The sequence below is a fragment of the Alcaligenes parafaecalis genome, from assembly GCF_026344135.1.
GTDB lineage: Bacteria > Pseudomonadota > Gammaproteobacteria > Burkholderiales > Burkholderiaceae_B > Alcaligenes > Alcaligenes parafaecalis.
In genome coordinates this window covers 402,789-518,131 of record NZ_JAPKNA010000002.1, presented here as the reverse complement: position 1 = coordinate 518,131, position 115,343 = coordinate 402,789, and the positions used below count along the sequence as shown (strand labels likewise).

Sequence of the window (115,343 nt, the reverse complement as noted above, 5' to 3'; positions counted from 1 at the left end):
TGGCGCTTTCATCGTTAAAGCACAGCAGTTGCTTCAGCACGGGCGCATAAGAATCATGCGCGGAGTCCATGCAGTGCTCCAGCTCTTCACGCAGGCGCTCGTCACACAAGGCGGCATGGATCTCGGCCTTGTCCAGAATGGTCTTCAGTTCCACCGCACGCAGCAAAGGCATAGTGGGAACCGTCACCAGACCAGCCTTGATGCTGGCCAGCCAGCAAGCGGCCATCATGGGGTTATTGGGGCCACGCAGCAAAATCCGGTTGCCGGGCACCAGTTTCAGGTCCTCAACCAGGACATGCGCAATACGGTTGGTCAGCACGTCCAGTTGCTTGTAGCTCAGGCTGCGATTCTCATCGCCCTGTGCCCACTGCAAAGCCACGCGATCACCATGCCCCGCTGCTACCTGCTCCCCCAACAACGCAACAGCGCAATTAAGACGAGCGGGGTAGTCCACATCCGGATTTCCTTCCAGCAACATTTCCGGCCACCACTCCATGGGTGGCAGATTGTCGCGTGCAAAGGTATCAAGGTGCGCTGAACGTTCCATCCTTATCTCCTGCGTAGATTACGCCCCACTCAGGCGTAGACCCTGCTCTGACAAAGGCGCCAGCCAAATTGGCAAGGTCTATATTGTTTAGTTCTAAAGGATATTAGCAAAAAAAACGTCCCAACATCAGTAATCCCGACTACGGGTTATCCGCAGTAGCGCATCACCATCGGCTGTTTCAAGGGGTATCCTAACGAAGCCTGAAGATCCCTGAGGCCTGTGCGTGTGCATCAAAAAAAGAATAAGAAATGTCAGGATATAAGAAATAAATCGATCCGTAGCGTGGATTTTTTTCAATGAAGAAAAATTACGGCAAACATTATTTTTGAAACAAAAAAAAATATCAAAAATAGCAGGAAAGTGATTAGGCAAACAGGCGATATCCAGGCAAATGCCTTATACTTCAACTAAATAATCACTTGAATTTAGCCAGCTTATCGCCTCAGGTTCACGTCCGAGCGCAAGTAGGTCAATATTCAAAGCCGCGGCAGTGAAAGTAATAGCAGACAAGAGTTTGCATTTTTTTACCTAATGCTTTGCAAGCCCTGCCAGCGCTTTCCATGAAGTTGATTAATTTAAGCTTAAAAACGAATTTACTTTGATCTGTCGCAATGTCAAACTTCGATGCAGCCCCTAAGATACCCTCCAAGCTAACCCAGCTTGCTCATGGCTGCGGTCTGCGTCCTTCAAAGCTAAATATTTTGGACATGCACCATTAAGGCAAGCTATCTATGATCATGAACGATATCCCCGCTTCCGCCGTCGCCGATGCCGCTCCCGACTTGGAAAGCCGTGCCCATAGCGACGACCACTTCGACACCCGTCTGTGGCTCCGCTTGATGGCCTGCACCAATCTGGTTGAAGGCGAAATTCGCAGCCGACTGCGCACCGAACACACCACAACCCTGCCCCGCTTTGACCTGATGGCGCAATTGCAGCGTCAGCCCGCCGGCATGAAAATGAGCGAGCTGTCCCGCCACCTTATGGTTACCAACGGCAATATCACGGGCATTACCGATCAGTTGGAAAAAGAAGGCCTGGTCGAACGCATCAAGGTGCTGACCGACCGTCGCAGCTCCCTGATCCGCCTGACACCCAAGGGCAAGCGCCAGTTCAAGAAAATGGCTGCCTCCCACGAACAGTGGCTACAAGAGATGTTTGCCAACCTGTCGGAAAAGGCTCGTTCCAGCCTGTTTGAAGCGCTGGGCGAACTCAAGCTGATCACACGCAACAACGTGGCACTGGCCGCTCGCCAAAGCTAAAAACGCCACGCGACCAAAGCTATGCTCAGGCGGCTCAAAGCAAGTATCATTACTGCTTTGAGCCGCCTTTAACATTGTTTTCCGGATCGCGTCATGGCCGTTAATCTGTTCATCCCCTCTGAATCTGATATTTACCCCATTGCCGGTGTCAAAATCGGTATTACCGAAGCCGGTATCCGCAAGGCTAACCGACGCGACCTGACCGTGTTTGAACTGGCCCCCGGCACTAGCGTGGCGGGCGTGTTCACCACCAATCGCTTCCGTGCCGCCCCGGTGCAAGTGTGCGAAGCGCACTTGGCTACCCACGATGGCATTCGCGCCCTGGTCATCAACACCGGCAATGCCAACGCCGGTACTGGTCAGCTTGGCCTGGAAAAAGCCCAGCAAACGTGTAAAGAAGCGGCCCGTCTGCTGAACATTCTGCCCCAGCAAGTGCTGCCTTTCTCCACGGGCGTGATTCTGGAACCCCTGCCTATGGATCGCCTGCTAGGCGCTCTGCCCGCAGCGGTGAATGATCTGTCCGACAACAACTGGCTCAATGCTGCCCACAGCATCATGACCACCGACACGCAGCCAAAAATCGTATCGCGTCAGATTGAACTGTCCGGTAAAACCGTCACCCTGACAGGCATCAGCAAAGGCGCGGGCATGATTCGCCCCAATATGGCCACCATGCTCGGTTACCTGGCCACTGACGCCGGTATTGCTCCCGAACTGCTGCGCGATATGTGCCGTCTGGCGGCTGACCGCTCGTTCAACCGTATTACGGTTGATGGCGACACTTCCACCAACGACTCTTTCATCATCATGGCAACCGGCCAAAGCGGTGTGACGGTAGAATCCATTGCGGATCCTAACTACAACGCCTTGCTGGATGCCCTGGTCGACGCCTCGCGCGAACTGGCCCAGAAAATCGTGCGTGACGCTGAAGGCGCCACCAAATTCATGACGGTTCAGGTCGATGACGCCGGTTCCAGCGAAGAAGCCCTGAAAGTGGCATACGCCATCGCCCATTCGCCTCTGGTGAAAACGGCGTTCTTTGCCTCCGACCCGAACCTGGGCCGTATTTTGTGCGCTATCGGTTATGCCGGTATCACCGATCTGGACGTCAACAAGCTGCGTCTGTGGCTGGGTGATGTGCTGGTAGCGGTAGACGGTGGTCGCAACCCCGACTACCAGGAAGAAGACGGCCAGCGCGTCATGAAGGAAGCCGAAATTCTGGTGCGTGTTTCCCTGGGCCGTGGTCAACACAGCGAAACGGTCTACACCTGCGACTTCTCGCACGAATACGTGACCATCAACGCCGACTACCGCTCCTGATAAAAAAACCGCTTTCACCCAATCGGTAAAAGCGGTTTGGCACTTCAGACAGGCCCGCCCCTAGCGGGCCTGTTCTATTTCTTGCCCATGCCCTTGACCAGCGAAAGCACCGCCAGAATCAAGAACACCACAAACAGAATTTTGGCAATGGACGCAGCACCGGCGGCAATACCGCCAAAGCCCAATACAGCAGCCACAATAGCAACAATAAAAAAGATGACGGCGTAGTAAAGCATACGATTCTCCTCATTATCAGTACGTACAGGATCAAGGCTTTGTCTGGCGGGCCGTTTTTTACGGCTCAAGAAATAGGCATCAGACAAAAAACAGGTCCCACCTCACTAACGGTCGTACTTGTCGTAGAAATCTTTTACTTCGCGCTCCGCTTCTTCGCGGGTACGGCCATAACGCTCTTGCACCAGGCCCGCCAATTGGGTGGCATCACCTTTAACCTTGGCCCAGTCGTCATCCGTAATTTCGCCCCAAACGCTGCGAGCCTTGCCAGCCAGTTGTTTCCATTTGCCTTCGATCGTGTCCTTATTCATACGTTTCCCCTTAGTCAGGTTCGAAAAATAAATGACTTACGCTTCAGTGAACGCAACAGCTCTACCGTAACGAAAGGACGGCAACGCAAAGGCCACAGATTGAGGGGAAATGTAACAAGTTAGCTTCTGCCCGGATCCGGGGAATCTCCCGCTCTGACCTGCCTGACACAGTCTGCGTCCCTGCCCGCCCCTCTGCTGCCCAGTGAAAACGAAAGGATTGGATGCAAAATACTGACAGGGCCAGCCCCAAGCCATTGACAGCAAAGCCTTTTTATCCTATTATCTTTTGCTTGGCATTTTGCGTGTCAAGATTTTTTTATGTTAGATGGCATTGCAAGGGGCAGTAATCAGCCTTTGCGCGATGCCTGTTTGACTCTTTAAGGGATTCCCTATGTACGCGGTTATAAAAACCGGCGGTAAGCAATATCGCATTACTGCTGGCCAAAAACTCAAAATAGAACAGATACCGGCAGACATTGGGCAAGAAATTTCGCTTGACCAGGTTCTGTCCGTCGGCGAAGGTGAAGCACTGCAAATCGGTGCTCCTTTCGTTGCTGGTGCTGTGGTCAAGGCTACCGTTCTTGCGCAAGGCCGTCACGACAAAATCAAGATTTTCAAAATGCGCCGTCGCAAGCACTACCGCAAAACGCAAGGCCATCGTCAAAACTACACCGAAATCCGCATCGAAGCGATCAACGCCTAAGTTGTTGCTAAAAGCGAATTTGGTATTTTCTTCATCTAGGAGCTAAAGAAATGGCACAGAAGAAAGGCGGCGGCTCTACGCGGAACGGCCGTGACTCACAGGCCAAACGTCTGGGCGTTAAAGTCTACGGCGGTCAGGTAATTTCGGCTGGCGGCATCATTGTTCGTCAGCGCGGTACTCAGTTTCACCCCGGCGTGAACGTGGGCATTGGTAAAGACCACACCCTGTTCTCCCTGGTCGATGGCAAAGTCAAATTTTCCATCACTGGTGCTCTGAACAAGCGTACTGTTTCGGTCGTTGCTGGCGAATAAGCCCCTCGATTAAAACGTAGTCGCTACGAAAAAGCCCTGCCGCCATAGGCAGGGCTTTTTTTATGTATGGCCATTGTGCCATTTGCAAACCCACACACCCGGCTTAGCCAGTCTCCCTACGGCCACAGCAAGAGATTAAAAATCGGCCACTATCACAGCACATACCGGCAGATAAGCCAATCTCCTATACACTAAGCAATTGGGGTTTTTGTTTAAAATGGTCTGCTCCCAGACCAGCAGCAAATACTGTTCTGCGGCCCCTGGACCTATACAGCACTCATCACCATGAAATTCGTAGACGAAGCGACCATTGAAGTGGTCGCAGGCAAAGGTGGAAACGGCGCTGCCAGTTTCCGCCGAGAAAAATTTATTGAAAAAGGTGGCCCCAATGGTGGCGACGGTGGACGCGGCGGCAGCATTTATGCCGAGGCCGACCGTAACGTCAACACCTTGATCGACTACCGCTACGCCCGCCTGCACCGCGCTCGCAACGGCGAAAATGGCCGTGGCTCTGACCAGTACGGCGCGGGTGGTGAGGACATCATCTTGCGCGTGCCCGTAGGCACCATGATTTTTGACGCGGAAACCGGCGAACAACTGTTTGACATGAAGCGCCACGGCGAGAAGATCACCCTGGCTCAAGGTGGCTCAGGCGGTCTGGGTAACCTGCACTTCAAATCCAGTGTGAACCGTGCCCCACGTCAATTTACCTACGGCAAGGAAGGCGAGCATCGCAAGCTGCGCCTGGAACTGAAGGTGCTGGCCGATGTGGGCCTGCTGGGTATGCCTAACGCGGGTAAATCCACGCTGATCACCCGTATTTCCAACGCCAAGCCCCGCATTGCGGACTACCCCTTCACCACCTTGCACCCCAATCTGGGTGTGGTGCGTTCGTCCGAAGCCCACAGCTTTGTGGTTGCGGATATTCCTGGTCTGATCGAAGGCGCGTCGGAAGGTGCCGGTCTGGGCCATTTGTTCCTGCGCCACCTGACCCGTACCCGTATCCTGTTGCACCTGCTGGATGTCTCCAGCCTGGACCCGGACGAGGATATCGTCACCAAAGTGGCAACAGAAGCACGCGCTATTGTTGAAGAGCTGCGTTTGTACAGCGAAGAGCTTTACGCCAAGCCCCGTTGGCTGGTTCTGAACAAGCTGGATATGGTGTCCGACCCCGAAGATCTGAAAGCCAAGCTGCTCAAAGAACTGAACTGGGAAGGCCCGGTCTTTGGCATCTCCGCACTGACAGGCGTGGGTACCCAGGATCTGGTGTACCAATTGCAGTCCTGGCTGGACGAAGAAAGCCGCAAAGAGCATATCGAGCAAGACATTGCCGATGGCACCCATATTTACGACGAGAGGTTTGCTCCAGACTGATCGTGCTACACAGGTCCAGGGCTTCGGCCCTGAGACTGAACCCCAAAATGCCCGGAAGACGCGGTTAAACCAGCCGCCCTACTCCTGGCATTTTCTCTATTTACACGCCAAGCGATGGATTTCTGAACTCGTCATGCAGCACTCTTCTCATTCTGAATCGGCCGTAGCGCAATCGCGCCGACTGGTTATTAAAGTAGGCTCTTCCCTGGTCACCAACGAAGGCAAAGGGATTGACCTGGATGCCGTGGAGCAATGGGCTACCCAGATTGCTCAACTGCATGCCCAAGGCAAGCAATTGGTGCTGGTTTCCAGCGGTGCCATTGCCGAAGGCATGGCCCGCCTGGGCTGGCCGCGCCGACCGAAGGCCATGAATGAGTTGCAGGCCGCCGCCGCCGTCGGCCAAATGGGTTTGATTCAAGCCTATGAAGTGGCCTTTGCCCGCCACGGCGTGCGCACAGCCCAGATCCTGCTGACCCACGAGGACCTGGCAGACCGCCATCGCTACCTGAATGCACGCGGCACCATCAATACCCTGCTGGACCTGGGTGTGGTGCCCATCGTGAACGAAAACGACACCGTGGTAACCGACGAAATCCGCGTTGGCGACAATGACACCCTGGGCGCCCTGGTCACCAACCTGATCGAAGCCGAGACTCTGATTATCCTGACAGACCAGGCTGGCCTGTACAGCGCCGACCCTCGCAGCAACCCTGATGCGCAGTTCATCTCGCTGGGGCAAGCAGGTGACCCGACCCTGGAAGCAATGGCAGGTGGTTCAGGCAGCAATATCGGCACCGGCGGCATGATTACCAAAATCCTGGCCGCCAAACGTGCAGCCCAAAGCGGCGGCCACACCATTATTGCCTCAGGTCGGGAAAAACAAGTCCTCTCGCGTTTGGCTGAAGGCGAACGCATTGGCACCGAACTGCGCGCCACCCTGCCCGTGCGTTCAGCCCGTCAGCGTTGGCTGGTCGACCAGTTGCGTGTGCGTGGTCGCGTATCGCTGGATGAGGGCGCAGTACGGGCGCTGGTAGATGGCCACAAGAGCCTGTTGCCCGTGGGCGTCACCCATGTGGAAGGCGAGTTTGACCGGGGCGATGTGGTTGCTTGTGTCGACAAGCACGGTGTGGAGTACGCCCGTGGCCTGATCAATTACTCCTCTGACGACACACGTCGCATCATGGGCCAGCCTAGCCACTTGATCAACGAGCTGCTCGGTAGCGAGCACGATACGGAACTGATACACCGAAACAATATGGTGTTTCCACGCAATGTCCCGGAACAAGACTAATCCTTGACCCCTACCCTGCCCGCCTGTTGAAATAGACGGATAAAACGTATCGAATTGCGACAGCAAGCGCGGTCTTGCCGCGCCTGATCGCAACACTCTCCCTCTCGGGTGATGCTCCCAAGGAACCGTATGAAGATCCTCGTGCTAGGTGCTGGAGTAGAAGGTGTAACCAGCGCTTATTATCTTGCTCGCCAAGGACATAGCGTGACGGTCGTTGACCGCATGTCTGGGCCTGCTCTGGAAACCAGTTTTGCCAACGCCGGCCAGCTCTCCTTTGGTTATGCCTGCCCGTGGGCTGCGCCGGGTATCCCGCGCAAAGCCATCAAGTGGATGTTCGACAAGCACCCTCCCCTGACGATTCGCCCGGACGGCACGCTAGCCCAAATCAAGTGGCTGCTGGCCATGTGGCGCAATTGCACGGCCGATCGCTACGCTACCAACAAAGAACGCATGGTCCGCTTGGCAGAGTACAGCCGCCATTGCATGGCCGAGCTGCGCGCCCAGACCGATATTCAGTTCGAGCACCGCTCCCAGGGCACCTTGCAGGTATTCCGCACGCAAAAGCAACTGGACGGTATTGCGGCAGACATCGAAGTGCTGAAAGAAGCCGGTGTGCCCTACGAGCTGCTGTCTGCCTCCGAACTGCACACGGTAGAACCCGCTCTACGTCATGTGGAGCACAAATTAAGCGGTGGCCTGCGTTTCCCCGAAGATGAAACCGGCGACTGCCAGATGTTCACGCGCCGCCTGACCGAGCTGGCGGAACAAGAAGGCGTGGAATTCCGCTGGAACCAGAATATTCAGCGTATCCACAGCAGCGGCAATGAAATCAGCGGCGTACAATCCTCCGACGGCTTGCTGACGGCAGATGCCTATGTTGTGGCCCTGGGCTCGTGGTCTACCGGCCTGATGAAAGATCTGCAGGCCATTCCGGTCTACCCTCTGAAAGGCTATTCAATTACCGCGACGATTGCGGACGAGTCCAGAGCGCCCCGCTCCACCTTGCTGGATGAGAGCTACAAAATCGCCCTGACCCGCTTTGACAAGCGTATTCGGGTCGGGGGTATGGCCGAGGTAGTGGGCTTTAGCAAACACCTGAATCCACGCCGTGAGCAGACCTTGCTGATGGTCTTGAACGACTTGTTCCCAGGCAGCTACCAAAGCGATGCGGACCTGCACTTCTGGACGGGTCTGCGTCCCAAGACGCCGGACAGCACCCCCATTGTGGGCCGTAGCCGTTATTCCAACCTGTTCCTGAATACCGGTCACGGAACCCTGGGCTGGACTCTGGCAACCGGTAGTGCGCAATTGCTGGCGGATCTGATCAGCAACAAGGAACCTGCCATCCGCGCAGACGACTTGTCGGTGCAACGTTATTACTAAGCCTTGGCACGTTTCAGCATGAAAGAAGGCTCTGCCCGGTTTTACTGGCAGAGCCTTTTTTATTCCCTGCTCTACTGTCGCACCGGTTCAGCCAGCAACTGGCACGTCGCGGCAAACATATAGCCCCAGTTATGGATTGACCGGATGGGCAAGACCGTCCCGCCCTGGTTGAACTTGCGCCGCATACGGCTGACCAGGACACCTAGCCGATTGATATGCAGCGCACCAGGCGGATTGGTAATGACATCCGTTTTACTGGCAACCGCGCGCATCAGTTCGTAATGGCTGGCCCGTCTGTCCTCCTCTTTCAACAAACGGACAATAAAAGCACGCTCGGTACTGGTCAGGCCAAAGGAAATACCTATAGGCGATATCAAGGTCCAGCCTTCCTGATCCAGCACCCACTCTTGCGTTAGGGAAGGCTCAGGAATCATGGGCATCTGCATCAAACGTCGCTGCAAGCTGTGCAAACTGGCGGCCAGCAACTCCAAAGAGGCATTCTTGGGGCAAAACTGGTCTCCCCCACTATGCAAGGCTTGCAGCATGGCCGAGTCTGTCGCATCAGACTGCATCAAAATCCCAATCTGGGGACACAGGATGCGCAGGCGTACCGCCGCCGAGCAGATCTCTGCCAAGGTCCCGCCCAGCCAGGCAATACATACCGAACCCGCGTAACGACCCCGCGTCTGGGCCAACTGCAATAAGGCTGTGGCATCCGGGCAGAAAATAAGGCGATAACCTCGCTCTGCCAAGGCCTGAATATTTTGTTCCAACAAGCTTCGATCAGGAATAGCACTGGCCAGGTACAGCACAACAGGACCGCCAGCAATTTCATTTGCAACCGACATAGTTGATACCTTAACTATAATGACATCTGATGACTATGTCGGACAGTATAAATCACGACCGTGATTTTTAATTAAAACCATCGTGTTTGGCTTTACATCAACAATCTGTTGTGTGAAACATTTCTCCGAACGCCTTCGCCACGCACGTCAATATCGCGGTCTTTCTCAGGCAGATTTGGCACGTCTATGCGGATTGACCCAGAGCGCCATATCCAACTATGAAAATGGCACTCGTCGGGATGCCCGTGAGATTCTGGAGTTGGCTAGAGCCTTGAATGTCAGCGCTTTGTGGTTACGCAAAGGTATTGGCAATATGGAATTCACGAAGGACAGCTACACACTGTCCGAACCCCAAGATGGTCCTCCTATTGTCTCCTGGCCCTTCCGTCTGTTTTCCGTCGATGAAGTCGTCGCTTTGGCAGATAGCGAACGGGATTTGCTCGATCGCACTTTGCGTCATTTACTGGACGGCATGAAAAAACGGTAAGCCTGCTCCCTTTCTGCCTGCAAATGCCACCTGCGTCATTGCGCAATAACGACGCCCGGCAGACAAACTGCAAACTGATCACGGCAAATCTGCGGCGACACCCATTCTACGCTCCGCCTTACCCCATCAAGTCGATTGAACCGGATCGATTTATCACATACGAAATTTTTGTTCAAAACCATCGTGCAGGACGTTCCATGAACAATCTGTAGTGTGAAACACTTCTCTGATCGCCTCCGCCACGCCCGCCTGCAACGCGGCTTTTCTCAAGCCGAACTTGCACGCCTATGCAACCTCAGCCAAAGCGCCATCTCCAACTACGAGAGCGGCACTCGGCGTGATGCGCGCGAGATTCTGGACCTGGCAAAAGCCCTTAATATCAGCGCTCAATGGCTCAAGAATGGCTTGGGCAATATGGAATTGAGTGCGGCCCACGCAGCAACACTGCAGGACTCCGGTGAAGGCCCACCCATTGTGACCTGGCCCTTCCACCGCTTTTCCGTGGACGAGATTGTGGCTTTACCGGGTAAAGAGCGTGACCATCTGGACCAAACCATCCGCCACCTGCTCAACGGCATGAAAAGAAAATAAGCCTTATACGTCCACAAGCAGCTCCAATATACCTATACTTGTCAGCACGCAGGGGTACTCGCCATTTGGCGGGTTGAGATAAACCCTCGTACCAGTACGGATAATGCCGATGCTGGGAGCGTGTGCCACAGGTGCAATGCCTGCACTGCACTTCTTCCTATATCGGCTCCACCATTTCTTTGGAGCTGCAATGACAAGCAAAACCCCTTCTTTTACGGCCACAGCGGCCAGCGTAGACCCGGCTGCGATCCAGCCTTTACCCAACTCCCGAAAAATCTACCAAACCGGCTCACGGCCTGATCTGCGTGTGCCCTTTCGGGAAATCTCCCTGGCTGATACGCCCAGCCAATTCGGCGCCGAGCCCAATCCTTCCTTGAGCGTTTATGACACCAGTGGTCCTTACACAGACCCCACGGTGCAGATCGATATTCGCAAAGGCCTGCCACCGCTACGCCAAGCCTGGGTAACCGAGCGCGGCGACACAGAGCTGATGGCAGGACTCAATAGCCAGTACGGTCAGGCACGCCAGGCCGACCCGGAACTGGACACCTTGCGCTTTGAACTGAAGCGTCAGCCTCGACGCAGCATTTCGGGTGCCAATGTTACTCAAATGCATTACGCACGGCGCGGCATCATTACGCCCGAAATGGAGTTTGTGGCGATTCGGGAAAATCTGCGTCGCGAGCAATACATTGCCAATTTACGCGCCAGCGGCCCACAAGGTGAAGAGATGGCTCGTCGCCTGACCAAGGTACACCCCGGTCAAGGTTTCGGTGCCAGCTTGCCCACTACGGTCACGCCCGAATTTGTCCGTGATGAAATTGCGCGTGGTCGAGCCATTCTGCCCGCCAATATCAACCACCCGGAAACCGAGCCCATGATTATTGGCCGAAATTTCCTGGTGAAGATCAACGCGAATATTGGCAACTCGGCCCTGGGTTCCACTATTGGCGAAGAGGTCGAGAAGATGACCTGGGCGATTCGCTGGGGTGCGGATACCATCATGGATTTGTCCACGGGCAAGAACATCCATGAGACGCGCGAGTGGATTATTCGGAACTCGCCGGTTCCGGTCGGTACGGTGCCTATTTACCAGGCGCTGGAAAAGGTAGGCGGCATTGCCGAAGACCTGACCTGGGATATTTTCCGCGACACCTTGATCGAGCAGGCGGAACAAGGTGTGGATTACTTCACGATTCACGCCGGTGTACGTTTGCCTTTTGTACCGATGACAGCCAGCCGCATGACGGGCATTGTGTCGCGTGGTGGTTCTATCATGGCCAAATGGTGTCTGGCGCATCACCGCGAAAGCTTCTTGTACGAGCATTTCGAGGATATCTGCGAAATCATGAAGCAGTACGATGTGGCTTTCTCGCTGGGCGATGGTCTGCGTCCTGGCTCGGGTTATGACGCGAATGATCAGGCGCAGTTCGCAGAGTTGCGTACTTTAGGCGAGCTGACTCAAGTGGCCTGGAAGCATGATGTTCAAGTCATGATTGAAGGCCCCGGCCATGTGCCTTTGCATCTGATTCCAGAAAATATGCAATTGCAGTTGGAGCACTGTCATGAGGCCCCTTTCTATACCTTGGGGCCTTTGGCGACGGATATTGCTCCGGGCTACGATCACATCACTTCCGGTTTGGGTGCGGCGATGATTGCTTGGCAAGGCACGGCGATGCTGTGCTATGTGACGCCCAAGGAGCATCTGGGCTTGCCGAACAAGAAGGACGTGAAGGACGGCATCATCACGTACAAGATTGCTGCCCATGCAGCGGACTTGGCCAAGGGGCATCCTTCGGCGGCGTTCCGGGACAATGCCTTGTCCAAGGCGCGCTTTGAATTCCGTTGGGATGATCAATTCAATCTGGGTCTGGACCCGGATACGGCACGCGAGTTCCATGATGAGACTTTGCCTAAAGACTCGATGAAAGTGGCGCATTTCTGCTCCATGTGTGGGCCAAAGTTCTGCAGCATGAAGATCTCGCAGGATGTACGGGACTATGCCAAGGCGAATGGTCTGGATGAGCAGTCCGCTGTGGATCAGGGGATGAAGGCTATGTCGGTGCAGTTTTTGCAGCAGGGGAGCAAGCTGTATCAGGATGCCTGATGCCTGTTTAATGGGAACGTAGTTCAAGCCTGATGCTTGCTTGCGTGCGTGCGTGCGTGCTTGCTTGCTTGCTTGCTTGCTTGCTTGCTTGCTTGCTTGCTTGTTGGCTGGCATCGGCTTTGATGGATGAAAAGCCCTAGGTGGACTGTATGTCTGCTTAGGGCTTTTCCCTTTTTGAAATGTAGGGGCTCAAGTAAAGAAGAAGTTGCGCTTGCAGGCAGAAGAGATCGTTGCAGGAGACGCCAGTTGAGCCTAGCCTCCGGGTGTCCGGGCTGAGTGTTTGCCGGTGCTGCGCACCGGTGCCCTTGTCGGAAGATAGCTACGGGCGCATCCTGAACTCGCCGGGTACTTGGTCCCCCGGACCAAGTACAAGCGTCCGGCTCAAACAGCAGGATGCTTGCACCCCTACGCTATCTCCCGACTGCGGCAAACCCTCTGAACCGCCCGGACACCCGGAGGCTAGGCTCAACTGGCTCACAATCGTTTTCTTTTGCATGACTTCAAACTGCATCCTTGAATGGCGTATGACACTTTCCTGGTCTGCGTCGAATCTCTGACCTCTGACCTATTACCTCCGACCTATCACCTCTGACCTATCACCTCTGACCTATCACCTCTGACCTATCACCTCAGTCCTTTCACCTCAGTCCTTTCACCTCAGACGTCAAACGTCAAACCTCAGATCCGAGATCCGAGACCCCAGATCTCAGACCCAGACCCAGACCCTCAATACATGATTTCTTGAATAGCCACGGTATGAGCCCTTGGGGGCGGTGGGGACCCGGAGGGGCGATTCAGAGTACTTGCCGCAGGCGGGGGCATCATCCGGGGTTCAAGCACTCTGCTGTTTGAGCGGGGCGCTTGTGGTTCGTCCGGGGGACGAACCACCCCGCGAGTTCAGAGTGCGCCCGGATGATGTCCTCGACAAGGGAACCGGTGCGCAGCACCGGCAAGTGCTCAAGCCCCTCCGGGTCCCCACCGCCCCCAAGGGCGTGTTCACTACCTGGTCCTACTCAATAATCAGCGCTAACTCCCAAGCAACGGTAACGCTCTCAACGACAACAGATAACCGCCAATTGGCAGCTCGCGGCTAACAACAGACAACAAGCAAAGAACACTGCCCTCAAACCGCGCCATTACTCCCCAATCGAACACAAAAAAAAGCCCGGCTAAAAAACCGGGCCTTTTGTCAGCACACCCGAGGGTATGCAAGCAGAGACTTACTTCTGCGGAGCGTACAGATACAACTCCACGCGGCGGTTCATGGCACGGCCTTCTGCCGTCGCATTATCACCAATAGGAGCATTCGGGCCACGGCCTTCAACCATCAAACGACCTTGCCCCACACCTTGCTGCGTCAGGTAATTGGTCACAGCGCTTGCGCGGTTAACCGACAAAGTCTGATTAGTCTGTGCCGAACCAGTGCTATCAGTATGACCAACAGACTTCGCGCGCAGCTCAGGATGCTGATTCATGGCACGTGCCACGCTATCCAGAACTGGCAGCAAAGCTGGCTTCAACTGATAACGCCCCGTATCAAAAGACACGCTGCTTGGGATATTGACCCGCAAGCTACCATCCGGCATTTCAGTGACATCCACACCCAAACCTGTTGCACCAGACTGCTGCACATCTTTCTTGATGCCAGACCAGTTATACGCCGCAATACCACCAGCCAGTGCACCGATACCTGCACCGATCATGGCTGCCTTGCTGCTATCGCCAATCAAGGCCCCAATACCAGCCCCCACAGCAGCGCCACCACCCGCACCTACTGCGGTGCGACCGCCTGTGCTCATATTGTCCATTGTGCCGCAAGCGGCCAAGAGGGAAAGAGCACCAGCACATGCTGCTAATTTTGCAGAACGAATGGAAATTGTCATTATTGGCTCCGTAATCTCAAATTAAGTACCAGGACCGCTTGAATGCCTCTAATACTAGCAAGAGGCACTGCAAGCAGGTACTTCAAAACAGACTTCACTGCCTTCTTTAACAATTCTTGATCTTGCGGGCGGCTATGCAGACCCTAGTCACTCATTGCCTGGGGGCTTAAGTCCTTGAAAGCTTAGAACAACTCGGCGCCCGAGTCAGCAACGACTTCTTTGTACTTCTTAAGATCATTGCTGACAAGCTCGCTGAATTCGGCCATGGTGCCTGGCTCTACATCCGAACCCATTGTTGCCAGCGCTTCACGGACAGCAGGATCCAGCAAGGCTTTGGCGTAAGCCGCATACAGCTTGTCCAGCACAGGCTGTGGAGTACCACCCGTGGCGAACACGCCAAACCAGGTTCCCAGATCAAATGGCTTTACACCTGCCTGTTCCATCGTCGGCACGTCGGGCAGGAAGCTGGAGCGCTCCAGAGTCGTCACAGCCAGGGCCTTGACGGTATCTGCCTTGATCAACGGGGAAGCCGAAGCCAGGTTATCGAACATGAAATGCACTTGGCCAGCCAGCAAAGCTGTCTTGGCGGGGTTGGCACCAGCGTAAGGAACGTGCACGGAATTGATCTGGGCACGGGTATTCAGCACTTCACCGGCCAGATGACCAGCACTGCCATTACCACCCGACGCAAAGTTCATCTGACCGGGGTGTTCTTTCGCATAGCTGATCAAATCCTGCACGGAAGCAATCTTGTTTTCCGCAGCAAATTCTTTGTTCACGATCAGGATGTTAGGTACCGAGGCAACCAGGGCGATAGGCGCAAAGCTCTCGACCGGATCAAAAGGCACGCTCTTGTACAACCAAGGGTTGATGGAGTTGATCGCCACCGCGCCCATCATCAAGGTGTAGCCATCCGGGGCAGCCTTGGCCACGATGCTGGCACCGATATTGCCGCCCGCGCCAGATTTGTTCTCCACCACAACCGTGCCCAGATCGCCTTTAACGCGTTCGGCCAGCAAGCGAGCCATGCTATCCAAAGGGCCGCCCGGTGGGTAAGGCACCACAAACTGAATAGGTTTGGAGGGATAAGAATCCTCTGCCATCACAGCAGGCGCAGCCACGACAGCAGCGACACCCGAGACAGCCAGCAGCCACTTACAGACACGAAACATCACTTTTTTCCTTGAAATTAAAATGCATATGGGCTGCACAAGGCAGCCCATTCAGAGCAGCCGCTAATCCTTAATGAATGATCTGGCTTAAGAACTCACGGGTTCTTTCACTGCGCGGCGAGTCAAAGAACGCATCAGGCGTATTTTGCTCGATGATTTCGCCCTGATCCATAAAAATGACCCGATCAGCCACTTTACGCGCAAAACCCATCTCGTGGGTCACGCACAGCATGGTCATGCCGGTATGAGCCAGTTCAACCATGACTTCCAGTACTTCCTTGACCATTTCCGGGTCCAGCGCCGAGGTTGGCTCATCAAACAACATGATTTTAGGCTCCATGCACAAGGAACGTGCAATGGCAACGCGCTGTTGTTGTCCACCCGAAAGCTGTCCGGGATACTTGTTGGCCTGCTCTGGGATACGAACGCGCTCCAGATACTGCATGGCCAGTTCCTGCGCCTGAGCCTTGGTCTTGCGACGCACCCACATCGGTCCCAAGGTCAGGTTTTCCATCACGGTCAAGTGCGGAAACAGGTTGAAGTGCTGAAATACCATGCCCACGTCGCGCCGAATGGCCTCGACCTGACGCACATCGTTGGTGAGCTCTTCGCCCGCCACAATAATCTGCCCCTTCTGGTGCTCTTCCAGGCGATTGATACACCGGATCAGGGTAGATTTACCCGAGCCAGAAGGCCCGCAAATAACGATGCGCTCGCCGGAGGCCACATCCAGATTGATATCGCGCAGCACATGGAACTGCCCGTACCATTTATTGACGTTCTTTAGCTGAATAATGGCGTCTGCCATGCAAAACTCCTTGTCTGGCCAGCAAGGCTAGCGGTGTCACCCAAAGCCTTGCTACCTGTGTCAGCGTTCATAACCCGTTTGCAAACGTCGCTCCAGCGAACGACTGTAGCGAGAGATGGAGTAGCAGAACACAAAATAAATCAGTGCGATGAACAGATAGGCTTCCCGGCTGAAACCGCGCCAGGCGGCATCGGCCAAGGCCACTTTGGCTGCCTGGGTCAAATCGAAGATACCGATAATAACGACCAGGGAGGTGTCCTTGAACAGGGAAATAAAGATGCCTACCAGTGGCGGAATCACGATCTTGAGGGCCTGCGGCAAGATGATCTGACGCATGGTGCGCCAGTAGCTCAAGCCCAGCGAGGCTGCTCCTTCGTACTGCCCTTTGGGAATAGCTTGCAAGCCGCCCCGCACGGTTTCCGCGATGTAGGCCGCCGCAAACAAAATGATAGCGATCTGGGCACGCAGGAGCTTGTCGATGTTAAAGCCCTCGGGCATGAACAAGGGCAGCATCACCGAGGACATGAACAGCAGGCTGATCAGCGGCACGCCACGAATCAGCTCGATGTAGACCACGCAAACAGCTTTGACAGCAGGCAAACGCGAGGTCCGGCCCAAAGCCAGCAACAGTCCCAGGGGAAAGGCGAAAGCGATACCGAAAGTAGCCAGAATCAGGGTCAGCGGCAAGCCACCCCACAAGCTGTTTTCCACGTAGCTCAGGCCCAGCACACCGCCCCACATCAGCACACCCACGACGGTCAGGCCGACCAGCCACAGCAAAGGCAACCAAGGCTTCCAGAACCAGCGTACGCAACTGCAGACAATCAGCAGAGTCAGCAGGATAGAGGCCAGCAAGGGCCGCCATTGCTCGTCATAGGGGTAGATACCGAACAGGATCAGGCGGTGCTTTTCACGAATGAAAGCCCAGCACGCACCCGCACTGGCCCGACAATCCTGCGCAGTTTGCGCATCGAAATTGGCTTTGATGAACAGCCAGTCGATCATGGCTGGCACGGTCATCAGGAGCAGCCAGGCCGACAGCGCTGTCAGAATGGCATTCAAAGGGGATGAAAACAGGTTCTGACGCAGCCAGCCCAAAGTGCCCCGCTGCAATGGCGGTGGCCCACTAATGGTGGATGTAGGCGTATGACTCATTTAGCGCTCCACCAAGGCAATACGGTTGTTGTACCAGTTCATGAAGACCGAGATAGACAGGCTGACCGTCAGATAAGCCGCCATGATGATCAAAATGCCTTCAATCGCCTGCCCAGTCTGGTTCAGAGTGGTATTCACTACAGACACAATATCCGGATAGCCAATAGCCACCGCCAGGGAGCTGTTCTTGGTCAGGTTCAGGTACTGGCTGGTCATGGGCGGCACAATCACGCGCAATGCCTGGGGCAGGACCACCAGACGCATCATGCGACCACGGGACAAGCCCAGTGCTTGTGCAGCTTCCCACTGTCCTTTACCTACAGCCTGGATACCGGAGCGCACCACTTCAGCCACGAAAGCCGAGGTATAGGTAATCAGACCGGCCAGCAGCGCTGCAAATTCAGGCGATAAGGTCAGACCACCAACAAAGTTGAAGCCTTGCAAACGCGGGACATCCAAAGCTAAAGGCCCGGGACTCAGGAGCAAAGCCAAGGCTGGCATCAACACCAGCAACAGCAGGCCAACGCGAATCGTGGGGAAAGGACGGCCCGTTTTTTCCAGACGGCGACGCGCCCAGTGTGCCATCACTACCCACAGCACCACGGCCACGCCCAGACCCATAAAGATCCAGTCCATGCCGTCGCCCTGCAAGGTAGGCAACTTCAAACCACGATTAGATAGAAATACGCCGCCTAGAGGATTCAAAGCCTGCCGGGGTCCGGGCAAGGTTTCGGTAATCAGGGCGTACCAGAAGAACAGTTGCAGCAGCAGTGGCACGTTACGCATCACTTCCACGTACAAGCCCGCCAGCCGGGAAATCAGCCAGTTCTTGGACAAGCGTGCAATGCCCAGCAAGGTGCCAAACACAGTGGCGGCAATGATGCCGATGACCGCTACTTTCAGCGTATTGACCAGACCGACCAGAATGGCCCGTCCATACGTATCCGAAGGCTTGTATTCCAGGGACGATTCGCCAATGGCGAAACCTGCCTCTCGATTCAGAAAGTCAAAACCGGTAGAAATATTGCGAACAGCCAGATTGTGCAGGGTATTGGAAACCAGATACCACACACAAAAACCGAGCACACCCAAAATCAGCACCTGGTAAATAATGCCGCGTGTGAACGGATCATTCCAGGACAAGCGCCGTTTAGGGGGGGCTGGCGCGGCAGGTGTATTTTGTGCCATAGCGTAAAACCCATGGATGCAGCACTACGCGTAGCCCTGCGAGGTGGCGCGCGTCTGGCCGAAGCCAGACGCAACAACAAACAGTGAAGATCGAAATCTTAACGCACTGGCCAGCCGTACATCACACCACCGTCACGCCATTGTGCATTCAAACCGCGATCCAGCTTCAATGCAGTCGATTTACCCAGATTACGATCAAAGCTTTCGCCGTAATTGCCGACCTGTTTAATTATGTTGTAGGCCCACTTGTTATCCAGCTTCAGACCTTTGCCCAGCTCGCCAGATACGCCCAAAATACGCTGAATATTGGGATTATCGCTCTTGGTCTTTTCATCCACGTTAGCGCTGGTAATGCCGTACTCTTCGGCTTCCAGCATGGCGTTCAGAGTCCAGCGCACCAAAGTGAACCAGTCCTCGTCACCCTGACGCACGAACGGGCCCAGAGGTTCTTTGGAGAAGTCTTCGGGCAGGATGTCGAACTCTTCAGGTGTGGCCTGGGCAGCACGCATGGCAGCCAACTGAGATTTATCGCTGGTAAAGCCGTCACAACGACCAGAGGTGAAGGAGCGCATCGCCTCTTCAGGGTTATTAATCACCACAGGGTTGAACTTGATGCCTTGACCTCGGAACCAGTCTGCCAGGTTCAGCTCGGTCGTGGTGCCGGGCTGTACGCACACAGCGGCTCCATCCAGTTCTTTGGCGCTTTTCACGCCCAGGGATTTTTTAACCATCACGCCCTGGCTGTCATAGTAGTTAATGCCAGTGCTGACCAAACCCAAGGTCGTATCGCGAGAGATCGTCGCGGTGGTGTTACGGGTCAGCACATCGACCTCACCCGATTGCAGGGCTGTAAAGCGCTGCTGGGTGGTCAAGGGCGTGACTTTGAATTTTTTGGCATCACCAAAAACAGCAGCAGCGATCGCACTGCACATGTCCACGTCAATGCCGGACCAGACGCCCTTACTGTCTGCCAGCGAGAATCCTGCAATACCGGTTGAGACACCGCACTGAACAAAGCCTTTCTTCTTCACCGAGTCCAGGGTTTCACCTGCCTGTGCATTAGCGGCCAGGGCCATCAACGCAACACTACATGCAATGGTTTTCACTAAGGTCATGGAATATCACCTCCTGTTTACTTTTGGTAAATGGATGCAGATTACAATTGCAGCTAAGCTGTGGTGTCCAATCGTAGAGCCAGTCTGTGCAATCACAAATCGGGGGTTTCCCTCTAACAGTCTGACTAATACTTTTACCTACGCCGACATTTTCATGCGGGCCCCCAGGTTTATTCCATAAGGGCTTTCCAAGCAGATTCCTCTTTAATTGTGCGTCGCGATGATCGAGTTCCAACACGTTTTCAAATCGTATGGCCGCAGTAAAAACATTCTAGCCGACATTAATTTTCGCATTGATGACGGCGAATTCATTTTTGTGTCTGGTCCCTCGGGAGCAGGGAAATCCACCCTGCTGCGTCTGATCGGCGGCCTGGAACTGCCTAGCCGTGGCTCGGTTCAGGTCAATGGGCACAGGCTGGACAAGCTCCCTGCCCGCGCACGACCGTATCTGCGCCGCGCTGTGGGCGTGGTTTTACAGGATACGCACCTGCTGCAAGACCGCAGTGCATTGGCCAATGTACTCTTGCCCCTGGCGGTCATGGGTCTGGAGCCCAGCACCGCCCAGGCACGGGCCCGCGCCGCAATGGAAAAAGTAGGCTTGCGCGGCAAAGAAGATTTAAAGCCGGTAGAGATGTCCGGTGGTGAACAACAACGACTGGCCATTGCCCGCGCCATTGTGAATCGCCCCGCTATTTTGATTGCGGACGAGCCCACCGCCAATCTGGACGCTGATAACGCCAAACGCATCATGGACGTATTGATGGATTTTAACCGGGTGGGTGTCACCACCCTGATTGCCTCCCACGATCTGAATTTGATGGCCCGCTATGCCCGTCGAACCTTACTGATTCAGGACGGCCGTTTTTCCGATCACCCCGGAGTGCTGGCATGAGAACCTGGCTGCGCCATCATCAATACGCCTTTCTGGTGGCCCTGCGCCGCCTGAAGGTGCAACCCTTCTCCTCCCTGTCCAACCTGCTGGTCATTGCCCTGACCCTGGCAGTGCCGGTTCTGGGGGCCAGTATCTTGCTGGCTGCACAGCCTGTCGTGCGCGAAATCCCAACTTCGCCCGAAATGACGGTGTTCATGAAACAGAACAGCACGCTGGAACAGGCTCAGGCCTTCAGCAAGGCGCTAGGCAAGGAATTCCAAACTGAACTGGCCCAGATCAGGCTGGTCAGCAAAGAACAAGCACTCAAACAATTACAGAGCAACCCTAGCTGGACAGACGCTTTGGGCGCCTTGCCTAGCAACCCCTTGCCGCACGCCATTGTGCTGACCCTGCATGAAACCCCGGATCTGGTGACACGTGCAGACACCCTGGCCAAAACGCTACAGGGCCGCGAAGGCGTGGATAGCGTGCTGCTGGATAGCGAATGGGTACAACGTCTGGCCGCAATTCTGAGCTTTATCCGCATTGGCTTGTGGATTTTGATGGCAGGCGTAGGCGTGGTGGTCATTGCCACCGTATTCAACACGGTCCGTCTGCAAGCCCTGAACCAGCGCGAAGAAATTGCCGTGGCCCGTCTGGTGGGCGCGACTGAAGCTTTTGTGCGCCGCCCTTTCCTGTACATGGGCGCGCTAACCGGCCTGCTTGCCAGCGCCCTGGCCTGCGCACTGGCCTTGCTGGCCCTGACACCACTGAACAAAGCCTTGTCCAGTCTGGCCCAAAGCTACGGCGTCCAACTGACGCTAAGCCTACCGGAATTTTCACTGTTACTGACAGCCGCTATTTTGGTCGCCATTTTGGGCGCACTGGCGGCTCGCTGGTCTGTTACCCGTAGTACCCAATATTGATGTCACTTCCTGAACCCTGTCCCAAACATCTGGCCGAAAAAGTGGTGGCCTGGCAAAAAACCTCCGGCCGCCACCACCTCCCCTGGCAGAACACGCAAGACCCTTACCGCGTCTGGCTTTCCGAGATCATGCTGCAACAAACTCAGGTCGCTACGGTGCTGGGTTATTACGAGCGTTTTCTGAAACGCTTCCCCACCGTCAAGGATCTGGCTGCGGCCGAGCAAGACGAAGTCATGCCCTATTGGGCTGGTTTGGGCTATTACGCCCGTGCCCGCAACTTGCACCGCTGTGCCCGTGAGGTCATGGAAAAATGGGGTGGCAGTTTTCCTGGCAATGCCTCCGATCTGGCGACTTTGCCCGGCATAGGCCGCTCCACCGCCTGTGCTATCGCCGCCTTCTGTTTTGGCGAACGCAGTCCTATCATGGATGGCAACGTGAAACGTGTGTTCACGCGCTATTTCGGGATTTACGGGCCCACGCAGAAAAAGGCCGTAGAAAACACCTTGTGGGCCAAGGCGGATGAGGTGGTAGAACTAGCCCCTGCCGACCTGGATATGGCAGCTTACACACAAGGGCTGATGGACCTGGGCTCGCAATGCTGTACGCGCAGCAAACCGACCTGTAGCCTCTGTCCGCTGCAAAGCGACTGCTATGCCCATAGCCATCAGGCACAATCCGAGCTACCCAGCCCTAAAGAGCGCCTCCGCCAGGATGAACGCTACGCGCATGTGTTGATTCTTGAGTTGAACGGTCAGGTACTGCTGGAACAGCGCCCGGATAAAGGCATCTGGGGTGGTCTGCTGACCTTGCCTCAATTCGAGGATGCCATGAGCCTGCACACCGCGGCACTGCATTGGTCCAATGAAGAGGCGCTTGCTCTGGCCTCCTTCCAGCACGTGTTCTCGCACTTCAAACTGCACATCACGCCTTGGCTGTTGCAAGTAGACGAATCCATCCTGGCCGAGCCGGTAGCAGGCCAGCAATGGCAGGATCATGAAGCACTGGAGCAGACCGCTTTACCAGCGCCCATCCGCAAGCTGCTGCTGGGTTTGTACCAGAGCAAAGATAGTGAACAGTTGATATTGGGCTAAGAGTCGCTCCCCCGGCGATGCTGGGGGAGATTGAATCAGGTCGGCCGCGCTGGCTTATCGTTGCTGATGCTCATCAGCATCCCGCAGGCCACACCCAGGGTCATCAAGGCCGTACCGCCATAGCTCAGGAAGGGCAAAGGCACACCCACCACGGGCAGAATCCCTGTCACCATGCCTATGTTCACGAACACATAAACAAACAGCATCATGGACATGGAACCGGCCAACAGACGGCTGAACTGTGTGTGAGCCACGGCGGCAATGGACAAGCCGCGCAGAATCAGCAAGGCATAGAGCACCAGCAGCATGATGCCGCCATACAAACCGAACTCTTCAGCAAATACGGCAAAAATGAAGTCAGTCGTACGCTCTGGAACAAAGTCCAGATGGGACTGCGTGCCCATCATGTAACCCTTGCCGTACACACCGCCCGAGCCAATCGCAATCATGGACTGGATAGTGTGAAAGCCTCTGCCCAGACGGTCACTACCGGGGTTAAGCAATGTGCAGACCCGGTGTTTTTGATAGTCGTGCAGCACTACCCAATCCAGGTCGGGTACGCAGATATAATCTTCGTAATACAGCAAGGCACTGATGCCCAGCACCAGCACCACCACAATCGGCACGATCAGCTTGAAGGACAGGCCTGCAAAGTAAATCACGCAGAAACCCGCCGCAAACACCAGCAAAGCAGTACCCAAGTCAGGCTGACGCACGATCAGCAGGAACGGAATCATCAGCAAGATGCCTGCCACCATGAAGTCCAGCAGGCTCATCTTGGGCCGCTGGTAACGGTGGAAATACCAGGCCAGCATCAAAGGCACCGAGATCTTGAGCATTTCAGAGGGCTGAATACGGGCCACGCCCAGGTCTAGCCAACGCGTTGCACCCTTGCTGGTTTCGCCAAAGAACTCTACCCCCAGAAGCAGCACAACCCCGATTGAATACACCACCGGGGCCAGCTTCATCCACAAGGCAGGGGGAATCAGGGCGGCCACCCACATCACGCCAAAGGCCAGCAGGAAATTACGAACCTGGTCTGCAAAACGCCAGTCCGTACCGCCCACGGCCGAATGCATGACGGTCATACCCAGCGCGGCCATCAAGACCAGCAACAACAGCAAGGGCCAATCAAAGGCAGTGACGGCTCTCAGGCCCAGTTGCAAAAGTCGCTTCATTGCATCTGCCCTCGTTCCACCAACCAGTAATCAAAAACCTTGCGCACAATGGGTGCCGCAACCGAACCGCCCCAACCCGCATTTTCTACAATCAAGGCGACTGCGATTTTGGGGTTCTCTGCCGGAGCGTAGGACATGAACAAAGCGTGGTCGCGCAAACGCTCGTCAATAGCGTTGGCGTTGTACTTGGCGCCGCGCAAGCTAAAGACCTGTGCCGTCCCCGTCTTGCCAGCCGCCTGATAAGCCGCACCCGCAAAGGCGCGACGGGCCGTACCCAGGCGCACCACATCCACCAGAGCGCGTTTGACCACATCCACATTAGCCTGCTTCAAGGGAATCAGCTTGGCATCAATACGCACAGGCTGTTCAATCTCCGGGTCATGTGGGTTCAAGGTCTGGGTGACCAGGTGTGGAGGCCGCACAATGCCATTGCTAGCCAGCACGGCAGTCGCATGCGCCAGTTGCAGCACAGTAAAGGAGTTATAGCCCTGCCCCACCGCCACCGAGATACTTTCTCCGGCATACCAGCGCTGTTGGGCCGGCTTTTTGTAGGCCTGACGTTTCCATTCAGTAGAAGGCAGAATGCCTTGGCGCTCGCCATCCAGGTCAATACCCGTCTGCTGGCCAAAGCCAAACTGCTTCATGAAGTCGTGCAGATTATCAACGCCGATTTCCGGGCCCAAGGAATAGAAGTAGGTATCCGAAGAAACCACCAAGGCACGGTGCATGTCGGTAGAGCCGTAGACCGCGCCACCTGCGTTACGGAAACGCTGGCCACCAAATTCAAAATAGCCGGGATCGGAAATGCGGTCCGTTGCCTTGCGCTTGCCGGTTTCCAGAGCCGCCAAGGCCACAAAGGGCTTGTAGGTCGAGCCGATAGGATACGTGCCGTACAGCGGGCGGTTAATCAGCGGATGATCAGGCGAGTCGTTCAGCTTGCGCCAGTTTTCTACATCAATCCCGTCGATAAACAGGTTCGGGTCAAAAGACGGGGCCGACACAAAAGCCAGCACTTCGCCTGTGCTGGGCTCAATCGCCACCAAGGCACCGCGTCGCCCTGTGAACATGGCTTCGGCCATTTTCTGCAAGCCAATATCCAGAGACAGACGCAAGCTGGCACCGGGCACCGGGTCTACGCGGCTAAGTGTACGTACAGGACGGCCCGAGGCAGCCACTTCTACTTCCTCGATACCCGTACGGCCATGCAGCGTTTTTTCCCAGGTTTTTTCAATTCCTTTCTTACCGATAACCTGCGTGCCACGGTAATTACCAGTTTGCCCGGTTTCTTCCAGCCTTTGCTGGTCGCCCTCGGAAATACGGCCTACATAACCCAGCACGTGTGCAGCGGCCTCGCCTTGGGGGTACTCACGCACCCAACGGGCTTGCAGAGTCACACCGGGGAATTTGAAGGCATGGGCAGAAAACCAGGCGGCTTCATCATCGCTCAGGTTATTGCGCAGCAGGATTTCGGAGTAGCGGCTATTTTGAGCGACGTTCTGCTTGAATCGACGCCGATCGCGTGGACTGAGCTCCACCAGCTCGCCAACACGATCCAGCATATCGTCCAGAGGTTCACCCAGACTGGCTGGCACGGCGGACAAGGTGTAGTCCCGGTAATTACGGGCCAGAACCTCGCCATTACGGTCCAGAATCTCGCCACGACGGGGGGTAATCGGGATGACGGCAATACGGTTCTGATCGGCGCGGGCCGCAAAGCCTTCGTAGCGCACCACCTGCAAATACCACAGGCGCACGCCCAACACCCCTAGCAAGACGCAGGCCAGAACCGCCGCTACCAGGGCGCGGAAAAGAATGCGCTGGCGCAACTGATGCGAGGTTTTTTTGAATTCAAACATGGCCGCCCTACCAATCAGGACGAACCGGAGTCGGACTCGTCCAGACGTCGCTGCGGCAAAAACAGCACACTATCGGCCAGGGGCCACAAAGCGGCTGTCAACAAAGTGCCACCAGCCCACTCCCAGCCAGACCACTCACCCACCAGCCAGGCATGCAGGACCCGTACGATCAACTGTGCCAGCAACATGACAACCGCCATGTGCAGGAAGTGGGTCCACATGCCAAAGTTCAGAATTCGTTTGCGCAATACCAAAGCGCCATACACGACCAGGATATAAGCCAGAGCGTGTTCGCCCAACAGGCTGCCATCGTGTACATCGATCAAAATACCCAGTACGAACGCCAGGGACATGGGCACCCGGCGCGGCTCGTGCACGGCCCAGAAGGCCAACACCAGCATCAACAGATCGGGGGCAAAAGGTAAAAGCCGCCACGGCAGCATGGAGCTTAGCCACATCAGCAGAATCGAGCCCCACACCAGCCAAGGGCTGGAGGCCCGAGAGAAAGGGCTGCTATCAATGGGCTGCAAGCTACCCAGAGACGAGGTCCGAGTTTTGCGGCCAGAGGTATCCGAGGACTCAGCGCGTCGCATCATTGCCCTCGTCCTGTTCCAGGGAGCGTTCGCTCTCGGGCACCAGCAAAATCAGAAAATGGCGGTAACGCTCCGGGTGCGACAAGGGCGTGACCATGGCCAGGGCAAAGCCCGAGGCATCATCGCGCTCAATACTGCTGACCGTACCAACCGGCAAACCCGCCGGGAACAAACCGCCAATACCACTGGTGATCAGGGTATCGTCGGGCTCCAGGTCCACATCACTTGTCAGGAAACGCACTTCCACCTTGCCACCGGGATTGCCCCCAAAGGCAATCAGGCGCAGGCCATTACGCAGCACCTGTACCGGGACCGAGACTTTATCGTCGGTAATCAGCGCGGCTTCGGAGGTAAAGCGTGTAACCCGCACCACCTGACCCACTACCCCGCCTTCATCAATCACCGGCATGCCGGGACGAATGCCACTGGCCGAGCCTTTATTGAAAATCAGGTGACGAGCGTAACCATTGGGAGGTTCATACAGGACTTCCACTGCAACAGAAGGTTGGGTGACGGTATCGGCCACTTGCAGCAAACGGCGTAATTGCTCGTTTTCTGCAGAAAGCTGGGCGGCATGGGTAGAGAGCTGAGCCAGCTCGATACGCTGGCGTTGCAAGGCTTCTTTTTCAGACCGTGCGGTCGAGGCCGCATCTGTCCAGCTACTGAAGTAAGTAACCAGATCGCGCGGGGCCAGCATGACACGCTGAAAGGGATATAGCACGGCAGCGACGGCTTGGCGCACGGGTTCGAGCACCGCGTAACGAGCATCCGTGATCAACAAGCCCACGGCCAGCACCAAAAGAGCGGCCAGACGCAGCTCGGGAGATGAGCCACGTCTAAATAGCCGGATGGAGCCTTGTTCTCGCATTAATCAAGCACTCGGTCGCTTGTCCCCACAAGCAATACATTGCCGTGGGGGCCAAGCAAAGATCAATCGTAAATAAATACGGACTCCAGACGCTCCAGATGCTCCAGAGCCTCACCGCAACCCCGTACCACGCAGGTCAGAGGATCTTCAGCTACCACCACGGGCAAGCCAGTCTCTTCTTGCAAAAGACGGTCCAGATCGTGAACCAGAGCCCCCCCCCCCGTCAGGACAATACCCTTGTCGGTAATATCCGCGCCCAATTCAGGAGGCGTTTGTTCCAGGGCAGTTTTAACGGCAGAGACGATCTGATTCAAAGGATCGGTCAACGATTCCAGAATCTCGTTGGACGAAACGGTGAAACTGCGTGGCACCCCTTCGGACAAATTGCGACCCTTGACTTCAATTTCGCGAATTTCAGTACCGGGGAATGCAGAACCGATCTCTTTTTTGATCAATTCAGCCGTGGGTTCACCAATTAGCATTCCGTAATTGCGACGGATGTAATTAATAATGGCTTCGTCAAACTTATCGCCACCGACGCGAACCGATCCTTTATAGACCATACCGCCCAAAGAGATCACTGCCACTTCGGTCGTGCCACCACCAATATCGACCACCATGGAACCGCTGGCATCGGACACGGCCAGGCCTGCACCGATTGCAGCCGCCATGGGCTCTTCAATCAGGTAGACCTTGCTGGCGCCAGCGCCCAGAGCAGATTCTTTGATGGCACGGCGTTCCACCTGGGTGGAGCCACAAGGCACGCACACGATAATGCGTGGGCTGGGAGCAAACATGCTGCGTGGGTGAACCATGCGGATGAACTGCTTGAGCATTTGCTCGGTAACAGTAAAGTCCGCGATCACACCATCCTTCATGGGCCGGATGGCTTCAATATTGCCAGGCACCCGACCCAGCATTTGCTTGGCCTCCTGCCCAACGGCCTGAATGATTTTTTTACCATTAGGTCCACCTTCATGGCGGATGGCTACAACGGACGGTTCATCCAGTACGATACCCTTGCCGCGTACATAGATAAGGGTATTGGCCGTACCGAGGTCGATTGCCATATCGCTGGAAAAGTAACTGCGTAGGAATCCGAACATGGGCGCGCAAAGTGTAAAGTGTTTGGGGGAAAAGGCAGGTAAATTCGGCGCGGAACTCAAGCGTAAAACGACAGGCACAAGAACCAGGCAACGAATTCAAAAATACCTGGGAAGGAAACGGTCAATGATAACTTATAATTGCTCTACATTAGGACTGTTTTAATGGTCAGTTAAGTTCTGTAACCCCCGCATTTGCTGTAAAAGTGCCAAACTGTCCCTAACTGACGGATTTCCGCTTTTTTTTATTACTCATTTTCCAGTACCCACCCACATGTCTATCACTGAACAGGATGTTGCCCGTATAGCGCAACTGGCGCGCCTTGATCTTTCCGCTGAACAGGCCTCCCAGGTCGAGCACGATTTGACGCGCATCCTGGGCCTGATCCAGACCTTGCAAACCGTTGATACTCAAGGCGTTGAGCCTATGGCCCATCCTTTGTCCGCCCGCCAGCAGATCAGTCTGCGTCTGCGCGAGGACAAGGCCCTGCCTTCCGGAACGGTAGAAAGCCGCCAGGCCATGATGCGCAACGCCCCCGCCGAGCAGGATGGCCTGTTTCTGGTGCCCACGGTCATCGAATAAAGCAAAACCATGTCTTTTACCCCTGAATTCGCGACTATTGCAGCGCTGCGACTAGCCCTGCAAAACAAAACTGTCAGTGCCCGCGAGCTGGCCCAGCAAGCCCTGGACAATAGCGCCCGTCAAAAAGAGCTCAATGCCTTTGTGCAGCAGGACGCTGCCCTGACCCTGGCCCAGGCCGATGCCGCTGATGCCCTGATTGCTCAAGGCAAGGCCGGTCCACTGACCGGTATCCCTATCGCCCACAAAGATTTGTTTGTCACCAAGGATTGGCAGACTACCGCCTGCAGCAAAATGCTGGAAGGCTATGTCAGCCCCTTTGACGCTACGGTCGTGACCAAGCTGCAGGCAGCCGGTGCTGTCTCGCTGGGCAAACTGAACTGTGACGAGTTCGCCATGGGCTCGCGCAATGAAAGCTCGGTCTTTGGCCCCGTGCGCAACCCTTGGGACCACTCCATGGTTCCCGGTGGCTCCTCGGGTGGCTCCGCCGCCGCCGTTGCTGCTGGCCTGATCGCTGGTGCCACTGCCACGGATACCGGCGGTTCGATTCGCCAGCCAGCCGCCCTGTGTGGCGTTAGCGGCATCAAGCCCACCTACGGCACGATTTCCCGCTTTGGCATTATTGCGTACGGCTCCAGCCTGGATCAGGCCGGTCCTATCGCCCGCAATGCCCGCGACTTGCTGGATCTGCTGGAAACCATGTGTGGTTTTGACCCGCAAGATGCCACTAGTTTGGAATTCTGCGACGATCAGCCCAATAACGGCGCGCGCATTCGTCAGCAGTTTGAACAGCAGCAGTCCCAGCAAGAAGCCCAAGGCAGCCAGCCACTGAAAGGCTTGCGTATTGGTGTGCCCGCCCAGTTCTTTGGCCCCGGCCTGGACCCGGTTGTAGCCGACGCCATCGAAGCCGCGCTGAAAACCTACGAAAGCCTGGGTGCAGAGCGCGTCAGCGTGCAACTGCCCCTGACAGAACTGTCTGTCCCTACTTATTACGTCATCAGCCCGGCTGAAGCCTCGACCAACCTGTCGCGCTTTGACGGCGTACGCTTTGGCCACCGCGCCAATCAGTACACCGACCTGAGCAGCATGATTTCGCGTTCGCGCTCGGAAGGCTTTGGACCTGAAGTGGTGCGTCGAATCCTGGTGGGCACCTATGTGCTGTCCCACGGTTACTACGATGCCTACTATCTGCAAGCCCAACGCGTACGCCGCATGATTGTGGACGACTTCCAGAAAGTCTTTGAACAGTGCGACCTGATCCTTGGCCCGGTCACCCCGGCCCTGGGCCGCAAGCTGGGCACAACGATTGAAGACCCAACGACCGACTGGCTGGGTGATGTTTACACCCTGGGCGTCAGCCTGGCTGGCCTGCCCGCCATGTCCATCCCCTGCGGTTTCAGCAACGATGAGCAGCCCTTGCCCATCGGCCTGCAAATTATTGGCAATTACTTCCGCGAAGGCCAATTGCTGGCTTTTGCCGACCGCTTCCAGCAAGTCACCGACTGGCATCAACGTCAACCAGGACAACAATAATGGAATGGGAAATTGTGATCGGGCTGGAAACCCATACCCAGCTCTCGACCGAATCCAAAATCTTCTCCAGCAGCAGCACCCGCTTTGGTGCCTTGCCCAACACGCAAGCCAACGAAGTGGACATGGCCCTGCCCGGCGCACTGCCTGTTTTTAACCGTGGCGCTGCCGAACGGGCCATTCGCTTGGGTCTGGCCGTAGGCGGGCACATTGCCCCCCGCTCCGTGTTTGAACGCAAAAACTACTTCTACCCGGATCTGCCCAAGAACTACCAGATCAGCCAGATGGAAATCCCCGTCATCAGCGGTGGCACCATCAGCTTCATGCTGGGCGACGAGGAAAAGACCATTAATCTGACTCGTGCCCACTTGGAAGAAGATGCCGGTAAATCCCTGCATGAAAACTTCCGTGGCCCTTACGGCGAATCCAGCACCGGGATCGACTTGAACCGCGCGGGCACGCCGCTGCTGGAAATCGTATCCGAACCTGAAATGCGCTCGGCTGCCGAAGCCGTGGGCTATGCCCGCGCCTTGCACAGCCTGGTTGTCTGGCTGGGTATTTGTGACGGCAATATGCAGGAAGGCTCGTTCCGCGTGGACGCCAACGTCTCGGTACGTCCCAAGGGCCAGAAGGAACTGGGCACCCGCTGCGAACTGAAAAACATCAACTCCTTCCGCTTTCTGGAACGCGCGATTCAGTACGAAGTGCGCCGTCAGATCGAGCTGATTGAAGATGGTGGCAAAGTGGTTCAGGAAACCCGCCTGTACGACTCGGACCGCGACGAAACACGCAGCATGCGCAGCAAAGAAGACGCGCATGATTACCGCTACTTCCCCGACCCGGATCTGCCACCGCTGTTGATCAGCGAGGAATGGATCGAGCAAGTTCGTCAGGACATGCCCGAGCTGCCTGCTCAAAAACTGGCTCGCTTCGAGCAAGAGTTCGAGCTGAGCCGTTACGACGCCTCGCAACTGACAGTAGACCGCGCCACTTCAGACTTCTTTGAAGCCATTTTGCAAGCAGGCTCCAGCGCCAATGCCAAACTGGCTGCCAACTGGGTGCTGGGCGAGCTGTCGGCTGCCTTGAACCGTGAAGAAATCAGCATTGAGCAATCCAAAGTCAGCCCAGCACAACTGGCCCAACTGATTGCCCGTATTGCTGACGGCACCATCTCGAACAAGATTGCTCGTGACGTATTTGCGGCGCAATGGGACGGCGAACTGAATGGCGATGTGGATGCCATCATCGACTCCCGTGGCTTGAAGCAAATCAACGATGCCGGTGCCATTGGCGCCATGGTGGACGAAGTTCTGGCCGCCAACCCCAGCATTGTCGAACAGCACCGTGCTGGCAAGCCAAAGGCTTTCAACGCTTTGGTCGGTCAGGTAATGAAGGTTGCCAAGGGCAAAGCCAATCCGCAGCAGATCAATGAAATGCTCAAGCAAAAGCTGGATGCCTGAATTCAGGCTCTGCACTTAGCGGATACAAAAACACCAGGCCTTGGCCTGGTGTTTTTTTTACTGCTCAATATGGCTAACTAAGGCTGGTGATCAAACACCATAGCGATCACGGTAGGCTTTTACCTGAGGGGCATGAGCAGCCAAAGTAGTGTCGTCAGCCAATACCGCCATGATGTCCGCCAGCGAGGCAATGCTGATCACTGGAATACCGTAAGTCTGTTCCACTTCCTGCACAGCAGAATGTGCGGACAGTTCCTGGTCATTACCAGCGCGTTCCATGCGATCCAGAGCAATCAGCACCGCTGCAGGTTCTGCACCCGCAGCCTTGATGATCTGCATGGATTCACGCACGGACGTACCCGCTGTGATCACGTCATCAATAATCACGACTTTGCCTTGCAAGGGTGCGCCCACCAGGGTGCCGCCTTCGCCATGGTCTTTGGCTTCTTTGCGGTTGAAGGCAAAGGGCACGTCACGATCACCGATTTGAGGATGCTCGGCCAGCGCAATCGAGGTCGCTGCTGCCAATGGAATACCTTTGTAGGCAGGCCCGAACAGCATGTCAAACGACACGCCCGAATCCAGCAAGGCCTGGGCATAGAAGCGAGCCAGTTGGCCCACGCTACGTCCCGTATTGAACAGGCCGGCATTGAAAAAGTAAGGGCTCAAACGGCCAGACTTGACCTTGAATTCCCCAAAGCGCAGTACTCCCTGTTCCAGGGAAAAGCGCACAAAATTACGACGATTATCGTTAGTAGCCGACATGACAGAGTATGAAAAAGATAGAGACGAAAGGCATTTTAGCGTGTTGTTAGCCATCACTTGCCAGCTTCGGCCAGCTCTTCTAACAAGAAGTCGATAAAACTGCGTACTTTAGGCGTCAAATAGCGACGACTGGCATAGACGGCATGCAATTGCTGCAGCTCTTCAGTGTAGTCAGGCAAGAGGCGCAGCAGACGGCCACTGTCCAGATCATCCATTACCAACCACTCAGGCAAGTAGGCCAGCCCTGCTCCGCCCAAGGCGCTGTAATAGGTCAGATTTGTATTGTCCGAACGCATAAAAGGATTCAGACGCAAGGACTCGGGCCCATCCGGCCCCAGAAACTCGAAGCTGGGCTGCTGCAAATAACTGGGACTGATCGCAGGCAGACGCATCACCTCCGCACAGTTGCGCGGCATACCATGTTGGGCCACAAACTCCGGGCTGGCCACCAGATGAAACGGTGTGGGGCAAATAAGACGCGCAATCTGATGCGGGGCAGGTTCACGCATGACCCGCAGGGCCAGGTCAAAACCTTCTGCCACCAAATCCACCTTGTGATTACTCAAGCTCATATCCAGGGTGACCTCAGGAAAGCGAGTTTGGTAATCCTGCAACAACTGGGCCACTTTGCGGTTTGCAAACCACACGGGCGCCGTCACCCGAAGCACCCCTTGGGGCTGATGCTCTGGACCCGACAAAGCCTGCTGGCCCCGCTCCAGAGTATCGAGCGCCTGCAAACAATAATCAAAGTAGGTCTGCCCCAATTCCGTCAGGCTCAAACGACGACTGCTGCGATGGAGCAAGCGCGTACCAAGCTGTTTTTCCAGACTGGCCAAATGCTTGCTGACCATAGGCGCGGACATATCCAGACGTTGTGCCGCCGCCGCAAAACTGCCCGCCGCCACGATTTCCCGGAACACCCGCAAACTCTGAATCGTATCCATGCTTTCCTAATAAGAAAGTAACTAATGAAAATAGGCCTGTTTATTTCCTGATAGTAATTGATTAATCTTAAACGAGCGCTACACCGGTGCCTGTCTGGGCCTTGAATGGGCGGGACCAGCACCAGGCTGACTCCAGGTCATGATTGACGCAGATCCTCTGTCACCACACCGGGCCAAGCGCTTTGTTTACCGATACTGTCAACTTTCCAAAGGAAAATACATGAGCGCCCTTATCTCTAGCTGGACTCCTCGCCTCCTTAGCCTGCTGCGCATCGTCACAGGTTATTTGCTGCTGACACACGGTACTGCCAAGATCCTGGGTTTCCCCAAAGTAGACATGTTTGCCAACCTGCAAATCAGCTCCATGTACGGTGTTGCGGGCATTCTGGAACTGATCCTGGGTGTCTTGCTGGTCATTGGTCTGTTCTCGCGTTTGTCTGCCTTTGTTGCTTCCGGCCTGTGCGCTTTCGCCTACTTTATTGGCCACGCCAGCGCCAGCACCGTTGCCACCCCCATCCTGAATGGCGGTGAAGCGGCCGTTCTTTTCTGCTTTGCCTTCCTGTACCTGGCCTTTGCTGGCCCAGGCCCATGGAGCGTAGACGCTGGCCGCGGCAAAGCCTGACGCCTTATTCAACCCCTTATCCCCTGCCCCTCTCAGGGCAGGGGCAGGAGATCATCATCATGACAATGCCCACCTATTTCATCTCGCACGGTGGCGGACCCTGGCCCTGGATGCCTGAAGCGCAAACCATGTACGCTCCGCTGCGTGCTGCCTTGCAGGATATTCCACGCCAATTGGGCCGTACGCCCAAAGCGATCCTGATGGTCTCCGCTCATTGGGAAGCTCAACAGGCGAATTTACTGGTCGCCTCTGCCGCACAGCCCAGCATGGTGTACGACTACTACGGCTTTCCCTCCCATACCTATGAAATTCATTACCCCGCACCAGGCGATCCCGCACTGGCGCAGCAAGTCTGTGGCCTGCTGGAAGGTGCCGGTCTGCCCACTCGGCTAGATGCGGAACGCGGCTTTGACCACGGTGCCTTTGTGCCTGCGTATGTAATTTATCCGCAAGCCAAAGTGCCTATGGTGCAACTGTCCATTCACGCCAATTACGACCCTGCCCTGCACTACGCCATGGGCGAGGCACTTGCCCCTTTACGAGACAAAGATGTGCTGATTATTGGCAGCGGCCTGAGCTATCACAACCTGCGCAATATGGGGCCCGGCGGTGTAGAGCCTTCTGCCCAGTTTGATGCCTGGTTGCACCAAAGCCTGAGCCTGGACGATCCCGCCGCTCGTCGTCAGGCCTTGATGAATTGGGAACAAGCCCCGGCCGCACGTATTGCTCACCCCCGCGAAGACCATTTGGTTCCTGTCATGGTGGCGGCTGGTGCTGCGCGTGGAGATGCGGCGCATCGCTTCCACCATGAAACCCAGGCCTTTGGCGGTTTGACCGTGTCCAGCTACCGCTTTGGTTCGGCTACGTAACAAGCTCTGACGGCCACTGACACCAAAGCAGATTACGGGTTACAGTGCTGACGCTATAAGGAGAATTGCCACGTGTTACGCGTCACCTCGTTAAACGTCAACGGTATTCGGGCTGCCTTTCGTAAAGGCCTGCCCGCCTGGCTGGAAGCTCAGAAACCCCATATTGTCTGCATGCAGGAAATCAAGATCAGCGAGCCTGATCTGACACCTGATCTGACTCACCCTGGTGAGTATCACGGGCATTTCCACCATGCACAGAAAAAAGGCTATAGCGGCGTTGGCCTGTACTTGAACCACAAGGCAGAAACCGTGGCCGAAGGCATGGCCTGCGAAGAGTTTGATGCCGAAGGCCGCATTATCCGCGCCGACTGGGACAAGCTCAGTGTGATCAGCGCCTACCTGCCCTCGGGTTCCTCTGGCGACGAACGCCAAACCGCCAAGTACCGCTTTCTGGATCATTTTGAACAGTGGATTGGTGGCTTGATGCAGGAACACCGCGAGACAGGCCGCGAGTTCATTATTTGTGGTGACTGGAATATTGCGCACCACGAAGCCGATTTGAAGAACTGGAAAGGCAATCTGAAAAACAGCGGCTTTCTGCCTGAAGAACGCGCCTGGATGACGAAAGTGCTGGGCGAGCTGTCTTGGGTGGATGTGTACCGCAGCCTGCATCCTGACACCACGGACGAGTGCTACACCTGGTGGAGCAACCGTGGCCAGGCTTGGGCCAAAAATGTGGGGTGGCGCATTGATTATCAAATTGCCACCCCAGGTATTGCTGCTAAAGCGCGTAGTGCCACGGTCTATAAAGAAGAGCGTTTCAGCGACCACGCGCCACTAACCGTTGATTACGACTGGAGCTTGTAAGCCCAGTCTGAAAAGGTCAGTGTCTTAGCTGGCCTTTTCAATCATGTAGCGCACGACGCTGCGCAGTTGCTCGTCGGTGGCCTTGGGAGCTGCGCCACGCGGTGGCATGGCACCCTTGCCATTGATGACCACTTCCATCAAGGCATCCTCGCCTTGTGCAATCAGGGGCTCCCAACGAGCCTTATCGCCCAGACGGGGTGCATTGGCCATGCCTGATGCGTGACAGACCATACACGAGGACTTGTACAGTTTGAGAGCTTCTTCCGAATCGGCATGAGCTGCGGGTGCAGCAGCCAACAAGAGCAAAGCGGCCATTGCGGAGTACATCATGGTGGCGGGTCGATAGGTTCTCATGGGTTTACCCTTTAAACAGTCGGCATGAACGCATGCCAGGCTGATACTTCGTTTTCTGAACAAGAGGCCCGGTTTTCATGGCTCGAACCTCCTGCTTATTCCTTAGCTAATCACTATCCAGGTACTGCTTTGAAACCCAGGCGGAATTGATTGGTACCGCTGTCTATCAATTCCGCTTACCGGGTACTACCCCCTGATTAGCCCTTGATGGGGCCGGGAGGGCTGACTTGCTTCATCAAGTCGTCGTTCCAGTCGCCTTCGACCAGTACGTGACCTGCTGCGCCCAGTTCCATGGCTTCGATCAGGTTGTGGTTCACGTAGGCGTACACACCAGGCTGCTTGAAGGTGTAGATCGCCACGCCAGCCGAACCGCCGCGGATGAACCAGGTTTCCAGGTTCTTGGCTGGTGGGTCATCAAATTTGCCCAGCTCCCAAACCCAGTCACCGTGACCACCGATCAGGTGAGGACGTGTATCGCGGTTAGCCTGCGAGTGGATGAACATGACGGTTTCGCCCACGTTTGCTTTCATGGCACCGTCGCCCATCAAGGCACCGACTTTACCGTTGAACACCACGTGGCTGGGGATCAGACCACGCATGGCTTCCAAGGTGTCGCCGTAGCTTTCAGCCGAAGAGCCATACTTTTTGAAGTTGCCCTTTTCATCACGCGGGATGTAGAGGTCAAATTCGCCAATGGTGTAGACACGGTCGTAATGCAAGGCATTGCCAGCCGAGTCTTTCAGGCCGTCGCGTGGCAGCACCATGACGGTACCGTGCATACCCTGAACCACGTGCCAGGCTACCGAGCCTTCGGGTGCGCAGTGGTACACAAAGGTACCGGTGCGGTCGGCCTTAAAGCGCAGTGTGGCTTGTTCACCAGGGTTCACGTTGGTCAGCTTGGCACCACCCAGCGCGCCGGTCGAGGCGTGAAAGTCGATGTTGTGCGGCATGGTGTTGGTGGCTGGATTGATCAGCGTCAGCTCCAGGTAGTCACCCTCATGCACAACCATGGTGGGGCCGGGCATGGAACCGTCAAACATCATGGCATGCATGGTTGTGCCGTCGCGATCGACCACGATCTCTTTTTCGACAATGCTCATGCGGAATTCCACCACACGGGGCTCGGGGCCTACTTTTTGCTCGTGCTTGTGGACCATAGGAGGCGCAACCAGATCCACCTTGACCCGCTCCAGCTTGGCGATCTGGGCTTCTGTACGCGCGGCCATCCAGGGCGCGTTCTTTTGTGGTGCGGCCGTCTCGCGGGCTTGTACTTGAGCCGCCAGCAAAGTCGTTCCTGCGGCGACACCTAGGCCAGCACTTTTCAAGAAATGACGACGTTCCATACTACCTCCGGTTTGATCCAGGCGTGATGCCTGCTGATTAAATGTTATTCAGATCTAACAGTTACTGAATGTATTGGACCGCAATCAGACTGCGCACTCTTTGCTGCAGCGCAAGCATCTCGTATAAGCAACAAAAAAAACCGCCCGAAGGCGGTTTTGTTCATAGACGGAATCTCACAGAAGAAAGAAACCGTCTCGTAAAAACATCATGATGTTTTTATTGCACCTGCAGCATTCGCCGAAGCACCACGACGCCCGGCCGAAATACGTACCCATACTTGCTGGAACACAATCAGGGCACCGGCAATAAATACCACATCACCCAAGGTGCGCCACCAGCGCAAGGACTGCAAGATAGGCTGTTGCATGAACTCTTCGCTACGGGCGTACCACATGCCTTCCGAGATGCTGGCCCAGGCCTGAATAATCCCGGCTGGTAGCAAGCTGACGAACATCATCAGAACCAGACCGATATTCAGCGTCCAGAAACCCCAGCTCATCAGACGGTCGTTGTAGCGCACCTCTGGCGAGATATAACGCACCACCAGCAAGACAAAGCCCAGAGACAGGAAGCCATATACCCCGAACAAGGCAGCGTGAGCATGCAATGGAGTGGTATTCAAACCCTGGATGTAGTACAGCGAGATAGGTGGGTTGATCAGGAAACCAAATACACCTGCACCGAGCATGTTCCAGAAAGCCACAGCCACAAAGAACATGACAGGCCAGCGCAGATCACTCATCCAGCTTGCTTGTTTTTGCATCTTCCAGTTATGGAAGGCTTCGTAACCCAGCATGATCAAAGGCACTACTTCCAAAGCACTGAAGGAAGCACCGATAGCCATGATGGGCGTAGTCGTGCCCGAGAAATACATGTGATGCAAGGTACCAGGCACACCACCGACCAGGAACAGCGAGGCGGCAGCCAGACCAGCAATGGTGGCACTGCGCTTGGAGACCAAACCCAAGGTCAGGAAAATAAAGCCCATGGCCACGGTGGCAAAGACCTCGAAGAAGCCTTCAACCCACAGGTGAACCACCCACCAGCGCCAGTACTCCATGATGGTGATATTGGTGTGCTCGCCGTAGAACAAACCGGTACCGTAGAACAGGCCAATGGCTACGGTGGAGATGGTCAGCAGAACCAGCAAGTGGTTGTCGCCTTTGTCGCGACGCAAGGCAGGCCACATGCCACGCAGCATCAGCAAGAGCCAAAAAGCCAGACCAATAAACTTCACGATCTGCCAGAAGCGACCCAGATCCAGGTATTCATAGCCCTGATGGCCAAACCAGAAGTTCAGCTCGGGCGGCAGAATGTGTTTGATCGCCAGGAAGTTACCGGCAAAAGAACCGATGAACAGGACAACCAGAGCACCAAACAGGACATCCACACCCAAACGCTGGAACTTGGGATCTTCACCGCCGTTGATCAAGGGCACCAAGAACAAACCTGCAGTCAAGAAGCCACTGGCAATCCACAGCAAAGCCGCCTGAATGTGCCAGGTACGGGTCAAGGAATAAGGGAACCACTGCGACACGTCAATGCCGTAGAACATCTGACCTTCAACGGTGTAGTGCGCGGTAAAGCCGCCCAAAAAGACCTGGATGACAAACAGGGCAACCGTCAAAAAGGCATATTTTTTCAAGGCACGCTGGGAAGGTGTCAGGCGAAAAGCCAACACCGGATCACTGGCCGGAGCAACGGGGGCCGCTTCATCTTTATGTGTAAAGGCCCAGATCCAGACCAGGAAACCGATACCGGCCAGCAAGAGCACGATACTGACAATGGACCACACAATATTGGCGGTGGAAGGATGGTTATCCACCAGAGGTTCGTGCGGCCAGTTGTTGGTATAGCTGACAGTAGTGCCGGGACGCTCGGTCACGGTGGCCCAGGACAGCCAGAAGAAAAAGCGGGTCATGTCCTGACGACGCTGCAACTCTGGCAAGGTGTTGTCCTTCATGGCGAAACTTTCGCGACTGGATTTCAGCTCGGGCGCATCGCCAAACAGGTCAATGTAGTACTGGGCTGTCGTATCGATGGCCTGCGCACGACGCTCACTGATTTGCAGCACGCCAGTCGCTTCATCAATGCGATTGGGACGGTACTCGTCTTGCAACTCCTGGCGCAAGGTCGCCTGCTGACTGGAGGTCAGTTGATCGTAGCTCAGGGAATAAGTTTTCTGGGCAGCCAGATCCAGCCAGGCCAGCGCTTCGCGGTGCAGCCAGTCTGCACTCCAGTCCGGTGCCTGATAGGCGCCATGCCCCCAGATCGAACCCAGTTGCATCCCACCGGTACTTTGCCAGGCGGACTGGCCACGGTGGATCTGTTCCTGTGAGGTAAATTCACGGCCATCGGGTGTGACTACCTTGGTGGGCATGGGAGGTGCCTGACGATACACCTCCACACCCGTCCATCCCAGAATGGCAAAGGTGACCATGGTGACTGCCACCAGGGACCACCATAGTTTTTTGTAGCTACGCATTTTCTTCTCCGTCTCGCTGATGAATCAAACGACCCAATCCAAACAGGTCCTGGCACGGCCCAGCTACCTGGTCAAAACCTGTTTGGGTACGGCCCCATCGCGGGGGACGGACCGAAGTACAAGCTTGGTAGCGATGTTCTGCTAATTCGGGGGTCATGTCATAGTCCTTAAAAATGTATGACAAAACCTATAAAGCAAAGACCGTGCCAAGTCGCAGACGATATAGATCAATGGTTTGCCACCAGCCTGGGTATAAACTACCCCCACAAAACTGGGTATTTTTCACCATAAGGGTATTTTTCACCCATGCTAGATCTCCTGATTGCCGACCTTGCGACCGAAATTCCGGGGCCATTACGCCTGCAACGCATGGTTCATTTGCTGGCCCGTCACTTCGGTTGTGATGCGGCTGGTCTGCTCAAACTGGACGACACCGTACTGCGCATCGTGGCGGCCAGCGGTCTGGGCAACGACACTTTGGGGCGTCACTTTGTGATTGCCGATCACCCACGGCTGGCCCGCATTCTGAGCACGGCCAACCTGACCCGCTTTGAGCCCAACTGTGGCTTGCCCGACCCCTACGATGGCCTGCTGGATGACAAGCTGGGGCAGCCCTTGCCCGTGCATGATTGCGTGGGGGTGACCTTGCAAGTGCAAGGTGCGCCCTGGGGGATACTCACCCTGGATGCCTTACGACCCGGCACCTTTTCAGCCTCCATGCTGGTCGAGCTGAAACACTGGTGCCTGGTGCTGGAAAGTGCGATTCGCATCAGCGAACTGGAAGAAGAAAACCGCAGCCTGCGTTTGCTGTCCACCTTGCCGCCCGATTATTTATCCCGCAACAACTCGGCCGCTATCATCGGCAACAGCAAATCCTTGCTGGAGGTGATTCAGCTTCTGGACACCGTGGCGACGTCGGAGCTACCTGTTTTGTTGTTGGGCGAAACTGGCGTGGGTAAAGAGCTGTTTGCGCAGCGTCTGCACCAGCGTTCCCCACGGCACAGCAAGCCGTTGATCTACGTGAACTGTGCGGCTCTGCCAGAGTCCCTGGCGGAAAGCGAGTTGTTTGGCCATGTCAAAGGGGCATTTTCAGGCGCTCATGAACACCGCGCAGGACGTTTTGAGGCGGCTCAGGGTGGCACGCTCTTTCTGGATGAGATCGGTGAGCTGTCTTTAACCATTCAGGCCAAGCTGCTGCGTACCTTGCAAAATGGCGAGATCCAACGCCTGGGGGCCGACCACCCCATCCGACTGAATGTGCGTCTGGTCGCTGCTACCAATCGGGACCTGAGCCAGCAAATTGCCCAAGGCGGTTTTCGGGCAGACCTGTTTCACCGCCTGTCGGTTTTCCCCCTGACCATCCCCGCCTTGCGCGAACGTCACCAGGATATTCTGCTGCTGGCCGGTCATTTTTTGGAAACCAACCGCTCTCGTTTGGGATTGCGCGGAATTCGTCTCTCACCCGACGCAGAAGCTGCTTTACTGGCTTATCATTGGCCAGGTAATGTTCGCGAACTAGAACATTTAATCAGCCGAGCAACCATCCGCCTGCTGGTCGATACGCCAGATCGTAACCAAATATTTACACTTAGCGCCGATAATCTCAATTTGTTACCTTCTACCCACGAGCCCGTCGCACGGACCAAGCTGGCCATTGGAGCCCCTAACCAGTCCTTGCGTCAGTCCGTTGAACAACTGCAAAGCCAGTTGATCCGGCAAGCTCTGGACCAGAACGAAGGCAATTGGAGCCAGGCTGCCCGACAGCTAGGCATAGACCCCAGCAATCTGCACAAGCTGGCCAGCAAACTCGGGCTTAAAACCCGCTCAGAAAGCTTAAGTGATGACTGACACTTCCTACCCCTCCTTGTTAGCCAGCCTGCCCGTCTTCTCTGATCTGGATGCCGCCAGCATCGACGAACTCTGGCAAGAGGGACGCCTGATCCACTACGACAAGGACAGCCAGGTCTTTCGGCAAGAGCAAAGCAGCGACCATTTTTATGTACTGCTGCAAGGCCTGATCAAAGTCGTACGCACCATGCCCAACGGCTCGCAATTACTGGTGCGCTTTGCCTTGCCTGGCGATGTAATTGGCATTGCCCCTGCCCTGCGCCGTCGCAACTACCCGGCTACCGCTATCAGCGTGACGACCAGTGCCGCCCTGGCCTGGCCAGAGAAATCCTGGGACAGTCTGACTCAACGCTTCCCCTGCCTGCTCAGCTCTGCGCAAGACACGGTCGCACGCAGGCTAAGCGATGCAGATGATCGCTTGCTGGAAATTCACAGTTTGGAGGTGGAGCAACGGCTGGCCCACAGCCTGCTGCGTCTGATTCGACAAGTAGGCCAAAGCGGTGCGGAAGGGACGTCCTTGAGTATTCCGGTGACCCGGCAAGATCTGGCGGATCTGGCCGGAACCACCTTGTATACAGCCAGCCGCGTGGTCAGCAGTTGGGATCATCAGGGTTTGATCCTGGCAGGCCGCAAGCAAATTACGATTGCGGACCTGGATAAATTTGCACAAACCGTACTGGAACGGGGCTAAGCGCTGGCTTAGTCCTCGGTAACCAGACGCAGGCCCAAGTAGCGCGGTGGCACCCCAACCGAACACGCCCCGGTTTTAGGATCGCGGATAAAGTCGGGCATCACCGCAATATGCTCCCCGCCCAAGGTACGTACACCGCAGTTTTCCAGGCGGGATTCAGCACGCGGCATGCTGATGCGGTGTACCCGCACGTGGCAGGTATTGGTCCATTCTGCGACCTGACCACCGGCGTCAAAGACGCCATACGCATTGGCGACACCCTGCCCCAAAGGGGCCAGGGGAACTTCCTGCTCCTGCTTGCGCTTGTAGCTGTCCTGATATTCCTGCAGCCACAAGGCAGCCTGTTCGTTTTCATCCAGACCGCTCTGAGCCGACTCAGGCACTTTCTGGTCTGCAAAGTAGCTCCATTCCAGGTAGTCCGGCAAACGGAATTTCTTGCCGGTACGCTCGCTTAGCCAGGCGGCGTAATCCTGCCCGTCCTGCCAGCTAACCCCCACCACCGGCATATTTTTGGCCTGACCTTGGCCAACCGCATCGGCAGCTTTGCAGCGCTCGGCACGGACGCATTGGTCGTACTCATACTGGCTGACCTGATACTTCATGGCCTTCAAGGTGGGAACGGGGGCATACATCACGGTATCTGATGCGATCAAGCGGCCATCCAGCAGGAACTCGCCTGCCTGCATGACCTCGCGTGCCGGGCCGGCTACCTCAACCAGTTCTGGCAGACCGGCTTGATTGCTGGACTCGCCAGCCGAACATCCGGCCAGAATGGCCACCAACAGCACTGATCCCACTACATGGCTTCGCATTGTGCACTCCCTAGAGACAATCACAATTGAAGCGCAGCTACGTCCTGGCGTCCTTGCGCCAAGGCAAATAGAAGATAGAACAGATCAATAAGTTTCAGGGCTAGAAGTGTGAATAAACCGCAAGCAAAAACCAACACGCAAAAAAACGGCCCTCAATCTGCCTGGACAAGAGTCCAGGCAGATTGAGGGCTAAGCGAATCAGGCTACGTGTTAACGCAAGGCGCCTGGAACGCAGTGTTAGCTCAATACCTTCAAGAAGCCCGTGATGATGACGGCATTGAAGAAATCGATAAACAAAGATCCCACCAAAGGAATTACAAAGAAGGCCTTGCGCGACGGGCCATTATCCTCAGTAAAGGCTTGCATATTGGCCATGGCATTGGGCGTGGCACCCATACCAAAACCACAATGCCCGGCCGACATCACAACCGCGTCATAGTCTTTGCCCATGACCTTGAACGTGACGTAGCTGGCGAAAAAAAACATCATTACCGTCTGGGCGATCAAGATCAGCAGGAGGGGGCCTGCCACCTCAGCCAATTGCCACAGTTTCATGATCATCAAGGACAAGACCAGGAAAAAAGCCAGGGAGACATTACCGATAGTCTCAAACTCTTTTTCGGGCAAGCGATAGCGACGCCAGTCGATAATGTTGCGTATAGCCGCCGCAATCAGCATGGACCCCAGATACTCGGGCAAGACAATTTTGTAGTGAGCCAGAAAATCAATAATCACGCTACCAATACCAATGGCAACGCAGAGCAGTACGACCGCGTAAACGGGCATATCAAAGCCACCATCCTCAACCCGGGTGGTTTCAGTCACCGTTTTTGCAGGTGCCTCTTTGCCTTCGTGCTGGCGACGATGACGGCGATGTGGCTCAGGCCCCGAAATACTGTGTTTTCTCATCAGGCGCTTGCCCAAAGGTCCACCGATGACACACCCCATCACCAGTCCCCAGGTCGAGGCAGCAATGGCGGCGGGTAAGGCTCCCACAGCACCCGCTTTTTCCAACAAAGGACCAAATGCACCCGAGGTACCGTGACCACCGGTCATGGACACGGAGCCTGCGGCCAAACCCAGCAAGGGGTTGGCATCCAACAGCACCGCCAAAGAAACGCCCAGTATGTTTTGCAGAACGATCAAACCGACTGCACAGCCCAGAAACAGGGCAACAGCAACACCGCCCTTTTTCAACAGCTCAAAACTGGCTGAAAACCCAATTGTGGTGAAGAAGGCCATTAACAGGAAATGGCGTATATCGTCATTGAACTCAAAGGTAAAAGAGCCAGTTTGATAGCCGATCAAAGCGATCAGAGAAAAGACCAGGCCACCAATAATCGGACTGGGAATGAAATAGCGGGCCAAAATAGCCACGCGATTTTTTATGTATTCCCCTATCACGAGAAAAACAGCGGCCATCCCGACCGTCTGTGCAATATCGAGTTGAATATTCATCTATCCGAATTTCCTTACATCTTTTGGATAAGGCAACGCCTCTGTCTGCTGCATGGCACAGGTGAAAGCCAAATCCTTCAGAGCGCGTATCAATCAGGTGCGAGCCAGTCAAAGACAAGCAAGACTCGCACAGAAATCATAGTAATGGGCTAGAAAAATAACATGATCGGCTGTCTACACACGCGAAAACACGTAACTTTCAGGTTCTTATTACAAAAAAAGCCCGCCTGATGGCGGGCTTGATTTCGTACGGCGCTTAACGATCTCGTTGAACCGAGAATGCGCACAAATCCAGTAAAACTCGTTTGAACTCGCTGTCTGGCACGGCGGCCAATGCTTCTACCGCCAACTGAGCCTCTGCTTGTGCCGCCTGACGGGTGTAAGTCAGTGCATCGGTCTGCTCGATAGCCTGGGCAACGGCAGCAAAATCCGCATCGCCGGTCTCAATCGCTGACTTGATTAGTTGAACCTGGTCAGGCGTACCTACTTCCATGACACGGATCAGCGGCATGGTGGGCTTACCTTCACGCAGATCGTCACCCACGTTTTTGCCCAATGCCTGTGCATCGCCGGTGTAATCGAGCACGTCGTCGACCAACTGGAAGGCCGTACCCAAGTGGCGACCATAGGCGGCCATGGCTTCTTCCATCTCGGCCGAAGCACCCGCCACAATGGCACCGACCTGTGCGGCCGCTTCAAACAGCTTGGCTGTTTTGTAGCGCACCACTTGCAGGTAACGCTCCAGCGAAACGTCCGGGTCGTGTACGTTCAGCAGTTGCAACACCTCGCCTTCGGCGATGACGGTGGTGGCCGCCGACAAAACCGCCATGGAAGGCATGGAATTGGACTGCACCATCATTTCGAAAGAACGCGAGTACAGGTAGTCACCCACCAGCACGCTGGCCGCATTGCCGTAGACCGCATTGGCCGTGTTACGGCCGCGACGCATATCGGACTCATCGACCACATCATCGTGCAACAAGGTAGCGGTATGGATGAATTCCACCACACCAGCCAGCAAATGATGCGTGGTTCCCTTGTAGGCCAGGGCGCGGGCGACCAGCAAGAGCAGCGCAGGACGCATGCGCTTGCCACCGGCACCAACAATGTATTCGCCGATTGTGCGTATCAGCACCACATCCGAATTCAAGCGCTCACGAATGACGACATCAAGAGCCTTCATGTCGTCGGCAATAGGTTCAATCAGGGTGGACAGGTTCAAAACAGAATTCCGGACGAGTAAGGGAGGGGGCCAATATCGGCCAACCGTAACTGGATGATTATACGATTTTGAATCGCTTTGGGCCCATTGTTACGCGTCGGGTGCAACAGTGATGGCAGAAAAAGATGCCAAATTAGCGATAATAAGCATTTAACCCTGAAACGGAGACTGTCTTGAGTTCGCAAGACCTAAGTACCCTGATCAGCCGGGCCGAGCGCGTTCTTGCTCAACTGGAAGCCTGGCTGCCCCCTGCTCCACCCCCCATCAACTGGGATGCCATTGCTTTTCGCTGGCGCACCAACGGCGCACGCGGCTGGCTGGAAGGTGTTCAGCATGTGGCCTCTATCCACACTGAAGACCTGCATCACATCGAACGCCAAAAAGGCATTATCGAGCGCAACACCCGCCATTTCCTGGCTGGCAAACCCGCCAATAACGTCTTGATGACGGGCGCTCGCGGCACGGGAAAAAGCTCGCTGGTCAAAGCCATGCTGGCCAAATTTGCCGACCAGGGCCTGCGCCTGATTGAAGTAGACAAGTCCGACCTGGGCGATCTGGGCACGATCATTGACCTGATCAGCGGCCGCCCCGAACACTTCATCATCTTCAGCGACGACCTGTCTTTTGAAGAAGGCGAAGCAGGCTACAAGGCGCTCAAATCCGTGCTGGACGGCTCCCTGGCCTCCCCCGGCGACAATGTGCTGATCTACGCCACATCCAACCGCCGTCACCTGATGCCCGAGTACATGAAGGAAAACCTGAGTACCTCCACGTCCGCAGACGGCGAGATCCACCCCGGTGAAGCGGTAGAAGAAAAGGTATCCCTGTCCGAGCGCTTTGGACTATGGTTGTCGTTTTACCCCTTTAAACAAGACGACTACCTGGACATTGTGTATTACTGGCTTGGCGCTTCGGGTTGCCCGGCAGAACACATTGAAAGCTCGCGCATGGAAGCCTTGCAATGGGCTTTGGAACGCGGCTCACGCTCAGGCCGGGTAGCACGTCAATTTGCAAGAGACTGGACCGCTAGACATGTCTAAACCCACGCTGGAAGTGGCCGTTGGCGTTTTACTGAACCAACACGGCCAAGTGCTACTGGGAAAACGCCCAGCCGACAAACCCTGGCCAGGCTGGTGGGAATTACCAGGCGGCAAGATCGAATCGGGCGAGAGCGTCATACAGGCGCTGGTACGGGAACTGCGCGAAGAACTCGGCATTGAAACCACCCAAGCACACCCCTGGGTCACCTATACACACGAATACCCCAAGAATTTCGTCAAACTCTCTTTCTGCCTGGTGCGGGAATGGGAAGGCGAACCGCAGTGTCTGGAAGGCCAGGAGCTTGCCTGGGTCAACCCAAAAGGTCCTCTGGAAGTAGGCCCTGTCCTGCCCGCCACCGAGCCTCCGCTGAAATGGCTGCAACTGCCCGAACGCTATCTGATTACCAACATCGACGAGCCGGCCCGCTTACCCGCCTATCTGGAACAACTGGAACATGCCCTGCAACAAGGCCCGGCATTAGTCCAATTTCGTGAGCCAGCCTGGGCTGCCCGGCCCGATGCCGAATTCCATCTGCACCAAGCGTTCCTGCAAGTGGTGAACCTGTGCCAGCGCTACCAAGCCCGCTGCCTGGTCAATAGCCTGCACCCCGAGAGCTGGTGGGACCATGCCGATGGTGTGCATTTGCGCGCCAGCGATGCTCAAGCCCTGTCCGCGAAATGTCACGACACCCTGACGACATTTCCTGCGATCAGCAAAGGCTTGATCGGCATGTCCACGCACAATGAAAGTGATATTGAAATAGCCCGCAAAATCCAGGCGGACTTTCTGGTTCTGGGCCATGTCCTGGAAACCTCCTCCCATCCCGGCGATCCCGGCATGGGCTGGGCCCGTTTTGCCAGCCTGGCAGAAAACGCTGGCCTCCCTGTGTTTGCCATCGGCGGACAATCGGCCCACACCCTGGCCGACGCACGCGAGCACGGCGCACACGGTATTGCCGGTATTCGCCATATGTTGGACAACGATCCGGCATGACGCCACACGTCACTATTTCGGAACACGAAGGCGTACGCTACCTGCACCTGGGCTCTGCCTGGGTGCAGGGCGCCATGCGCCTGGATGCGCCCGATCAGCTAGAGCTGCACTACATCCGACAGATGATGATCTGGACCTTGTTCCAGGCCGAACCCCGTCGCATTGCCCAGCTTGGTTTGGGCGCAGGCAGCCTGACGCGCTTTTGCTACCAGCACTTCCCCCAGACGCGTATCGACGCCGTGGAAATCAACCCGGAAGTCGTGCAAGCCAGTCGTCTGCTGTTTAATCTGCCGTCCGACGACGAGCGCCTGAACGTACACACGGTAGACGCGCTGGACTATCTGGATGCCGTGCATGGCGAACTGGATGTGCTACAAATTGACGTGTATTCCGATCAGGCCGAGCACCCTGCGCTGGAAAGCGAAGCCTTTTATCAAGCCTGCCGCAAAGCGCTGGGCCCGCAAGGACTGCTGACGGTGAATTTGCTGGGGTCAGAGCTGGTACATGCGCGTAATCTGCATGCACTGCAAGAGAGTTTCCCGGCCGTGGTCTGGTTGCCTGAAACGCACGATGGCAACCTGGTTGCTCTGGCCTTTGCCGACCCACCACAAATTGATTTTGATGATCTGTATGAACGGGCCGAGCTGATTCACGCCACCTTAGGCTTGGCAGACGGCAAAGAATGGGTAGATGGGCTGTATGCCTGGATGGATCAGGACTGAGGCGGTTTCCGTGGACCTTCAAGCGATGATGCGGGCATCGCTGTTGAATGACAGCCAAGCCAAGCTAAGCCCAAAGCCTGACTAGAGCAGATCCAGTCAGGCCGACGCTATTCTGCTTTGGCGGCTGGATCAGCCGCTACAGCTTTCGGCTCTTCGGGATTCAGACCTGTCGCTACATCCCAGCCGCCGCCCAAGGCCACCATCAACTTGACTGAAGCCCGCAGACGTTGAGACTCCAGGTCCAAAGCCTGTCGCTCTGCCGACAAAGCCGTGGCCTGGGTTTGCGCCAAGCTCAGGAAGTCCACCAGACCAGCATCAAACTGGTTACGCGTCAGTTGCAAGGACTCGCGTGCGGCAGCCAGAGAGCGCGCCTGGCTGGCTTGCTCCAGTTCCAGGCCATTGCGCTCAGACAAGGCATCTTCCACTTCTTTCAGCGCATCCAGCACCGTCTGACGGTAGGCGGCCAATTGTTCGTCATAGCTGGCCTCGGCCTGCTCAACCTGAGCACGACGTGCGCCAAAATCCAGCAAGGTCAGGGCGAAAGCAGGTCCCAAGGACCAGACACGCGCAGGGGCCGTCAACCACTCGCTTAAATCACTGCTGCTGAAACCCCCGCTGGCTTTCAGGCTCAGGCTGGGAAACCACGCCGCTTTGGCCACACCAATCTGAGCATTGGCCTGCGCCATGCGTCGCTCGGCACGAGCCACATCCGGACGACGTTCCAGCAAGCTGGACGGCAAGCCCACGGGTACATCCGGGGCAACCGGCCAAGGCGCATTAGGCACCACTTCAAACTGGGATGGCGCACGGCCTACCAAGACGGCCATCGCGTGCTGATACGTGGCTTTTTCCCGATTCAGAGCCAAGCGCTGGGTGCGGGCACCTTCAAGTTGGCTCAACGCTGCCGCCACCTCTCCCGGTGCCGAAAAACCGGCGTCCAGGCGATTCTGATTAATCCGCAAAGAACGCTCGTAGGCGGCCACGGTTTGATCCAGCACTTGTTCGCTGGATTCGACACTGCGGTACTGCAAATAGGTCTGCGCCAATTGAGACTGCAGGCTCAAACGGGTAGCGGCCATATCAGCAGCACTGGCTTGCAGACCCGCATCACCCGCCTCGACCTGACGACGAATTCGCCCCCACAAATCCACTTCCCAATTCACGGTGATGCTGGCGTCGTAAGCGCTGCTGCTTTGGCTGGTATCGCCCGAGCCACTGCCACGCCGTGTCGTGCCGACCGAACTGCCCACTTGCGGGAACTGAGTCGAGCGCGTGTTGGACAAGGTGGCTTGCGCCTGACGGACGCGTGCCTGTGCTTGCTGCAAGGTGAAGTTCTGCTCGTTCAGGCTTTGCATCAAGGCGTTGAGCACGCCGTCACTCAGGCTTTCCCACCAGGGTCCCCGATCCTTCAAATCAGCCGGTTCCGCCTGCTTCCAGGCCGTGGAGCGTACCTCTTCCCGAAAGTGCTCGCCAAGCGGCGCATCAGGTCGTTGATAATCCGGTCCAACAGCACATGCGGACAAGAGCAGCACCATCCCAGCCAGTGCAAAGCGCGGAAACATCGTGGCAGTAGAAATAGGCATATCAGCTTATGTATTCAAGTTTGTCTGGTTCTTGCGGCGCATGAAGCGGTGTCGCAAACGATCCAGATAAAGATAAACCACGGGCGTGGTGTACAAGGTCAGGATTTGACTGAGCACCAGACCACCCACAATGGTGACCCCCAAGGGCTGGCGCATTTCCACGCCGGGCCCGGACGCCATAATCAAAGGAATAGCCCCGAAGATGGCAGACAAGGTCGTCATCATGATGGGACGGAAACGCACCAGGCAAGCCTCGTAGATGGCCTCACGCGAATCCATGCCGCGCTCGCGCTCCATCTGCAAAGCGTAGTCCACCATCATGATGGCGTTTTTCTTGACGATACCAATCAGCAAGAACACCCCGATCATGGCAATCAGGTTGAACTCGCCACTGGTCATCATCAAGGCCAGCAAAGCCCCAATCCCGGCAGAGGGCAAGGTCGACAGAATGGTGAGCGGGTGCATATAGCTCTCGTACAGCATCCCCAGCACGATATACAAGGCCACCAAAGCGGCCAGGAACATCATGGGCTGCTTGGCCAGGGCATCGAGCATCTGCGCGGTATTGCCTTCAAACCCGGCCTGAATCTCGCGGGTAGGCAGTTGAATACGTGCCATAGCCTGCTCAATCGCTGCCGTCGCTTCGCTAAGGGTGACACCTTCAGCCAGGCCAAAAGACACCGACTCGGCCACTAACAAGCCCATATGATTAATACTGCGCGGGGCCGTGCCAGTCGTGAAACGGGTAAAAGCGGACAAGGGCACTCGGGTGCCGTCCTTGGCAACTACTTCAATTTCCTTCAGGGATTCCAGGTCCTGGGCAAAGCGCGGCTCTACCTCCATGACCACGTAATACTGGTTCAAGCGGCCAAAAATCGTGGAAACCTGGCGCTGGGAGAAGGAGTTGTTCAAGGTGCCCGCCACCATAGACATATCAATGCCCAGGCGAGTCGCCATATCACGATCAATCTCCAACTGCACCAAACCGGCCTTGTCGTCGGTGCCTGTGTCCACGTCTACCAGCTCCGGCAATTCAGCCATCGCCTGCTGTACCTTGGGCAGCCAGGTTTTCAGCAACTCCAGATCGCTACCCAGCAAGGAATAGTCGTAAGAGCCACTGCGCCCACCGCCCCCGCTACCTACTGGAATATCCTGCTGCGGCACCATGAACATGCGTGCGCCCGGTGTCGTCGATAAAGGATCACGCAGGCGGTTCACGATATCCGTGGTGCTGGCCTTGCGCTCATCCATAGGCTTGAGTTCAACCAGAATAAAGGACGAGGTACTGCCACCGCGGCCACCGGCAAACACGGCCACCGAACGAATATCCGGGTCCTGATTCAAGATGGAACGGAAGTACTCCAGCTTGGGCACCATGGACTGGAAGGAGGTGCCCCTGTCGACCCGGAAAAAGCCCATTAACTGGCCGGTATCCTGCTGCGGAAACAAGCCCTTGGGCACCACGGTATAGAGATACACATTCAGACCAATGGTGGCGAACAAGGAGAACAGCATCAGACGATGATGCTTTAGCGCCCATTGCAAGGAGCGACGATAGCCCCGCCAGCTAACACTGCCTATCCAGCCCAGGAAACGGCTGACAGGATGATTCGATTCATGCTCTTGCGGCCCCGAACGCAGCAAGCGTGCCGACATCATGGGAGTCAACATCAAAGAGATCACCAGCGACACCAGCACGGCCGTACACAAGGTGACGGCGAACTCCATGAACAAGCGTCCGGCCAGCCCCCCAATCAACCACAAGGGGATGAACACCGCGACCAGCGACAAACTCATGGCCGTAACCGTAAAGCCCACCTCGCGCGTTCCTCGCAAGGCAGCCCTCATGGGGGACAAGCCTTTTTCCAGATAACGCATAATGCTTTCCAGCACCACGATAGCGTCATCGACCACAAAGCCGGTCGCCACAATCAAAGCCATCAAGGAAATGGTGTTCAGCGTAAAGCCAAACAAATGCATGAAGGCAAAGGTGCTGATCAGGGAAGCAGGCACCGCAATGGCTGGAATCAAGGCTGCGCGCCAGTTTCGCAGGAATAACAAGACCACCAGCACCACCAGCGCCACTGCAATAATCAGGGTGAGCTGGGCCTCTTCCAGCGTGGCCCGAATACTGGGGGTGCGATCCTGTGCCACCGTCAACTGCGCCTGGCTAGGCAGCATTTCTTCAATATTGGGCAAGCGCTCGCGAATGGTGTTCACGGTCTCGATAATATTGGCACCGGCCTGACGCCGCACAATCAACAGAACCGCTTCCTGATTATTCCAATAACCCAGGCTATGAATGTTCTCGACCGAGTCCTCGACCGTGGCTACATCACCCAAACGGATAATCTGCCCATTCTGATTTTTCAGGACTAGAGGATCAAAAAAACGGGCCTGGTTGTATTGCTTGCCAGAGTTGATCTGCCACTGACCCTGATCGCTTTCCAGATAACCGTTAGGTCGCAGGCTGTTCGCGTTATTGATGACCGCGCGCACATCATCCAGCGCAATTCCAGCCGACGCCAAAGCTTTGGGGTTCAAACCTACCCGAACCGCAGGCAAGGAACCTCCACCCACATCGACCGAACCCACACCCGGAATCTGAGCCAGCTTCTGCTGCACAATGCCACTGGCCATATCAAAAAGCTGAGCTTTGCTCGCCGTCTGCGAGGTCAGTGCCAGCACCATGATGGGCATGGACGAGGGGTTAACCTTTTCATAGGTCGGCACGCTGGACATGCCGGACGGCAACATGGGCCGGGCCTGATTGATAGCGGCCTGTACATCACGCGCAGCCCCCTCAATATCCCGGTCCAGTTCAAAGACCAGCATGATTTCGGCCGACCCCTCGCTACTGCGAGAGCTCATCTCGGACACTCCGGCAATCGAGCCTAAAGCCTGTTCCAGTGGGGTTGCCACACTGGAAGCCATGGTTTCAGGGCTGGCACCGGGCAAATTGGCCGAGATCGCAATCACCGGAAAATCCATTTCCGGCAAAGACGCCACAGGCAAGAGCCGCAAGGCCAATGCGCCCACCAGAACCATCGCCAGTGCCAGCAGACTGGAGCCCACTGGCCGGAAAATAAACAGCCCTAGCAAGCGTTTCATGACGGTTTGTGCACCGACTTAGCGCTGCGACGAGTAAAGCGATCAAAGAACAGATAGATCACCGGAGTCGTAAATAGCGTCAGCACCTGGCTGGCCAGCAGACCACCCACCATGACCAGGCCCAAGGGTTGACGCAACTCGGCGCCAGAGCCGGTAGCCAGCATCAAGGGAATCGCACTGAACAAGGCCGCCAGGGTCGTCATCAGGATAGGGCGAAAACGTAACAAGGCTGCTTGATGAATCGCCTCTTGGGGACTGGCACCCTGCTCCCGCTGCGCCTCCAGCGCGAAGTCGATCATCATGATGGCATTCTTTTTCACGATACCAATCAACAGAATGATCCCGATGACCCCGACCATATCCAGATCCCGTCCCGCCAGCAGCAAGGCCAGCAGCGCACCAATAGCAGCAGAAGGCAAAGTGGACAGAATCGTGATGGGGTGAATATAGCTTTCGTACAAAATGCCCAGCACGATGTACATGGTCAGCACCGCAGCCAGCATTAACCACAGTGTGCTGGACAAGGAAGCATGAAAAGCCTTGGCCGCACCCAGGTAGCGGGTATCCACCGAAGCGGGCATACCGATTTCATCGGGCACGGTTTCAATGGCTTCAATCGCATCGGACAAGGAATACCCATCAGCCAGGTCAAAAGACACATTGACCGACGGGAATTGCCCCAGCCGCTCTACCGATAGCGTCGTCGGCACCAGTTGCACACGCGCCAGAGAGGTAATAGGCACTGGCTTGCCCGCCGCCGTCATCACATGGACCGTTTCCAGATCCTGTGGGCCTTGGCGATACGCATCCTGCACTTCCAGCACGACCCGGTATTGAGCAGACTGCGTATAAATCGTGGAGATCAAACGCTGCCCGAAAGCGTCATACAAGGCATCGTCAATATTGGCTTTAGTCACCCCCACACGGGCAGCCGCATCCCGGTCAATATCCAGCAGCACTTGCAAACCATCGTTTTGCAAGCTCATGGATGCATCTTTAATCTGCGGCAAGGCATTGACGGCATCCAGCCAGCGCGGCATCCAGGTCTTCAGCACTTCTGTTTCCGGATCCGACAAGGCCATCTGGTACACATTGCGGCTGATCTGGTCGTCCACCGTCAGTTCCTGAATGGACTGCTGGTACACCGACAAACCGGGAATATCTTTCAGGCGCTCATCCAGCCTGCTCATGATCTCATTGGCACCCGCTCGGCCCGAGCCGATGGGCTTCAGGGCAATTTGCAGACGGCCATTATTCAAGGTGGCATTGGTGCCATCGACCCCAATAAAAGAGGTGACGGCTTCCACATCCGGGTCCTCCAGCACAATGGCAACAGCCTGCTGCTGCAACTGCCCCATCGCCCGGAACGAAGCCGTTTGCGGCCCTTGGGTAATGGCTTGAATCAGGCCAGTATCCTGTTGAGGGAAGAAACCTTTGGGGACGACGATATACAGCAGACCCGTCAAGGCGACGGTGCCCAGGGCCACCCACAAGGTCAAGGTCTGGTGCCGTAGCACGACAACCAGACCGCGATCGTAAGCCGCAATAAGTCGGTCCATCTGAGCGCCCAACCATGTGGTGAAGCGACCATACTGACGCTCGTCCTCGGGCTTGAGCATACGCGCGCACATCATGGGTGTCAGCGTCAGGGAGATGAACAGGGACAGCAAGATGGCCACGGCCAAGGTAATGGCAAACTCACGGAACAGACGGCCGATCACATCGCTCATGAACAAGAGCGGGATCAGTACCGCGATCAGGGAAATGGTCAGCGACAAGAGCGTAAAACCAATCTGCGCAGCGCCCTTCAAGGCGGCTTGCATAGCGGTTTCGCCTTTTTCAATATAGCGAGCGATGTTTTCGATCATCACAATCGCATCATCGACCACAAAGCCGGTGGCAACCGTCAAGGCCATCAAGGTCAGATTATTAATGCTGAAGCCCCACATCAGCATGATGGCAAAGGTTGCGATCAGGGAAATAGGCACCACGATGCTGGGAATCAGTGTCGCGGTCCAGGTGCGCAGGAACACGAAGGTCACCAGCACCACCAGCACAATCGCCAGCATCATTTCCTTTTGAACATGGTCCACCGAATCCCGAATGGTCTGGGTACGGTCGGTAGCCACTTCCACATCCACACCTACCGGCAAGGAACGGCGAATCTCGGGCAGCAAGCTGTGAATCTGGTCCACCACATCAATGACGTTGGCTCCGGGCTGACGTTGAATATTCAGCAAAATCGCGGGGACCGTGCCCATCCAGGCCGCCTGGCGTACATCCTGGGCATCGCGTACCACTTTGGCCAATTCACCCAGGCGTACAGCGGCACCATCTTTGTAGCTGACGATCAGGTTTTCGTAGTCTTGTACTGTTTTTAACTGCTCGTTGGCACCAATGCTAGTGGAGCGTTGAGGGCCATCCAGGTTCCCTTTGGGCTGATTCACGTTGGCTGCCACCACGGCTTGCCGCAGATGGCTCAAGGTCAGATTGCGCACCGCCAGCGCATTGGGATTGGCCTGAATACGCATGGCCGGTTCCTGCCCACCCGCAATACTGACCAGACCCACACCGGTAACCTGCGAGAGCTTCTGTGCCACCCGCACATCAATCAGGTCGCGCACCTCGTGCAAGGGCATATTGGGCGAGGTCACCGCCAGGGAAATGACAGGGGTATCGGCCGGATTGACCTTGTTATAAATAGGCGGCGCAGGCAAATCATTGGGCAGCATATTGGAGGCTGCATTAATCGCCGCCTGCACCTCTTGCTCGGCCACATCCAGCGACAGACCCAAATCAAACTGCAACGTAATGCGCGATGCCCCGCCCGAGCTGGACGAGATCATCTGCGACAGGCCCGACATACTGCCGAAGCGCCTCTCCAGGGGTGAGGTAATCAGGGCTGCCACCACATCCGGGCTGGCACCCGGGTACAAGGTGACCACCTGGATAGTGGGATAGTCCACCTGCGGCAAAGCGGCCACAGGCAACATGCGATAGGCCAGCAAGCCGGACACCAGCAAAGCTACCATCGCCAAGGTGGTAGCTACCGGGCGCAGAATAAAAAGACGCGACATGCTCACGGCTTACTCGCTTGCAGGACGTGGACGGCGGCCCTCACCCGTGCGTTTGCCTGGCTCTGGTTTGGCGGGCGTATCAGCTTGAGCAGGCGTTTCCTTGGCCTTGCCATCCAACTGCATCACCTCGACCTCCGAGCCTTCACGCAAACGGTCTGTGCCTTCGACCACCACACGATCGCCCTCTTTCAGGCCGGTTTTAATCAGCGTGGATTCCAGGGTCGCCGTACCCAGTTCAACGACCTGAATATGAACTTTGTCCTCGGTATCCAGGGTGTACACATAGGTGCCGACCGAACCGCGTTGCACGGCATGCGATGGAATCAACAAACCGTTTTCCTGCCCCAGGAACACACGTGAATTCACAAACTGATTGGCAAACAAGGTTTCATCGGCGTTATCAAACTCGGCCTTCACCTTCAAGGTGCCGGTATTGATGTCGATCTGGTTATCCAGCGCCTGCAAGCGGCCTTTATCCGATAAGAGCAGGCCTTTGCTATCAATCAAGGACACTCGCAAAGGCGACTCGTTTTGCTTCATGGCCTCCAGCAAGCTGCTTAACTGGTTCTGCGGCAGGGAAAACTCCACACCAATAGGGTCGATCTGGGTAATAGTGACAATCCCATCCGTATTCCCGGCTGACACCAGATTACCCTGGTCCAGTTTGCGCAAGCCCAGGCGACCATCCAAAGGGGCCGTGATGCGCGTACGATCCAGTTGCACCTGCGTACGGGCGACTTCAGCTTGACTGGCCTTGATCTGTGCCTGCAATTGCTGAACCGCTGTTTCCTTGGTTTCCAAGGCCTGGCGAGCAATCGAGTTCTGCTGGAACAGCACGCGGTGGCGCGCCAGTTCCTGCTGCGCCCCTTTCAGTTGGGCCTGATTCTGCGCCAGTTGTCCACGGGCCTGATCCAGTTGCACCTGATAGGTACGTGGATCAATCTCGGCCAATAAATCGCCCGCCTTGACGCGCTGACCGTCCTTGAAATGGATGCGCTCGAGCACGCCATCGACTTGACCGCGAATCGCGACCGTCTGCAAAGGTTTAACCGTGGCAATGGCATTAACCGTCTGATCGATCAAACCGGTTTGCACCGTGACCACCTGAACCGGGACTTTTGTCGCCCCCATCATGCCGCGTGGCCCACGCATGGGACTAGCAGTGGGCGAGGGGGAAGACAGGGCGTAATAAACGAGACCTGCTGTAATCAGCAGACCCACCATCACCCAGACATAGAAAGATCGGGACCGCCGACCCCTGCCTGCGTTCAACTCCGACATGAAAACTCCCCGGCTAAAACTTGATTGTCTCTGCGCCCGGTCTAAAGAAGCGTTTAAGCACTCACAAAACAGCTACTCACGCTAGACCAAGCTGGCACGGCAAGTATAAAAGCGGCTGTCTGAACCGTATATGAACAGCGTTTTCAGCCGAAGTTGCAACGAGCCAGCCGAAAGGGGATATCCACGGTAACGGCCTGCGGTTTCAATTGATTGTCTTGCTGCACAAAGCGTATCCAGATCACATACCGGTTAGCGCTCATTTCCGGATAGATACACGCACCGGCATCCACCCAGACACGCAGCAACTGGAAGGTCTTGCCTGCCAGCATTTCTTGATAGGAACCGTCACGGGCCACTTGATCGGCTGAGTCACCGGACTGGCGCAGCAAACGCAAGATCAGGGCCAGGCCTTGATACAAGGGCAAGAAGGATTCGGACCAACGGCGCAAATCCTGCACGCGGTCGGTGTCAGAGCGCTGCTGCCATGAATAATACGAAGGCATATCCACCTGGGACGTACCGCCGGGCACCGCCACCCTGCCTCGCAAGCTGGTCAGCCATTCATTGTCGCGCAAGCCCTGCCCTACCCGCCCTTGAGCCGACAGGTCGGCGGCAGCACGCACAATTTGCTCAATCATCTTGTCCAGCGCCTCTAACTGGACACCGGGGTGTTCACGCAGCGCAGCCAGCGCCACGCGCTGGCGCTCCAGATCTTGCAGGACGGCAGAACGTAAATCGGTTCGATCCGCAATGTCCAGCAAATCAAACAAGGTCGCGACAGCGATCTGATGCGAGTACGCATCCTGGTTGGCCGAAAAATGAAACAGCCTATCGAACAAGTATTCGACTCTCAGTAAAGCCCGGACACGCTCATTGCAGGGGTATTCGTATAGAGTCACGCGTTTAAAAACCTTTATTTGTCGACTGGGGGGTCAGACACATCGCGCTGTCAGGCAGTCAGGGCACACCAGTTCTGGTGCACGGCCCACGCCCGCTCTTGCAACAAGGGCAAAGTAGTCTGTCCATCATTCAGAACAACATCATCGGCCACGGCCAAGCGCTGCTGACGTTGCGCCTGTGCCGCCATGATACGTTCAATTGTGGCCACTGCCAGCCCGCTGCGTTGCTGAACACGCGCAATCTGGGTCGCTTCATCACAATCCACAACGCAAATCCGGTCTACACGGTCGCGCCATCGTCCTGACTCCACCAGCAAGGGTACAACCACAACAAGATAACATCCTTGCGCTTTCAAGGTCTGTGCTTTTGTTACGTTCCAAATCAGGGGATGAATGATCGCTTCCAGGCGATGGCGGGCCTTGGGGTCTGCAAATACACAGGCACGCATCCAGTCCCGGTCCATCGAACCATCCGCGGCCAGCGCCTCCGTACCAAACGCCTCGCGAATCGGAGCGATAGCCAAGCCCCCCGGAGCCGTCAGCTCATGCGCGATCACATCCGTGTCCACCACGGCCGCCCCCCACGAGGCGAAAAAATCGGCCACTTTGCTCTTGCCCGATCCTATTCCACCGGTCAGCCCAATCGTCAGCATGCGCAATCCACGGATAAAAAACAAAACTGTAACGTACCCGCGCCAATCCTCCTACCCTGGGATAGACCTGATACTGTCCTGCTGCCCCTGGTCTAGCGTAGAATTCAGCTATCAACCCGTTTACGGAAGCCCGCCATGTCTTTCACCAAGATTTCCCCTCTGCGTTCCCTGACCTTGCTGTCAGTTGTTTTGCTGGCTGCATGTGCACAAGCACCCGTCCAGACCGCCCCCAACGAGGGTCGTGACTCCACACAGAAAGACGCCCTGCGCCAGGCACAAGGCAGCGGTACTACCCGTGCCCCCTCGCAAATCAACCTGGGCTTTGGTAACCAGGAAGGCCTGCACGCCATCACCCCGGCTCGCGTAGAACAGCCTGCCGCCCAGGCTGACCGCAGCGTCCCCGAACTGGCCGAACCCAAAACCTTTCTGGGCACCCTGTCCTGCCCACCTCAAGGCGGCGCATGTGAGCCCTACAAAATCAGCGTGACCCTGGCTCCCGCCGGTCAATGGCGCTTGCGTGCCACCCCGGTGGCTGCTGGCGAAGAACATCGCATGAGCGGTTGCTGGGTACCCATCGGCACACAGCCCACCCGCATCGCCCTGCTCGCCAACAACGACTCCACACTGGCAGACCTGAGCTTTGTGAACAACAACGTCTTGCGCATCAACACCTTTAACCAGCAGCGTCCTACCCTGGAAAGCCATCTGACCCGCCAAGCCGACATTGATCCGGTCAGCGAACTGGACGGCCAGGCCACTCCAGCCTGCCGCTAAGCTAAGGCACCGCCAACCCGCCCACCAGACTGGGCGGGAGCACATCCCGCAAGTCCGGCTCGCTGAACACAAAGCGAGTCAATTCAACTGCATTGCGCACGCGTAACTTCTGAAAAACACGTGCCCGATGCGCCTCCACCGTACGCTGGGAAATCTCCAATTCAGCCGCAATAACCTTATTCGCCTTGCCAATGGCGATATAAGAGAGCACGTCGCGCTCGCGCGGCGTCAAACTTTCAAACAGCACGGCAGCAGGAAGGTGACCATTCAATACCATGTCAGTCTCGTATATCTGTGCCAGGCGAACAGGCCGCCTGCGATGTGAAAAGTTAACCATAGACAGAGTTTGTCATTTTAGGCGCGGCCACCGCGACTGTTAACTTATACGGGATGTTTTTGTCACGGGACTAATATAGAAGCCCTTATTTCAATGCGCCGGAAAACAGCCATTTCAGCCGACAAATTGGCGATAAGCACAGGCCAAACCAGTCTTTTATCACCCACTCAAAATACATCAATCACCTAGGTCAAAATCACCTAGCGGGCAGGCACGAACACAAAACCCCACCCATAAACTGCCAACAAAGCGAGCAATCTACGGCTATGAGCCACTCTGGCGCGCGGCTCAGGGGGACGGCGATTCAGACTGCTTGCCGCGGGCGAGAGCTAGCGCAGGGGTGCAAGCATCCTGCTGTTTGAACCCGACGCTTGTACTTGGTCCGGGGGACCAAGTACCGGGTGAGTTCAGGATGCGCCCGGAGCTAGCTCTCGCCAAGGGCACCGGTGCGCAGCACCGGCAAGTAGTCAGCCGCGCCCCTGAGCCGCGTGCCAGAGTGGCGTCTTACTGAGTGCATCCATGGCATGAATAAGCGCAAGGTCGCTACTACTAACAACCAGCAAAACAGACGCAGACTTACAAAGCCCCCCCCTGCAGGTATAAAAAAAGCACAGTAAAAACTGTGCTTTTCTCACCAAACAACACAAGAAATCAGGCTTTGACCATTTCCAGGTTGTCGATCAAGCGTGTCGCGCCCAACTTGGCTGCGGCCAACGCCACCAAAGGCTCACCGGCTGCAATTTGCTCTTCTGTCGGTTCCAGCAAATCCGACTGACGACGCAAAGCCATATAGTCAACTTTCCAACCCAGATCCGTCATCTTCTTGGTCGCGTAGGCCTCGATCTCCTCGCGGCTCTGCCCCTGCTGCAAGCGCTCATTCATCTCTTGCAGCGCGTAATAAATCTGCGGAGCCTGGGCCCGTTCCTCTGGGCTCAAATAGCGATTACGCGAAGACATAGCCAAACCATCCTCTTCCCGCACCGTCTCGTGAGCCAGAATTTCCACCGGCAACTGGAACTGGCGCACCATCTGACGCACCACCATCAACTGCTGATAGTCCTTCTTCCCGAACACCGCCACACGTGGCTGGACACAGGAAAACAGCTTCAGCACGACCGTACACACACCTTCAAAAAAGTCGGGACGGAAGTGGCCTTCCAGAATACGACCCAAATGATCAGGCGGGCTGACACGGAAACTTTGTGGCTCCGGATACATCTCGCGCTCCGAAGGAGCAAACAAGACATACACATCACGCTCTTGCTCCATCTTTGCCGCATCGTCCTGCAAGGTACGTGGATACCGATCAAAGTCTTCGTTAGGACCAAACTGCAGACGATTCACAAAAATACTGGCCACCACCGGATCGCCATGCTGACGAGCCAGCTTCATCAAGTCCAGGTGGGCTCGATGCAAGTTCCCCATGGTTGGTACAAATGCCACGCGTGTCTGGCCCTGAAGCTGATCGCGCAGTTCTTGGATGTTATGGACGACTTTCAAAAAATTCTCCGCTACGGAATAAGATCAGGCCCATCGGCCTGTGCTCGAATATACGTCAGGCGTAAATAAATAGGAGCGTAGGGCTCGGCCTGCGTGATTTCAAGCAGTGACTCTCGTGCTAATTCCAGCATGGCCAGAAAATGCACGACAAGCACCGCCGCCGGATCACCCTGATCCAGGCGTTCATTAAACAGCTCGGTAAACTCCATAAAGCGCACATGCTGCAAACGTCGCAGAATCTGGCTCATGTGATCGCGCACAGACAACTGCTCGCGCGTGATCTTATGGCTAGCATTGAGCTTGGCGCGCTTCAAGATACCCAGCCAGGCCTCGCGCAAATCATCCGCATTTACTTCAGGCGGGATCGCTTCAATGACCAATTCGGCCTGGGCATTGGCCAGCAAATAATCGCGCCCCATCAAAGGCAACTCGTCCAGACGACGCGCGCCTTCCTTCATGCGCTCGTACTCCAGCAGACGACGCACCAGCTCCGCACGCGGGTCATCGACCTCTTCGCCCGTATCCGCGCGTCGCACCGGCAGCAACATGCGGGATTTAATCTCGATCAGCAAAGCCGCCATCAAGAGATACTCGCCCGCCAACTCCAGATTGGTGGCGCGAATCTGCTCCACATAAGCCAGATACTGCCCGGTGACCTGAGCCATCGGAATATCCAGCACGTTGAAGTTCTGCTTGCGAATCAAATACAGCAATAAATCCAGCGGCCCCTCAAAGGCATCCAGAAAAATTTCCAGCGCATCGGGCGGGATATACAAATCCTGAGGAATCGCAAACAGTGGCTCGCCATAAAGACGCGCCAGCACATCCTCGGGCTGAGGAGCTGGCGTATCCACAACAGTCTGCTGTGCAATCTCAGTCACAGGCTCAGGTGTGTAGATTTAGTTGTTTTCGTAGTACACGTAAGGTTTCTGAGGCGTGCGAGCAGCCTTGTAACCATCTTGCAGCTCCTGATCAATCTGCTTGTCCCACAGCCGATAGCGGCCTTCACGCTGCCGTGCTTCGGTATCCGCATTCTGATCTTTATACTGTTTAAGAAACTGGGTAATTTCGGATTCGAAGTTCTTTGCCATGATCACCGCACGTTAAACATACTACGTTCAAAGCCTGGAGTTTACTGCAAACTGGACCATAAGCAGAATCCACCGCGCAAATCCGGCCACTGCTACATCTGTATGGATCTTAGCAGCCCTTGGCCCTCTGTGTGGCCTACTGGTTTTGGAAACCCTGCCTATCAAGGCCTTGGACGCACATTCTGCCCGGAGTCTGCTCAACTATCACGGCGCCACGTAATCGGCCTGATTCTCAGGTGCCGCTACTTGAAACGCCGGTAGGGCAGTGCAATATTCATATACACGACGACAGCGCGGATAGGCACTCAAATCGCACCCCATACGAACGGCATTAGCCAATTGGGGAACCAAGCAGCAATCGGCCAGGGTCGGAGCCTGGCCTACACAAAACTGTTCAGACCCTGCTTTCACTAATAGTTGTTCTATCCCTTGCAGGCCCTCGGCAATCCAATGCTCATACCAGGCCTGCTTTTGCTCGTCACTCAACAACAGCACATCGCTCAGGTATTTCAAAATTCGCATGTTATTCACAGGGTGAATATCACTGACAATGCCATACGTGATCTCCAAAACCCGTGAACGTGATAGAGGTTCCTGAGGGATCAAACGTGGTTCTGGATACTGTTGGTCCAAATAATCAATAATGGCCAAAGACTGCCCTATCGTTCCCACTGGTCCATCGTCAAGAGCAGGAACCAGCGCCATCGCGTTATGCACCTTATAGTCTGCGGCCTTATGGGCACCCACACGGATATTGACCCCCTCCATGTCGTAGCTCAGTTTTTTTAGCTCCAGTGCGATGCGCACACGGTACGACGCGGAACTATTAAAAAAGCTATACAGCTTCATGGTTTCTCTTTCCTAAATAATTTTTCGCTATCACCACATCTGCGTTTAAAACCGACTAAAACGTAGCACCCGAATCGGAATTCAGATGACTTTCACCGACAAAGGAGTCAGACCCTGCACGCCTCCTTCCATCAAATCACCTCGCCCCACCGGCCCCACTCCTTCCGGAGTTCCGGTGAAAATCAAATCGCCCTGCTCCAGCCTAAAATACCTGGACAAATAACTGATCGTTTCCGCTACCGACCAGATCAAACAATTCACATTGCTGCGCTGTTTATTCACTCCATTGACCTGCAACCAGAGTGGCGCATTGTGTAGGTCGCTCACCTGATCGGCCAGATGCAAGGGGGCGATAGGTGCCGAGGCATCAAAAGCCTTCCCGATTTCCCAAGGACGTCCCATTTGGCGCATTTCCATCTGCAAATCACGCCTGGTCATATCCAGGCCCGTCGCATAGCCAAACACATGGGCCAAGGCATCTTCTTGCGCAATATCACTCCCACCTTCCCTTATCGCTACCACCAGCTCAATCTCATAGTGATAGTTCTGGGTTTGCTCGGGATATGGCAGACTCAAGGTTTGCCCTGCAGCCACAGGCACCACAGCGTCTGCTGGTTTGCAAAAGAAGAAGGGAGGCTCGCGATCCGGGTCAAAGCCCATTTCACGCGCATGTGCGGCATAGTTACGACCCACGCAATACACACGTCGCACGGGAAACTGCTTATCACTCCCTACAACAGGAATACCCACAGGAGAGGCTGGAGGAAAAAGATATTGGGTCACAGATGGCTTCCTTATTTTGACTAAAACGGGGTTATGCACGAGACTCGCGCAGCAATCCAAGCGCTTCCTGCACTGGACGATCCGAAAAGCTAAACAGCACCACATCCTCATTCGTCTCAAAACTCACCGGTTCCCAAGACGGAACAACAAAAATATCTTTCTTGGTGAACTCAAAAATTTTGCTACCAATGTGTGCTTTGCCACTGCCCTCAACAACGTGATACACCGTACCGTCAGTACTGCGAGCCTTCTTGCCCACAAACCCTTTGGGCAACAACTGAAGGAAGGTCGCAATGGTGGGCATCGTATCTTTACCATTGGCAGGATTGATATATCGCAGCTTAAAGCCCTCATACTCATCCACCGGGCTGTGTTGGTTGAGTCGGTACAAGGCTTCTCGACTGCGTTCGTAGCGATAGTTAAAAATGGGAGACGAGTTACCCGACTGATAGCGTACTGGCAGCATATTGGCGGCATAACGCGCCTCAAAACCGCCTTCCTGATGTGTCTGGGCTTGTTGCTCCTCGGGGTATTCCTCTGCAAATGCAGCACCAAAATTATTGACCAGCGGCAAATCCAGCGCGTCCAGCCAGACCATCGGATCACTGCCCACGTGACCGTGATCGTGCCAATGCCACTGCGGCGTCAAAATCAGATCACCTTCGTGCATCATGGTGCGTTCGCCATCGACCGCGGTAAAGCCCCCTTTACCTTCCACAATAAAGCGTAAGGCAGATTGCATATGACGATGGCTAGGCGCAACCTCATTGGGCAAGATCAATTGCAGACCCGCATACAAAGTCGGCGTGATAGCAAAAGCGCCGCGCATTTGAGGGTTTTCCAACACCAATACCCGACGTATGGCCTCACGTGCGCCTATTAATTCACCGCTGCGCAGCAAATAAGGTCTTACTTGGCTATATTTCCACAAATGGGCAATGTATTTCACTTCGGGATTTTTGGTCACCAGCGAATGTAAAGACTCCCACAAAGGAACCAGATCAATCTTGCTTATTTCCCCATAAAACTCCTGGCGCTGCTGTGGCTCCAACTTGCTCGTGCTATTCATTGCACTATTTCCTTAAAGGTTAATAAGACAGCGTGGTCAAGCACTTGCCGCCCTTTAGACAGCCTCTTGTGCCGTTACAGCGCTGATGTGCAACTGCATATCATGGCGTTTGATCCGCGCTATCTGTAGCAAGATCAGCAAGCACAGAGCCGTGATCAGTGCCGGGATTCCCAACACCATGAAAATAGTGGAAAAACCCAAATCCCAAGAAATCATGGCACCGCCTACCAGAGCACCAAAAATGGCTCCGCAACGCCCCATGGCATTGGCCCAGCTCACCCCGGTCGCTCGGCACCCTGTGGGGTACAACGTGGCTACCAAAGCGTTGAAACCGACTTGCGCACCACTTAGACCCACGCCTGCACCGAAAATCACCAGCACCAGTACGGGAATAGAGGTGCTGGCTGCCCCTATGGAGGCGATAAATGCCGCTCCCATCGCATAGCTGACAATCAGCACTTTGTAGGGATTCTGTTTATCCATTAGCGCCCCCAGCAATAAAGCTCCCAGGGTGCCACCTATCTGAAACGCCGCTGTAATCCACGACGCAGATTCAAGCTCAATGCCAATCCCAGCCAGCAGTGTTGGCAACCAACTGGACACCATATAGATCACCAGCAGGCTCATGAAAAACGCGCACCATAACACCAAGGTAATCGCGAGCAGATTTTTCTGAAACAGCGCCACAATCGAATTTTTTTCGGTCTTGTTTTCTGCTAGGAAAAACGATGTTTGGTCCGCATAGTTCACTCCTGTGAGCTTGCGCATAAGCCGCAGCATCTGCTCGGCCGAATGCTGTTTCAACAGTCGATAGCGCGGCGACTCCTCCATAAGGAACAACAGGAAAAGCACCAGCACCAAAGGCAAAATGCCTCCTACTATCAAAATGCCGCGCCATTGAATGAAAGGCAGCAATTGCGCCGTCAATACCCCCCCCAGGGCTGAACCCAAGGTAAAGCCACAAAACATCATGGTGACTAATGCCGATCGGCGTCGCACCGGCAAAAATTCAGACGTTAAAGTGATGGCGGTTGGTAGTGCGCCTCCCAAGCCTATCCCTGTCAGAAAACGCGCCACGATCAGCACAGTCAGACTGGGCGAAAACGCAGACAGCAGACTCATCAACCCAAAAAGAGAGATGCTGAAAATCAGAATATTTTTACGACCCAGTCGATCTGCCAGCGGGCCAAACAACAAAGCCCCTACGGTCAAGCCCAACAACCCTGAAATGAACAACGGCGTCAACGCCGGTTTACTCAGCTCCCACTCGGTCATGATGGCGGGCGCAATAAACCCGATGCCGGCTGTATCCAGTCCATCGGCAGCCACGACAAGAAAGCAGCAAATCAAGATTTTCCATTGCAAGAACCCAACTTTTTGATCGTCAATGGCCTGCTGTACATTTATAGACTTCGGCTCAGAGAATTGCATGGTGTCGTCTCCAGTGAAGGCGGCAGATCTAATGTCTGCCCAGCCCTTTTCATACGCCGCACTTAGGCTCGCGTTCGTTGTTTTTATTGATTTTGCTGGTGACAGTACTGAAAATATAATGGTATTTTCATCCAATCCATAACCTACAGGCTATGTCAAAAAATATGGATTGGACACAGAAGCTTAAATTCCATCATCTACAAACGCTCGTTCATTTGGCCGATCAGTGCAATCTGACCCGCGTTGCCGAACTCATGAGCATCACTCAACCCGCCCTCTCGAAATGGCTCACGGGATTAGAGCAAGAAATGGGCATGCTGTTATTTGAACGGCATAGCAAGGGCATACGCCCTACCCCCGGTGGTCAGCTCGTCATCAAACATGCCAGACGCATACTGAATGAGCTAGAGCGCTCAAGGGCCGATATATCGCTATTCAAAAGTGGGATGCAAGGCAGCCTGATGATAGGCAGCTCGCCTGTGGCAACAGACATCGTGGCGCAAAGCATACTGAACCTGATGCAGGATCACCCCAAGATTCATTTGCATATTGTGGAAAGCATCATGACGCCACTGTTAGAGCAATTGCTCCTGGGGCAGATTGACGTAGTCATTGGACGCATTGGCAGCAGTGCGCTTGCCCTGCCCTTGAACTACAAGGTGCTTTACAGCGAACCCATTCGCTTTGTGACCCGGCGTGAACACCCTCTGGCCCTGCAAGAAAGCGTGTCATGGGAGGATTTGGAACAGTGGCGATGGGTGGTTTGGCCCATAGGCACCCCCATACGGACAAGCATAGACAACACCCTGATTGCCAATAATCTATTGATGCCACCCGATCATATTGAGTCTGGCTCCATGAATCTGACCTTGCACATGCTGCAAGGCAGCGACATGATCGGGATTTTGTCTCAACGACTCGCGCAAAGCCATGAAGCCGAAAAACGCTTATCCATTATGAACTTACCAAACACGACCCAGCAAGGAAGCGTTGGTGTGTTCTGGCGAACTGATGAGCAGCCATCCGATGTGCTACAAGCCTTTCTGGATCATTTGCTCAATCTGTCCACCCCCTGAGGCCCGCCCCCTCCACCGCCAGGGAAGCGAACTTATCTACAGGCAACAACAAGGCCGACTTGGGTCAGTAAAGTAAATCCGAAACAAGAAACTGGCCTGTCTCCAACCGTCTAGCAGACCGCCTTAATCACAGGCGCAGGTGTACAGATTTAGTTGTTTTCGTAGTACACGTAAGGTTTTTGAGGCGTGCGAGCAGCCTTGTAACCGTCTTGCAGTTCCTGATCAATCTGCTTGTCCCACAGACGATAGCGGCCTTCACGCTGCCGCGCTTCGGTATCCGCATTCTGATCTTTATACTGTTTAAGAAACTGGGTAATTTCGGATTCGAAATTCTTTGCCATAATACCTGTACGCCTAAAATAAATTGGATAACAGAAAAGTTTGAGTTTACTGCACCGCACACCAGAGAGTTCGCCGCATGGCATCTGAACAGACCGAAGCCGCCAAACCGGCGACCATGTCCCCTCAAGAGCGTCGAGCCATCCGCATCATTCCCTACATCGTGGGATGTGCATTATTCATGCAGATGCTGGACTCTACGGTTGTCGCCACTGCCCTGCCCACGATGGCCTTATCGCTGGATACCAGCGTCATACGCATGAATACCATCATTACCAGCTACCTGCTGGCCGTGGCTGTATTCGTTCCTATCAGTGGATGGGCTGCAGACCGCTTTGGCGCGCGCAAGGTGTTCCTGGCCGCCATTCTACTCTTTACCGCCAGTTCTGTTGCATGTGCCCTGTCCCAGACCCTACCCCAACTGGTCATTTCCCGCGTGATACAAGGCATGGCGGGGGCCATGATGGTGCCGGTGGGACGCATTATCTTACTGCGACGCGTGCCTAAAGATCAGCTTTTAAGCGCCATGGCAGTGCTAACCTTGCCCGCCTTGTTAGGCCCCATCATCGGCCCGCCCGTGGGTGGTTTTTTAGTCACGTACGCGAGCTGGCACTGGATTTTCCTGATCAATATCCCCGTAGGGATACTGGGCATCGCCCTGGTGCTGCGCTATATCCGCGAGGACTACCCCACCGAGCGACCACCACTGGACTGGCTAGGCTTTCTATTAAGCGCTATTTGTCTGGCCACATTGGTAACCAGCTTCGAGAACGTAGGTCACGGCACCATTAGCTGGGCCACCCTGGGCTGGCTAACCCTGGCAGGTCTGGTTGCTGGTGCATGGTACATCTGGCATGCGCGGCAAGTAGCCTATCCTATTATTGATTTGTCCTTGCTGCGCACCAAAACCTTTGCCATTTCCGTGCTGGGCGGCAATCTGTGCCGCTTCTCGTTGGGGGCCGCACCATTCCTGTTAGCGATCATGCTGCAAACCAATTTTGGCATGAGCGCCTTGTCGGCAGGTCTGATCACCTTCACCGGTGCGATTGGCGCTCTGGGCATGAAACTGGTGGCCCCACCCATCATCCGGCGCTACGGTTTTCGCAAAGTCCTGATCGTCAACGCCTGGCTGACGGGCTTGTTCATCGCCCTGTGCGCCATGTTCCAGGCCACCACTCCTATGTGGCTGATGATCGCCGTACTAACCGCAGGCGGCTTTTTCCGCTCCCTGCAGTTCACTGCCGTCAACACCCTGACCTATGCCGACCTGGAGTCTGAGGCCATGAGCCAGGCCAGCAGTTTCGCCGCCATGGCGCAGCAACTGGCCATCAGTCTGGGCGTGGCATGTGCGGCGGTGACCTTGAATGTCAGCATGTCCCTGCGTGGCGCGACCAGCGTGGCAACGCAAGATACGATCTGGGCCTTTCTGATCTTGGGCGCGATTACGGCGATATCGAGCCTGTCCTTCGCGCGTTTATCCGCTACAGACGGTGAAGCTTTGCAGCAATCACCTCGCAAAGCAAAAAAAGTTAAAGGTTGAGCCAGAGCGAGGGAGACAGCCTGTCAAACAGGCTGTTTTCTTCGGCTAAACCAGTGCCAGGACTCTCAACGATCCTGATACGCCACCTTAGATCACTATTCCAATGGCGGTATCTGATCATTCAACAGCATGACTAGCTTGCAATCAGGCCGTATCGCCAGACGAAAAGTAAACTGTTGAAAACGCCGGACACCTTCTTTGGGGTGTCGAAAATCCCGCAAGCCCCCTTCCCGTTCCACCACGGTCTGGCGTCCCCACCAAAACGCAAAGACCTGGCTTTGATGTGCCAGCTCCTGGATCAAGGCCTGTACATCAGCTTCGTCCGCGTGTGCGCCTACATCGGCACGGAACTCCGCCACCACACGGCTGGCGCGCTGTTCCCAATCCACCACCAGCTCACGCGCGGCAGGGTCCAAAAAGATATAGCGTAATAAATTGGGCTGCTCGCTGCGGTCCGGCCAGCCGTCGAACAGGCTGAGCAAGGCTTCGTTGCGGGCCAAGACGTTCCAGCTACGGTCCAAGATATAGGCGGGCGCCAAAATGCTATCCACGCAGGCGCTCAAGCCTTGCGGCAAGGGTTGGATATCGCCTTGCCAATGTTCGGGATCAGCGCAATCTGCCAGTTCAAACAGGTAGTGGCGCTCGGCACGAGCCAGCTTCAGAACGGTAGCCAGACGAGCGCATACGGTGGGCGACACGGTCACATCGCGGCCCTGCTCGATCCAGGTGTACCAGGTGGTGCTGATGTCGCACAACTGAGCGACTTCTTCGCGGCGCAGACCCGGAGTGCGACGGCGCACGCCGGGGGCCAACCCCAGGTCTACAGGCCGGATACGTTCCCGCGCATGGCGCAAGAAGCGACCCAAAGCCTGACGCCGGGTTTGGGATGCGCTCTCGGCGCCTCCCGGATTAGCCCCTGTCTGCCCCGTCGCTCCCATATCAGCCCAGAACGCCCGACAAGGTACGGCGTACGTCTTCTTCTGTACGGCCACTACGCTGGATGTAGTCTTGCAATTGATCCTCGCCGATATTGCCCACGTTGAAGTACTTGGACTGCGGGTGGCTGAAGTAGAAACCCGAGACGCTGGAAGCCGGAATCATGGCGTAACTGTCGGTGATGAACATATCAATATCCTCACACTGCAAGACACGGAACATTTCGTGTTTGACTACGTGCTCCGGGCAGGCTGGGTAGCCGGGTGCGGGGCGAATGCCCTGGTATTTTTCGTCAATCAGCTCTTCGTTGGACAGACGTTCGTCCGTCACATAGCCCCACAAGTCCGTGCGCACGCGAGCGTGCAGACATTCTGCAAAGCCTTCTGCAAAACGGTCGCCCAGTGCTTTGATCATCAGGTCGGAGTAATCGTCACCAGCGGCCTGGAAACGCTCGGACAGTTTGTCTACACCGATCCCGCCGGTGACGGCAAACATACCGATGTAATCCGCTACACCGCTTTCTTTAGGAGCGATGTAGTCGGCCAGGCACTTGCTGTCCACGCCTTCACGCTTGACGCCTTGCTGGCGCAGATTTCGCCAGGTGAACAGCACTTCGCTGCGCGATTCGTCTGAATAGACCTCGATATCTTCGCCATTGACGGTATTGGCGGGGTAGAAAGCAATCACGCCATTTGCCGTCAACCAGCGGCCTTCAATGACTTTTTTCAACATGGCCTGCCCTTCGGCAAACAATGTCTTGGCCTGCTCCCCCACCACCTTGTCTTCCAGAATGGCCGGGTACTTGCCAAACAGGCTCCAGGTCTGGAAGAACGGCGTCCAGTCGATGAACTGGGCAATATCCGCCAGGTCGTAATTCTTGAAGGTACGACGGCCAATGAACTTGGGGCGCGGCGGCACGTAAGTAGACCAGTCGATGACGGGTTTGTCTTCGCGTGCTTTTCCCAGAGAGATCAGCGGTGTGGCTTTGCGATTGGCATGGCGCTGACGCACCTGCTCGTATTCCTCGCGCACCTCGGCCAGAAAATCTTCCACGTTATCCGACACCAATTGGGTTGCTACACCGACACAGCGGCTGGCATCAGGCGTGTAGATCACCGGGCCATCGTAGTGTGGGGCAATTTTTACGGCGGTATGCACGCGGCTGGTAGTGGCACCACCAATCATCAAGGGGATATTGCGCTCGCGGAAGTAAGGATCGCGCTGCATTTCCGAGGCCACATAGGCCATTTCTTCCAGGCTAGGGGTGATCAGGCCTGACAAACCTACGATATCGGCGTCCACCTCTTTAGCCTTGGCCAGAATCTCGGCACAAGGCACCATCACGCCCATATTGACCACTTCAAAGTTATTACACTGCATAACCACGGACACAATGTTCTTGCCGATGTCGTGGACGTCGCCTTTCACGGTGGCAATCACCATGCGCCCCTTGGAGCGCACATCACCACCAGCCGCTTCAATCTGGCGCTTTTCTTCTTCAATGAAGGGAATCAAGTGGGCCACGGCCTGTTTCATCACGCGGGCAGATTTCACGACCTGTGGCAGAAACATCTTGCCCTGACCGAAGAGGTCTCCCACCACGTTCATGCCGTCCATCAAGGGACCTTCAATCACGCTGATGGGACGTCCGCCCTGGGCATCAATTTTCTGCCGGACTTCTTCGGTGTCTTCCACAATGAAGCTGGTAATGCCGTGCACCAATGAGTGGATCAGGCGCTGCTCCACAGTCGTTTCACGCCAGCTCAAGTCTTCTTCTTTCTTGGCACCCGAGCCTTTCACGCTTTCGGCCATTTCAACCAGGCGCTCGGTGGGCGTGCGCTCGTCTGCCGGATCGGTTTTACCTTTAGGCTCGGCCCGGTTCAGGATCACGTCTTCAATCAGATCGCGCAAACGCGGCTCGATATTGGCGTAGACACCCAACTGGCCCGCATTCACGATACCCATCGTCAGGCCTTCCTGAATGGCGTAGTACAGGAAGACGGTGTGAATGGCCTCGCGCATGGCTTCGTTGCCACGGAAGGAGAAGCTGACGTTGGAGATACCGCCAGACAAGCGGGCATGGGGCAGATTCTTGTGAATCCAGCCTGCACCACGGATAAAGTCCAGACCGTAATTAGCGTGCTCGTCCATGCCGGTTGCGACCGCAAAAACGTTAGGGTCGAAAATAATGTCTTCAGGCGGGAAGCCGACTTCGTCTACCAGCAGGCGGTAAGCGCGTTCGCAAATCTCCACCCGGCGTTCGTAGCTATCGGCCTGACCTTGCTGGTCAAAAGCCATTACGACTACGGCCGCCCCGTATTTACGGCACAGGCGCGCGTGTTCCAGGAAGGGCTCAACGCCTTCCTTCATGGAAATGGAGTTCACAATTGCCTTGCCCTGCACACAGCGCAGACCCGTTTCGATCACATCCCACTTGGAGCTGTCGATCATGATGGGCACACGGGCAATGTCCGGCTCGGAAGCGATCAGGTTCAGGAAACGATGCATACAGGCGGCTGAGTCCAGCATGCCCTCGTCCATATTGATGTCGATAATCTGCGCGCCGTTTTCTACTTGCTGGCGGGCAACCGACAAGGCTTCCTCGTAATTTTCCTGCTGAATCAAGCGCAAAAACGCCTTGCTGCCGGTGACGTTGGTACGTTCGCCCACGTTCACAAACAAGGTGTCTTCGTCGATATTCAAGGGCTCCAAACCCGAGAGGCGGGTTTTAACTGGAATCTCAGGTACGACACGGGCTGGCAGTTTGCGGCACAGCTCGGCAATAGCCGCAATGTGTTCAGGCGTCGTTCCGCAACAGCCGCCCACCATATTCACCAAACCCGCCTGGGTAAATTCCTGCAGCAGGCTGGAGGTGTCGGCAGGCGTTTCATCAAAGCCGGTTTCCGCCATCGGGTTGGGCAAACCTGCGTTGGGGTAGACACACACATAGGTGTCGCAAATCTTGGACAGCTCGGCCACGTATGGGCGCATCAAGGCGGCACCCAGGGCACAGTTCAGACCAATCGTGATTGGGCGGGCATGACGCATGGAGTTCCAGAAGGCCTCCACGGTCTGGCCAGACAAGATACGGCCAGAGGCGTCCGTCACCGTACCCGACACCATGACGGGAACACGCTCGCCCCGTTCATCAAACACCGACTCCAAGGCAAACACGGCCGCTTTGGCGTTCAAGGTATCGAAAACGGTTTCGATCAGCAGCACATCCACGCCACCGTCCAGCAAAGCATGTACCTGCTCGGTATACGCCACGCGCAACTGCTCAAAGGTGACGTTACGGGCAGCCGGGTCGTTCACATCTGGAGAAATAGAGGCTGTTTTAGGCTGTGGGCCCAAGGCACCGGCCACAAAGCGCGGCCATTCAGGTGTGCTGAAGGCATCGCGCGCCTGACAGGCCAGTTGGGCCGAGGCCAGATTCAGGTCATAGCTGATGCCCTGCAAATCGTAATCGCCCTGGGCAATATCCGTTGCACCAAAGGTATTGGTACTGATGACGTCGGCCCCAGCAGCCAGGTATTTCTCGTGAATTTCCTGAATGATGTCCGGGCGCACCAGCGACAGCAATTCGTTATTGCCCTTCACATCTTTGTGATGATCCGCAAAACGCTCGCCCCGGAAGTCGGCCTCACCCAGCTTGTAGCGTTGAATCATGGTGCCCATCGCACCGTCCAGAATCAAAATCTGTTGACCCAGGCGGCGAGCAAATTCTGCACCACGCGTGTAGGCAGAGATCGGGTAAGGCAAGGCAGGATAGGACACTAAAAGCTCCGTAACACGAAACGGGACGTTGACGGCATCTGGCAGCAAGAGCCGCGAGAATGGTGGATTGACGCCACAATTGTAGCGCTTTGTACGGGAATTCCGCCCTAAACACTTAACCTTTGCCCCCGCGGCATGTAACATTTTCCGCTCGGAAAGAGGTGCTTTCCGGTCCACGCCAAGTTGGACCTGGGAAAGTCAAATGGGAAACGTGATCTGTTCACACCCGAACAGCCAAACGTGCTGCCCCCGCAACGGTACCTGCTACGCGCAAAGCCCGACACCAGCCTGCTTATCGACCCTGAATTCATGGCCGCCCCACCAAGGGGCAGCTTCGCTTACTGGTGTGCGGGGACGCACATCCCACAGGAATTTCCATGACTCTACTGTCCATCAGACCTTTGATGGTCGCCCTGGCGGGCGCCCTGCCTTTCATCGCCACGGCCCAAACCGCCTCTGTCACCAAGCTGGATCAAATTGTTGTTACCCCTAGCCGCATGGCGCAACCACTGAAAAACGTGGTAGGTGATGTAACGGTGATTGATCAGGAGACCCTGCAGAAAGCGGGTCAAAGCAGCGTGGCTGAAATTTTGCAGCGTCAGCCTGGGGTGGAGATTTACAGCAGTGGTGGTCCGCAGACTACAACCGGCGTTTTTTTACGCGGTACTGACCCCAAACATACCCGCGTCATGATTGACGGCATGCGTATCAATAGCCCCACCAGTGGTTCGGTAAACTGGCAAGCGATTGACCCTGCCCTGATCGAGCGCATTGAAATTGTGCGTGGAGCAGGCAGCAGCCTGTATGGCTCGGATGCGATTGGTGGTGTCATCAACATCATCACGAAAAAAGGTGGCGGTGACCGTGCCTTGAGTGCCTGGGGTAATGTTGGTGTGGGTTCGCAAGACACCTTCAAAGCCAGCGCCGGTTTTTCGGGGGCGTCTCAAGGTTGGGACTACAGCCTGGCCTCCAGCTACGGTACCAGCGATGGCTTTAATGCTACTAATCCACTTGCAGGTATATACACCTATAACCCTGACAAGAACGGCTACACCCAACACGGGCTGAGTGGTTCCGTGGGTTACGAATGGGCGAAAGGCCAACACCTAGGTTTGACCGTCATGAATAACTATATAGACGGTCAATTCGACAACGGCCAGAAACTAGCCAGTACCCCCACGACACAGGCTCGCCAACAAGCCTATGGTTTAACCAGCACAAACAAGCTAAGCGAGCTTTGGTCCAGCCGTCTCAACATGTCTTGGGGTAAGGAGACTGTTAACAATCACGCTGAAACAGTGGACTATCCGTTTAGCTCACGCTATTCGACCATACAACGTCAATACAGTTGGCAAAATGACCTAACGGTTGCTAAAGGCCACGTAGTGTCTGTGCTAGCTGAACGTCTGGAGGAGCGTATGACCCACTCCAACGCTCATACAGCAGACAAACGAAACACCAATGCCTTTGCCCTGATCTACCGTGGCGACATCAATCAACATCACCTGCAGGCCAGTGTCCGTAACGACAATATTGGCGGCTTTGGTCACAAGGTAACTGGTGGACTGGGCTATGACTTGGATCTCACTACGAATTGGACGGTCGGTGTGGCCGCCAATACAGGCTTCCGTGCAGCCTCTTTTGCAGACCTCTACACTCCCTACCAAGCAAGCGACTATGGTAGTTTTGTTGGTAACCCCAACCTTAAGCCTGAAAAATCCCGCAACATCGAAGGCAATATCCGCTATACAGACGACACGACTGAATTAGCCCTAGTGGTTTATCAAAACAGTATTCGTGACTTCATTAACACTTATAACTGCGACGCTGCCTTTAACTGTACTACTACGAATACGGAGAGGGCCCGTATCACAGGCCTAACACTAACTGCCATGAAGCAATTGGGCGACACCACGCTGACTGCTAGTGCCGACTTTACCGACCCCAAAGATAGAAACACCGACAAGCAGTTGGTACGCCGTGCCAAGCAAAACTACAAAGTGGCCGTGGAGCACAAGTTCGGTGATCTGAAAACTGGTGCCGAATACCTGTTCGCTTCCCACCGTTATGAAGACGCAAAGAATGAGCAACGTCTGGGCGGCTACGGCCTGCTAAACCTGACTGCCAGCTACCCGCTGACTTCCAGCCTGGAAGCGCAACTGCGCTGGAACAATGTGCTCGACAAGGACTACAACCTGGCCAGCCGTGGCTACAACAACGCAGGCTCCAGCGTGTTCCTGAACTTTGCCTGGCGCATGTAAGCAGTAAAATCAGCTTCGCTTGATTCTGGCGCGGTTCTGCTCAAGAGCCGCGCCATTTACTTAAAGGCGCATGATGCCCTCTTTGCCTGCGACGTTTCGTCTCCAACACCCGAAGCGCTCTGTCTGGAGCGGATTGGGGCTATGGACTTTGCTTGGCCTGTTCGTCCTGCTTTCGGGATTGCCCATCCTGACGCAAGCGCGTGAGAAAGACCCGCTGCAATCACAGGCGCAGATTCAAGCACAGCCCAAGACACAGACACAGACACAGACACAGACAAGCACAGAACAAAGCACTCAAGAGGTACAAAACAAGCAGCAAGATCAACAAGTACAAAAAGCCTCAACAGACCAAGAGGCGCTGTACACACCAACGACCGCTCCTGCCCGCGCAATCAGTCTGGCCCCTCACATCACTGAGATCCTGTTTGCCGCCGGTGCTCAAGACCACTTGATCGCTGTGGACAGTTCCAGCGACTACCCGCCTGCTGCCAAGGATCTGCCCCGCGTTGGGGACGCCTTGCGCGTCAACCCCGAACGGCTGCTGGAGCTGAAACCTGATCAGGTCTGGGCCTGGCAGTCCAACCAGATCGGGCCTGAGATACAGCGCCAGCTAGAGCAAACCCATATCAGCCTGATCTTTGCCGCACCCCAAAAACTGGACGATATTCCCGCCTTTATCCGTCTGGCAGGAGACAGCCTGGATACGGCTGATGTAGCCGTTCCTATCGCCGCCTTGCTGGATAATCAGATTGCCGCCCTGCGTCAGAACAGCCGCTTGGGCGAGACTGTCAGCGTGTTTCTGGAAATCGGCTCCGAGCCTTTGTACACCCTGGCGCGCGATCCCTTGATTCAGGATGTGTTGACTACCTGCAAGGCGCAGAATATCTACGCCCATCATGCCGCCGTCGCCCCCACCATCAGCCTGGAAGATGTGCTGCACAAGCGCCCACAGGTCGTGATCATGGCCTACCGTGATCCAGCACAATTGCGCACCCGTCATCTGTTCTGGGAAAAGCATCTGGGCCTGAGCCCCCACGCTTTGCTGAACCTGAACCCGGATGCGCTGTACCGCCCTGGCCCCAGGCTGATAGAGGCTACTCGCGAACTGTGCGAGCAGTTGGATCGCTATCGAGCCCAGGTGTCCTAGACGCTTGTCAGCTCTGGCTTAGAACTGATACTTCACCGCCAGCATCATGTTGCGCGGCTCGCCCCAGGTATACGTGCTGTACCAGGAGAACATGGAGTAATAGCGCTTGTCGAACAGGTTATTGACGGTAAAGGTGGCCGACAAATTCTTGTTGAAGCGATAACGTGCCATCGCATCCACCAGCCAGTAACCCGAGACCGTATGCTGCACCTTGCCCGGCGATCCTGGTCGGCTTACATTGCCCCAGGTCTTGCTTTGCCAGCGTGCACCGCCACCTAGCGTCAGACCATTCAGCTCACCCTCGAAATCATAGGTGGTGTAAATATTGAACTGATGCTCAGGCGATAAGGTCGACACCTTTTCACCATCGCGACGCGACAGCTTGTAGGCATAGCCCGCGTGCATCTGCCATTGCGGCGTCAACTGGCCAGCCACTTCCAGCTCTACCCCATTCGTACGCACGCCCTGGGTCGCCTCATAGGCAATGCCGCCTGATGGTGTGCGCCCCCCCGTTTCCTTGCCAAAGTTATCCTGACGCAATTGGAAATAAGCCACGCTCGACGTCAAACGCCCCCCCAGGAACTCGCCTTTGACACCGACCTCATAGTTGTCGCCACGCAAGGGGTCCAGCGTACGGCCGCCTTCGTCCCGCAGGTCTTGAGGCTGGAAGATGTTGGTGTAGCTGGCATAGACCGAGAAGTTGTCGTTCAGGTCGTACACGGCCCCAAAGTACGGCACCCATACGCCAGTCTCGCGCATATCAAGCTTGTTGTAGTTGGCGTAGCGTGTGCCCAGCAGCAGCTTCAAGTCGTCACGCAGGTTCAGACGCGTGCTGATATACACGCCATTTTCCCGTGTCACTTCCCGATCATCTCTCAAATGCTTCCAGTTCATGCGCGGCCAGCGGCCATCCCATTCGTAGTAATTCGGAACATCGGTATTGCTGCTTTCACCGTAAGACGCATTGGTCCAGCGACGGCGCGATACCCCACCCCCGACCACCAGTTCATGCTCTCGCCCGAACAGTTCAAAGGGGCCAGTCGCATAGAAGTCAGCCGTGTTGGATACCGTCTTGCCTACGTAGCGCCCAGACCACAAAGAAGTGCCTTTGCCGGTTAGAGGATCAGGATTGCCAGCAGCCACCGAAGCCAGTTCGGAGTCATAACCATTGATCAGGTGGTTAAGCTGCACCTTGGCCATCCAGCCGCTGTCGAACTCATGCTCCAGCGTGGCAAAGGCCGAACGGGTGTACTGGTTCCAGCGACTCCAGCGCGTACCGTTATTAAAGGAACGGTCCATATCGTTGAAGTTGCCTTGCGCGTCATAGATCGGGATGCCGCCCCAGGTCGAGCCTTTGGGGTCGTTATCCTGCAAGTCCGCTCCCAAGGTCAGCCGGGTATCCGGTGTCAGGTCAGCCTCTACAATGCCGTACAGCACCAAGGTCTGGCGCTGGTAGTGGTCCAACTGACTTTTCTTGTCCTGATAGGCGCCGACCATACGGCCACGTATAGAGCCTGTCTCGTTCAAGGGACCGGAGAAATCCACCTCACCACGATAGTTGTCCCAAGTGCCTGCACCCGCACTGGCATGGCCCTGAAACTCTTGCGTCGGCTTTTTACGAATCATATTGATCGTAGCGCCGGGGTTACCACTGCCGGTCAACAGGCCAGAGGCCCCTTTCAAGACCTCGACACGATCATAAATGGCCATATCGCTGAGAGTGTTACCCGCGGAGTATGGCGAATCCCGCAAGGTGGGGATGCCGTCGTACTGGAAGTTCTTGATATCGAAACCACGTGCCTCGTAGGCGGTACGCTCACTGTCGTACGTAATGATGCTGACACCTGGGGTATGGCGCACCACATCATCAATGCTGGTCAGATTAAAGTCGTCCATCATCTTGCGTGTGGTCACGCTGATGGCCTGCGGTGTCTGGCGTGGCGTCAGGCGCAAACGGGTTGCCGTGGCAATCGTCCCGGCAGCATAAGTGCCTGAACCTTCGGTAATGTCGCCCAGTGCATTGCGGCGCACTTCAATACGCGACAACGATTGCACACCCGCCTCATCGGCCAGGGTGTCGCTATCGGACAAGGCAATCAAGACATAGCCCTGATCCCGACTTTGAACCTGAAACGGCTGCCCGGCCAGCAAGGCGGCAAAACCTTCCTGTACCGAATACTGGCCTTGCAAGCGCGGCGCGCTCAGGCCCTGTAATCGCGAGGAATCCATCACCAAGGCCACCCCAGCCTGTTGAGCAAACTGGCTCAAGCGGCTGGCCAGATCACCGGCCTCCAGAGAATAGGCTTGCGTGTTCTGGGCCGATACCGGGGCCACATTCAGCATCAATGCCCCCACCACAGCCAAGCCCAGCAGGCGGCGACAAGTAGCAGGCATGAGCGGCGTCTTCACAAGCGCCAAAGGCGGCGCATTCTTCGGGACCATGAAATCTCTCCTTCTTTGGCAAGGTCTATCTGTTAAAGACGCACGAGCCCAAAAAAGCGGCAATCAAGGCCTGAAAGTAATCGTCAATATTTCGTCTGGCGTGTTCTGCACCTGCAAGCCGGGATACAGATCCTTCAGCAAGGCCAGGGCCGACAAAGGCTGATCAGCAGGCAAGACGGCACTGACCGTCAAACCTGCCATCCCTTGTGGATTGACCTGTGTTTTGCCGGGGTACTGGCGGGTGATCTGCTCCAAAGCCTGTGTCAGGGGCATATGCTCCAGCACCAGTTGTCGCTGATCCCAATTACGCTTGCTGCGCTCCACATCGGCCTGGCGATTCGCACCCAAACCTTGCGCATCAATCTGCACCTGGTCCCCAGGCCTCAGCTCGCGTGCAGCTTGTGGACCTTGGGCTCGTGGATAGGCCAGAATCCGAGAGGACAAAACGGTCAGCAAGGTGCCTTGCGGCTGCTCTTGCACAATGAACTCAGTGCCCAAAGCCTGCGAGACAGCCTGACTGCTTAATACCCGCAAGGGTCGATCCGGCTGTTTGGCGACCACCACGCGAACTTGCCCTTCCAGCAGCTCAATATCCCGGTACTGTTTGCTGTACAGAATTTTTACCCGCGATGCGCCCGCCAGTTCCAGGCGAGAGCCATCTTCCAGCACCACGCTGCGCCATTGCCCAGCAGCGGTGTGCAAGGACTGATTCGACCAAGGAAACAGAAAGGCCAGGATGGGCAAAATAATCGCCAGCGCCCAGAGCGAGAGCATCATGCCCTGGCGCCAATCACGTAGCAGCTTCCGCCGTGCCGACAGGCCTGCATCCAGAGCACTACGTCCCGGGGCGGTATTCGCTTGTACGGCCAGTTTTTTCACCGTACCCAGCACGGTTTCCATCCCGACGGCCGCCGCTTCATGACGAGGATCCTGGGCACGCCAGGCTCTGAACTCGGCCTGGGCCTGCTCGGTGAATTGTTCGGGGTCGGACAGAAGCACTACCCATTGGGCCGCCTGTCGTTCAATTTCCGTGCTGGACATGAGGCTCAAGCAGGAATCAAGGTCTGGATATGGAGCAAGGCCTGCACCAGATCATTACGCACGGTGCGTTCGCTGACGCCCAGGCGCTGAGCCACCACTGACTGGGTTTCCCCATCCAGATAGCAGCTTAAAAATGCCATGCGCGTCCGTTCAGGTAGCTCGTCCAAGGCTTGGGCCAACAAGGCCAGGGCTTCAAGGGTTTGAGCACACTGCTCTGCCGAGGGCGCTTGAGCCCCTTCGGCCAGCGTGGCCGCCAAGGCATCCAGATAGGCCTGCTCTACCGCCAGACGTCGGCTGCGATCAATCAGAAGCCGTCTGGCCGTGGTGGCCAGAAACGCACGGGGGTGACGTAAATGATGAACAGCGGACGGTGCCAGAAGCAGACGAACAAACGTGTCCTGAACCAGATCTTCCGCTGTAAAGCTGCAATGCAGGCGCGCACGCAACCACCGCAGCAACCAGCTACGGTGATCTTGATAGAAATCTCCCATCCCTATGGGCGCTGCCGGATAGTCCATATCCCCTACACGCACTAATCAATAATCATTCTCATTCCAAAATTATGACATGAAAAAGTGAGGATGCCGCGCGCATGCACGGCAAGCGTCGTCTTGCCACGACAGATGGCAACAGAAAACACCTTTTAGCACCGAGGAGGCAAACAGAAAACCGAAAGTGGGGGCGGACTCAAACCTGAATCAAGACGGAACAGGCACCACCCAAAGGGTGGTGCCTGCGATGACATACTTGTACTGAGATTACAGCGATAGAGGGCCAGGCAGGCCCACACACAGCAAACCTTAAGGCCCCTACAAACTCGGCCTTACATCATGAAAGAAGGCAAAGTCAGCACAGCATGGGTAGGTGGACGGCGGAAGCCTTCTGCATCATTCAGACGGGCTTGTGCACGACGGGACAGATGCTTGAGGACTTGGCTACGTTCCACCGTAGGCAGCGTGGACAGTGCGTTTTCAATGGTGCGACCGGACAGGTCGTTAAGGGCGTAAGCAAACTCGCGAGCACCGTGAGTTTGCAGCAGCTCCAGCAGATAGCCTTGGCGCTGGCGGGATGCAGCCAGGCGCAGAGCGTCTTGCAGAGCGTTGTTGTGTGGAGCGGAACGGAACAGGTTGAGGCGGAACATAGCATTCTCCTTCGGACACAGGGGCCCAGAAAGAGTGCTCACCTCATCAGAGGGGCCCGCTTTGTGGTCCAGCGTCCAATTGACCGGTCATTGAGGAGGCTTGTCCTTTACAGGAACAAAGCCATAAAGAAGGATCAGGATCCATTTACTTTTAAACGTGAGTAGTTAAAAAAGAAGGTGCAACGGTTTTTGCACCAACGATATTTTCGCATCTGGGTATGGGCTTGTCTGCCAGGCATTGGCACACCTTTCATCACCCTATGGCCATCAAATTTATACTTAGGGATAGGTGGGTAAGCCGCGCATCCCCAAGTCTCTGCCCCCTTGCAGATCTCCTGCCCTTGAGCCTGATCCATGAACAGCCCAAGCGCAGGAAAGCAGCACGCTACTTAGAAGTGGTGCGTCAGACCAAAGGCCACACGGCTGCTACGCGGTTCGCTGGCGTTGGCAGCGGTTTCCATATCAAAGCGACGTCCTTGAGCCGCAAAGGCATAGACACTGGTGCGGGGCGACAAGGCATGCACATAGCCCACAGACATCACCTGAATGCGACGTGCGCGCTCGTCGGTATCCTCCCAGGTCCAGTTCGGACGGCCCAAAGACCACTGCAACTGAAACTCGCCCTTGCCCACTGGAATCGCCGTGCCGACATACCAGGTATCCAGACGGCCACCGTTAATGAATTCTGCCGGGCCCAAACCTCCCAGCCCTTTGTCTTCCAGATGGGCCGGGCCATCATCACCATTCAGACCCACAAAACCATTGCTCTGACGGCTCCAGCCAGCAGCAAGGCGGGCCACCTCAAAGTCATAGCTGGCCCCTAATTGCCAGGCCGTAGGACGATTGGATTCAACACGGCTCAGGCTTTCATAGCTGGCGCCCAGCAACCAAGGGCCATCCTCGTAGCGCAGGGCCACGCTATAGAGTTTGGTCCGTGAGCCACCCATACCCTGCTCACCCACATCTGCGCTGTAGCTGGCACCTAACTGCATGCCCGCCCATTCGGGGCTGCGCCAACTGAACTGATTGGAGATCTGATAATTATCGGAAGCGCGCATCAAGGCGCCCATACCAAAGTCTTTCCAGGAACCCACTTCCACCGCAGAAACAAACTCCTGACCAACGGTGTACTGGCGTCCAAAACGCAGCTCCCCCCAGTGCTCACTGCCCAGACCTAGCCAGGCCTGATAGTTGAACAGACGATCTGATTCTTCAGCCCGGCCCGTCGCCAGATCAATGCCACTTTCCAGATTGAAGGTCGCGCGCAGGCCATCACCCAAATCTTCATGGCCGCGAATCCCCCACAGGGAGTCCGTCTGCCCGCCGCTCAAGACCTCGCGCTGCGAGCCTTCGCCGCTAATACGTGTCCAGCCCAAACCAGCATCCAAAGTGCCATACAGTTGCACCGAGGTTTCAGCATGGCTGTGACTGGGCAGCAGCAAACCAGCCATACCGGCCAGCGCCACACCCGCTGCCAGCGAGGCGGCTTTACTCAATTGAAAAGGGCTGAATTCCAGCACACGACGCCAGCCAGAAACGGCCGGAGCAGGTTCACGCATCAAAATCCCCAATAAAGTTTTATTCCCCGTTGCCACAACCACTCCCTGTGCCGTGCCTGCCACTACCCGGTCGCCCATGGCGCAGGTATCCGGTGCCGCCTGCAAAATAGCGCGGTTCAAAATCAGGTGATCCTGCTGAATCAGGCGCAGATCGGCGGGCACATAATCCCCTGCCGATAACAGCACCACATCGCCCGTCACCACCATGCGAGCGGGTACACGGGACTGGTGATCGCGCGCCAGATCGTACATGGTCAAATCACGGCGCACCTGACACGTTTGTTTTCTTAAAGTCTGTGCCAACTGGAGCAGATCACCGGCGCTGGAGCGCAGCGCCCGGATTTGATTGGGGCCGTTCTGAATCAGACGGCGCAAGACTTCATCAAAGGCCAGGCCGTGGCGCTGGGTATTCAAGGCTTGCAACACATGCGGCACGCTGCGGGTGGCGTAGTAGCTCAGCGCACAGTGGGCGCGGCGCACCAGACGCACCGGGCTCTGGTGTACGACGGCGCTGTGATCGGGATGGAAAAACTGGCTTGCATTCATGGGTACCTCTACACATTGGTACAGGGACGGCCACCCCGCTCTGAAAGGCTAAGGATGTGTTTACCGTCGCAGTGGAAAGACAAAAATCGCTGATTGATTCGGGTAGGAATTACCGCCCGCTGGCTTGCATTCAGAACCAGCGGGCACTATCTCGTGGTCATCGGCCATCGACACCTCTGTTTCGTTCAATGAGTTCTTCAACAAACAGCCTGCGTGTCGCACTACCGGGCCAACACACAGCGTTCTCCCTCAACGCAATGCGCCCGATTTTTTGATTGTCCATATCGGCACCGCCGTCAAAGCCAGAACGGTCACCAACTGCACCCACATTGTGCCTTCCCAAGATAACTCGGGCATGACATGAAAGTTCTGACCATACCAGTTAATCAAGGCCGTGCCGGGCACCAGCAAGGCCCACAGCACGGTAAAGACTTTGGTCACGTTCAGATCACTCATGGCCACGGATTCGCCTGCAGCACGCCAATGAAACCGTTGACGCTCAATGGCAAAATGCGCACGGCGCTGCATCCCTTCAATGGCGGCAATCAGCTCGTCCACGCGGCTCAAGGCCATGCTTTGTCCCTGATACACCAAGCGGCGCAAACGCTGTGCGGCCTGCTCCAGATCGTCAATCGAATGCATGACGTAAGACAGCGGCTTGTGCAGGGTGGCCATATGGCTATCCAGATCAATCATGTCCTCGGCACCGCGCGAATAATCCGTGCCTACATTGGATAGAAAGCCGCGCAGGGACAAGGTGGAGACGCTCAAGCCCTGATCAATGCGATCCAGCACTTGAGAGGTCTGGGCCAACAGTTGATACAGCAGCGTCAAGGCCAAGGCATGCGAGCTGGCCAAAGACATTTCCTGCGCACTCAGGCGTTCCAGCGCCTGGCCTGGACGCAGCAGGCGATGCCCCGTTTCCACGGTGTACAGCGGCTGTTCATCCTCTCCCAAGCGCCAGACCAGGTCAGAAACCTGTACCTGATCCTCCTGCAGGCGCACACAGCGGATACGAGTACTCATGCCCAGGCTGGCCTGAGTCTGCGGCACCAGATCCACGCGGTACAACTTGCCCAAGTCCTCCAGTGCCTGACGGTCGGGGGCCTGCAAGCGCCGCCAGGAAGCCATATCCTTGAAACGGGCCGTCATCGCATCCACCCTTTGCGTTTCACGTAGGCCAAAGGAGCCAAGGCAAAAATGGCGGTCATGCCCATCACCAGCCACTCTCCGCTGACAATTTCCAGCTCGGGCATATTCGCAAAGTTCTGGCCGTAGAACGCAGCGATCAGCGTGGGCGGCAGGAACACGGCGGTCACCACCGTAAAGACCTTGATCACCTGGTTTTGCTTCAAATCCAATGTGGTCATCAAGGACTGCTGCAGATTGCGGATTTTGTCGTGCTGGAAACGGGCATAGCGGCGCAAGCTTTGAATGTCCGAAAGCAGCATGGACAGGTTCTCTGCACTTTCACCACCGGGGGTGCGACGCAGCCAGCGGCCCGCTCGTGCGAGCATCAACTGACCTTCCACGGTTTTAGCGACCAGCTCTTCCGCCTCACCCAAACCGATGGCGGTGCTGGCGATATCTGCTACCCCGGCCTGACGTCCCGAGGTATCAAAGCCGCCACTGGCCGCCGCGACCGTATCGCTGCGCTCGTCCAGACGACCGGCCACGTCAGAAATCGTAGCGCGAGCCTGATCGTTCAAGGCCTGCAAAATCATGAACAGAATCGACGCGGGGCTGGGTGCAGGCTGGCCCGAATCCACCAGGGCATGCAATTGCTGGCTGACCCGCTCCAGCGTATCCACACGTACGTCCTGCTCCACACTGATCAAACGATCTTTACCCAAAGCAAACAACAGACTGGTTTCCCGATACTGCTGTCCTTGGCGTATCACCATTTCCACGGGAATCAGAATAAAGCCTGCCTCTTCGGCGGCGGCACGGCCCCGTTTGATACTCAAATCCAGACCCAGTTTGGCCTGTGCCTCGGCCAATTCCTCGTGACGGCTGGCCGACAGTTGCAGCCATGCTGTTTTTTGCCCGCGCTTGTCGCTCAGGCTGGACACCACGGCACCCCCCTGTTTTTTATCAGTCATGGCTTAGTCCTCGCTTTGTACCTGTTCGGCGTCCGGGGAAACCATGTAGTGGCCGTACAAGTGCAGACCGGCAAAACTGCCCAGAATCAGGATGTACAGCACCACCACCGCAATCATGATTTCGCGTTCGATATGCGCGGTGCGCGGGCGGCTGGCACGGGCCCGGTCAATCGCCTGGCGACGCTGCTGGACCGCCGCGTTGGAGTCCGACTGCAGGCTCAAATCTTCATTCCAGACCAGACCACGCAATTTGTCCGAGCCTGCCGTTGCCACCTCGGCGCTGCTTTTCAGTGTGTTCAACATACGAAATTCTTCCCATTCATTTAATTGTCAAAGGCTGCGAGCCCGACGCTCGCCCAGGCGCGCTCTAGCGCAGCCAGCCCCGGTGTTTCACATAGATCAGCGGCAGCATGGAGAACAAGGCGGTGGAAATAATCCCCACCATTTCGGCGTGCTCCCATTGCAGAATCGGCATATAGGCAAAGTTCATGCTGTAGTAGGTGGAGATCAGCATGGCGGGCAGGAATACGGCCGTCACCACCGAGAACACCTTCACAATCTGGTTCTGCTTGACGTTCAACGCCATATTGTTGGTGGTCTGCAAAAGACGGACACGGTCGTGCACAAAGTTCACCTGCTTTTCCACGGCTTCGATGTCTTCGATCAAGGTATGGAATACCGGTTTGAGTTTTTCCTGATCGGCGGGTAAACGAGCCAGGGCATGACGGGCCGCCATAGCCAACTGCAACTGACTTTCCAGACAATCGGACAGCAACTCTTCCACTTCACTCAGGTCCATCTGGGTGGACACCACGTCGCTGACTCCAAAGTCCCGGTCTTTGGTTTCCAGGCTGTTGAGCACGGCATTGGTCTGGGTCAACACTTTGCCCAGATCATGGCTCAGGGAATCCAGCAGCTCGTCAGCCGCGTCGTTAATGGACTGCAAGATGACGGCAAAGCTCTCGAAGGAGTCGTTCTCCCGGCCATCACGCTGCAAGCGTTGCAACGCCTGGGCCAAGGGTTTGGGACTGGGGTCCGGCTCAATCGACACCAGAACCTGGCGGCTCAGGATGAAGACCACACGGCTGGCTTTCTTCTGGCCCTTTTCCACATTCAAAAATGTCACGGGCACAAAGCTGAACGCTCCTTCCTGAGTAGGGCTGTTCTGCAAGGTCTGGGGAATTTCCACGCCCAGCTTTTTGCGCAGGCCACTGATCTGCTCGGTGGCGTGGATGCTGATCCGCATCCAGTTATTGGGCTGGCCGTCGTTGCCAAAAAGCGGCGGCGTTTTACCTTGGTCCGTCATTGTTGATCTCCATCAGAACGGGTCTCTTGGGAGGTGGACGCATCGGGCGACGGCGTCGAGGTTCCCATGTAAAAACTGGAATGCGAGCCGGAGGTGGAACTGGTCCGGGTTTCCAGGTGCGAGTTGCTGAAAAACAGCCAGCTCACCACCACAATCAAAATGCCCCACGAAGAGAGCAGCATGGAAAAAGACAAACGCTCGTAGCGCGACCAACGCTTGCGGCCTTTGAAGGGAGCGGCACTGGGACGACGCGCTGAACGAGTCCAGACCTGGGCGGCAAGCGAGTTGTCTTGATACGGTTTGCTGCTCAAAGAAGAGGGAATGGTTTGCGGCATAGCACTCTTTTGGCTTGATAAAAACCAAACCAGCCGCCCATGACGATGCGACCCCCGCATGGGCTGGCTAGTTGTGGTGGGTTAACAGAAAAGGCAGCGTCCGGCGCTCAAGAGCGCTGGGGCTGTCGATACTCACGCAACCAGTCCTGCGTGCCGTAGCGGTGCGGGAACAGGGTGAACAAACTGGGTGCGGGGCCGGGGCTCTGGCGACGGCCCAAATGACCAGTACGAATGCCCGTCGTCATGGCCGTCTGGATTTGGTGACGATCAGACTCAGGCAGCATGGCCAGGACATCAGCACGAACGCGCGCCGAGAGATCCGGCAAGGCCTTGGCAAAGGCCAAGGTGCCGTGTGAAGCCAGCAAGTCGCACACGGCGACGGGGCGGTAAGTAGCGACAGCCATGCGCAAAGCGCGTTGCAGGCCATCGTGGGGACGGGAGTAGCGAAACAGCATGAGATTCTCCTGAGGCACGCGGCCACAGAAGCACCTCACACGTCTAGACCGTGAGGAACCTGGAGCCGGTGCTCAATTCGCAGTGGGGTTTCATGCAGGCATGAAACGCTGGGCAGGACGCAGGTGTGCGTCTTTCAGATTCAGGGTCAGGGCCCAAGAACGTGCTCCTCTATCAATCAAAAAAAACGGACTGTCTGTACAAAGACCTGGAAAAGGCAAAGACATCAGCCATGAACAGGCGCTCTGCTTCGGTCTGAAAGGTCCAGGACCGTAGCCAATCGGACTCAAGCCTCAGGTACATCAGCACCTGAGGCTTGAGTCCGACCGATGAAACAGAAAGAGCGCATGAAATCTACGGATCCCTCAAGAAAAATCCCGTTCTTGAGGAACAACAGAATTTTCGCATCGCAGCCCTGGCAGGGCCAGTCGGCATTGGGGCCTTGTGCATGGCCTTAAACATAATGCGAATATGCCAAGGTATATATTCGCTGCGCCTGCAGCCCAATTCGGCCTGCATCCTCGGCCTTCCCTCTGCCGGATCCAAATCCCCACCGTACACAGACAAGCCGCCATACGGGTTTTCCTGCGAGTACCGGCCAAATGGATTATTCTTGCAGTGTTTGCCCAGCAAAAAACCAATTCTTTATCCGCCCCAGAAGCGGATGTTTTACGTAGCACCACCATGACCCAAACAGTGAACAACGATCCCTTTATCCTGGCCGGCACCAGCTACCAATCCCGGCTATTGGTAGGCACCGGTAAATACAAAGATTTTGACGAAACCCGCCTGGCCATTGAAGCCAGCGGCGCTGAAATTGTGACTGTGGCCATTCGCCGCACCAATATCGGTCAAAACGCCAACGAGCCCAATCTGCTCGATTACCTGCCCCCCTCCAAGTACACGCTGCTGCCCAACACGGCAGGCTGCTACACCGCTGACGACGCGGTGCGCACCTTGCGTCTGGCCCGCGAACTGCTGGACGGCCACAAGCTGGTCAAACTGGAAGTGCTGGGCGACGCTGGCAATCTGTTCCCCAATATGCCCGAAACCCTGAAAGCCGCTAAAACTCTGGTGGATGAAGGCTTTGACGTCATGGTGTATTGCGCCGACGATCCCATCCAGGCCCGCATGCTGGAAGATATCGGCTGTGTTGCCATCATGCCTTTGGCCTCCCTGATCGGTTCGGGCATGGGCATCATCAACCCCTGGAACCTGCGCCTGATCATCGATCAGAGCAAAGTGCCTGTGCTGGTGGATGCCGGTGTCGGTACCGCCTCGGATGCGGCGATTGCCATGGAACTGGGCTGTGATGGCGTGCTGATGAACACCGCGATTGCCGGTGCCCGTCAGCCTGTGATGATGGCCAGTGCCATGAATCTGGCTGTGCAAGCCGGTCGCCACGCCTATCTGGCTGGCCGCGTGCCCCGCAAATACTACGATGCCGACCCCAGTTCGCCCACTGAGGGGCTGATTCACTCCCGTACCTGAACGAGACATGATTCCCAACACGCTGACCATTGCCGGAGTTGACCCCTCCGGCGGCGCCGGTATTCTGGCTGATGTCAAAGCCATGAGCGCCCTGGGTGCTTATGCCACCGCTGTCATTGCTGCTTTGACGGCACAAAACACCCAAGGTGTCACCGGCATCAGCCCGGTTCCTGCCGACTTTGTACGCCAGCAAATTGATACCCTGTTTGCCGATGTGCGCATTGATGGCGTCAAGATCGGCATGTTGGGCCAGGAGGCCGTCACCACCGTGGTGGCCGAACGCATGGCTCACTTCAAGCCCAAGCATCTGGTACTGGACCCGGTGATGATCGCCAAAAGTGGCGACCACCTGCTGGAAAAGGCCGCCGTCCATGCCTTGCGCGAGCAACTGGTGCCCCAATGCACCATGATCACGCCCAATCTGCCCGAAGCCGGTGTCCTGCTGGATGCCCGCCCGGTAGAAACCGTCAAGGAAATGCGTCAGGCTGCCGAGCGCCTGCGTCGCCTGATGAATCACAGCGATCAGCGCTGGGTATTCCTGAAAGGCGGCCACCTGCCCGGTTCGGACTGCATAGACTTGCTGCACGATGGCGACAAGATGATTGAAATGCCCGCCAAGCGTATTGATACCGCCAATACCCATGGCACTGGCTGCACCTTGTCGGCTGCACTGGCCGCCCTGCTGCCCCAATACAGCAATGTGCCGGACGCCGCCCTGGCTGCCAAAAAGTACTTGTACGAAGCCATTGCCCGTTCGGGTGAACTGACTGTGGGCAGCGGACACGGTCCGGTGCATCACTTCCATAAACTGTGGCCATCGTCCTGATACGTGCCGTTTGATCGGGCCGCGTAAGGCCCCTGCCCTATGTCTACACTTGGAATTATTGTCGCCATGCGCGAAGAGCTGGAAATTGTGCTGGAGCGCTTGCAAGAGCCCCAGACTATCCAGCGCGCAGGCATGGATTTTCATCGCGGCAGCTATCTGGGCAAGCCTGTGGTGGCCGTGGTCTGCGGCGTAGGCAAGGTCAATGCCGCTGCCTGCACCCAGATGCTGATCTCGGAATTTGCCGTAGGCAGCATCATCAATATTGGTATTGCCGGTGCCGTCGAGCCCAGCATTCGCCCGGGCGATATCGTCATTGCCGATACGCTGGTCCAGCACGATGTGGAGCTCAAGGCTCTGGGGCTGGCGCCGGGACAAGTGTTCCGTCTGGATACCTTTGACTTTCCGGCTGACCCCGCCCTGCTGGCGGTTGCCCAAACGGCTGCCCGGCAGATCGAAGGCCACCAGATCCATACGGGCCGAATTGTTACCGGCGACCAATTTATCGCGTGTAACGATAAAATACAGTGGTTAAGCGCCACCTTTAACGCTTTAGCCTGCGAAATGGAAAGTGGCGCCATTGCCCAGGTGTGCTATCTGAATACCGTGCCGTTTGTCTGCATTCGCAGTATTTCAGACAATGCCAACAGCGAAGCGCACATGGATTTTGATACCTTTTTGCCCATCGCCGTCAATAACGCCAGCACCTTGCTCCATGCGATGGTGCCATCCTGCTAAGTCCAACAGCGCATCTTTATCGATGCGCTGGCTTATAATCGGCTCTTTGCCAAGCCTTTAGTTTTCTGGAAGCTATGAACCATATTGCGCTGTCTGAACTCGAACGTGCCCGTTACTACATGGTGGAACAACAGATCCGTCCCTGGAACGTATCCGACGAAAAAGTGCTGCAAGCATTGGTCGAGGTCCAGCGTGAACGCTTTGTTCCCTCGTCTTTGCGCTCGTCGGCCTTTTCGGACACCGAGCTGCCACTGATTATCAATGCCGTGGACACGCACGAGACCATGCTCTCGCCCAAAGTGGAAGCCCGTCTGGCGCAAGAGCTGCTCCTGGAAGCCAGCGATGGCGTGCTGGAAATTGGTACTGGCTCGGGTTATCAGGCGGCTTTGCTGGCTCACCTGTCCCAACAAGTCACTTCCATCGAAATTGACAGCAAGCTGGCCGCTTTCGCCCAGGAAAACCTGCAACGCAACAATGTGCGCAACGTCAAAGTTGAAGTGGGCGATGCACACGCAGGCTGGGGCACCACCGAGTACGACGCCATTTTGGTCACCGGCTCCGTGCCTACCATTCCTGATGCCTTGAAGTATCAGCTCTGTATTGGGGGCCGTCTGGTTGTAGTGGTCGGTCAAAACCCGGTCATGACAGCCGTGCGTATTACACGCACCAGCGCTGCCAGCTTTGAGACCACGCCCCTGTTCGACACCTGGATCAAACCATTGCGCGGCACCGCCGTCTCTCAGTTTCGTTTTTAAACACCTATGCGGTTCATGACTTCCTTGCGCCTGGCGCTGCTCTCGCTGCTTGCCTTAAGCAGCACTGCCCAGTCGCAAGATTTGCTGCAGGCCTGGAACCAGGCCTTGGCACATGAACCGCAATTTGGTGCGGCCCAGGCAGTCCATCAGGCAGACCAGGAACAAGTACCCCAAAGCCGGGCGCAGTTGCTGCCGCAAATCAGCGCTATCGGCACAGCCGAACTGCAAGAACGCCGTCAAACCAGCAAGCTGTCCAACCAGCACTCCAGCGACCGAGCCGCCTGGACACTGACGCTGAGCCAACCCGTCTACAACCGCAATGCTTGGGCCCGCTATGAACGCGCTCAGCTATTGGCGCAGGGTGCCGATATTCAGTTAACGCTGGACCGTCAGGATTTGATGCTGCGCGTCAGCCAAAGCTATTTTGATGTGCTGGCGGCGCAAGACACGCTGTCCACCCTGAAAGCGCAGCAGGCTGCTATTGACGAGCAATTGCGCGCCGCCGACCAAACCTTTCAACTGGGCGGCACCACGATTACCGATACCTACGAAGCCAAGTCGCGTCTGGATCTGACCCGCGCCAGTGTGCTGCAAGCAGAAAATGCACTGCAAGTCGCCCAGGACAAACTGGCCGCGTTAACGCTGGAACGCTATGAGACCTTGGCTCGCCTGCGTGAACCTTTGCGCTTGCCTGCCCCTCAACCAGCGAACCTGCAAGACTGGCTGGATCAGTCCAGCCAATCCGGCTTGAAAGTGGCGCTGGCTGACATCAAGGCGCGTGCTGCCGAAGAGCAGTTGAAAGGCACTCAAGCCCTGCATGAACCCACCTTGGCTCTGAAAGCCCAGACAGGCAGTGGCAGCGACCAAACCTTGTTTGGACAAGCGGGCGGTGGCCCTCGCTCCTTGAACAGTGCTTTGGGTCTGGAGCTAAGCATCCCGATTTTCCGGGGCGGTGAAACCAGCTCGCAAGTCCGCGAACAAAGCTCGCGCCTGCAACAGGCCCGCTATGATCACCAGTTCGCCATTCAGCAATCCATCCAGCAAACGCGCCAGTACTTCTCTGGCGTCACCACGGGCCTGGTCCGTGTGCAGGCCCTGGAAGCAGCCACCAAGTCCAGCCAGGACGCTCTGGAGGCCAATAAGCTGGCTTACGAGATCGGGGTGCGTGTGAATATCGACGTACTCAATGCCCAGCAACAGCTTTACGAAGCACAACGCAGCTTGGCTCAGGCCCGTTACGAAGTCCTGATGAACAGCCTGCGCTTGAAAGCCGCCAGCGGCACCTTGAACGAAAACGACCTGCGCGCCGTGAACGATCTGCTTCAACCAGCATCCTGAGCCCCACAAGCAAAAAAATCCCGGACCATGCCGGGACTCAAAACTTCAATACTGCTTGTTCAGTCGCGTAGCTTCTTGACCAACGCCGTTGTGGAACGCTGAAACTCAAAAGGAATGGCGACCGCATCGCCTCCCCAACTACGCACCAGGGCCGTTTCGGGCAAGGCTTCCATATCGTAGTCGCCACCCTTCACGATCAGATCCGGGCGTAGCGCAGCGATCAAGGCTTCGGGCGTATCTTCATCAAACAAGACCACCGCATCGACGCAGGCCAAGGCAGCCAGCAAGGCAGCACGATCCTGCTCCGGATTGATGGGGCGCTCCGGCCCTTTATTAAGGCGACGTACCGAGGCATCGGTATTCACACCGACAATCAGCGAAGCGCCCAATTGAGCGGCTTCATCCAGGTAGCTGACATGCCCACGATGCAAAATATCAAATACACCGTTGGTAAAGACCAGGGGACGCGCCAGGCGTCCCTGTGCCAGTTCCTGCTGTAAAGCCTCAAGATTCAGAACCTTGGCCTCGAACCGTGCGCTCATATCAAGCTTGCACCAAAGGCGAGTCCGAACCTACTTGGCGCGCCAAGTCCTTACGGTAGCGGTTCAATTCCTGCACGGTCTCGAACGAGCTGCCCATCAAGAGCGACATATTGTGCAAGATACGCGAGCTGACCTTGTGCTCCCATTCCTTGTCGAAGCGAATCTGCGTATCCAGCCAGTTTTCCAGCCAACCGGGCGATGGCAGTTTGGACTGCACCGTATCTTCCGGGAACATGGCTTTATTAACGTGCAAGTTGGTGGGGTGCAAAGCCTGGGCGGTGCGATGAGCCGAAGCCATCAGAACACCAATTTTGGAGAAAGCCAGACGTGCTTGCAGACCAAATTCCTGGCCTTTATGCACCAGAGCACGCTTCATGTAGCGCAGGTAAGCACCTGCGTGACGGGCTTCGTCCTGGGCCACGATTTTGTAGATGGACTTGATCACTGGCTCGGTATGCCAGTCTGCCGCACGGCGGTACCAGTGGTTCAGACGCACTTCACCGCAAAAGTGCAGCATCAGCGTTTCCATGGCGGGAGCCGGATCGAAGTCAAAGCGCACTTTGTGCAGCTCTTCTTCGGTAGGCATCAGCTCGGGGCGGAAACGACGCAGGTATTCAATCAAGACCAGCGAGTGCTTTTGCTCTTCAAAGAACCAGACGGACATAAAGGCGCAAAAGTCGCTGTCATCTTTATTGTCACGCAGGAACATTTCGGTAGCAGGCAAAGCAGCCCACTCGGTGATGGCGTTCATTTTGATGGTGTAAGCCTGCTCATCGCTGAGCTTGGTGCCATCAAAGTCATCCCACGGTATGTCATGCGCGAAATTCCAGCGCACCGCTTCCATGGATTTAAATAAGTCATGGTAAAGCATAACGATTCCTAAAAAGAATCAAGCGGTTCCTTGAGGGCGGCCATTCACCGTCCGGAAGGCGCCGGAAAGCGCCAGCTTAGCAAGAAGCTGGCGGACCTGCGTCTATCGTAGAACCTGCAGTTATCAGAAATATGTCAGCCACAAAAAAACTGACGCGTTGCGGGTAGATCACACTTATCGCCCCACCAAAGCCCAGATGGCCACCCCGACCGCAACTGCCAGCACAGCACATAAGGCAGTCAATAATCGGTTGGTCTGCTGCTGCGACTGGCGCAACAGCTTAAGTTCCTGGTTCAACGCCTGCCCTGTCTCTGGCCTATTCAAAGCGGAATACACCAGACGCGGAAGCTGCGGCATGATCTGGGCCCACTGCCCCGCTTCCTGTTTCAAACGCGAATAAAAGCCCGATGGACCAATACGTTGGTACATCCACTTTTCCAGATAAGGTTTGGCGGTATCCCACAGATCCAGTTCCGGATCCAGGTCCCGCCCCATCCCTTCCACATTCAGAAGGGTTTTCTGCAGCAGCACAAGCTGCGGCTGAATTTCCACATTGAACCGGCGCGAGGTCTGGAACAGGCGCAAGAGCACTTGCCCCAGGGAGATCTCGGACAAGGGCCGGTCAAAATACGGTTCACACACCGCGCGTACCGAGCCTTCCAACTCCTCTTCGCGGGTTTCAGGTGGCACCCAGCCGGACTCAATATGCAATTGAGCCACCCGGCGATAATCGCGCCGAAAAAAAGCCAGGAAGTTTTGTGCCAGATAGTTCTTATCGAACTCGGACAGCGAACCCACAATGCCAAAGTCCAGGGCAATGTAGCGGCCCAGAGATTCAGGCGCATCCGAGACATAAATATTGCCCGGGTGCATGTCGGCATGGAAAAAACCGTCGGTAAAGACTTGGGTGAAGAAGATTTCTACACCTTTACGGGCCAGATCCTTCAAGTCCACATTGGCGGCGCGCAAACGGTCAATCTGATTGACCGGAATGCCCTTCATGCGATCCATGGTGAACACGGTCGAGGCGCAGTAGTCCCAATGCACTTCAGGAACAATCAGCAACTGGGTGCGTTCTATATCTTTGGTGAAGTTGCGGCGCAGTTGGCTGCAATTGGAGGCTTCACGAATCAGGTCCAGCTCGTCGTTCAGATACTTGTCGAACTCGGCGACGACTTCACGCGGTTTAAGACGGCGGGCATCAGGGCCCAGACGTTCCATGAACACAGCCAGAACCCGCATCAGGCGCAGGTCTTTGTGAATGACCTCACGCATGCCGGGACGCAGCACCTTGACGGCGACTTCGCGGCCGTTGTGCAGCTCGGCAAAATGCACCTGGGCAATCGAGGCCGAGGCAATCGGTTCGCGGTCAAACTTCTTGAACAGCTCGTAAGGCGAGGCGCCCAAAGCCTTCAGAATAGTGGCTTCCGCCACGTCTGATGGAAATGGCGGCACACGGTCCTGCAGCAAAGCCAGTTGCTCGGCAATATCCAGCGGGATCAAGTCCCGGCGGGTAGAGAGCACCTGACCGAATTTAACAAAAATGGGGCCCAGACTTTCCAGGGCAAGACGCAAGCGCACACCGCGCGGCAATTTGGGCTTACGACCCAGACGCGCAATACGCAACAGGCGCGACGCCCAGGGATGGCGGATGCTGGATAGAACCAGCTCATCCAGGCGATAACGGAAAACAACCAGCAGGATAGTCAGCAGGCGGCACAGAGAAAACATGCTCAGGACTCCCGCCGACGTGCATCAAGGCGGTTCAAACGCCGATCCAGCTCGTCCAGACGTTGAGTCAGGCCAGTCGATTGCTCTCGCAAGCCATCCAGCTCGGGACGAGTCACCAGCAAGGCGGTTTCTTCCGTCAGATATTCGCTGACATTGCCTGTCAGACGCTGACCCAGATCACGCAAGCCCGAAAAAGCACGGCGCGCACCGCTGAACAGACGCACCGCCATGACATCACCCACGATATTGGCCAGATCGTGCTCCGCATCCCAGCGCAGATTCGCCGCCAGATCGGACACCAGATTAGCCAGACCGGCCTCGCCCTGCACATGCATCAGCTGAGCGACACGGCTGAAATCACCGTCTTGCAGGATTTGTGGCAGTTCAGGCAGCTTGTCTTGCGGCAAGGTCAAAGTGACATCGGGCACCACGGCAGGATGGCCCTGCTCCAGCTTCCCTTGAGAACTGATGGTGTAGATCAGTTGCACACGGCCCACGACCAGCGAGACTGTCTTGCCTGCATAACCGCGCAGACGTTCACGCGCCCAGTCCTCGCGATCAAGCAAGGCATTGAGCAAACGCACGCCCACGGCGCCAGGTTCTAGGAATGAGGGGATACCAAGCATGTCCATGCAAGTCTACTGCCGGGGCAAGTAAACCAGTCCAATTAAAACAGCCAGTTTAACCCGACACAGACACGGCCGGATGCACGGGGCTAGAGGAACACGGGCAAATGGGATCACGGAGAAACGAGAGCGCTCATAACAGAACAGCCGCCTGAGGAACAAGGCGGCTGTTTGTATAGATGACGATTAAGCGTTGGGGTCAACCGGGATTTGCTGAATGCCAGCCAGCATCCAACCTGCGCCGTCGGCCTTGAACAGATTCCAGACTTCTTCAAAGCGGAAGGCTTCTGCCCCGACCTCTTCGCGCAACATACCGGAGTAGCGCACGCTGGCCAGGTGACCATCGGCTACTTTTTCGATGCCCAGCAGTTCAGCATTCAACAGCACGATCTGGGTGACGTTATCGCCCTGGCGCTGTGCAATCTGAGGGGCCGCTTCTTTCAGCAGATCATCGGTCAAGAAGGTACGCAGTTGTTCCACGTCGCCCTTGTCCCACAGCTTCTGGATTTCCACAAACTGAGTCTTGGCATTGGCCAGGAACGTAGGAGTGTCGAAATCACCGGGAATAAACCAGCTTTCGTCTACAGGTGGTGCGGGAACCGCAGCCGCTGCAGCGGGCTGAGCAGCAGGAGCGGCAGCAGGCATAGGTGCTGGCGCAGCCTGAGGCTGTTGCCATGGGCTAGGTGCTGGATCAGCATTACGCATCATGGACTGACCACCGGCCTGTTGCATGGCGGGGCGAGCAGCCGAACCACGGAAACGACGCACGATGAACAGAACGGCGAAGATCACCAGACCGATCAGCAAGAGGCTGGACATCATTTCCAGGAACGCACCGCCCAGACCCATGCTGGACAGCAAGGCAGCAATACCCAGACCAGCAGCAATACCGGCGATCGGGCCCAGGAAGCGGGACATGCCCGACTTGGCAGCAGTACCAGCGGCGGCCGTACCGGCAGCAGCAGCGCCCGCAGCAGGAGCAGCCGAGCGAGTGGCATTATTTGCTGCAGCAGGCGGTGTCGCTGCCGAGCGGTTGCTCGTGATGTTGGAGGACTGGCGGCCAAAACTGGAACCACCACCCATGCGACGTGCTTCCGCATCATAGGAAACAGTCAGCAAAGCGCCAGTGCTAAAAGCCAATACAGCGGCCATGAAATAACGAGAAAGCCGTCCAGACATAGTCACAAACTCCTAACCAAGATCAGCGTCTAACACACAGGGTTTTGAAGCCCCCGGCCATGCCGTCCCAGTCGATTATTCAAGAAAACTTACGATAAGCTGAACATTAACATGACAACTTCTCATGCACCATGTTTTTTTTACCCTTAATTACAGACGAAAAACGAACGGCACCCAAAGGTGCCGCTGTTTATAGAAAGGGAGCGCCCGACATCAATCCAGGCGAATGCCTTCGTGCAGCGCGGCCACACCGGCTGTCAGATTGAAATACTGCACACGCTCCAGGCCCACTTCGCGCATCATGTCGGCCAGGGTTTCCTGATCGGGGTGCATGCGAATGGATTCAGCCAGGTAGCGGTAGCTTTCCTCGTCCTTGGCCACAAACTTGCCAATACGGGGCAGGATATTGAAGGAATACCAGTCATACGGGGCCTGCAAAGGCTTGGCCACGCGGGAAAACTCCAGCACCAGCAATTTGCCGCCTGGACGCAACACCCGCTTCATTTCAGCCAGCGCGCGGTCCTTGTGCGTCATATTGCGCAAACCAAAGGCCACCGATACACGGTCAAAATAGCCATCGGGGAAAGGCAGGTGCTCGGCATCACAGACCGCCACCGGGGTGATGATGCCCTTGTCTTGCAGACGATCACGGCCCACGCGCAGCATGGAGCTATTGATATCGGTATGCCAGACTTCGCCATCCGCACCCGCCTGACGCGCAAAGGTTTTGGTCAAATCACCCGTTCCCGCTGCAATATCCAGCACTTTCATGCCAGGACGCACGGCCGCTCGGCCAATGGTGAAGGCTTTCCAGATACGGTGCAGGCCGCCCGACATCAGATCATTCATGATGTCGTAGTTGTTAGCTACCGAATGAAAAACCTGGGCAACTTTGCCCGCTTTTTCGCTTTCGGCCACGGTTTGAAAGCCGAAGTGCGTGTCGGCGTTCTGAGCGGAGGGGTGTTGAGGACGCTGTTTTTCCATAGTGGCATAATCGTAACGCAGATTTCCCGGTACAGAAACGAAAATCCAGCCCACTGACAGCCACCGTTTCATGCACGTTCACAAACCTGAAACATTAACGCCATATGATGGCGCTATTACGTGCAGTCAGGGATGCAAGCGCCCCCGTATTGCCCTTGAGCCGCCTTACGGGCCAAGTACTCAAGCACAATACAGACAGCCTGCCTGACCCTCTTTTATTTTTTATCGGACCAGTCTGAAGCTAACAATGAGTACAAGCATATTAGTCGTGGAAGATGAGCCTGCGATCCAGGAGCTGATCTCTGTCAACCTGTCTTTTGCAGGCCATAAAGTGCTACGCGCCTTCGATGCCGAGCAAGCCCAGATCCTCATCCGCGCCGAGCTGCCTGATTTGATTCTGGTGGACTGGATGCTGCCCGGCTCCTCGGGCATCAATCTGGCCCGCAAACTGCGCTCGGACGAACGTACCCGTCATATCCCGGTCATCATGCTGACCGCCAAAGGCTCGGAGCAGGACAAGGTCGATGGTCTGGAAGCCGGTGCGGACGATTACATCACCAAGCCCTTCTCGCCCAAAGAGCTGATTGCCCGCATCAAGGCCGTGCTGCGCCGCCGCGCACCTCAGTTGACGGACGATGTCATCTCCATTGGCAATCTGCAACTGGATCCCAGCACACATCGCTTGTCCAGCCAGGGCATGGCGCTGACTATCGGGCCTACCGAATTTCGTTTGCTGCATTTTTTCATGACCCATACCGAGCGCGTATTCACCCGCTCCCAATTGCTGGACCAGGTCTGGGGCGACCACGTGTTTGTGGAAGAACGCACGGTAGACGTCCATATCCGCCGCTTGCGCAAGGCGCTGGAGCCTAGTGGACACGATAAACATATTGAAACGATCCGTGGCTCAGGCTATCGTTTTGCCCTTTCCCCACTGGAAAAGGCTCCAAGCGCCTGATCCCATGTTCAGCATATTTACGTCTATTGTTATCTGGGCCCTGTTGGGCAGCTTGATCGGTTGGTGGCTAGGTCCATTCATCGGTCTGGCTTTATTTTGCGGTGGTTTGCTGATGCTGGTTGTCATCAGCACCTTGCAGTTGTCCCGCGTTGAGCGCTGGACCCGCAATCTGAATGATCCCCCGCCCCCTGCCGTTGGTCCTTGGGACGCCATCCTGGCTCCCATCTACCGCCAATTGCGGCGTGATCGGCAAGAAATCCAGGATCTGAACCGTTACGTAGACGGCATCATGATGGCCGCCGAGGCCCTGCCCGATGGCGCCATTACCCTGAACGGGGATATGGAATTGCAATGGTGCAACCAGACCGCCTGTGAGCACATAGGTTTGAATCTGGCCACGGACCGCCATCACAGCATCTTCAATATTCTGCGCGAACCCGAGTTTTCTCGTTACGCCCGCCTGCCCAAGTGGGACGGCCCCTTGCTGCTGCATCTGAGCAAAGACGGGCGTGAACGCTCCTTGCTGCTGCAATTGACCCCCTATGGCCTGGGCCAGTTCCTGATCGTGACCCGCGATGTCACCCAGGTCGAAATGCTGGAGACCACCCGCAAGGACTTTGTGGCCAATGTTTCCCATGAACTGCGTACCCCTTTGACCGTCTTGCTGGGTTTTCTGGAAACCCTGCAGGATATGCCCCCCGAGAGCCTGCCTCTGGAGCAGCGTCAGCGCTACGAACAGATGATGCTGGAGCAGACGCGCCACATGCAGTCGATTGTGTCCGACTTGCTGACCTTGTCCTCGCTGGAGTCCTCCCCCACCGTGGAAGGGGAAACCGTGCAAGTCAGCCAGTTAATTGAAAGCGCGCTGAAACAAGGCGAGGCTATTTCCGGCGGACAACACAGCTTTGTCACGGATCTGGACCCGCGCATCGCCATTCAAGGCATGGAAACCGAATTAAGCTCGGCCGTCTCCAATCTGATTACCAATGCGGTGCGCTATACCCCCAAGGATGGCACCATCACCGTGCGCTGGTATTTAAATGACAGCGGCGAAGCCTGTTATTCCGTCCAGGACACGGGTATCGGCATTGCTGCTCAGGACATTCCCCGCCTGACCGAACGCTTTTACCGAGTAGATAAAGGCCGTTCGCGCTCCACCGGCGGGACCGGCCTGGGCCTGGCCATTACCAAACACATCATCGTGCGACATAACGCCGACCTGCAAATCCAGAGCCGTCTGGGTGTAGGCAGCGTATTTATGTTGCGTTTCCCCAAGAGCCGGGTTCGACTCCAGGACAGCTAGGACCTGTGGGGCCTATTTGGCCCTACAATAAACGGCTCTGAAGACCACGTTGGCGGCCTTATGCCGCACAGGAGCCAAGCATGTCCAATACCAACGAGCTGCGCCCTTTCCACCTGGCTTTTCCGGTCCATGATCTGGCCGTTGCACGCCAGTTCTACGGACAGACACTGGGCTGTCCCGAAGGCCGATCCTCTGATCAGTGGATTGACTTCAACTTCTACGGCCACCAGATCGTGGCTCACCTGGCCCCTTCGGAATGCGGCAGCAATGCCACCAGCGCCGTCGATGCGCACAATGTCCCCGTGCGTCACTTCGGCGTCGTTCTGGACATGCCGACCTGGCAGACCCTGGCAGACAAGCTGGTTGCCGCTGGCACCAAATTCGTGATCGAGCCCTACATCCGCTTCAAAGGCGAGCCCGGCGAACAGGCCACCATGTTCTTCATGGACCCTTCGGGCAATGCCCTGGAATTCAAAGCGTTCAACAGCCTGGATTCTCTTTTCGCCAAATAAAGATGCACAAACCCTGGCAACTTAGCGAGCAAGGCGACCGCTGTCTGCTGGTGCAGTTCAGCGGAGAGCTTTCTTTGGACACCGGTTTGCGCTGCACCCGCGCTGCACGCCTGCTACGCGACCATGCGCCCGCCTGTGTCCGTGATCTGGTCCCCAGCTTTACGGCTGTCGCCATCCACTTCTACCCGGATGGCAGCAGTGACCAGCTCGCTCGCCTGCACGACTATGTTCACCAGGCACTGGCTGGGCTGGATGCCAATCAGGATCAGGCCGCACCCGGTGCCCTGGTGGATATCCCCGTGTGCTACGGCGGCCCTTTCGGCCCTGATCTGCCCGCCATTGCGGAGCAACTGGGACTGAGCCAGGAGCAGGTCATTGAATTGCACAGCAGTCAGGCGCAATTAGTCTTTATGGTTGGCTTCGCACCCGGCGCGCCCTATATGGGCATTTTGCCCGAGCAATTGAATGTGCCGCGTCGTGCCACTCCTCGCACCGTGCTGCCCAAAGGCTCAGTAGCCATTGCCAACCAGCAAACCATTATTTACCCCAACGAATCTCCTGGCGGCTGGCATTTGATTGGCCGCTCGCCAGTTAATCTGTTCGATGCCCGGCGCTCGCCCGCTGCCCTGCTCGCCCCCGGCGATCAGGTGCGCTTTGTGCCCCTGCCCCACGAACAGTTTGATCACTGGACTCCCGCATGACGGTGCATATCCTCAAACCAGGCATGATGAGCAGCCTGCAAGACCGGGGCCGTTATGGACACCAGCATCTGGGCGTCTCGCCTAGCGGTGCCATGGATGAACGTGCTCACCGACTGGCCCATTTACTGGCAGGTAACGCTGCCGAGCAAGATCTGGCCAGCCTGGAGATTACCGTACAAGGCCCTAGCCTGCGTTTTGACGAACCCGCCTTGTTTGTACTGACCGGCGCGGATCTGAACGCCAGCCTGGACGGGCAAGCTGTGGCGGTATTACGCCCGACCTTGGCCCGCACCGGACAAACACTGACGCTGCTATCAGCCAAGCCCGGCCAGGGTGCACGCACCTACCTGTCTATCTACGGTGGCTTTCAAGTCGAATCCTTGCTGGGCAGCCAAAGCACCCATATGCGAGTTGGCCTGGGCGGGTTTGAAGGTCGCGCACTGAAAAAGGGCGATCAGATTCAACTGGCCCAACCTCTGATGAATGACGAAACCGCACTAAACCGTCTGCAAGCCGAACTGGATGAGCTGCGCATTTACATGCCTGCTGCACTGGCCTTGGCCCCACGAGAACGCCTGCGCGTCATTCTGGATCAGGCCGATCTGTTTACTGACGAATCGCTGGACCTGTTCCAGAACCAGAGCTATCGCATCAGCCCCGCCTCGGAACGCATGGGCTATCGCCTGGAGGGTCAGCCCTTGCAGCGTAAGACGGCTAAAGAGCTGCTCTCCGCCCCCACCTGCTTTGGCACTATCCAAGTCCCTAACGATGGCCAGCCCATTGTCCTGATGGCCGACCGGCAAACTACCGGGGGCTATCCTCGAATCGGACAGGTCGCCAGCGTGGATCTGGCCCAAGTTGCTCAGCGCTTGCCGGGGCAGAATCTGGGCTTTGAGGTGGTGACGGCAGAACAGGCCCATGCCCTGTCTGCCCGTCAGGAACAAGCGTTTATGCGTCTGAATGACAGCCTGGAACCGTTGCGGCAGGCTTTAAAACAGTGTGTGGCATAGAGCTTGTTAAGACACCACCCGTACTAGCAAAGCATCTGACACTGTCCCGCGTTCGTCTGCCCTAACGACAGCCATCAAACTCAAGCTCCAATAAAAAACACCTCGCTCTTTCAAGCGAGGTGTTTTCATTTTTTCTGGCGCAAGACAGCGAGTGCCTTACGCCACCCACGGGCTTACAGGAACAGCTTGTAAGCCGGGTTATCTGTCTCGTCCCAGTGTGGGTAGCCCAGATTGCCCAGGAATGCCTTGAACTCTTTCTTGTCCGAAGACGGCACCTGGATACCGATCAGGATGCGACCGTAGTCATCCCCCTGATTACGGTAGTGGAACAAGCTGATATTCCAGTCCTGATTCATGCTGGACAAGAACTTGCGCAAGGCGCCGGGGCGCTCCGGGAACTCGAAACGCAACAGGACTTCGTCCGTGGCCTGGCTGGATACCCCACCCACCATATGACGTACATGGGTCTTGGCCAGCTCGTTGCCCGTCAGGTTCAAAGTGCCAAAGCCTTTCTTCACGAAACGCTCTTCCAGCTTTTCGATCTCCGCTTCCGAGGAAATCGACATACCCACAAAGACATGCGCCTTTTCAGAGTTGGACATGCGGTAATTGAACTCGGTAACTGAACGCGTACCCAGCGCATCGCACAGACGGCGGAAGCTGCCTTTGGCCTCAGGGATAGTCAGGGCAAACAACGCTTCACGAGCCTGCCCCACATCCGCACGGTCTGCCACCATGCGCATACGGTCAAAGTTCATGTTCGCGCCGGAAGTCACCGCAATGAGCGTTTTGTTCTTGAGCTTGTGCTGGGCGGCATAGCGTTTAGCACCGGCCAAGGCCAAGGCACCGGCAGGCTCCAACACGCTGCGCGAGTCCTGAAACACATCTTTGATAGCGGCACAGATCGCATCCGTGTCCACAATCACAAAGTCGTCCACATACTGACGCACCAGTCGGAAGGTTTCCGAACCGACTTGCTTGACGGCCGTGCCATCAGAAAACAGGCCCACATCCGACAAGTTCACGCGCCGGCCTGCCTTGATACTGCGTACCATGGCACAGGAGTCCTCGGTCTGCACGCCGATCACTTTAATTTCAGGACGCAAAGCCTTGATGTAGGTCGCCACACCCGCCGCCAGACCGCCGCCGCCAATCGCCACAAACACAGCTTCGATAGGGCCAGAGTGCTGCTGCAAGATTTCCATGGCCACTGTGCCCTGTCCGGCGATAACATCCGGGTCATCAAAGGGGTGCACAAAGGTCAGGCCTTCGCTCTTTTGCAGTTCCAGGGCGTGCTGATAGGAGTCGGAATAACTCTCGCCTACCAGAACCACTTCACCACCCAGATTGCGCACGCCATCAATTTTGACTTGCGGGGTGGTGGTGGGCATCACGATAACGGCGCGGCAGCCCAGCTTGCGCGCTGACATTGCCACACCTTGTGCGTGGTTCCCAGCAGACGCCGCCAGGACACCACGCTTTAATTCTGCGGCCGACAGATTGGCCATCTTGTTATAGGCACCGCGCAGCTTGAAACTAAAAACAGGTTGATAGTCTTCGCGCTTAAGCAGCACCGTGTTACTAATTCGTGCCGATACCTGGGGAGCGGGTTCAAGTGGTGTTTCGATGGCAACATCGTACACTTTCGAGGTCAGAATTCGCTTTAGGTAATCGTTCGACATGATTCAGGCTTCAATTAACAACCGGTTTGCCACCAAGGCCAGTGCCAGGCCCCTGCCTGAGACTGCTCACCGGGAAAGAAAAACAGAATACCATAGGCAGATGCCCTAACCGGCGTCCATTATCCCTTCCGAGACCCATCCACTTTTCCTATGCAAGCCTGGACCTCCGACCTTATTTCTTGGCTCTTGACCGCCCTGTCTTTGCCCGAAGTGGGCCTAAGCGCCATCTTTATCATCAGTCTGGTGTCAGCTACCTTGCTCCCCCTGGGTTCGGAACCAGCAGTATTTGCCTATATCAACCTGTCCCCGCATATGTTCTGGCCCGCCGTTCTGGTTGCCACGGTAGGCAATACCGTGGGCGGTGCCATCAGCTACGCTACCGGCCTGGGCGCGGAAAAGGCCTATGAAGCCTGGCGCCTGAAGCACCCGCATGACGGTGAGGACGAACAGACTCCCAAAAACAAGGCTGCTGGCCGCTGGCACGAGCTGGGGCAACGCTGGCTGACCCGTATGGGCCCACCCGCCCTGCTCCTGTCCTGGTTACCTGTCGTGGGAGATCCGCTGTGCGCCGTGGCCGGTTGGCTACGCCTGCCTTTTTGGCCCAGCGTGTTTTACATGGCGGTAGGAAAACTGGGTCGCTACATCACCATGACTGCCGGTCTGCTGTGGATTTTCCCCAAGCTGGGTTGGTAATTTGCTGCAAACTCGCCGCAAACGCCCCCTTATCCCTGCCTTGGCCCTGTAGTAAGGGGGCAGCCCGGCTACGATTCGTATACACTTGTCTTTTGCCTATCTGCTCCTCGCTGAGCCGCCCTTGACGGGCCTTGCCAACTATCGCCATGAACGCCCCCATCGCAAGTAAGCACCTGGCCGCCCAGGCACGCAACAATGACACGCCGCGCCTGCGTGAAATCCCCTACAACTACACCTCTTACTCAGACCGGGAAATTATCCTGCGGCTGCTGGGCGAGGAAGCCTGGGAAAAGCTGTCCGAGCTACGCTCCGAACGCCGTACCGGCCGCTCTGCCCGCATGCTGTTTGAAGTGCTGGGTGATATCTGGGTCGTCAAGCGCAACCCCTACTTGCAGGACGATCTGCTGGACAATCCCAAGCGCCAGCATCAACTGATCGAAGCCCTGAACCATAGACTGAACGAGATCGACCAGCGCCGTGATAGCGCCGTGCCCGATCGCGATGCCAAGGTTTTGCGCCTGTTGCACGCTGCCCGTGGTGCCGTGGCTGCGTTTGAACAAGAATTTACCGATACCCGCGCCCTGCGCCAGCAGATCGTGCGCTCGCTCTCGCGCCTGACCGCTAAAGACAACATCAAGTTCGATGGTCTGTCCCGTGTCTCGCACGTCACCGACGCCACCGACTGGCGGGTGGAATATCCCTTTGTCGTGCTCACCCCCGATCACGAAAACGAGATGGCCGCGCTGGTTCGTGCCTGTATCGAGCTGAAGCTGACCATCATCCCGCGTGGGGGTGGCACAGGCTACACCGGCGGCGCTATTCCGCTTAGCTGGCGCTCGGTAGTCATCAATACTGAAAAGCTGGACGCCATTGGCAAGCCGGAGCAATCCACGCTGCCCGGCATGAGCGAACCCGTCACCACCATCCTGACTGGTGCGGGTGTCGTCACCCGTCGTGTGGCTGACGCCGCCGAAGCGGCCGGCACTGTATTTGCGGTTGATCCGACTTCGGCCGATGCCTCCTGTGTGGGCGGCAATATCGCCATGAACGCCGGTGGTAAAAAAGCCGTGCTGTGGGGGACCGCACTGGATAACCTCGCCTGGTGGCGCATGGTGGATGCTCAGGGCAACTGGCTGGAAGTCACCCGCCTTGAGCACAATATGGGCAAGATCCACGACGTGGAAATGGCCCACTTTGAAGTCAAATGGTTTGATGGCCGCTACGCCCCTGGCGCTCAATTGCTGCGCAGCGAGACGCTGCACATTGAAGGCCGCCGCTTCCGCAAGGAAGGCCTGGGTAAAGACGTTACCGACAAATTCCTGGCTGGCCTGCCCGGTATTCAGAAAGAAGGCTGTGATGGCCTGATCACGCAAGCCCGCTGGGTCTTGCACCGCATGCCTGCGCATACACGCACCGTCTGTATGGAGTTTTTCGGCCAGGCCAAACAGGCCGTGCCCTCCATTGTGGAAGTCATTGACTACCTGAACGGCGAAGGCAAGCGCATCGGCGCCATTCTGGCTGGTCTGGAGCACTTGGACGAGCGTTATCTGCGTGCCGTAGGCTACGCCACCAAGAGCAAGCGTGATGGCCTGCCCAAGATGGTCTTGATTGGCGACATCGTGGGCGACGATCCCGATGCCGTAGCGACCGCCGCCTCTGAAGTAGTGCGCCTGGCCAATGGCCGTTCCGGTGAAGGCTTTGTAGCCGTCAGCGCCGAAGCCCGCAAGAAATTCTGGGCTGACCGTTCCCGTACCGCCGCCATTGCCCGCCACACTAACGCCTTCAAGATCAACGAAGACGTGGTGATCCCCCTGCGCCGCATGGGTGAGTACACCGAAGAGATCGAACGCATCAATATTGAACTGTCCACGGACAACAAGCTGCGCTTGACCCGTGAACTGGAAGACTTCCTGCAGGGCGATCTGCCCGTAGGCAAGATCGAAGACCACAATGATGCCGAGCACACACGCGAAGAAATCCTGGACGAGCGCCGTCACGACGCCCTCCAGATCGTACGCGACGTACGCCAACGCTGGCAGTGGTTACAAGACAATCTGGACAAGCCCCTGCAAGACTCACGGGCTGATCTGGCTGAAATTGGTGTGCCGCTGGACAGCGCCGCTATCGACGCCCGTCTGCAAGAAGACCCGAGCACCTCGATTTTTCAGCTTCTGCAAGATCACACGATCCGCACTTCCTGGAAGAGCGAAATCCGTGAAAGCCTGGAACACATTTTCCCTGGCGCCGATTGCGCGGCGGTACTGACCGAACTGCAAGCCATTCACGACCGCGTGCTGAAAAGCCGTGTGTTTGTGGCTCTGCACATGCACGCCGGTGACGGTAACGTACACACCAACATCCCCGTGAACTCGGACGATTACGGCATGCTGCAGCAAGCCAACGTCACCGTGGCCCGCATCATGCAAATTGCGCGCGGTCTGGATGGCGTGATTTCCGGCGAGCACGGCATTGGTCTGACCAAGTACGAATTCCTGACGCAAGAAGAGCTGGAACCCTTCCAGAACTACAAGCGTGAAGTGGACCCTGACAACCACTTCAACGCAGGCAAGCTGATGCCCGGTGCGGATTTAAGCCGCGCCTGGACCCCCAGCTTCAACCTGCTGGGCCACGAATCGCTGATCATGCAACGCAGCGAAATCGGTTCCATCTCCCACGCCATCAAGGACTGCTTGCGCTGCGGTAAATGCAAACCGGTCTGTGCCACCCACGTGCCACGTGCCAACCTGCTGTACTCGCCCCGCAACAAGATTCTGGCCACCTCCTTGCTGATCGAAGCCTTCCTGTACGAAGAGCAAACGCGTCGCGGGATCAGCCTGAAGCACTGGGAAGAGTTTGAAGATGTAGGCGACCACTGCACCCTGTGCCACAAGTGCTACAACCCCTGTCCGGTGGATATCGACTTTGGTGATGTGTCCATGGAAATGCGTTCCTTGCTGAACCGCATGGGCAAGAAGTCCTTTAATCCGGGCTCGGCCGCGGCCATGTTCTTCCTGAACGCCAAGGACCCGCGCGTCATCAAGGCCACCCGTACCGCCATGATTGAAGTGGGCTACAAGGCCCAGCGCGCTGTACACAATCTGCTGGCGGCTCCTGCACGCAAACAGGTCAGTGCCCCACCAGCCACTATTGGCAAAGCACCGATCCGTGAACAGGTCATCCACTTCATCAACCGCAAGATGCCCGGTGGCCTGCCCAAGCAGACTGCCCGTAAATTGCTGGATATCGAGAACTCGGATTACGTACCTATCATCCGTAACCCTGAAGCTACCTCGGTGGATTCGGAAGCCGTGTTCTACTTCCCCGGCTGTGGTTCGGAGCGCTTGTTCTCGCAAGTGGGTCTGGCAACACAGGCCATGCTATGGCATGTAGGCGTGCAAACGGTTCTGCCTCCTGGCTACCTGTGCTGTGGCTACCCGCAGCGTGGCAGCGGTCAAAGCGACAAGGCCGAGAAGATCATCACCGATAACCGCGTGCTGTTCCACCGCATGGCCACCACCCTGAACTACCTGGACATCAAAACCGTGGTGGTGAGCTGTGGTACCTGTTACGACCAATTGGCAGGTTACGAATTCGACAAGATTTTTCCTGGCTGCCGCTTGATCGACATCCACGAATATCTGCTGGAAAAAGGCTTGAAGCTGGAAGACGTACAAGGCGTGCGCTACATGTACCACGACCCTTGCCACAGCCCCATGAAGCTGCAAGACCCCATGAAAACGGTCAAATCCCTGGTGGGCGACAGCACCATCAAGGCAGATCGTTGCTGTGGTGAGTCCGGCACGCTGGCTGTGTCGCGTCCGGATATCTCCACGCAAATCCGTTTCCGCAAGCACGAAGAACTGCAGAAGAACCAGGATGCAGTCCGCGCCGATGGCTTCCAAGGCGAAGTCAAAGTGCTGACTTCCTGTCCGTCCTGCCTGCAAGGTTTGTCCCGTTACGAGGACGAAACCAAGATGGATGCGGACTACATCGTGGTGGAAATGGCCAAGCACATGCTGGGCGAGAACTGGATGGCGGACTACGTACGCCACGCCAATGATGGTGGTATTGAACGCGTTCTGGTGTAAACCACACGCCTCACTCCCCCTGAACAGGCCGGCTTCATGTCGGCCTGTTTTGTAAGTGCTGTGTGGGTATTTTTTGCTGCTGGGCCGCCCGAGGTAATCTCCCTCAGGGTGCCTCCAGCCCAAAACGCAGTATGGAAGCTTTTTCAGAATAGGTGTTTTTATGTCTGTTGATGATCCATTGCTAATCAGCCTGCAAGCTCTGCTCCGCAGCGAACGCACCGCGTCGCTGGGAACCCTCAGCAATCAGGGATTGCCGGTAGTCTCCCGCGTCCCCTTTGCGATCTGCCCCGAGCAAGCCAACATCATCATCCACATCAGCGAAATGGCGGCTCATACCCGTTATTTGCTGCAACGCCCCGATGCCAGTCTGATGGTCAGCCAAAGCGAACAGGGCCAGGATGCCGTCCATGACCTGCCCCGTGTCACCTTTCAGATGCTGGCCCGCAAACTGGAGCGCGAGCAGCCCGACTGGGAACAGGCCAAGCAGGCCTATACCGCCCGCTTTCCCGATATGGAATTTCTGAGCAGCTTTACGGATTTCCATTTCTTTGCCCTGGACCTGGTCAGGGTGCGCCATATTGCCAGGTTTGCAGCGGCACGGACCTTGAAACCTGAACTGGTACGCGCCTTGCTGGCCGAGCCTGTGGCCAATTGAAGTCCCCAAGTTTGCAATCACAGCAAGCCTTGAAAGCGCTGGCGCCGCACTCCAGCCATAGCCACCTCAAAGCACCTTAAAACAGCGGCAAACTGGGGAGCCTTCGTCTCTTGCAGGCTCCGGTCCGCATCCAAAATATTGCGGACCTTGCGACAAAGTCGTCACGAACTGATCTCCAGACAAAGAAATCTGATCGCCAATTAAACGCCTTTCCCACCAGAGAAATCGCCACTCCTTCTCTCGTCCCCTCCGAAGCAGACGCACGTTTTCGCGTGTTTCAAACGCTAAGCATGACAAAACGTAAATTCCGCCGCTACAAGATTCAACGGCCACGACGTTAAATGTCACACAAGGACGCGACAACACGTCCTCAAAACGAGTTGCCGCCAAGCATGGAAGAACACCCAGGAGAGGAAGAGATGTCGAACAAGAAACGCAGCACCTATGTGCTAGTGCAAATGGCCTTGCTGAGCCTGTTTTTGCCGGGCATCGCCCAGGCAGAACCAGACAACTCGCTAGAGCAATGGCGCACTAAAGAATACAAACGTCAGCCTGGCCTGGACATGATCAATGCCGCCAAAGCCTATTCGCTGGGTTTTACTGGCAAGGGCGTGACGGTCGGCTATCTGGACTCGGGGATTGAGGCCAAACACCCGGAGTTTGCGGGTGCGATTGCGGGCGGCTTTGACTTCAACACGGATACCCACTATGCCAACGGTCAAGGCATAGACGCCGATCCTCCAGCAGGTCACGGCAGCCACGTTGCGGGCATTATTGGCGCACGCCGCGACGGAGTAGGCATGCACGGTGTCGCCTTCAACAGCCAGCTCTTTGCTGTCGCCTACGATACGAGAGACGACGATGATGACATGCTTGGCAACGATCCTTTTGAGCCGGACCCACGCGACCAAGCTGCCGCATTCGACCGCGTTGCCTCCCAAGGCTGGAACTATCTGGCTCAGTTCAATCTGCCCATCATCAACAGCAGCCTGGGAGTCAATGGTTGCAACGACGCCAGCTCCCCACCACCCTGTAATGTCGTGGACTACGGCTCACCCGAAGGCGTGCTGGATTGGCAACCACTGGCTATCGAGGCTTTTCACAACAGCGTAGATGCAGGCTCCCTGATGGTATTTGCCACCGGCAATGAATCGCAGGACCATCCCGACCTGCTGGCTGGCTCCCCCTACTGGTTTCCTGAACTAAAAGATAATTGGCTGGCGGTAACGGCCCTGGGCGAGGATGGATCTTTAGCCTCCTATGCGAACAAGTGCGGCGTGGCAGCCGAGTGGTGTCTGGCCGCCCCCGGTGGTGACGACGACCCAGGGATTAATTCGGTCCAATCCTCGGGCGGCTATGTCGCCTTTAGCGGCACCTCCATGGCCTCTCCGCACGTAGCGGGTGGTGCTGCCCTGGTAAAGGAAGCTTTCCCTTACTTCACGGCGTATCACCTGCAACAAACTTTGTTGACCACCGCTACCGACATGGGTGACCCCAGCATTTATGGCTGGGGCCTGTTGAACGTCGGTAAAGCCGTACAAGGCCCCGGACAATTTACGCGCCTATTCGACGTAGACACGCTGGGCTACAACTCGACTTTCTCCAATGACATCAATGGCACAGGCGGCTTGCACAAGCGCGGCTCCGGCTCTTTGGAGCTGACGGGCAATAACAGCTATACCGGCGACACCACTGTCAGCGGTGGTCGTCTGGCCGTCAATGGCACACTGGCTTCTGCCGTGACCGTTGAACGTGAGGGAACGCTGGGTGGTTCCGGTACGGTTTCTAAAGTTGATAACTACGGCACCCTGGCTCCAGGCAACTCGGTTGGCACGCTAACCGTCAGCGGCGACTACACAGCTCATGCTGGCTCGGTACATGAACTGGAAGTTGGCCCCGCAGGTGCGACAGATCGCTTAGTCGTAGGCGGTGCCGCCCATATCGACGGCACACTGAAACTGGCCGGTGGCCCCTTCCGCCAGAACGTCGCCTATTCCTTTCTGGATGCCGCCAACGGTGTGACAGGTCAGTACAGCCACATCACTTACGAGATGGCTTTCCTGTCGCCAACGCTGCTCTACGGCCCCAGCCTGTCCTTGATGATCAAGCGCAATGACACGCCGTTTGCCGCATTTTCCAGTACCGGCAACCAGAAAGCCGTGGCCAATGCCCTGGATACCGGCTCGGACCAGCCACCAGCCGCGATGGCTGAACTGTATGACACGGTGCTCAATGCCCAGTCCAACAGCGTGGCGGGCTATATGGAGCAGTTACAAGGCCAGATCCATGCAGGCACCACCTCCGCCCTGCTGAGCAACGGCGACCTGCTGCCCCGCACCTTGGGCAAACAAGCTTCGGGCGCTCGTAATGCAACTGGCAAAGATACTGTGTTGTGGGCTGAAGTCATCCATCAGCAACGTGATCTGGATGGTGACGACAACAGCCAGGATGTACGCCACAAAGTGGGCGGTCTGTTCCTGGGTGGCGATACCGCTATCGGCGAGCAAGGTTGGCGTATTGGTGCGTCCTTGGGTTATCTGGAAAACCGCATCAAGCTGGATGATCGTCGTCAGAGCTCGCGTAGCAATAGCTACAGCGCAGCCCTGTACGGCACACAGGCTTGGGAAATGGGGTCGGGTAGTCTGAATCTGTTGGCTGGTGGTGCTTACACCCGCCACAGCCTGGACAGCGAGCGCTCCATCTCCGTTCATCAGAGTGAAACACTGAAGGCAGACTACAAAGCGCATAGCATTCAAGCCTTTGCCCAGTTGGGTTACCGCATGCCGGTCAGCCCTCGCTCCAGCGTAGAGCCCTATGCCAGTGTGAACTGGCATCAACTGCGTCACGGCTCCTTCAGTGAATCTGGTGGTCAAGCCGCCTTGCGTGGTGACTCGCAACGCCAGAACTTAAGCACTGTCACATTGGGGCTGCGTGGCTCCACGGAACTGGACTTGTCCAAAACCACGCTGTCCTTAAGTGCAGGTTTGGGCTGGCGTCATGCCCTGGGTGACACCACACCCGAGCTTGAACTGGCCTTTGCT

Annotated in this window: 101 protein-coding genes and 1 riboswitch (2 of these 102 cut by a window edge); of the genes, 43 read left to right on the top strand and 58 right to left on the bottom strand. The window is 56.1% G+C overall.

Features of this window, described 5'->3' with window-relative positions:
* Positions 1-547 carry the beginning of an AMP-binding protein gene (locus tag OSH09_RS09280; protein WP_222668823.1) on the bottom strand. Its footprint begins 1,103 nt before the window's first position, so the window shows 547 of its 1,650 coding nt (coding positions 1-547); the start codon lies at positions 545-547; its stop codon lies beyond the left edge, outside the window.
* Positions 548-1,278: 731 nt separating this feature from the next.
* On the opposite strand from OSH09_RS09280, the gene OSH09_RS09275 reads away from it, so the two are divergent.
* Together OSH09_RS09275 and argJ are read left to right on the top strand one after the other, a co-directional pair.
* The gene (locus OSH09_RS09275) at positions 1,279-1,809 is read left to right on the top strand and encodes a MarR family winged helix-turn-helix transcriptional regulator (RefSeq protein ID WP_207872218.1); all 531 of its coding nucleotides are present in this window, start codon (positions 1,279-1,281) and stop codon (positions 1,807-1,809) included.
* Positions 1,810-1,902: 93 nt separating this feature from the next.
* Entirely contained in the window at positions 1,903-3,129 is a 1,227-nt protein-coding gene (argJ, locus tag OSH09_RS09270; RefSeq protein ID WP_266120816.1) for a bifunctional glutamate N-acetyltransferase/amino-acid acetyltransferase ArgJ, read from the top strand.
* A 74-nt stretch (positions 3,130-3,203) separates the two neighbouring features.
* Here argJ and OSH09_RS09265 read toward each other — a convergent pair whose 3' ends face one another.
* Entirely contained in the window at positions 3,204-3,365 is a 162-nt protein-coding gene (locus tag OSH09_RS09265; RefSeq protein WP_009460570.1) for a DUF1328 domain-containing protein, read from the bottom strand.
* Between the two features lie 105 nt (positions 3,366-3,470).
* Positions 3,471-3,674 carry a CsbD family protein gene (locus tag OSH09_RS09260; protein ID WP_207872220.1) on the bottom strand — a complete coding sequence of 68 codons (204 nt, stop codon included), beginning with the start codon at positions 3,672-3,674 and terminating at the stop codon, positions 3,471-3,473.
* A gap of 391 nt (positions 3,675-4,065) precedes the next feature.
* Between OSH09_RS09260 and rplU the strand changes: the two genes are divergently transcribed.
* From rplU to OSH09_RS09235, 5 genes are all read left to right on the top strand, one after another.
* Positions 4,066-4,377, top strand: a complete 312-nt coding sequence (rplU, locus tag OSH09_RS09255; RefSeq protein ID WP_003801901.1) for a 50S ribosomal protein L21 — start codon at positions 4,066-4,068, stop codon at positions 4,375-4,377.
* Between the two features lie 50 nt (positions 4,378-4,427).
* Positions 4,428-4,688, top strand: coding sequence for a 50S ribosomal protein L27 (rpmA, locus tag OSH09_RS09250; protein ID WP_009460566.1), 261 nt, complete (start codon positions 4,428-4,430; stop codon positions 4,686-4,688).
* Between the two features lie 285 nt (positions 4,689-4,973).
* Positions 4,974-6,062 (top strand): GTPase ObgE, encoded by a 1,089-nt coding sequence (gene obgE, locus OSH09_RS09245; RefSeq protein WP_266120815.1) that lies wholly within the window; start codon positions 4,974-4,976, stop codon positions 6,060-6,062.
* Positions 6,063-6,195: 133 nt separating this feature from the next.
* Positions 6,196-7,353: a glutamate 5-kinase gene (gene proB / locus OSH09_RS09240; RefSeq protein WP_266120814.1), complete on the top strand. Its 1,158-nt coding sequence runs from the start codon at positions 6,196-6,198 to the stop codon at positions 7,351-7,353.
* 129 nt (positions 7,354-7,482) lie between these two features.
* Positions 7,483-8,736, top strand: a complete 1,254-nt coding sequence (locus OSH09_RS09235; RefSeq protein ID WP_266120813.1) for a D-amino acid dehydrogenase — start codon at positions 7,483-7,485, stop codon at positions 8,734-8,736.
* Between the two features lie 71 nt (positions 8,737-8,807).
* Here OSH09_RS09235 and OSH09_RS09230 read toward each other — a convergent pair whose 3' ends face one another.
* Positions 8,808-9,584 carry a response regulator transcription factor gene (locus OSH09_RS09230; protein WP_266120812.1) on the bottom strand — a complete coding sequence of 259 codons (777 nt, stop codon included), beginning with the start codon at positions 9,582-9,584 and terminating at the stop codon, positions 8,808-8,810.
* A gap of 112 nt (positions 9,585-9,696) precedes the next feature.
* Here OSH09_RS09230 and OSH09_RS09225 point away from each other — a divergent pair, with 112 nt between their 5' ends.
* The 3 genes from OSH09_RS09225 (at position 9,697) to thiC (ending at position 12,769) form a co-directional block, all read left to right on the top strand.
* Entirely contained in the window at positions 9,697-10,071 is a 375-nt protein-coding gene (locus tag OSH09_RS09225) for a helix-turn-helix domain-containing protein (protein WP_266120811.1), read from the top strand.
* A gap of 213 nt (positions 10,072-10,284) precedes the next feature.
* The gene (locus OSH09_RS09220) at positions 10,285-10,662 is read left to right on the top strand and encodes a helix-turn-helix domain-containing protein (RefSeq protein ID WP_266120810.1); all 378 of its coding nucleotides are present in this window, start codon (positions 10,285-10,287) and stop codon (positions 10,660-10,662) included.
* Between the two features lie 190 nt (positions 10,663-10,852).
* Positions 10,853-12,769 carry a phosphomethylpyrimidine synthase ThiC gene (thiC, locus tag OSH09_RS09215; RefSeq protein ID WP_207872227.1) on the top strand — a complete coding sequence of 639 codons (1,917 nt, stop codon included), beginning with the start codon at positions 10,853-10,855 and terminating at the stop codon, positions 12,767-12,769.
* Positions 12,770-13,989: 1,220 nt separating this feature from the next.
* Here the strand turns inward: thiC and OSH09_RS09210 are convergent.
* The 6 genes from OSH09_RS09210 to OSH09_RS09185 all read right to left on the bottom strand — a co-directional run bounded on the left by OSH09_RS09210 (position 13,990) and on the right by OSH09_RS09185 (position 20,090).
* The gene (locus OSH09_RS09210) at positions 13,990-14,568 is read right to left on the bottom strand and encodes an OmpA family protein (RefSeq protein ID WP_266120961.1); all 579 of its coding nucleotides are present in this window, start codon (positions 14,566-14,568) and stop codon (positions 13,990-13,992) included.
* 266 nt (positions 14,569-14,834) lie between these two features.
* Positions 14,835-15,824, bottom strand: a complete 990-nt coding sequence (locus OSH09_RS09205) for a Bug family tripartite tricarboxylate transporter substrate binding protein (RefSeq protein ID WP_207872228.1) — start codon at positions 15,822-15,824, stop codon at positions 14,835-14,837.
* A gap of 70 nt (positions 15,825-15,894) precedes the next feature.
* Positions 15,895-16,632, bottom strand: a complete 738-nt coding sequence (locus OSH09_RS09200; RefSeq protein ID WP_207872229.1) for an amino acid ABC transporter ATP-binding protein — start codon at positions 16,630-16,632, stop codon at positions 15,895-15,897.
* A 60-nt stretch (positions 16,633-16,692) separates the two neighbouring features.
* Entirely contained in the window at positions 16,693-17,787 is a 1,095-nt protein-coding gene (locus tag OSH09_RS09195) for an amino acid ABC transporter permease (protein WP_207872230.1), read from the bottom strand.
* Entirely contained in the window at positions 17,788-18,975 is a 1,188-nt protein-coding gene (locus tag OSH09_RS09190) for an amino acid ABC transporter permease (protein WP_266120809.1), read from the bottom strand.
* 98 nt (positions 18,976-19,073) lie between these two features.
* On the bottom strand, positions 19,074-20,090 hold the full coding sequence (locus tag OSH09_RS09185) for an amino acid ABC transporter substrate-binding protein (RefSeq protein ID WP_222668833.1): 1,017 nt from the start codon (positions 20,088-20,090) through the stop codon (positions 19,074-19,076).
* Between the two features lie 220 nt (positions 20,091-20,310).
* On the opposite strand from OSH09_RS09185, the gene OSH09_RS09180 reads away from it, so the two are divergent.
* Genes OSH09_RS09180 through mutY form a run of 3 tightly spaced genes read left to right on the top strand, consistent with a single transcriptional unit; the run spans position 20,311 to position 22,978 of the window.
* Positions 20,311-20,982 (top strand): cell division ATP-binding protein FtsE, encoded by a 672-nt coding sequence (locus tag OSH09_RS09180; RefSeq protein ID WP_009460544.1) that lies wholly within the window; start codon positions 20,311-20,313, stop codon positions 20,980-20,982.
* The gene (locus tag OSH09_RS09175; RefSeq protein WP_207872233.1) at positions 20,979-21,887 is read left to right on the top strand and encodes a cell division protein FtsX; all 909 of its coding nucleotides are present in this window, start codon (positions 20,979-20,981) and stop codon (positions 21,885-21,887) included. The genes OSH09_RS09180 and OSH09_RS09175 overlap by 4 nt, the downstream gene beginning before the upstream one ends.
* Entirely contained in the window at positions 21,887-22,978 is a 1,092-nt protein-coding gene (gene mutY, locus OSH09_RS09170) for an A/G-specific adenine glycosylase (RefSeq protein WP_266120808.1), read from the top strand. The genes OSH09_RS09175 and mutY overlap by 1 nt, the downstream gene beginning before the upstream one ends.
* 35 nt (positions 22,979-23,013) lie before the next feature.
* On the opposite strand, the gene rodA is transcribed toward mutY, so the two are convergent.
* The 5 genes from rodA to OSH09_RS09145 form a co-directional block, all read right to left on the bottom strand.
* Positions 23,014-24,156, bottom strand: coding sequence for a rod shape-determining protein RodA (rodA, locus tag OSH09_RS09165; RefSeq protein WP_207872235.1), 1,143 nt, complete (start codon positions 24,154-24,156; stop codon positions 23,014-23,016).
* Positions 24,153-26,012: a penicillin-binding protein 2 gene (mrdA, locus tag OSH09_RS09160; RefSeq protein WP_207872236.1), complete on the bottom strand. Its 1,860-nt coding sequence runs from the start codon at positions 26,010-26,012 to the stop codon at positions 24,153-24,155. Before mrdA ends, rodA begins: the two co-directional genes overlap by 4 nt.
* 14 nt (positions 26,013-26,026) lie before the next feature.
* Complete coding sequence (mreD, locus tag OSH09_RS09155; RefSeq protein ID WP_266120807.1) at positions 26,027-26,608, bottom strand: rod shape-determining protein MreD; 582 nt, start codon at positions 26,606-26,608, stop codon at positions 26,027-26,029.
* On the bottom strand, positions 26,592-27,473 hold the full coding sequence (gene mreC / locus OSH09_RS09150) for a rod shape-determining protein MreC (protein ID WP_266120806.1): 882 nt from the start codon (positions 27,471-27,473) through the stop codon (positions 26,592-26,594). The genes mreD and mreC overlap by 17 nt, the downstream gene beginning before the upstream one ends.
* Before the next feature lie 62 nt (positions 27,474-27,535).
* Positions 27,536-28,579 carry a rod shape-determining protein gene (locus OSH09_RS09145; protein WP_003801946.1) on the bottom strand — a complete coding sequence of 348 codons (1,044 nt, stop codon included), beginning with the start codon at positions 28,577-28,579 and terminating at the stop codon, positions 27,536-27,538.
* A gap of 271 nt (positions 28,580-28,850) precedes the next feature.
* On the opposite strand from OSH09_RS09145, the gene gatC reads away from it, so the two are divergent.
* The 3 genes from gatC to gatB are packed head-to-tail and all read left to right on the top strand — an operon-like array spanning position 28,851 to position 32,146.
* On the top strand, positions 28,851-29,159 hold the full coding sequence (gatC, locus tag OSH09_RS09140; protein WP_003801948.1) for an Asp-tRNA(Asn)/Glu-tRNA(Gln) amidotransferase subunit GatC: 309 nt from the start codon (positions 28,851-28,853) through the stop codon (positions 29,157-29,159).
* Between the two features lie 9 nt (positions 29,160-29,168).
* A complete protein-coding gene (gatA, locus tag OSH09_RS09135) occupies positions 29,169-30,689 on the top strand; it encodes an Asp-tRNA(Asn)/Glu-tRNA(Gln) amidotransferase subunit GatA (protein ID WP_207872239.1) in 1,521 nt (506 codons plus the stop codon).
* The gene (gene gatB / locus OSH09_RS09130) at positions 30,689-32,146 is read left to right on the top strand and encodes an Asp-tRNA(Asn)/Glu-tRNA(Gln) amidotransferase subunit GatB (RefSeq protein ID WP_207872240.1); all 1,458 of its coding nucleotides are present in this window, start codon (positions 30,689-30,691) and stop codon (positions 32,144-32,146) included. Before gatA ends, gatB begins: the two co-directional genes overlap by 1 nt.
* Positions 32,147-32,236: 90 nt before the next feature.
* On the opposite strand, the gene pyrE is transcribed toward gatB, so the two are convergent.
* Positions 32,237-32,911: an orotate phosphoribosyltransferase gene (gene pyrE / locus OSH09_RS09125; protein WP_094197776.1), complete on the bottom strand. Its 675-nt coding sequence runs from the start codon at positions 32,909-32,911 to the stop codon at positions 32,237-32,239.
* A 53-nt stretch (positions 32,912-32,964) separates the two neighbouring features.
* Positions 32,965-33,855, bottom strand: coding sequence for a LysR family transcriptional regulator (locus OSH09_RS09120; protein ID WP_207872241.1), 891 nt, complete (start codon positions 33,853-33,855; stop codon positions 32,965-32,967).
* A gap of 220 nt (positions 33,856-34,075) precedes the next feature.
* Here OSH09_RS09120 and OSH09_RS09115 point away from each other — a divergent pair, with 220 nt between their 5' ends.
* The 3 genes from OSH09_RS09115 (at position 34,076) to OSH09_RS09105 (ending at position 36,213) form a co-directional block, all read left to right on the top strand.
* The gene (locus tag OSH09_RS09115) at positions 34,076-34,477 is read left to right on the top strand and encodes a DoxX family protein (RefSeq protein WP_266120805.1); all 402 of its coding nucleotides are present in this window, start codon (positions 34,076-34,078) and stop codon (positions 34,475-34,477) included.
* A 59-nt stretch (positions 34,478-34,536) separates the two neighbouring features.
* Entirely contained in the window at positions 34,537-35,346 is an 810-nt protein-coding gene (locus OSH09_RS09110) for a DODA-type extradiol aromatic ring-opening family dioxygenase (RefSeq protein WP_266120804.1), read from the top strand.
* Between the two features lie 72 nt (positions 35,347-35,418).
* Positions 35,419-36,213, top strand: coding sequence for an exodeoxyribonuclease III (locus tag OSH09_RS09105; protein WP_266120803.1), 795 nt, complete (start codon positions 35,419-35,421; stop codon positions 36,211-36,213).
* 24 nt (positions 36,214-36,237) lie between these two features.
* On the opposite strand, the gene OSH09_RS09100 is transcribed toward OSH09_RS09105, so the two are convergent.
* The 3 genes from OSH09_RS09100 to OSH09_RS09090 form a co-directional block, all read right to left on the bottom strand.
* On the bottom strand, positions 36,238-36,567 hold the full coding sequence (locus OSH09_RS09100) for a c-type cytochrome (RefSeq protein ID WP_222668844.1): 330 nt from the start codon (positions 36,565-36,567) through the stop codon (positions 36,238-36,240).
* A gap of 197 nt (positions 36,568-36,764) precedes the next feature.
* Positions 36,765-37,910, bottom strand: coding sequence for a copper-containing nitrite reductase (nirK, locus tag OSH09_RS09095; RefSeq protein WP_266120802.1), 1,146 nt, complete (start codon positions 37,908-37,910; stop codon positions 36,765-36,767).
* 206 nt (positions 37,911-38,116) lie between these two features.
* Positions 38,117-40,396 carry a nitric-oxide reductase large subunit gene (locus OSH09_RS09090; protein ID WP_266120801.1) on the bottom strand — a complete coding sequence of 760 codons (2,280 nt, stop codon included), beginning with the start codon at positions 40,394-40,396 and terminating at the stop codon, positions 38,117-38,119.
* A 306-nt stretch (positions 40,397-40,702) separates the two neighbouring features.
* Here OSH09_RS09090 and norR point away from each other — a divergent pair, with 306 nt between their 5' ends.
* Together norR and OSH09_RS09080 are read left to right on the top strand one after the other, a co-directional pair.
* Entirely contained in the window at positions 40,703-42,244 is a 1,542-nt protein-coding gene (gene norR / locus OSH09_RS09085) for a nitric oxide reductase transcriptional regulator NorR (protein ID WP_266120800.1), read from the top strand.
* A complete protein-coding gene (locus OSH09_RS09080; RefSeq protein ID WP_222668847.1) occupies positions 42,237-42,935 on the top strand; it encodes a Crp/Fnr family transcriptional regulator in 699 nt (232 codons plus the stop codon). The genes norR and OSH09_RS09080 overlap by 8 nt, the downstream gene beginning before the upstream one ends.
* An 8-nt stretch (positions 42,936-42,943) precedes the next feature.
* Here the strand turns inward: OSH09_RS09080 and OSH09_RS09075 are convergent, their stop codons facing one another.
* The 3 genes from OSH09_RS09075 to ispB all read right to left on the bottom strand — a co-directional run bounded on the left by OSH09_RS09075 (position 42,944) and on the right by ispB (position 46,427).
* Positions 42,944-43,747 carry a formylglycine-generating enzyme family protein gene (locus tag OSH09_RS09075; protein ID WP_207872250.1) on the bottom strand — a complete coding sequence of 268 codons (804 nt, stop codon included), beginning with the start codon at positions 43,745-43,747 and terminating at the stop codon, positions 42,944-42,946.
* Positions 43,748-43,984: 237 nt separating this feature from the next.
* The gene (gene gltS / locus OSH09_RS09070; protein WP_266120799.1) at positions 43,985-45,205 is read right to left on the bottom strand and encodes a sodium/glutamate symporter; all 1,221 of its coding nucleotides are present in this window, start codon (positions 45,203-45,205) and stop codon (positions 43,985-43,987) included.
* A gap of 256 nt (positions 45,206-45,461) precedes the next feature.
* On the bottom strand, positions 45,462-46,427 hold the full coding sequence (gene ispB / locus OSH09_RS09065; protein WP_266120798.1) for an octaprenyl diphosphate synthase: 966 nt from the start codon (positions 46,425-46,427) through the stop codon (positions 45,462-45,464).
* A 173-nt stretch (positions 46,428-46,600) separates the two neighbouring features.
* On the opposite strand from ispB, the gene OSH09_RS09060 reads away from it, so the two are divergent.
* Genes OSH09_RS09060 through OSH09_RS09050 form a run of 3 tightly spaced genes read left to right on the top strand, consistent with a single transcriptional unit; the run spans position 46,601 to position 49,183 of the window.
* Entirely contained in the window at positions 46,601-47,467 is an 867-nt protein-coding gene (locus OSH09_RS09060; RefSeq protein WP_266120797.1) for an ATP-binding protein, read from the top strand.
* On the top strand, positions 47,460-48,461 hold the full coding sequence (locus OSH09_RS09055) for a Nudix family hydrolase (protein WP_266120796.1): 1,002 nt from the start codon (positions 47,460-47,462) through the stop codon (positions 48,459-48,461). The genes OSH09_RS09060 and OSH09_RS09055 overlap by 8 nt, the downstream gene beginning before the upstream one ends.
* On the top strand, positions 48,458-49,183 hold the full coding sequence (locus OSH09_RS09050; protein WP_266120795.1) for a spermine/spermidine synthase domain-containing protein: 726 nt from the start codon (positions 48,458-48,460) through the stop codon (positions 49,181-49,183). Before OSH09_RS09055 ends, OSH09_RS09050 begins: the two co-directional genes overlap by 4 nt.
* Positions 49,184-49,290: 107 nt before the next feature.
* Here OSH09_RS09050 and OSH09_RS09045 read toward each other — a convergent pair whose 3' ends face one another.
* From OSH09_RS09045 to coaE, 6 genes are all read right to left on the bottom strand, one after another.
* Positions 49,291-50,766 (bottom strand): efflux transporter outer membrane subunit, encoded by a 1,476-nt coding sequence (locus OSH09_RS09045; protein WP_266120794.1) that lies wholly within the window; start codon positions 50,764-50,766, stop codon positions 49,291-49,293.
* Between the two features lie 6 nt (positions 50,767-50,772).
* A complete protein-coding gene (locus OSH09_RS09040; protein ID WP_266120793.1) occupies positions 50,773-53,877 on the bottom strand; it encodes an efflux RND transporter permease subunit in 3,105 nt (1,034 codons plus the stop codon).
* Positions 53,874-56,960 carry a multidrug efflux RND transporter permease subunit gene (locus OSH09_RS09035; RefSeq protein WP_323178743.1) on the bottom strand — a complete coding sequence of 1,029 codons (3,087 nt, stop codon included), beginning with the start codon at positions 56,958-56,960 and terminating at the stop codon, positions 53,874-53,876. Before OSH09_RS09035 ends, OSH09_RS09040 begins: the two co-directional genes overlap by 4 nt.
* 3 nt (positions 56,961-56,963) lie before the next feature.
* Positions 56,964-58,235: an efflux RND transporter periplasmic adaptor subunit gene (locus OSH09_RS09030; protein WP_266120791.1), complete on the bottom strand. Its 1,272-nt coding sequence runs from the start codon at positions 58,233-58,235 to the stop codon at positions 56,964-56,966.
* Between the two features lie 143 nt (positions 58,236-58,378).
* Positions 58,379-59,134 (bottom strand): cell division protein ZapD, encoded by a 756-nt coding sequence (gene zapD, locus OSH09_RS09025; protein ID WP_207872260.1) that lies wholly within the window; start codon positions 59,132-59,134, stop codon positions 58,379-58,381.
* 50 nt (positions 59,135-59,184) lie between these two features.
* The gene (coaE, locus tag OSH09_RS09020; protein WP_266120790.1) at positions 59,185-59,787 is read right to left on the bottom strand and encodes a dephospho-CoA kinase; all 603 of its coding nucleotides are present in this window, start codon (positions 59,785-59,787) and stop codon (positions 59,185-59,187) included.
* A gap of 135 nt (positions 59,788-59,922) precedes the next feature.
* On the opposite strand from coaE, the gene OSH09_RS09015 reads away from it, so the two are divergent.
* Complete coding sequence (locus OSH09_RS09015; protein ID WP_207872262.1) at positions 59,923-60,561, top strand: hypothetical protein; 639 nt, start codon at positions 59,923-59,925, stop codon at positions 60,559-60,561.
* Between the two features lies 1 nt (position 60,562).
* Here the strand turns inward: OSH09_RS09015 and OSH09_RS09010 are convergent, their stop codons facing one another.
* From OSH09_RS09010 to OSH09_RS08975, 8 genes are all read right to left on the bottom strand, one after another.
* Positions 60,563-60,838: a response regulator transcription factor gene (locus OSH09_RS09010; RefSeq protein WP_207872263.1), complete on the bottom strand. Its 276-nt coding sequence runs from the start codon at positions 60,836-60,838 to the stop codon at positions 60,563-60,565.
* 711 nt (positions 60,839-61,549) lie between these two features.
* Complete coding sequence (gene panC / locus OSH09_RS09005; RefSeq protein WP_207872264.1) at positions 61,550-62,398, bottom strand: pantoate--beta-alanine ligase; 849 nt, start codon at positions 62,396-62,398, stop codon at positions 61,550-61,552.
* Positions 62,399-62,409: 11 nt separating this feature from the next.
* Complete coding sequence (locus OSH09_RS09000; protein ID WP_266120789.1) at positions 62,410-63,252, bottom strand: segregation and condensation protein A; 843 nt, start codon at positions 63,250-63,252, stop codon at positions 62,410-62,412.
* Between the two features lie 45 nt (positions 63,253-63,297).
* Positions 63,298-63,489, bottom strand: a complete 192-nt coding sequence (locus OSH09_RS08995; protein WP_042486589.1) for a DUF3460 family protein — start codon at positions 63,487-63,489, stop codon at positions 63,298-63,300.
* 204 nt (positions 63,490-63,693) lie between these two features.
* A complete protein-coding gene (gene maiA / locus OSH09_RS08990; RefSeq protein ID WP_266120788.1) occupies positions 63,694-64,338 on the bottom strand; it encodes a maleylacetoacetate isomerase in 645 nt (214 codons plus the stop codon).
* Positions 64,339-64,419: 81 nt separating this feature from the next.
* The gene (locus tag OSH09_RS08985) at positions 64,420-65,121 is read right to left on the bottom strand and encodes a fumarylacetoacetate hydrolase family protein (RefSeq protein ID WP_266120787.1); all 702 of its coding nucleotides are present in this window, start codon (positions 65,119-65,121) and stop codon (positions 64,420-64,422) included.
* Between the two features lie 31 nt (positions 65,122-65,152).
* On the bottom strand, positions 65,153-66,190 hold the full coding sequence (gene gtdA / locus OSH09_RS08980) for a gentisate 1,2-dioxygenase (protein WP_266120786.1): 1,038 nt from the start codon (positions 66,188-66,190) through the stop codon (positions 65,153-65,155).
* 54 nt (positions 66,191-66,244) lie between these two features.
* The gene (locus tag OSH09_RS08975) at positions 66,245-67,756 is read right to left on the bottom strand and encodes an MFS transporter (protein WP_266120785.1); all 1,512 of its coding nucleotides are present in this window, start codon (positions 67,754-67,756) and stop codon (positions 66,245-66,247) included.
* A 17-nt stretch (positions 67,757-67,773) separates the two neighbouring features.
* On the opposite strand from OSH09_RS08975, the gene OSH09_RS08970 reads away from it, so the two are divergent.
* The gene (locus OSH09_RS08970) at positions 67,774-68,697 is read left to right on the top strand and encodes a LysR substrate-binding domain-containing protein (RefSeq protein ID WP_323178742.1); all 924 of its coding nucleotides are present in this window, start codon (positions 67,774-67,776) and stop codon (positions 68,695-68,697) included.
* Between the two features lie 149 nt (positions 68,698-68,846).
* Here OSH09_RS08970 and OSH09_RS08965 read toward each other — a convergent pair whose 3' ends face one another.
* Positions 68,847-69,038 carry a DUF3460 family protein gene (locus tag OSH09_RS08965; RefSeq protein WP_042486589.1) on the bottom strand — a complete coding sequence of 64 codons (192 nt, stop codon included), beginning with the start codon at positions 69,036-69,038 and terminating at the stop codon, positions 68,847-68,849.
* Positions 69,039-69,115: 77 nt separating this feature from the next.
* Here OSH09_RS08965 and OSH09_RS08960 point away from each other — a divergent pair, with 77 nt between their 5' ends.
* Complete coding sequence (locus OSH09_RS08960; protein WP_266120783.1) at positions 69,116-70,576, top strand: DHA2 family efflux MFS transporter permease subunit; 1,461 nt, start codon at positions 69,116-69,118, stop codon at positions 70,574-70,576.
* Positions 70,577-70,671: 95 nt separating this feature from the next.
* Here the strand turns inward: OSH09_RS08960 and OSH09_RS08955 are convergent, their stop codons facing one another.
* On the bottom strand, positions 70,672-71,514 hold the full coding sequence (locus OSH09_RS08955) for a helix-turn-helix transcriptional regulator (protein WP_266120782.1): 843 nt from the start codon (positions 71,512-71,514) through the stop codon (positions 70,672-70,674).
* A gap of 1 nt (position 71,515) precedes the next feature.
* Positions 71,516-75,289, bottom strand: coding sequence for a methionine synthase (gene metH / locus OSH09_RS08950; protein ID WP_266120781.1), 3,774 nt, complete (start codon positions 75,287-75,289; stop codon positions 71,516-71,518).
* A 142-nt stretch (positions 75,290-75,431) separates the two neighbouring features.
* A riboswitch (cobalamin riboswitch) is annotated at positions 75,432-75,595 on the top strand.
* Positions 75,596-75,666: 71 nt separating this feature from the next.
* Here metH and OSH09_RS08945 point away from each other — a divergent pair.
* A complete protein-coding gene (locus OSH09_RS08945) occupies positions 75,667-77,550 on the top strand; it encodes a TonB-dependent receptor domain-containing protein (RefSeq protein ID WP_266120780.1) in 1,884 nt (627 codons plus the stop codon).
* Between the two features lie 133 nt (positions 77,551-77,683).
* Positions 77,684-78,697, top strand: coding sequence for an ABC transporter substrate-binding protein (locus OSH09_RS08940; protein ID WP_266120779.1), 1,014 nt, complete (start codon positions 77,684-77,686; stop codon positions 78,695-78,697).
* A gap of 18 nt (positions 78,698-78,715) precedes the next feature.
* Here OSH09_RS08940 and OSH09_RS08935 read toward each other — a convergent pair whose 3' ends face one another.
* The 11 genes from OSH09_RS08935 to OSH09_RS08885 form a co-directional block, all read right to left on the bottom strand.
* Positions 78,716-81,139, bottom strand: a complete 2,424-nt coding sequence (locus tag OSH09_RS08935) for a TonB-dependent siderophore receptor (protein ID WP_266120778.1) — start codon at positions 81,137-81,139, stop codon at positions 78,716-78,718.
* Positions 81,140-81,202: 63 nt separating this feature from the next.
* The gene (locus OSH09_RS08930) at positions 81,203-82,180 is read right to left on the bottom strand and encodes a FecR family protein (RefSeq protein WP_266120777.1); all 978 of its coding nucleotides are present in this window, start codon (positions 82,178-82,180) and stop codon (positions 81,203-81,205) included.
* A gap of 5 nt (positions 82,181-82,185) precedes the next feature.
* Positions 82,186-82,671, bottom strand: coding sequence for a sigma-70 family RNA polymerase sigma factor (locus OSH09_RS08925; RefSeq protein ID WP_243430150.1), 486 nt, complete (start codon positions 82,669-82,671; stop codon positions 82,186-82,188).
* A 332-nt stretch (positions 82,672-83,003) separates the two neighbouring features.
* Positions 83,004-83,321, bottom strand: a complete 318-nt coding sequence (locus tag OSH09_RS08920; RefSeq protein ID WP_207872270.1) for a hypothetical protein — start codon at positions 83,319-83,321, stop codon at positions 83,004-83,006.
* A gap of 389 nt (positions 83,322-83,710) precedes the next feature.
* Complete coding sequence (locus tag OSH09_RS08915; RefSeq protein ID WP_266120776.1) at positions 83,711-85,426, bottom strand: porin; 1,716 nt, start codon at positions 85,424-85,426, stop codon at positions 83,711-83,713.
* 249 nt (positions 85,427-85,675) lie between these two features.
* Complete coding sequence (locus OSH09_RS08910) at positions 85,676-86,578, bottom strand: CorA family divalent cation transporter (RefSeq protein ID WP_266120775.1); 903 nt, start codon at positions 86,576-86,578, stop codon at positions 85,676-85,678.
* Positions 86,575-87,528: a magnesium transporter CorA family protein gene (locus OSH09_RS08905; protein WP_266120774.1), complete on the bottom strand. Its 954-nt coding sequence runs from the start codon at positions 87,526-87,528 to the stop codon at positions 86,575-86,577. Before OSH09_RS08905 ends, OSH09_RS08910 begins: the two co-directional genes overlap by 4 nt.
* 3 nt (positions 87,529-87,531) lie before the next feature.
* Positions 87,532-87,831 (bottom strand): hypothetical protein, encoded by a 300-nt coding sequence (locus tag OSH09_RS08900; protein ID WP_207872274.1) that lies wholly within the window; start codon positions 87,829-87,831, stop codon positions 87,532-87,534.
* 64 nt (positions 87,832-87,895) lie between these two features.
* Positions 87,896-88,834, bottom strand: a complete 939-nt coding sequence (locus OSH09_RS08895) for a CorA family divalent cation transporter (protein WP_266120773.1) — start codon at positions 88,832-88,834, stop codon at positions 87,896-87,898.
* Positions 88,831-89,169, bottom strand: a complete 339-nt coding sequence (locus OSH09_RS08890) for a hypothetical protein (protein ID WP_222668878.1) — start codon at positions 89,167-89,169, stop codon at positions 88,831-88,833. The genes OSH09_RS08895 and OSH09_RS08890 overlap by 4 nt, the downstream gene beginning before the upstream one ends.
* A gap of 107 nt (positions 89,170-89,276) precedes the next feature.
* The gene (locus tag OSH09_RS08885) at positions 89,277-89,624 is read right to left on the bottom strand and encodes a hypothetical protein (protein ID WP_207872277.1); all 348 of its coding nucleotides are present in this window, start codon (positions 89,622-89,624) and stop codon (positions 89,277-89,279) included.
* Between the two features lie 682 nt (positions 89,625-90,306).
* Between OSH09_RS08885 and OSH09_RS08880 the strand changes: the two genes are divergently transcribed.
* From OSH09_RS08880 to OSH09_RS08860, 5 genes are all read left to right on the top strand, one after another.
* Positions 90,307-91,113 (top strand): thiazole synthase, encoded by an 807-nt coding sequence (locus OSH09_RS08880; RefSeq protein WP_207872279.1) that lies wholly within the window; start codon positions 90,307-90,309, stop codon positions 91,111-91,113.
* A 7-nt stretch (positions 91,114-91,120) separates the two neighbouring features.
* Entirely contained in the window at positions 91,121-91,939 is an 819-nt protein-coding gene (thiD, locus tag OSH09_RS08875) for a bifunctional hydroxymethylpyrimidine kinase/phosphomethylpyrimidine kinase (RefSeq protein ID WP_207872280.1), read from the top strand.
* A 39-nt stretch (positions 91,940-91,978) separates the two neighbouring features.
* Positions 91,979-92,674 carry a 5'-methylthioadenosine/adenosylhomocysteine nucleosidase gene (locus tag OSH09_RS08870; RefSeq protein ID WP_266120772.1) on the top strand — a complete coding sequence of 232 codons (696 nt, stop codon included), beginning with the start codon at positions 91,979-91,981 and terminating at the stop codon, positions 92,672-92,674.
* 74 nt (positions 92,675-92,748) lie between these two features.
* Positions 92,749-93,429, top strand: coding sequence for a protein-L-isoaspartate O-methyltransferase family protein (locus OSH09_RS08865; RefSeq protein ID WP_207872282.1), 681 nt, complete (start codon positions 92,749-92,751; stop codon positions 93,427-93,429).
* Positions 93,430-93,444: 15 nt separating this feature from the next.
* Positions 93,445-94,767 carry a TolC family outer membrane protein gene (locus OSH09_RS08860; protein WP_243430151.1) on the top strand — a complete coding sequence of 441 codons (1,323 nt, stop codon included), beginning with the start codon at positions 93,445-93,447 and terminating at the stop codon, positions 94,765-94,767.
* A 59-nt stretch (positions 94,768-94,826) separates the two neighbouring features.
* On the opposite strand, the gene rfaE2 is transcribed toward OSH09_RS08860, so the two are convergent.
* The 6 genes from rfaE2 to ubiE all read right to left on the bottom strand — a co-directional run bounded on the left by rfaE2 (position 94,827) and on the right by ubiE (position 100,700).
* Positions 94,827-95,309, bottom strand: a complete 483-nt coding sequence (gene rfaE2 / locus OSH09_RS08855; RefSeq protein ID WP_207872284.1) for a D-glycero-beta-D-manno-heptose 1-phosphate adenylyltransferase — start codon at positions 95,307-95,309, stop codon at positions 94,827-94,829.
* 1 nt (position 95,310) lies between these two features.
* Complete coding sequence (locus OSH09_RS08850; protein WP_207872285.1) at positions 95,311-96,180, bottom strand: ferritin-like domain-containing protein; 870 nt, start codon at positions 96,178-96,180, stop codon at positions 95,311-95,313.
* A gap of 174 nt (positions 96,181-96,354) precedes the next feature.
* Positions 96,355-97,911 (bottom strand): ubiquinone biosynthesis regulatory protein kinase UbiB, encoded by a 1,557-nt coding sequence (ubiB, locus tag OSH09_RS08845; RefSeq protein WP_266120771.1) that lies wholly within the window; start codon positions 97,909-97,911, stop codon positions 96,355-96,357.
* A 2-nt stretch (positions 97,912-97,913) separates the two neighbouring features.
* Positions 97,914-98,543: a ubiquinone biosynthesis accessory factor UbiJ gene (locus tag OSH09_RS08840; protein WP_266120770.1), complete on the bottom strand. Its 630-nt coding sequence runs from the start codon at positions 98,541-98,543 to the stop codon at positions 97,914-97,916.
* Between the two features lie 180 nt (positions 98,544-98,723).
* On the bottom strand, positions 98,724-99,716 hold the full coding sequence (locus tag OSH09_RS08835) for a Tim44 domain-containing protein (RefSeq protein ID WP_266120769.1): 993 nt from the start codon (positions 99,714-99,716) through the stop codon (positions 98,724-98,726).
* A gap of 213 nt (positions 99,717-99,929) precedes the next feature.
* Positions 99,930-100,700, bottom strand: a complete 771-nt coding sequence (ubiE, locus tag OSH09_RS08830) for a bifunctional demethylmenaquinone methyltransferase/2-methoxy-6-polyprenyl-1,4-benzoquinol methylase UbiE (protein WP_207875819.1) — start codon at positions 100,698-100,700, stop codon at positions 99,930-99,932.
* A gap of 247 nt (positions 100,701-100,947) precedes the next feature.
* Between ubiE and phoB the strand changes: the two genes are divergently transcribed.
* The 5 genes from phoB (at position 100,948) to OSH09_RS08805 (ending at position 105,184) form a co-directional block, all read left to right on the top strand.
* Positions 100,948-101,658 carry a phosphate regulon transcriptional regulator PhoB gene (gene phoB, locus OSH09_RS08825; protein ID WP_042486659.1) on the top strand — a complete coding sequence of 237 codons (711 nt, stop codon included), beginning with the start codon at positions 100,948-100,950 and terminating at the stop codon, positions 101,656-101,658.
* A 4-nt stretch (positions 101,659-101,662) separates the two neighbouring features.
* Positions 101,663-102,961: a phosphate regulon sensor histidine kinase PhoR gene (gene phoR / locus OSH09_RS08820; RefSeq protein WP_266120768.1), complete on the top strand. Its 1,299-nt coding sequence runs from the start codon at positions 101,663-101,665 to the stop codon at positions 102,959-102,961.
* An 80-nt stretch (positions 102,962-103,041) separates the two neighbouring features.
* Positions 103,042-103,473 (top strand): VOC family protein, encoded by a 432-nt coding sequence (locus tag OSH09_RS08815; RefSeq protein WP_153231128.1) that lies wholly within the window; start codon positions 103,042-103,044, stop codon positions 103,471-103,473.
* Positions 103,474-103,475: 2 nt separating this feature from the next.
* On the top strand, positions 103,476-104,174 hold the full coding sequence (gene pxpB / locus OSH09_RS08810) for a 5-oxoprolinase subunit PxpB (RefSeq protein ID WP_266120767.1): 699 nt from the start codon (positions 103,476-103,478) through the stop codon (positions 104,172-104,174).
* A complete protein-coding gene (locus OSH09_RS08805) occupies positions 104,171-105,184 on the top strand; it encodes a 5-oxoprolinase subunit C family protein (protein WP_266120766.1) in 1,014 nt (337 codons plus the stop codon). The genes pxpB and OSH09_RS08805 overlap by 4 nt, the downstream gene beginning before the upstream one ends.
* A 173-nt stretch (positions 105,185-105,357) precedes the next feature.
* Here the strand turns inward: OSH09_RS08805 and ilvA are convergent, their stop codons facing one another.
* Complete coding sequence (gene ilvA, locus OSH09_RS08800; RefSeq protein WP_207872292.1) at positions 105,358-106,866, bottom strand: threonine ammonia-lyase, biosynthetic; 1,509 nt, start codon at positions 106,864-106,866, stop codon at positions 105,358-105,360.
* Positions 106,867-107,016: 150 nt separating this feature from the next.
* Between ilvA and OSH09_RS08795 the strand changes: the two genes are divergently transcribed.
* From OSH09_RS08795 to OSH09_RS08780, 4 genes are all read left to right on the top strand, one after another.
* Entirely contained in the window at positions 107,017-107,559 is a 543-nt protein-coding gene (locus OSH09_RS08795; RefSeq protein WP_207872293.1) for a YqaA family protein, read from the top strand.
* 146 nt (positions 107,560-107,705) lie between these two features.
* A complete protein-coding gene (locus OSH09_RS08790; protein ID WP_266120765.1) occupies positions 107,706-111,647 on the top strand; it encodes a DUF3683 domain-containing protein in 3,942 nt (1,313 codons plus the stop codon).
* 160 nt (positions 111,648-111,807) lie between these two features.
* Entirely contained in the window at positions 111,808-112,302 is a 495-nt protein-coding gene (locus tag OSH09_RS08785; RefSeq protein ID WP_266120764.1) for a HugZ family pyridoxamine 5'-phosphate oxidase, read from the top strand.
* A gap of 419 nt (positions 112,303-112,721) precedes the next feature.
* On the top strand, positions 112,722-115,343 hold the 5' portion of the coding sequence (locus OSH09_RS08780) for an autotransporter domain-containing protein (protein ID WP_266120763.1). Its footprint extends 180 nt past the window's final position; only the first 2,622 of its 2,802 coding nucleotides appear in the window; it begins with the start codon at positions 112,722-112,724; its stop codon lies beyond the right edge, outside the window.

What these genes read in the sequence shown, in the direction of transcription:
- OSH09_RS09230 (WP_266120812.1), bottom strand. Translation starts at nt 9,584, where the DNA reads ATGTCGGTTGCAAATGAAATTGCTGGCGGTCCTGTTGTGCTGTACCTG.
- OSH09_RS09175 (WP_207872233.1), top strand. Translation starts at nt 20,979, where the DNA reads ATGAGAACCTGGCTGCGCCATCATCAATACGCCTTTCTGGTGGCCCTG.
- OSH09_RS09210 (WP_266120961.1), bottom strand. Translation starts at nt 14,568, where the DNA reads ATGAGCACAGGCGGTCGCACCGCAGTAGGTGCGGGTGGTGGCGCTGCT.
- OSH09_RS09195 (WP_207872230.1), bottom strand. Translation starts at nt 17,787, where the DNA reads ATGAGTCATACGCCTACATCCACCATTAGTGGGCCACCGCCATTGCAG.
- mutY (WP_266120808.1), top strand. Translation starts at nt 21,887, where the DNA reads ATGTCACTTCCTGAACCCTGTCCCAAACATCTGGCCGAAAAAGTGGTG.
- OSH09_RS09145 (WP_003801946.1), bottom strand. Translation starts at nt 28,579, where the DNA reads ATGTTCGGATTCCTACGCAGTTACTTTTCCAGCGATATGGCAATCGAC.
- OSH09_RS09075 (WP_207872250.1), bottom strand. Translation starts at nt 43,747, where the DNA reads ATGCGAAGCCATGTAGTGGGATCAGTGCTGTTGGTGGCCATTCTGGCC.
- OSH09_RS09040 (WP_266120793.1), bottom strand. Translation starts at nt 53,877, where the DNA reads ATGAAACGCTTGCTAGGGCTGTTTATTTTCCGGCCAGTGGGCTCCAGT.
- OSH09_RS08805 (WP_266120766.1), top strand. Translation starts at nt 104,171, where the DNA reads ATGACGGTGCATATCCTCAAACCAGGCATGATGAGCAGCCTGCAAGAC.
- OSH09_RS08815 (WP_153231128.1), top strand. Translation starts at nt 103,042, where the DNA reads ATGTCCAATACCAACGAGCTGCGCCCTTTCCACCTGGCTTTTCCGGTC.
- OSH09_RS08930 (WP_266120777.1), bottom strand. Translation starts at nt 82,180, where the DNA reads ATGTCCAGCACGGAAATTGAACGACAGGCGGCCCAATGGGTAGTGCTT.
- obgE (WP_266120815.1), top strand. Translation starts at nt 4,974, where the DNA reads ATGAAATTCGTAGACGAAGCGACCATTGAAGTGGTCGCAGGCAAAGGT.
- OSH09_RS08865 (WP_207872282.1), top strand. Translation starts at nt 92,749, where the DNA reads ATGAACCATATTGCGCTGTCTGAACTCGAACGTGCCCGTTACTACATG.
- OSH09_RS09260 (WP_207872220.1), bottom strand. Translation starts at nt 3,674, where the DNA reads ATGAATAAGGACACGATCGAAGGCAAATGGAAACAACTGGCTGGCAAG.
- rplU (WP_003801901.1), top strand. Translation starts at nt 4,066, where the DNA reads ATGTACGCGGTTATAAAAACCGGCGGTAAGCAATATCGCATTACTGCT.
- ubiE (WP_207875819.1), bottom strand. Translation starts at nt 100,700, where the DNA reads ATGGAAAAACAGCGTCCTCAACACCCCTCCGCTCAGAACGCCGACACG.
- rodA (WP_207872235.1), bottom strand. Translation starts at nt 24,156, where the DNA reads ATGAAGCGACTTTTGCAACTGGGCCTGAGAGCCGTCACTGCCTTTGAT.
- OSH09_RS08785 (WP_266120764.1), top strand. Translation starts at nt 111,808, where the DNA reads ATGTCTGTTGATGATCCATTGCTAATCAGCCTGCAAGCTCTGCTCCGC.
- OSH09_RS09265 (WP_009460570.1), bottom strand. Translation starts at nt 3,365, where the DNA reads ATGCTTTACTACGCCGTCATCTTTTTTATTGTTGCTATTGTGGCTGCT.
- OSH09_RS09090 (WP_266120801.1), bottom strand. Translation starts at nt 40,396, where the DNA reads ATGCGTAGCTACAAAAAACTATGGTGGTCCCTGGTGGCAGTCACCATG.
- OSH09_RS08870 (WP_266120772.1), top strand. Translation starts at nt 91,979, where the DNA reads ATGTCTACACTTGGAATTATTGTCGCCATGCGCGAAGAGCTGGAAATT.
- thiD (WP_207872280.1), top strand. Translation starts at nt 91,121, where the DNA reads ATGATTCCCAACACGCTGACCATTGCCGGAGTTGACCCCTCCGGCGGC.
- mrdA (WP_207872236.1), bottom strand. Translation starts at nt 26,012, where the DNA reads ATGTTTGAATTCAAAAAAACCTCGCATCAGTTGCGCCAGCGCATTCTT.
- OSH09_RS08965 (WP_042486589.1), bottom strand. Translation starts at nt 69,038, where the DNA reads ATGGCAAAGAATTTCGAATCCGAAATTACCCAGTTTCTTAAACAGTAT.
- OSH09_RS09030 (WP_266120791.1), bottom strand. Translation starts at nt 58,235, where the DNA reads ATGTCGGAGTTGAACGCAGGCAGGGGTCGGCGGTCCCGATCTTTCTAT.
- OSH09_RS08890 (WP_222668878.1), bottom strand. Translation starts at nt 89,169, where the DNA reads ATGCCGCAAACCATTCCCTCTTCTTTGAGCAGCAAACCGTATCAAGAC.
- OSH09_RS08910 (WP_266120775.1), bottom strand. Translation starts at nt 86,578, where the DNA reads ATGACGGCCCGTTTCAAGGATATGGCTTCCTGGCGGCGCTTGCAGGCC.
- rfaE2 (WP_207872284.1), bottom strand. Translation starts at nt 95,309, where the DNA reads ATGAGCGCACGGTTCGAGGCCAAGGTTCTGAATCTTGAGGCTTTACAG.
- OSH09_RS09275 (WP_207872218.1), top strand. Translation starts at nt 1,279, where the DNA reads ATGATCATGAACGATATCCCCGCTTCCGCCGTCGCCGATGCCGCTCCC.
- OSH09_RS09055 (WP_266120796.1), top strand. Translation starts at nt 47,460, where the DNA reads ATGTCTAAACCCACGCTGGAAGTGGCCGTTGGCGTTTTACTGAACCAA.
- OSH09_RS08795 (WP_207872293.1), top strand. Translation starts at nt 107,017, where the DNA reads ATGCAAGCCTGGACCTCCGACCTTATTTCTTGGCTCTTGACCGCCCTG.
- OSH09_RS08970 (WP_323178742.1), top strand. Translation starts at nt 67,774, where the DNA reads ATGTCAAAAAATATGGATTGGACACAGAAGCTTAAATTCCATCATCTA.
- norR (WP_266120800.1), top strand. Translation starts at nt 40,703, where the DNA reads ATGCTAGATCTCCTGATTGCCGACCTTGCGACCGAAATTCCGGGGCCA.
- OSH09_RS08860 (WP_243430151.1), top strand. Translation starts at nt 93,445, where the DNA reads ATGACTTCCTTGCGCCTGGCGCTGCTCTCGCTGCTTGCCTTAAGCAGC.
- OSH09_RS08835 (WP_266120769.1), bottom strand. Translation starts at nt 99,716, where the DNA reads ATGTCTGGACGGCTTTCTCGTTATTTCATGGCCGCTGTATTGGCTTTT.
- phoB (WP_042486659.1), top strand. Translation starts at nt 100,948, where the DNA reads ATGAGTACAAGCATATTAGTCGTGGAAGATGAGCCTGCGATCCAGGAG.
- OSH09_RS08905 (WP_266120774.1), bottom strand. Translation starts at nt 87,528, where the DNA reads ATGACTGATAAAAAACAGGGGGGTGCCGTGGTGTCCAGCCTGAGCGAC.
- argJ (WP_266120816.1), top strand. Translation starts at nt 1,903, where the DNA reads ATGGCCGTTAATCTGTTCATCCCCTCTGAATCTGATATTTACCCCATT.
- ubiB (WP_266120771.1), bottom strand. Translation starts at nt 97,911, where the DNA reads ATGTTTTCTCTGTGCCGCCTGCTGACTATCCTGCTGGTTGTTTTCCGT.
- OSH09_RS09100 (WP_222668844.1), bottom strand. Translation starts at nt 36,567, where the DNA reads ATGAGAACCTATCGACCCGCCACCATGATGTACTCCGCAATGGCCGCT.
- OSH09_RS08955 (WP_266120782.1), bottom strand. Translation starts at nt 71,514, where the DNA reads ATGGGAGCGACGGGGCAGACAGGGGCTAATCCGGGAGGCGCCGAGAGC.
- rpmA (WP_009460566.1), top strand. Translation starts at nt 4,428, where the DNA reads ATGGCACAGAAGAAAGGCGGCGGCTCTACGCGGAACGGCCGTGACTCA.
- mreC (WP_266120806.1), bottom strand. Translation starts at nt 27,473, where the DNA reads ATGCGAGAACAAGGCTCCATCCGGCTATTTAGACGTGGCTCATCTCCC.
- OSH09_RS08945 (WP_266120780.1), top strand. Translation starts at nt 75,667, where the DNA reads ATGACTCTACTGTCCATCAGACCTTTGATGGTCGCCCTGGCGGGCGCC.
- OSH09_RS08920 (WP_207872270.1), bottom strand. Translation starts at nt 83,321, where the DNA reads ATGTTCCGCCTCAACCTGTTCCGTTCCGCTCCACACAACAACGCTCTG.
- OSH09_RS08895 (WP_266120773.1), bottom strand. Translation starts at nt 88,834, where the DNA reads ATGACGGACCAAGGTAAAACGCCGCCGCTTTTTGGCAACGACGGCCAG.
- gatC (WP_003801948.1), top strand. Translation starts at nt 28,851, where the DNA reads ATGTCTATCACTGAACAGGATGTTGCCCGTATAGCGCAACTGGCGCGC.
- OSH09_RS08925 (WP_243430150.1), bottom strand. Translation starts at nt 82,671, where the DNA reads ATGGGAGATTTCTATCAAGATCACCGTAGCTGGTTGCTGCGGTGGTTG.
- thiC (WP_207872227.1), top strand. Translation starts at nt 10,853, where the DNA reads ATGACAAGCAAAACCCCTTCTTTTACGGCCACAGCGGCCAGCGTAGAC.
- mreD (WP_266120807.1), bottom strand. Translation starts at nt 26,608, where the DNA reads ATGATGCGACGCGCTGAGTCCTCGGATACCTCTGGCCGCAAAACTCGG.
- pyrE (WP_094197776.1), bottom strand. Translation starts at nt 32,911, where the DNA reads ATGTCGGCTACTAACGATAATCGTCGTAATTTTGTGCGCTTTTCCCTG.
- OSH09_RS09205 (WP_207872228.1), bottom strand. Translation starts at nt 15,824, where the DNA reads ATGTTTCGTGTCTGTAAGTGGCTGCTGGCTGTCTCGGGTGTCGCTGCT.
- OSH09_RS08960 (WP_266120783.1), top strand. Translation starts at nt 69,116, where the DNA reads ATGGCATCTGAACAGACCGAAGCCGCCAAACCGGCGACCATGTCCCCT.
- OSH09_RS09180 (WP_009460544.1), top strand. Translation starts at nt 20,311, where the DNA reads ATGATCGAGTTCCAACACGTTTTCAAATCGTATGGCCGCAGTAAAAAC.
- OSH09_RS09110 (WP_266120804.1), top strand. Translation starts at nt 34,537, where the DNA reads ATGACAATGCCCACCTATTTCATCTCGCACGGTGGCGGACCCTGGCCC.
- OSH09_RS08995 (WP_042486589.1), bottom strand. Translation starts at nt 63,489, where the DNA reads ATGGCAAAGAACTTCGAATCCGAAATTACCCAGTTTCTTAAACAGTAT.
- OSH09_RS08790 (WP_266120765.1), top strand. Translation starts at nt 107,706, where the DNA reads ATGAACGCCCCCATCGCAAGTAAGCACCTGGCCGCCCAGGCACGCAAC.
- OSH09_RS09015 (WP_207872262.1), top strand. Translation starts at nt 59,923, where the DNA reads ATGTCTTTCACCAAGATTTCCCCTCTGCGTTCCCTGACCTTGCTGTCA.
- OSH09_RS08840 (WP_266120770.1), bottom strand. Translation starts at nt 98,543, where the DNA reads ATGGACATGCTTGGTATCCCCTCATTCCTAGAACCTGGCGCCGTGGGC.
- proB (WP_266120814.1), top strand. Translation starts at nt 6,196, where the DNA reads ATGCAGCACTCTTCTCATTCTGAATCGGCCGTAGCGCAATCGCGCCGA.
- OSH09_RS08935 (WP_266120778.1), bottom strand. Translation starts at nt 81,139, where the DNA reads ATGGTCCCGAAGAATGCGCCGCCTTTGGCGCTTGTGAAGACGCCGCTC.
- OSH09_RS08885 (WP_207872277.1), bottom strand. Translation starts at nt 89,624, where the DNA reads ATGCTGTTTCGCTACTCCCGTCCCCACGATGGCCTGCAACGCGCTTTG.
- gtdA (WP_266120786.1), bottom strand. Translation starts at nt 66,190, where the DNA reads ATGAATAGCACGAGCAAGTTGGAGCCACAGCAGCGCCAGGAGTTTTAT.
- OSH09_RS08880 (WP_207872279.1), top strand. Translation starts at nt 90,307, where the DNA reads ATGACCCAAACAGTGAACAACGATCCCTTTATCCTGGCCGGCACCAGC.
- pxpB (WP_266120767.1), top strand. Translation starts at nt 103,476, where the DNA reads ATGCACAAACCCTGGCAACTTAGCGAGCAAGGCGACCGCTGTCTGCTG.
- OSH09_RS09115 (WP_266120805.1), top strand. Translation starts at nt 34,076, where the DNA reads ATGAGCGCCCTTATCTCTAGCTGGACTCCTCGCCTCCTTAGCCTGCTG.
- OSH09_RS09185 (WP_222668833.1), bottom strand. Translation starts at nt 20,090, where the DNA reads ATGACCTTAGTGAAAACCATTGCATGTAGTGTTGCGTTGATGGCCCTG.
- OSH09_RS09045 (WP_266120794.1), bottom strand. Translation starts at nt 50,766, where the DNA reads ATGCCTATTTCTACTGCCACGATGTTTCCGCGCTTTGCACTGGCTGGG.
- OSH09_RS08900 (WP_207872274.1), bottom strand. Translation starts at nt 87,831, where the DNA reads ATGTTGAACACACTGAAAAGCAGCGCCGAGGTGGCAACGGCAGGCTCG.
- gltS (WP_266120799.1), bottom strand. Translation starts at nt 45,205, where the DNA reads ATGAATATTCAACTCGATATTGCACAGACGGTCGGGATGGCCGCTGTT.
- OSH09_RS08915 (WP_266120776.1), bottom strand. Translation starts at nt 85,426, where the DNA reads ATGAATGCAAGCCAGTTTTTCCATCCCGATCACAGCGCCGTCGTACAC.
- OSH09_RS09235 (WP_266120813.1), top strand. Translation starts at nt 7,483, where the DNA reads ATGAAGATCCTCGTGCTAGGTGCTGGAGTAGAAGGTGTAACCAGCGCT.
- gatB (WP_207872240.1), top strand. Translation starts at nt 30,689, where the DNA reads ATGGAATGGGAAATTGTGATCGGGCTGGAAACCCATACCCAGCTCTCG.
- nirK (WP_266120802.1), bottom strand. Translation starts at nt 37,910, where the DNA reads ATGGAACGTCGTCATTTCTTGAAAAGTGCTGGCCTAGGTGTCGCCGCA.
- OSH09_RS09010 (WP_207872263.1), bottom strand. Translation starts at nt 60,838, where the DNA reads ATGGTATTGAATGGTCACCTTCCTGCTGCCGTGCTGTTTGAAAGTTTG.
- OSH09_RS08850 (WP_207872285.1), bottom strand. Translation starts at nt 96,180, where the DNA reads ATGCTTTACCATGACTTATTTAAATCCATGGAAGCGGTGCGCTGGAAT.
- phoR (WP_266120768.1), top strand. Translation starts at nt 101,663, where the DNA reads ATGTTCAGCATATTTACGTCTATTGTTATCTGGGCCCTGTTGGGCAGC.
- OSH09_RS09050 (WP_266120795.1), top strand. Translation starts at nt 48,458, where the DNA reads ATGACGCCACACGTCACTATTTCGGAACACGAAGGCGTACGCTACCTG.
- coaE (WP_266120790.1), bottom strand. Translation starts at nt 59,787, where the DNA reads ATGCTGACGATTGGGCTGACCGGTGGAATAGGATCGGGCAAGAGCAAA.
- OSH09_RS09120 (WP_207872241.1), bottom strand. Translation starts at nt 33,855, where the DNA reads ATGGATACGATTCAGAGTTTGCGGGTGTTCCGGGAAATCGTGGCGGCG.
- OSH09_RS09190 (WP_266120809.1), bottom strand. Translation starts at nt 18,975, where the DNA reads ATGGCACAAAATACACCTGCCGCGCCAGCCCCCCCTAAACGGCGCTTG.
- gatA (WP_207872239.1), top strand. Translation starts at nt 29,169, where the DNA reads ATGTCTTTTACCCCTGAATTCGCGACTATTGCAGCGCTGCGACTAGCC.
- ilvA (WP_207872292.1), bottom strand. Translation starts at nt 106,866, where the DNA reads ATGTCGAACGATTACCTAAAGCGAATTCTGACCTCGAAAGTGTACGAT.
- OSH09_RS09200 (WP_207872229.1), bottom strand. Translation starts at nt 16,632, where the DNA reads ATGGCAGACGCCATTATTCAGCTAAAGAACGTCAATAAATGGTACGGG.
- maiA (WP_266120788.1), bottom strand. Translation starts at nt 64,338, where the DNA reads ATGAAGCTGTATAGCTTTTTTAATAGTTCCGCGTCGTACCGTGTGCGC.
- OSH09_RS09080 (WP_222668847.1), top strand. Translation starts at nt 42,237, where the DNA reads ATGACTGACACTTCCTACCCCTCCTTGTTAGCCAGCCTGCCCGTCTTC.